Below are 115343 nucleotides of genomic sequence, written 5' to 3' on the forward strand. Positions count from 1 at the left end.
CGCGCGTGGGGGGGCGCCCCGGGGGTGGCCCCCCGCCGGTGGGGGGGGGGGGGGGGGGTTGGGGGGGCCGGGGGGGGGGGGCCGGGGGGGGGCGGGGCCCCCCCCGGGGGGGGGGGGGGGCCCCGGCCGTGGTCGGGCGGTCGGCGGTCGGCGGTGTGACGGTCCGGCGGTTCCGGCGGGTGGGGCCTTCGGGCCGGTGCCCGCGGTCAGCTCAGGTGGCCGACGTGCGCCAGCGCCCGCTTCAGCAGCGCACCCTGCCCGCCGGGCATGTCCTGCAGCACCAGCGGCGAGGACGCCTCCTCCGGGCTGAACCAGACCAGGTCCAGCGCGTCCTGCCGCGGCCGGCAGTCCCCGGACACCGGCACCACGTACGCCAGCGACACCGCGTGCTGCCGTGGGTCGTGGAACTCGGTGACGCCCAGCGTGGGGAAGTACTCGGCGACGGTGAACGGCTGCAGGGACGCCGGGATCCGGGGCAGCGCCACCGGGCCGAGGTCCTTCTCCAGGTGCCGCAGCAGCGCGTCCCGGATCCGCTCGTGGTGCAGCACCCGGCCGGAGACCAGGGTGCGGCTGACCGTCCCGTCCGGGCCGATCCGCAGCAGGAGACCGATCTCGGTGACCTCGCCCGCGTCGTCGACGCGCACCGGCACGGCCTCGACGTACAGGATCGGCATCTTGGCCCGGGTGGTCTCGAGTTCCTCGGGGGCAAGCCAGCCCGGCGTGGTTTCCGTCATGTCAGCCATTCGCCGATCGTACGATCCCCGGCCCCCGGTGCGCCGGGCGCCCCGCCCACCCGACCCGGCGGCGGTTCGGCGGGCACCCACTGCCAGGATGATCCCCGGCAGCAGGGAAAGGACACGTCATGCTGGGACTGCTCGGCTTCCACGACGAGCTGGAGGGGCGCGCCGGCGCTCCGAACGGGTCGGTGCACGACGCCGTCCGGGCGGCCGGCGAGCCGGACGAAGCGGCACTGGTCGGCTACCTGGACGCCGGCCACCCGCTGATCGACGTGACGGAGGGTCGGTCCGACGTCATCACCGGGGCCGCGCACCGCCACTCCGGCGGATCCTCCTCCCTGCTCACCGACGGCGAGTGGCTCTGGCGGCTGGACCTCGCGCACTACGTCGAGACCCACCACCTGGAGCTGCCCGGGGCCTTCCTGGGGCACGTTCGCGCCCTGGCGCACCGGATGCCCGCCCTGGACTGGGCGGACCTCGCCCCGCGCCTCGACGCCGCCCTGCCGCTGGTCGGCTGGACGTCCGCCGTGCCCTGGCCGCTGACCCGTGGCGTGCGCGAGCCGGAGCCGTCGGAGGTCATGACCAGGGCCGAGTTCGAAGCCCGGGAGGCGGCCCGCGCCCGGGAGCGACCGGGCCCCCGGCGCGGCCGGGCCCGTAAGCCCCGGTGGGCGTAGGGTCCGGCGGTGCCGGGGGCCCGTGGTCAGGAGCGCCAGACCGGGTCGGTGGCGATGGCCTTCAGGGCGTCCACGTCGAGCGCCGGATCACCGGGGCGGAAGGTGTAGCCGTTCTCGCCGTTCCACTCCGAGATCCGCACCTGACGGCCGTCCGGGTAGTACACCGTGGCCGTCCAGTGCAGGACCGGGTCCGTCGCGCCCTTGCCGTTGCCGAAGCGGTTGGTGACGACCAGGGTGCCGTCCCGCCGCTTGTCGCGGACCTCCAGCGGTGTGGCCGGGCTGCGCTCCGCGCCCCGGAGGTCCTCCCGGCCGCGCTGGGACGGCGGGTCGACGGCGACCATCAGCATGCTGGTGCGGCCGGCCACGGTCGCGGTCAGGACACCCCGCCCGGCGTCCCGGCCCGAGACCGCCGCGCCGGACGGCAGCAGCGGGACGAGCCGGCCGAGCAACTCCTCGCCGGACGGGCCCTGCGCCTCGGTGGGCGCCGGGGAGGCGGCGGACGGCGGCCCGCCGGGCGCGGGCGCGAGCGAGGCGAAGACGCGCTCCCAGCCCTCACCGGTGACCAGGGCCGTCAGCTGCTCCGCCGACAGCGGCGGGTTCGGCCGGCTCGCCGCGGCGGGCTGCCCGTTGAACTCGGTGACCTCCACCCGGCGGCCGTCCGGCGCGGCCCAGGTGGCCCGCCACTCGCGCTTGTCCGCCTCCGTGCGGTCCCGCAGCTTGTCGATGGTCAGGACCGAGCCGTCGGGCCGCACCACGCGGTCGCAGGAGTCCTGCGGCACGACGAAGCCGTCCGTGCAGTTCGCGGTCTCCGCGGGCGGGCGGTCCGTCCGCTCCGCCGTGATGGTGAGGATGCTCTCCCCCGCCCCGTCGTCGAACAGGATCGTGGCGCCCGTCCGGTGCTGGCCCGGGTCTCCGGCGCCGCCGGAGGTGATCACCCGCACCCCGCCGTGCGGGAGCATGCCGGTGATCGTGCCGAGCACCTCCTCGGTCGTCATCCTCGGCAGGACCGGCTCCGGCGGACCGGCCGGGCCCGCGGCGAAGGGCCCGTGGCCGACGACGGCGAAGCCGCCGACCCCGGCCAGCACCACGGCCGCCAGCGCGCCGGCGAGGGCGGTGCGCCGGCGGCGGCGCCACCGGCGTCCGCGCTGCTCGGCGAGGGGGGCCAGGGCGGCGTGCCGGACCGGCTCGGGCGCGAGCTCGGCCGCGCCGCGCAGGGCACGGGCGAAGACGTCCGCGAACTCGTCGTCAGTGGGCATGGCGCAGCACCGCTTTCTCGGAGGAGGGGTTCGGTCCGCCCGCACCGGGCGCTCCCGGCGGGTCGATGGGGCGGCGCACCGCCGCCTCGATGTCGTCGCCCAGCACGTCGCGCATCCGGGCCAGCGCCCGCCGGGTGCGCGAGCGGACGACGCTCGACGTCAGGCGCAGGGCGGTCGAGGTCTCCTCCACGCTGCGGTCCTCCCAGAACCTCAGCACCAGCACGGCGCGGTCCTTGGCCGGGAGTTCGGCCAGCGCGCGCAGCAGGGTGAGCCGCAGCGCCGGGTCCGGGTCGTCCACACCGACCTCGGGGAACTCGTCGGTGACCCGCTCGGAGGCGCTGCGCTTGCGGCGGTAGGACAGGAAGGTGTTGACCAGGACGGTCTGCGCGTAGCCGCTGGGGTTCTCCAGCCGGGATATCTTCCGCCACTTCACGAAGATCCGGCCGAGCGCCTCCTGCACGAGGTCCTCGGCGAGGTGGGCGTCACCGCCGGTGAGCAGGAAGGCGGTCCGCAGCAGGTGGCGACCGCGGGAGGCGACGAAGTCCGGGAACTCCGGCCAGTGGTCTCCGGCCGACGCGTCCGGACTCGATGATTGATCCATGTCTTGGTAACGCGGTGGGTGGGTGTTCGTGTGACAACCGCGTTCGGGTTCGTGGCGACCGGTGTGCGAACGGCCCGGTGGCGGCCGGTCCTTCGGGGCGGGGGTGCGCAGGGGGTGACGGGAACCGTGGGAGGCGGCGGTACGGTCTGGCGTGGACGGGCGGGCGGGCGCGACGAGGGGAGACGGAGTGGAGGAGCTGGACGACGGGGATCCGCGGCAGCTGGGCGAGTACCGCCTGCTGCGCCGGCTCGGTGCGGGCGGGATGGGCCAGGTCTACCTGGGCCGGACGGCGGGCGGGCGGACGGTGGCCGTCAAGACGGTGCACGCCCGGTACGCCGCCGACCAGGAGTTCCGGCGGCGGTTCCGCAACGAGGTGGCGGCCGCCCGGCAGGTCGGCGGCCGGTGGACGGCCCCGGTGCTGGACGCGGACACCGAGGGGCCGCAGCCCTGGGTGGCCACCGGGTACGTGGCCGGCCCCTCGCTGGCCGCGGCGGTCCGGGACTTCGGCCCCCTGCCCGGGGCGGCGGTGCGCTCGCTCGGGGTGGGGCTGGCGGAGGCGCTGACGGCCGTGCACGGGCGCGGGCTGGTGCACCGCGACGTCAAGCCGTCGAACGTGCTGCTGGCCCTGGACGGGCCCCGGCTGATCGACTTCGGGATCGCCCGGGCCCTGGACGCGGCGACCGTGCTGACCCAGTCCGGCTTCCTGGTCGGCTCGCCCGGCTACCTCTCCCCCGAGCAGGCCGGCGGGCTGCGGGCCGGGCCCGCCTCGGACGTCTTCTCGCTGGGCGCCGTCCTCGCCTTCGCGGCCACCGGCGCGGCGCCGTTCGGCTCGGCGGTCAGCGCGCCGGTGCTGATCTACCGGGTGCTCCACGAGGATCCGGACATCCCGCTGGAGGACGCCGGGTTGCGTGCGATCCTGGCCGACTGCCTCGCCCGGGACCCGGACCGGCGGCCGACCCCGGCGCAGCTGCGCGAACGGCTGACGGCCGGCGACGCGGCCGCGCCGGAGCGCCTGGACCGGCGGGACTGGCTGCCGCCGGCGGTGGCCGGCTCGCTGGCCGGTCTGGCGGTCGAACTGCTCGACCTGGACGGGGAGTCGGCGGCCCGGCCGGCGGCTCCGACCGGGCGGTTCGGCCCGGCGCAGCCGTGGGAGGGGCCGGGCCCGCGGCCCGCCCCGACGTCCATGCCGACGCCCTTCCCGACGTCCACGCCACGCCCCTTCCCGACGTCCGGGCCTCCGGTCCCGTCGCCGTCCGTCCCGCAGCCCCCGCCGGCCGGGATCCCGGCACCGGCGCCGGGCACCGCCGTACCCGGCCCGCCGCCGGGCGCCCACCCGGCGACACCCGCCCTGCCGTACCCGCCGCCCGCCCCGACGCCCTCCCGGCCCGCCCGCCGCGGGCCGGGGCGCGGCACGCTCGTGGTCTCGGTGGTGCTGGCGGCCGCGACGGCGGGCACCGCCGTCCTCCTGGTCGCCCGCCCGGACCGCACGGCCGGCACCGGACCGGCGCCCACCACCGCGGCCACGCAGCCCTCGACCGCCGCCCCCGCACCCACCACGGCCTCCGACCCGACGTCCGTCGCCACGCCCGCCGGCTCCGTCCCGGAGGGCTTCCTCGGCACCTGGCAGGGACAGCTCGGCAGCCCGGCGGTGGCGCTGAAGCCCGACTTCACGATCACCATCACCCAGGGCCGCCCCGCCGACCCGATCGCCCGGATCCACAACAACACCGGTGCCGGCACCCCCTACTGCGACGCCGTGGCCGACCTGATCTCGGCCACGCCCGAGCGCGTGGTGCTCCGTACGGCCCCGATGAACGCCCTCAGCGGCTGCGCCGCCGACCCGCACGACCAGGTGTACACCCGCAACGCGGACGGCAGCCTGCACCTGATCGTCGGCGGCTTCTCGGGCGAGCTGCTGAAGAAGTGACACCCCCTCGCGGCGGGGCGGCCGGTGCACGGCGCCGCCCCGCCGCGGCGGCCTGCCCGGAAGCTCCCACCAGAGCGCCCGGAACCGTGCTCGACGGGCGCTCGAGGAATCCGGCCCCCACCCCCCGGCGCAACTAAGGTGCGACGCGTCCACCCCACCATCCCGCGCACCCGAACAAGCAGCCGACGGCCGACACCGGGACCGTGCCGGGACGCACCGGGGCCCGCACACCCCAACGCCGCGGCGAACGCCGCCCACCCGAGCAGCCGCCCGCGTACGAGAGGAGAACCGTCATGCACCTCAAGGTCCTCGGCCCCCTCACCGCCGACCTCAACGGCATCTCCGTCGTCCCCACCGCCGCCAAACAACGCCAGATCCTCGCCCTCCTCGCCCTCTACCCGAACCGCATCCTGCCCACCACCACGCTGATCGAGGAGATCTGGGGCGACAACCCGCCCAGACAGGCGCTCACCACCATGCAGACGTACATCCTGCAACTGCGCCGCCGGATCACCCAGGGCCTCGGCGCCACCCCGCACATCACCGCCAAGGACGTCCTCACCACCCGGCACGGCGGCTACCAGCTCACCACCCACCCGGACAACCTGGACGTCCACACCTACAACCTGCTCACCACGCAGGGACAGCACGCCTTCAACAACGGGCACGACCACCAGGCCGCCACGCACTTCCGGCAGGCCCTCGCGCTCTGGCACGGCCCGGCCCTGGTCGACGTGCGGCCCGGACCGATCCTCGCCATCGAGATCATGCGCCTGGAGGAGAGCCGCCTGATCACCCTGGAACGGCGCATCGACACCGACCTGCGGCTCGGCCGGCACAACGAGCTCATCCCCGAACTCACCCACCTCACCCACCAGCACCCGCACCACGAGGGCCTGCACGCCCAGGCCATGGTCGCGCTCTACCGCGCCGGCCGGCAGACCAGCGCCCTCACCACCTACCACCACCTGCGCCACCGCCTCACCACCGAGCTCGGCATCCAGCCCTCCCCGCACCTGCAGCACCTGCAGCACGCGATCCTCACCCTCGACCCCACCCTGAACACGCCGACCACGGCCCACCCGACCACCTACAACCTGTACTCGGCCTGAGCTCCGTCCCGCCCTCACCCCCAGGACCCGCCATGACCACCGCACCCGAGAAACCCCTCGCCCTGATCACCGGCGGCACCCGCGGAATCGGCCTCGCCATCGCCCGCGAACTCGGCAACCGCGGCCACCGCCTGTTCATCTGCGCCCGCACCGGTCACCACATCACCCAGGCCCTGGCCACCCTGCGCAGCGAGGGCCACCAGGCCGACGGCACCACCTGCGACGTCCGGGACCCGGCCCAGGTCACCGCGCTGATCCAGCACACGGTGGCCGAGCACGGCCCGATCACCGTGCTGGTCAACAACGCCGGACGCACCGGCGGCGGGCCGACCGCCACCACCACGGACGACCTCTGGTACGACGTCATCGACACCAACCTCAACGCCGTCTTCCTGGTCACCCGGGAGACCCTCAGGCACGGCCACCTCACCGGCACCGCACACCCCCGGATCATCAACATCGCGTCCACCGCCGGGAAGCAGGCCGTCACCTTCGGCGCCCCGTACACCGCCAGCAAGCACGCCGTGATCGGCTTCACCCGGGCCCTGGCCAAGGAGCTGGCGCCGACCGGCACCACCGTCAACGCCATCTGCCCCGGCTACGTGCACACCCCGCACACCACGCGGATCCACCACGAGTACGCCACCGCCTACAACACCACGCCCGAGACCATCCACCAGCACTTCCAGACGCACATCCCGCTCGGCCGCTACACCACCCCCGAGGAGGTCGCCTCGCTGGCCGGCTACCTCACCACCCCGACCGCCGCCAGCATCACCGCGCAGGCGCTGAACGTCTGCGGCGGCCTCGCCACCCAGTAGCCCCGGCGCCAACCCCGCCGGCCCACGGGAAGGAACCGGGCTCCGGTGCCCGCTGATCAGCGATGACGAACCGCCACTTCTCCAGCGCGCCCGTCACCCTGCTGGTGGCCGGCGCCGCCTCGCCCGCGCCCTGCCTGCCCGCCGGCCGGCCGCCCGGACGGCTCGACGCGGGGGCCGTGACCGCCGCGCTCGCCCGCACCGCGACCCGCGCGTGGCAGCCGCCCGGGCCGCGCGGGGCAGGCCGACTCCCGGAGTACCTGCTGGTCGAGCTGAACCGGGTCTACGAGGGCGACGCGCTGCGCGCGGCGCTGCGGGCCGTCGCCCCCGAGGCCGGCGAGGACCTGCTCTGGGAACGGACGGTCGACGGTCCGGACGGGCCCGACGGGCTCGACCGGCTGCTCACCGACCTCGGGCACGACCTGGACACCGGGCCGCGGCTGCGCGCCGTCCTGGTCGGGGACCGCCGCGGCGGCCCCCGACGCCTGTTCCTCGGCATCGCCGCCGGACCGCCCGGCCGCGCCGCCGACCTGCTGGACGAGCTGCGGGAGGCCCTGGCGCACCCGCCGGAGCCCGTGACCGTACCGACCAGCGCGCTGCAGCGGGAGATGCTGCGGCAGGTCGCCGGGCGGTCCGACCACGACGGCCGGCACGTCGAGCAGCTCTCCTGGAACTGGCACGGGCCGCTGGACACCGCGCGCTTCACCGCCGCCTGGCAGTCCGTGTTCGACCACGAGACCGTGCTGCGGGCCGCGTTCGACTGGGACGATCCCGGCGACCCCTGGATGGTGCTGCACGAACGGGCCGTCCCCGACGTCGTCCGGCATCCGCACGACGCGGTCGACTGGGACGACCTGCTCGAAGCGGACCGGCGCCGCGGCTTCGACCTGCGCCGGCCCGCCCTCCTGCGCGCCACGCTGCTCGACGCCGGCCCCGCCGGCGACGACGAGGGGCCCGTCACCCGGGTCCTGCTCACCTACCACCACGCCATGCTGGACGGCTGGAGCGTGCGGCTGCTGCTGCAGTCCTTCTACCGCGCCTACCTCACCGGCGGCGTGCTGCCCGGCGGTGAACGCCGGCCCGACGTCCGCGACCACGCCCGCTGGCTCGGCGCCCAGGGCACCGAGCCGGCCCGGCAGTTCTGGGCCGGCCGGCCCGCCGCCACCGCCGTCCTGCCGCTCGCCCCCGACCCCGACCGGCGCGGCAGCGGACGCGCCCGGCGCCGGCTCACCCCGTACGAGGCGATCCGGCTGCGCGGCTGGGCGGCCACCTGGGGAGCCGGCGAGAGCAGCGCCCTGCAGGCCGCCTGGGCCCTGCTGCTCTACCGGGCCGCGCAGTCCCGCACCCCGCGCCGGTCGGCCCGGGCGGTGCGGGTCGGCTTCGCGGTGACCGTCTCCGGCCGGGGCATCCCGCTGGACGGCGTCGACCGGCTGCCCGGCGCCCTGCGCAACCCGCTGCCCATCTCCGTCCGGGTGCACCCGAGCACCACCGTCCCGCAGCTGCTCGCCGCCCTGCGCGACGGGGTGTTCGACCTCGCCGGCTACGAGTGGGTCTCCCCCGGGCAGGCCCACCACTGGAGCGCCACCCCGCGCGGACAGCGCCCGCACAGCCTGGTCGTGCTGGAGCACCAGCCGACCGCACCGCACCACCTGCGGCTGGAGACCGACCTCGCCGCGCACGGCATCCACGTGGAGAGCCCGGTGCCGTCCGGCACCTTCACCTCCTACCCGATCACGCTCGCCGCCCACTACGACCCGGCCGGCGGGCTCGTCCTCACCACCACCCACGACCGCGCCCTGCTCGCCGACCAGGACGCCGCCGAACTCCTCAGTCAGAGCGCCCTGTTGCTGCGCACCTTCCCCGACCTGCCGAGCGGCATCGGCACCACCGAGGTGCTGCGCTCCACGCTCGCCGGGCACCCCACGCCACGCCCGGGCGCGGGGGTGCGGCCCGAGGCGGGCCCGGGGGTGCGGGCGCCCGACGCCGACCCCGGGGAGGACGGCCCCGCCGTCCGGCTGGAGGTGCTGCGCCGGGCCGGGCACCCGGACGCCGGCTGGGTCCTGCTGCTGCCCCCGCCCGACGCCCCGCACACCCGCTACCCCGCCGCCGCGCGCGGCTGGCCCGGCCCGCAGGCCCTCGGTGTGCTCCGCCCGGCCGCCGCGGCGCCGCCGCCGCCACGGGCCTACCGGCCGGTGCTCGCCCCGCTGCTGGAGTCCGCCGCCCCGGTCGCCCTGGTCGCCGCCCCGGGCAGCGGCCTCATCGCCTGCGAACTCGCCCGGCTCGGCCCGCCCGGCTCGGCGCCGCTGGTGGTGCTGCTCCCCGACCCGGCCGGCCCCGCCGACCTGGCGGCGCTGGCGCCACTGCTGGACGGCGGGTTCGCGCGACCGCCCGGCGCTGCACCCTAGGGCCCGTCGGGGCGCGCCCGGCCATGAGGGGCGGATCCGCGGACGGCCGCGGGGCGGACGACACCGCAGCGAGGAGACGGGGGGTCCCCCCGTCCGCAGACCGGGCCGGGTGTTCCGACGCCGCACGCCGCCGCGGGGACGGTCGGACGCGCCGTAGGGTGAGGCATGGCCCATTTCGTGCTGACCCGCCGCTCGCCACTGCCGCCGGACGCCTGCTGGGGGCGCGTCACCGCCTGGCGCGCACACGGCGATCGGGTGCCGTTCACCCGGGTCACCGTCGTCCGTGGCACCGGCCGCCGGCCGGGCGACGTCATCCAGGCCCGGACCAGGATCGCGGGCTTCCTCGTCGACGACCCGATGGAGATCGCCGCCTTCACCGCCCCCGCCCCCGGGCGGAACGGGCTCTGCCGGCTCGAGAAGCTCGGCCGTCCGGTGCGCGGCTGGGCCGAACTGCGCGTCCGGGCCCTGGACGGGCCGGGCGGCGGCTCGGAGGTGGTCTGGGAGGAGGAGATCGAGGTCACGATCCTGCCGAGGTTCCTCGATCCGCTGGTCGCCCTCGGCGGGCGGCTGGTCTTCGGGCGGGTGCTGAGCATGCTGCTCGGGCCGACCTCGCGGCGGGTGTAGGGCCGCTCCTGCGGATCGGACCGCTCCGGGGCGACAGGCCTCAGGCGGGGAGCGCGGGCAGACCGTGCGCGGCGAGGACGGCGTTGGCCAGGTCGGGCCGGTCGACCGGGAGGCCGCGACCGCCGAACAGGGCGAACAGCTCGGCGAGTTCACGGCGCTCGATGCCGCGCGTCCGGTCGTCCTCGGTGAGCGCCAGCACGGCGAGGAGCGGGCCGCGGTGCCGCCCGCCCCGGCCCGCCGGCCGGTCGGCCAGCCGCAGCCGGACCACGGCCCGGTGGGCGCCGGTCTCCGGCTCCTCGCCGACCTCCACGGCCAGCCCCCGGACGTCCTGCCAGGCGTAGCGCCGGGGAACGGCCAGCAGGACCAGGGCGAGGCCCTGTTCGTCCGCGCGGAGCAGCGAGGTCCGTGGCACGCCGACGGCCACGGCCGCCACGATCCCGGCCGCGATCAGCAGGCACGGGCCGGTGCTCACGGCACCGGTGGTGCTGAGGACGATCGCCGTGAGCATCGCCAGCAGGCAGCCGCAGCCGATCACGTCCGCCCGTGGGCGGATACCGCCCAGCCGCACCGTCGTCACCATCGCGCGCCCCCGAAGCTCGTTCGCGAGTCCCCGGAGCGAATCCCCGGAGCTCTTCCCGCCACCGGCTCCGGCGGCGTCCCCCGCGCCACGATCCCGAACGGCCCCGGCGGCGGGCAAGCGCGGGGGCCCGGCTGTGACGGGCCCGTGACGAAGGGGGCGCGCCCCCGGGAGCGCGCCCTCGCGTCCGGTGACGCCCCCTCACGCCTCCCCGCCGGCCCTGCTGTTCGCTCGGCCGGTCAGCCGGTGTGCAGGATCCGGAAGCGTTCCGGGGCCGCCGGGTCCCGGTCGACGACCTGCACCGGCGGCCAGGCCCACTGCCAGACGCTGACGCCTGGCTCCCGGGAGAAGCGGATCTTCCCCCGGGTGCCCTCGACCGCGACGTGCGGCCAGGCCTCCGCGACGAGCGCCCGGGCCGTGCCGTGCGAGCGCAGCACCTCGGCCAGCACGGCAATCGTGTCGTACCCCTCGAAGGCGACGAAGGACGGCGCCGCCCCCAGCCGCTCGCGCAGCGCCGCGGCCACGCGGGTGCCGAGCGGGCCGAGCCGCTCCGGCAGGTAGCGCAGGAACGGGACCGCCGCGCCGTCGCCGCCCAGCAGCTCGGCCCAGTCGGTGAACTCCGGCTGCCCCGCCGGGGCGCCGATCACGACCTCGGTGAGCCGCGGGTCGCGGCGCACGGCCTCGACCAGCGGCACCGACGGCTCCGGGTGGCCGGCCAGCAGCAGGAGGGCCGTCACGCGGTGGCGGACCAGTTCGTCGCACACCTCCGCGGGCGTGAGCCCGCTCGGGTCCAGGTCGACGACGGTGCCGCCGCGCGGGGCGAGGTGGTCCCGCAGGATGCGGGCCCCGGACGCCCAGTAGACGGTGGGCTGGGCGGCCAGGGCGATCCGGCGGTGGCCCGCACCCAGCAGGAAGTCCGCGTAGGTCCGCCAGCCGTGGGACTGCGCCGGGCAGAGGCGGGCCACCCACGGCGTCGGCGTGTCGGTGAGCGCGTCCAGCACCGCCGAGGAGCAGAGGTACGGCAGGCCGAGGGCGTCGGCCCGGGCGGCGACGGCGCGGGCGACGACGCTGTGGTACTCCCCCGCCACGGCGGCCACGCCCAGGCCGGCCAGCTCGTCGACGGCGGCCGCGGCCCGCTCGGGATCGGCCGCGGTGTCCCGGACCAGCAGTTCCAGGGGTCTTCCGGCGATCCCGCCTGCGCTGTTCACCTCCTGGACGGCCAGTTCGATCCCGGCGAGCAGGTGGCGACCCGCCTCGGCCCAGCCGGGCCGGGTCAGCGGGGCGAGCGCGCCGATCCGTACGGACGGCCCGCCGGCCGGCTTGGACACGAGTGGCGCCGGCGGCGCGCTCGGTGACGACGTGTGCGATGACGGCGTCCTCGATGACGGCGTGTTCGATGACGGCGTGCTCGGTGGCGTGGTCATCCGTCGAGTCTCCCAGTGTCGCCCCGGTCGCGGTTCGCCAGGGTCGCGCAGGGCCCTCCGCCGCGGTGCGCGGTCACGGTCGCGGCCGCCCCGGACTCGACGTGCGGCGGAGGGCATGCACCGGCGCCGGAGCGCCGCCCGCACCGGGACGGGGACGAGCCGACCCCGCCGGGCGGCCCCGCCCCCCGCCGTCAGTGGCCGCGCAGCTGGCGGACGAGGGTGCGGGCGGCCCCGGCCCAGTACGGGTGGTCGAAGGCGAAGCCGGCGTCGAGCAGCCGGGTGGGGGTGACGCGGCGGCTCTTGAGCAGCAGTTCGCTCTCGGAGCGGAGGGTGAAGGCCCCCAGTTCGGCCATCCAGCGGGTGGCGGGCAGGGCGACGGGCATGCCCCAGGCGGTGCGCAGGGCGTGCATGAACGCGCGCTGCGGCAGCGGGTCGGGTGCGGCGAGGTTGACCGGGCCGGTGAGGTCCTCGCGGGCGATCAGGAACTCCACGGCGCGGGCGAAGTCATGGGCGTGGATCCAGGACACGTACTGGGTGCCGCCCGCGATCGGGCCGCCGACGCCGAGGCGGGCCAGCCAGGAGAGCGCGTCGAAGGCGCCGCCGCGTTCGGGGCCGAGGACGACCGCGGTGCGCAGCGCGACCTTGCGGGTGTCCGGGGTGTCGGCCCGGGCCTGGGTGTCCTCCCAGGCCCGGGCGAGGTCGACGCTGTACCGCCAGGAGGCCGGGGCGTCGGGCTCCTGGCCGCCGAGCAGGCCGTCCTGTTCGTCGTTGGGGGCGTCGTGGCGGTGGGCGTAGACGGTGGCGGTGCTCATCTGCAGCCAGACGGCGGGCGGGCGCCGGGCGCCGGCGACGGCCGCCCCGAGGATCTGGGTGGAGTCGATGCGGGAGTCCCACATGGCCCGCCGGTTCTCCTCGGTGTAGCGGCAGTTGACGCTGCGCCCGGCGAGGTTGACGACGGCGTCGCTGCCGTCCACCTCGGCCGTCCAGCGGCCGAGTGTCCGGCCGTCCCAGCCGACCTCGTTGGCGCGGCGGGGCCGGCGGGTGAGCACGACGACCTGGTGGCCGGCGGCGGTCAGGGTGCGGTCGAGCAGGGTGCCGAGGGCACCGCTCCCGCCGGGTATGACGATCTTCATGAGTTCCCCCTCGTGTCCTCATGTCCGGACTCGAGGGTAGCGCAGGAACTTGAACGCGTTCAAAGTGGTGCGGCGCAAGCCTCTGAGCAGCTGGGACCTACCGCTCGACGGAGAGGATCCGCCGCAGGGCGTCGCGCAGGGCACCGTCGGCGGTGGGCGGATGCGGGCTCCGCCAGGCGATGTGACCGTCCGGACGGACCAGGACGGCGCCGTCGGCGGGGAGGCCCAGGGTTTCGGCGGGGAGGCCGAGGGTTCCGGCGGGCAGCCGGTGGAGCGTGACGGGCAGACCGGCCGCGGCGGCCGTGTCGGCCTGCCGCCGCCAGTCGGGAGCGGGCGCGGAGGTGAGCAGGGTGAACCCGGACCCGACCAGGTCGAGGGTGGAGGCGGCGGCACCGGGCAGCCCGGCGAGACGTCGGTGCGGCAGTCGGCCGCCGGCGCCGCCCTCCGGGTGCTCTCCGGCCGGGTCGAGCGCCGGCCGGTCGGGGGCGGCGGAGTCGGGCGCGGCGTCGGCGTCCGAGTCGTCGGCGAGCACGGCGGTGGAGCGGTAGTACGCGGTGAGCAGCAGCTCGTCGTCGATCCGGTAGCTGGTGCGGGCCCGGGAGTTGGCGAGCGAGAGGTCGATGACCTGCCGGGCGACGGGGCGGCGTTCGGCCTGGTAGGTGTCGAGCAGCGCGTGGCCGGCGGGCCCGTGGACGACGGCGGCGAGCTTCCAGGCGAGGTTGTCGGCGTCGCCGATGCCGGTGTTCATGCCGTGCCCGCCGGTCGGGGGCGTGACGTGGGCGGCGTCGCCCGCGATCAGCACCCGGGAGCGGCGGTAGGCGTCGGCGAGCCGGGCGTCCAGGCGCCAGGTCTGGGTGTCGCGGACGGCGACGTCGAGGTCCGGCAGCCCGGCGGCCTCCCGGACCAGGGCGGCGAGGCGCGGGTGGTCCGCCCGCAGCTCGGCCACGTCCACGTGCGCGGGGTCGTAGGGGTGCTGGTAGATCCAGTGCCGGTCGTTGTCGACGGCGAGGAAGCCTCCGCGGCCGGGTTCGGTGAGGAAGTACGAGGCGCTGGCCCGGTCGGCGACGACCGCGCCGAGCGGCGCCTCGAAGCGGATGCTGAGGAAGTGTCCGAGGCCGGTCGGCCCCTCCAGGGCGATCCCGGCACCGGCGCGCACGGTGCTCGCCGCGCCGTCGCAGCCGACCAGCCAGTCCGCGCGGACGGTGTGGCGCTCGCCGGTGGTGCGGTCCTCCAGCAGCGCGTGGACGCCCTGGGTGCCCCCGTCGCCCCTGTCGCCCCCGGCGCCCCCGGCGGACTCGGCGGACTCGGTCGACTCGGCGAAGGAGACCAGTCGGGTACCGAACCGGATGCCGTCCGGGGCGAGTTCGCGGGCGCGGCGCAGCAGGAGCGCTTCCAGGGCGTCCTGCGGGCAGATCAGGCCCGGCGCGGGGGTGCGTTCCGCGCCGCCGTCGGGTGCGCCGACCAGGCCGGTGCGGACGAAGTCCGGGTCGACGAGGGTGCGGCCGCGGTAGAAGAAGACGTGCGAGGCGGGGAGTCCGGCCTCGCGGACGGCCTGCTCCAGGCCGAGGCGGCGCAGGATCTCCATCGAACGCGCCGACACGCCACGGGCCTTGGGGTGGTGGGAGGTGCCGGGGTGGGCCTCGACGAGCAGGTGCGGCACGCCGTGGCCGGAGAGCAGGAGGGAGAGGGTCAGCCCGACCGGGCCCCCACCGACGACCAGGACGGACGTCTCTGCCGGGAATCGCATGCACCGCTCCTTCGTAACGCCTAATAATTGATTTCGACGTTACCATGGGCGTGTACGGCAGACGATCGGACCAGAACGGACGGACGATGACCCAGGACCTCGACGACGGCAACCCGCGCGGCCTCCACTTCCTCGCCGACCTCGCCAACGCCGTCCACACCGACCCGGCGCCCGGCGCGGCCGAGCTCCAGGCGCTCCTGGAACACCACGGCGGCCCGCCGTTCCGGCTCACCGAGGCCGACGCCCGCGAGCTGAGCACGGCCGCCGCCCGCCTCGTCCACGTCCTCACCCTCGACGACGTGGACGAGGCGGCCGAGGCCGTCAACGCCCTGCTGGACGCCTACCCGCCCCGGCCCCGGCTCGTCCGCCTCCCCGGCCGCCCCTGGTCGCTGCACACCCAGGCCCCGCCCTCCGCCGGCCTGACCCACTGGCTGCTCTCCACCTGCGCCCTGGCCCTCGGCCTCTGGCTCGGCGACCGCGGCCGCTGCGCCTGGGGCCGCTGCGCGGCACCGGACTGCGAGCGCTTCTTCATCGACACCGGCCGCCGCACGCCGCAGCGGTTCTGCACCCCGCGCTGCGCCACCCGCGTCCGCGTCGCCGCCCACCGGGCACAGCGCACCGCCGACTGACGGGCCGCCCGCCCCCGGACAGCGGCGCCGTCCCGGGGGCCGGGCGGGCAGGTCCTCACATCCGCATCCGGAGCCGGCAGACCACCGCGTCGGTGTGCCGGCGCAGGGCCCGGTCGATGACCGCGCCCCGTCGGTTCTGCAGGGCGCGCTGCCAGGGGCGGACCGGTTCGACCTCGGGGATCAGTACGGTGAGGCGGTCGTAGGCGTGCTCGGCGGCGAGGCCGTTGACGAAGTCGGCGATCGGCCGGCCCAGGCGGCGGTGCTCGTCCGGGATCTCCACCAGCGGGACGCCCGGCTGCCACAGCTCCCAGTCCCGGCGCAGGGTCTCGGTCTCCACCGGATCGTGGACGACGGTGACGGCCATCACCTCGTCGCCCAGGGACAGGGCGGCGGACAGGCCGTCACGGGTGAGCCGGGTGATCGCGGTGACCGGGACGACGACCAGGCTGCGCTGCGGGGTGAGCGGCCCCGGGACGCGGCCGAGTTCCAGACGCGCGCCGATCCGCGCGTAGCTGCGGTGCACCGCCTCGAAGAGCAGGACCAGCAGGGGCAGCGCCAGGCAGATGCCCCAGGCGCCCTCGGTGAACTTCGTCCCGGTGACGACCAGGGTCGCGGTGCCCGTGAGCAGCGCGCCGAAGCCGTTCAGCGCCGCCTTCGCCCGCCAGCGGGCGGGCCGGTGCAGGGCCCAGTGGCGGACCATGCCGACCTGGCAGATCGTGAAGCCGACGAACACCCCGATCGCGAACAGCGGGACGAGGCTGTTGACGTCACCGCCGGAGCCGACCAGCAGGAGGGCGGAGACCGCCGCGAGGAAGAGGACGCCGTGGCGGTGCACCTGACGGTCGGCGCGCAGCGCGAAGACGTGCGGCAGGTGGTTGTCCCGGGCCAGCAGGTGCATCAGGACCGGCAGCCCGCCGAAGGAGGTGTTCGCCGCCAGGCCCAGCAGGACCACGGTCGCGAACTGCACCAGGTAGAAACCGGCGCCGTGGCCGAGGGAGGCGTCCGCCAGCTGCGCGAGGACGGTGACGCCCTCGACCGGCTGCAGGTGGAAGCGGCCGATCAGGACGGCCAGCCCGATCAGCATCACCCCCAGCAGCGCGCCGAGCGCGACCTCCGTGCGCTGCGCGCGCTTCACGCCCGGCGTGCGGAAGGACGGCACGGCGTTCGCCACCGCCTCCACGCCGGTCAGCGCGGAACAGCCGGCCGCGAAGGCCTTCAGCAGCAACAGCGCACCCACCGTCGTGGCGTTCTCCGTCAGCACCGAGGCGTGCCCGGCCGCCGCGGCCGTGCTCGCCGGCGCGTCCCGGAACAGGCCCACCACGATGATCGTCAGGATCGACAGCACGAACACCGCCGTCGGCGCCATGAACCAGCGGGCCGACTCCGCGATCCCGCGCAGGTTCACCGCCGTCACCAGCGCCAGCACGCCCAGGCACAGCCACACCCGGTCCCCGTACAGCCCCGGCACCGCCGAGGTCAGCGCCGCCACCCCGGCCGTCACCGACACCGCGACGTTCAGCACGTAGTCGATCACCAGCGAGGCCGCGGCGGTCAGCGCCGTCCGGCGCCCCAGGTGCTCCTTGGCCACCGCGTAGGAGCCGCCGCCGTCCGGGAACGCCGCGATCACCTGTCGGTACGACGCCACCAGCACCGCCAGCAGCACCGCGATCGCCACCGTCACCGGCAGCGTGAACCCCAGACCGTAGGCACCGGCCGCGGCCAGCACCAGCACGATCGACTCCGGGCCGTAGGCCACCGAGGCCATCGCGTCCAGCGAGAGCGCCGCCAGGCCGCCGAGCACGCTCAGCCGGTGCCGGTCGTCACCGCCCGGGTCGGCCGCCCCTGTCGCCCCGGCCGCGGCGGCCGTCCCGGCGGCGGCGTCCGGCGGCTGCGCTCCGGCGGCGGGGGCCGGGGTGGTTCTCTGGGACATCCGTCTCTCCATCGGTCGGGGGTCCCATGATCGTGAGGCCGTCCGGAGCCGCGGCGACGGATCACTGCGCTCCCTTGATGGCGACACCTGCGGTTTTGACGACACCTTGACGACACCGGGCGTGCCGCGGCCCGCGGGAGCCGCTCGTCCGCCGCAGTCCGTGGAGAGGTCGGCCGGCCCTCTCAGCGGGCCGGCGGGACGAGGACGGTGCGGTCGAACGGGCCGCCGTGTGCGGCGGCGTACGCGACGGCCTCGTTGACGGCGTCGAGGCCGAACGACCGGACCCGTTCGGGGGCGAGGTCCTGGGCGCCCGAGGCGAGGAGCCGGACGATGCCGACGTTCGCCGTCCGCGGATACATCCACTGACCGCGCACGGTGATCGAGTTGCGCATGATCCACGGGTAGGGAAGCGCGAGGTCCGCGCCGCCGAGCATGCCGACGCCGCCCATGAGGACGACGCGGCCGTACTCCCGCACCGTCATGGCCGCCGTGCGCGCCACCGAGCTGGGTGCGCCCGGCGGGAGCAGGTCGATCACCATGTCGATCGGGCCGTCGCCCGCCGCGGACATCGCCGCCCGGTCGCCGGGCTCGTCCCCCGTGAGCGGGACCGGGCACACGCGCGGGCCGAACCGGTAGGCGAGGAGGTCGAGCGCGGCCCGGTTGCGGCCCGGGGCGACCACACGGCCCGCCCCCATGGCGAGCGCGAGCGCGACCGCACTGCTGCCAAGGTTGCCGGTGGCCCCGCTCACCAGCAGCGTCTCGCCGGCTGCGAGTCCCCCGGCCAGCAGCCCGCCGTAGGGGGTGACGTGCACGCCGAGCGCGGCCCAGCGGGCCGGGTCCTCCCCCGCCGCCGCGGGCAACCGGAACACGTTCTCCGTAGGGACCCGCATGAGCTCGGCGAACGATCCGTCGTGCAGGTACCGGGCCAGCCGCGCGCCGCCCTCGCCGCGGGCGCTCCAGCCCTGGAGCGTGATGTCGGGCGTCAGGGCGTCGTCCCGCGAACGCACCGTGCAGTCGCACCACACCAGATCGCCGGGACCCAGCCGGGTGGCGTCCGGGCCCACGTGGACCACCCTCCCCACGCCGCCGATGCCGGGCACGACGGGAGGCACGAGCGGGTAGTTCCGCTCGCCGCTGAAGACCTCGGCCGCGTACGGGGCCACGCAGGTGGCGAGCATCTCGACGACGGCGTGCGGCTCACCCCCGCGGGTCTGGCCCTGCTGCGCCACGCCCGCACGATCCTGGACTGCCTGACCGCGGCCGAGCACGACCTCACCGGCACAGCCCCGCGGACCGAACCGGTGCGCCTCGGACTGTTCCTGAGCGCGGGCGCGGCCCTCCTGCCTCCCTCGCTCGCCCGCCTCGCGGCGACCGATCCGCAGATCACGGTCACCACGACCGAGGGCACCACGCCCGCCCTGGTCCGGGCCCTGCGTGCGGGTTCGATCGACCTCGCCGTGCTGACGTCCCGACCGCCCCACCGGCCCCCGGACGGCGAGTCGCCGCGCCTGCACGTCGAGACCGTCGCGGACACCGAACTGGTCGTGGCGGCGCCGTCCACCGGAGAGTTCGCCGGCCGCACCGCGGTGCACGTCGACGACCTGGTCGACGCCCCCTGGATCGCCGCCCCGCCGTCGACCGCCGAACCGCTGCTCGGCGTCTGGCCCGGGCTTCCCGGCCGGCCGCACATCGTCCACTCCGCGCGCGACTGGCTGACGAAGCTCCACCTGGTCGCCGGCGGCTTCGGGGTGACGACGGTGCCCTCCCGGCTCGCGCCGATGCTCCCGCCCGGGGTGATCCTGCTGCACGTCGAAGGCGCACCACCCGAGATCCGCCGGGTCCTCGTGGCCCGTCTCCCCGGCCGCCCGGCCCCGGCGGTCACGGCCGTCACCCGCGCGATCGTCTCGACCGTCTGACACGTGGCGCCGTCGGATCCGGAGGGAGACCTCGGCGCCGCCCTCGGCGAGGAGGCCGGCAGGGCGCCGGCTCCTCGCGTCAGGGTCGCGTCAGAGTCGTCTCAAGGACGCCGGGCGGCCCGCCGAGCGGGCGTCAAGGAGCGCTCTGCGCAGAGAGATCCGGTGCTTCGCTGGACGGCGTTCCCCGTCCCCGTCGACGGCCGCCCCGCTCCCCCGGGAAGCGGCTCCGGAAGGTCCCCGAACACCGATGCGCCGCTCGGCCCTCACGCCACCCGACACCACCACCGACGCGGCCGCGCCCCGGCCCGATCGGTTCCGCCGCCCGAAGGGGCCGGGTACGGAGCCGACGCCCCCGCATCCGGGCCACCGCCCCGGCCCGTCCCGGACCGGCCGGCGCCGGCTGATCACCGGACGCCAGCTCCGGGAGGCCCTGCCGGCCGCGGTACGCACGTTCCACCCGCGCACCATGGCGAGGAACCCCGTCATGCTGGTGGTCGAGACCGGCTCCGCCCTCACCACCCTCACCGCCCTCCTCCACCCCGGCGTCTTCGCCTGGATGATCAGCTTCTGGCTCTGGCTCACCGTGCTGTTCGCCAACCTCGCCGAGGCCGTGGCCGAGAGCCGGGGCAGGGCCCAGGCCGACTCCCTGCGCCGGGCGCAGGCCGGCACCACCGCACGCCGCCTCCTGCACTGGCGGGGTGCAGGACGGGCTGCCGCTGTCGTCCTCTTCCACCCCGCCCGCCTCCCCGTCCATGCCCACCACCGGGCGCGTCAGGGACCGGCGGAGCCAAGGGGGCGCCGGAACATCAGGGCGTGCACCGTGAAGCGGGATCCGTCGAAGTCCGCCCGGCCGGCCGCCCGCCGTTCCTTCAACAGGCCCAGCATGGTGTCCTTGTGCTCCGCGTAGGTCAGGAGCGGGATGTCCATCTCGAAGATCTCGAGCGTGTGCGTCTCATAGCCGCGCCCGGTGAGCTGCGCGACGGTCCGGGGGATGTCGGCGAGCGAGGAGTGCGCCATGAGCAGGATGCCGCCCGGTGCGAGGAGCGTGTCCATCCGCTCGACCACGGCGTCGTACATCGCGCGGCCTCCCTCCTTCGCGACGAGAGCGGTTTCCAGGCCGTCTCCCCTCGCATAGCCGGGGTCGTGCGGCAGGTGCGGCGGATTCGTGATCACCAGGTCGAACGTGCCGTGCGGTGCGTAGTCCTCCACCGGCGAGGTGACACAGGTCAACCGGGTGGCGTCGAGACCGTTGGTCAGCACGTTCGCCACGGTCTGGGCCGCGGAGGCCGGGTTGATGTCGAGGGCGGTCACCCGCTTGGCGCCGGCTGCGAGCAGGGCGACGCTGTAGAGGCCTGAACCGGCCCCGATGTCCAGGGCGTTGACGCCGTTCAGGTCGGGAGCGTGGTCACCGTTGAGGGCGGCGATGAGGCTCAGCCCGCAATCGGTGGGGAAGAGGACCTCGGCGGGGTCCTCCACCGCCAGTTGCAGACGCATGCCACGGAACTCGAAGATCCCGCACGAGGGACGGGACTGCCACAGCGAACCGCTCTGGCCGGCGGGCAGGGTGCGGCGCCGCGGCAGCGTCCGGGTCGGAGCGTGGGTCATCGCGGTGTGGACCTTTCGGGTTGGGGAAGCGGCTGGCGGGGTCCGAGGAGCGCAGGCGTCCGGGACTCCGGCGGATCAGGGACCGGTCGGCGCTTCTCGGGATGTCGTGACGCCCGGCCCGTCGGGCCGGTCAGTCGGCGAGGGCGGACAGCACGGTGCGGACGGCGTCGTCGGCGATCCGCCGGCCGCGAAGCTCCGGGACCAGGCCTTCGACGTAGCCGAAGTTCCAGGCGAGCCGGCCGTGACTGGTGGTGGCGGTCGCCACGACGGCGCCCACCACCGAGATGCCCGTGACGAACTGTGCGTCGGAGACGCGCCACGAGCCGACCTGTTCGGGGAACTCGTGGCGTCCGACATTGGACAGACAGAGGTTGATCGGCCCCTTCTCCTCCATGAACCGCATGAACGCCTCGCTGTCCGCCGTCGACTTCGGCCCCGCCCAGCGCGGCAGGCTGAGCATGGACAGGTGCTCCCGGCGCCTTCGCCGTCGCACCAGGTCCTGGCTGATCGCCCGGGCCGCGGGCCACAGGGACCCGTCCGGCTCGTAGCGGACGCGGGTGGGCACCGTGGCCACGAAGGTGCCGACCTCGTCGGGGGCGACGGCCGGATCGAGGTCCCCGCGGAAGTCGACCGGCGAGCCGATGGAGAACCACGTGCTCGGCGGGGCTCCGGCGTCCCGCGCGACGGCCGTGACCATCGCGGCGGCCAGGGCCCCGTGGACCGTGGTGCCGTGCCGCCTGGCCGCCAGCACCAGTTGTTCCAGCTGCTCGGCGGTCAGGAGCCGGTGCACCATCCGCGTGCGCCGTTGCCCGAAGGGGACCGGGCGGCTGGGGACGACGCGCTGGGCGGGGTCCCGCCGGGCCGCCTGTCGGTCCCGCAGCATCATCAACCCCAGCCCCGCGGCCCCCGCCGGGCCGCGGTGGCGGCGCGGGAGGAGGTCCTCCGTCGCGGGCAGTGCCCGCCACGAGGCGGCGTGCGGCGGCGTACCGGCATCGGGTTGCGCGGCGAGCTCGATCCACTGCCTCAGCAGGGACAGGCACGTCCTTCCGTCGGCGATGCAGTGCGAGGCCGTCAGCACCAGGTCGTGGACGTCCCTCTCACCGTCCGCGCCGTTCCGTCCCGAGGTGATCACCACTGCGCGCAGCAGTGGCCCGGTACGCCAGTCGACGCTCCGCGCGAGCTCGTGGTCGTTGACCTCGCGCTCCCACCGCGCGTCGGCGGCGGGATCGTCCGCCGCTACGTCGACGTGCCGGAGCGGGATCCGCCGCCCGTCCACCGGCACGAACACGGGGTCCGCTCCGGTGCCGCGGTCGGCGATCGCGACGCGCAGCAGGGGGTGCCGGACCTGGAGGACGTCCAGCGCGCGGCGCAGCAGCGACGGCGGCAGGTGTCCGTGCACACGGACCCGGGCGATGACGTTGAGGGGCGAGGTCCGGTCGGCGATCCAGTACCAGCGCTCCAGGGGGCTGAGCTCGCGCCGGACCTCGATCGGTTCGGCGGCCGGGATTCCGGGGAACGTGAGGGCCTGCACGGTCTGCCGGACGAGGACGCCGCGGGGCACCGACCGGAAGTAGGCGTCCCGGGCCAGCCGCCGGCCGCGGCGGTCCTCCTGGGCGACGTCGCTCGCGGCGTGGGACGCGGCCACCATCGCCCTGGTGCGGTCGCGCCGCCGCCCTTCGTAGACGCGCAGGGCCGACACCGGGTCGTCGGCCGTCGCGGGCTCGGTGAGGGTGCGGGCCAGGACGACGGCGTCCTCGATGGCCATGGCCGCCCCCTGTCCGAGGGTCGCCAGCATGGGGTGCGCCGCGTCCCCGAGGAGCGTGACGGGGCCGTCTCCCCACCTTTCGAGGAAGGTCCGGTCGTGGGAGGGCACGGTGAGGACGTCCTCCGGCGGCGTGGCCTCGATCACCGCGCGCACCTCGTCGGCCCAGCCGGCGAAGGACCTCCCGAGGGCGTCCTTGACGCGGTTGGCGCCGTCCCCGCCGGCCGGATCCCCGACCGTGGGCAGCGCCGCCCACCAGTAGCAGCGGCCGTGGCCGATGTCGATGAGGCCGAACCGCCGGCCCCTGCCCCAGTAGTGGCGCACGCTTCCGGTGGTGACGCGCGGGTGCCGGAAGGAGGCGATGCCCAGCCGGTAGAAGTAGCCGCTGTCCCGCGGCGCTTCGGGGCCGGCGAGCTGGCGCCGCACGACCGAGTCGAAGCCGTCGGCTCCGACCAGGATGCGGCCGCTCGCCGAACGCCCGTCCGCGAAGCGGACGGTGACACCGGCGTCGTCGGCCTCGAAACCGGTGGCGGCCGCCCCCAGCTGGACCGGGCAGTCCGCGGCCTCCGCCAGCAGGGCCTCCTGGAGGTCCGTACGGCTGAGGCAGACACTGGGCGCGCCCACTCGCCCGCAGGCCTCCTTGAACGGCAGGTCCCTGATGCGCCGGCCGCGCGGGTCCGTGATCGTGAACGACTCCACGGTCTGGCCGCGTTTGTCCAGGCCGAGGTCGATGCCGAGGGTGGCCAGGGCGGTGACGGCGTTGCTCATGACCGACATGCCGGAGCCGGCGGCGCGCAGCTCGGTGGCGCGCTCGTACACCTCGACGTCGATGCCGACGCGCCTCAGGGCGACCGCGCAGGTCAGACCGCCGATGCCGGCGCCGATGATCAGGGCTTTCACGGGGGGCTTGGGTGACACTCTTCCTGCCTTACCGTGCGGTGGGGACGGCGTCGGTTCGCAGGAGGTCCGCGACGCTTCGGGCGACGTGTGCCACGTACGGTTCCTCCATGATCGTCAAGTGGTCGCCGGGGACGCCGACGACGTGGATCCGCCCGCCGGTCATGTCGCTCCAGCCGTTGCAGGGGTCCTGGTGGCGGCTGCGGGCGGCACGGTGCATGGCGTCGAGGACGGCGGGCAGCGGCTCCGTGGCGCGGATCAGCGTGAGGTCGTGGTCCTCCAGCGGGGGCCGGTAGGCCAGCGCCGCCTGCCAGTTGGCCCGGTAGACGCGGAACAGCCGGCGGATCAGGGCCGGGGAGCTGCCGGCCGGCAGGACGCCGCGCTCGCTCGCGACGCGGGCCATGAAGGCGAACTTCTCCTCCGGCGAACGGAGTCCGTCGGGAATGGCCCGCGCGGGCGAGTCGCTGCCGTCCCGCAGCCAGAGCAGCTCGTGGAAGAACCACTCCAGCACGGCCTCCTCGCGGTGCGGAGCGCGCGGCCCCCGGGCCAGTGCGGTGGTGTCCAGCACCAGCAGGCGGGTCACCTCGTCGCCCGCCGCCCGCAGCCGGCGGGCGATCTCGAAGGCGACGAACCCGCCGAAGGACCACCCCCCGATCGTGTAGGGGCCCTGCGGCTGAACCCTCCGCAGGGCGGTGAGGTAGCTGTCCGCCAGCTCCTCGACGCTACTCAGCGGTGTGGTGCCCGGGTCGGCGCCGGCAGCCTGGAGCGCGTAGAGCGGCTGGTCGTCCGGGAGGTGCCGGGCGAGGCGGACGTAGCAGAGGACGTTGCCGCCCATCGGGTGGACCATGAACACCGGCGGACGGGTGCCCTGCGGACGGACCGGCACCAGCGGGTCGTACGAGGCTCTCGCCCCGCCGTCGCGCAGCCGCTCCGCGAGCCCCGCACAGGTGGGTGTCGCGATCAGCTGCGCCAGGGGGATGTGCACCCGGTAGCGCTGTTCGATCCGGCTGACCAGCCGCATCGCGGTCAGGGAGGTGCCGCCGAGCTCGAAGAGGTTGTCGTGCACCCCCACCGCGTCCAGGGACAGCGCGTCCGCCAGCATCTCGGTCAGGGCCTGCTCGTACGCGTCGCGCGGCCCTGCGTCGAGGGTGCGGACCGGGACGGTCAGCGGCGCGCGGCGCAGTGCCGCGTCGTCCCGCTTGCCGCTGGGGGTCAGCGGGTACCGGGTGACCCACTGCAGGTGGGAGGGGACCATGTGGTCGGGCAGGGTCGCACGGAGGTGCTCACGGATGGCGGCCAGGTCCTCGTCCGTGCCCTCGCCGAGGAGGAAGGCGGCGAGGAAGACCTCGCCGTCCTCGCGCCGGCGGGCCACGACTGCGGCGTCGCGCAGCCCGGGGTGCCCCGGTGCCAGGGCGGTGGCGGCCAGTTCCACCTCCGCCGGCTCCACGCGGAAGCCGCGCACCTTGACCTGGGTGTCGGCACGGCCGAGGAAGACGACGTCGCCGCCGGGGAGCAGCATCCCGAGGTCGCCCGTGTAGTACAGCAGGCGGTCGGCGTCGGCGAAGGGCTGCGGGAGGAAGCGCTCCTTGGTCAGGTCCGGGCGGCCCTCGTAGCCGTCGGCCAGGCAGGCGCCGCCCAGGTGGATCTCGCCGCGGGCCCCGGCCGGGACCGGACGCATCCGCTCGTCCAGGACGTGCACCTCGGCTCCGTCGATGGCCTTGCCGATCGGTGGCAGCACGGGGAAGGCCGCCGGGTCCCCGGTCATGGTGAACGCGGTGACGACGTGCGTCTCGGTCGGGCCGTACTGGTTCTCCAGCACCACCCCCGGCAGTCGGGCGCACAGCGCGCGGACCTCCGGGGTGACGCGCAGCTGCTCGCCGCAGAGGATCAGCACCCGCAGGGCCCGCGGGGTGAATCCGGACGTGGCCACGGCTTCGGCCAGTTGTTGGAGGGCCACCGGCGGGAGGAAGGCCTGCTCGACGCGCTCGCGGTCGAGCAGGCGCAGCAGGGCGGGCATGTCGCGCCGCTCGCCGTCGCCGGCCAGGCACAGCGTGCCGCCGGAGCACAGGGTGGAGAAGATCTCCTGGAAGGAGATGTCGAAGCTCAGCGGTGCGAACTGCAGGGTGACGCCGCCCGGGACGGCGCTGGGCGCCGGCCCGTTCTGCCAGGCGACCAGGCCGGCCAGGGTGCGGTGCGGCATGGCGACGCCCTTGGGGGTGCCGGTGGAGCCCGAGGTGAACAGGACGTACGCGGTGCTCCCGGGGGCGACCCCGGCCTGCCGCTCGGCCACCGTGACGGTGGGGCCACCGGCTCGGGCCTCGCCCGCCGGCACCGGTGTGGTCGCCGTCTCGGCGGGCAGCAGCAGCGCCGGGTCGCCGGCGAGGTGGGCGTGCGCGGACCCGGCCACGACGCGGAAGGGCCGGGCCTGCTCCACCATCGTGGCCAGCCGGGCGGCGGGGTAGCCGACGTCCATCGGGACGACGGCGCATCCGGCCCGCAGGACGCCCAGGAGCACGGCGACGGTGCGCGGGGAGCGCTCCATGGCGATCCCGATCCGGGCGTTCGCCGGGGCTCCCAGCGCGCAGAGCCGCGCGGCGACATGCCCGGAGGCCTCGGCGAGGCGCGCGTAGGTCCACCGTTCCTCGCCCATGACCAGGGCGGTCGCGTCCGGAGTCCGGGCGGCCCGGTCGGCGATGCGCGCGACGACCGTGGGGTGCTCACCGGCCCGGGCGAGCCTCGGCCGGGGGGCGAGGAAGGCGAAGTCCGTTTCACCGTGCGGCTGTTCCAGCATCCGACGCAGGATGCCCAGGTAGGCGGACGCGAAGAGGTCCCCCTGTTCGGCGGAGAACGTCGCGCCGTCGCAGTCGATCCGCAGCCACATCCCGCTGCCGTCCGGTTCGGTGACCGCGTTCACCAGGAGCCGGAGGTCGTTCTGCTCCCAGGTGTCGAACGCCGTCAGCCGCAGGTCGGGCAGGCGGATGACGTCGGCGAGCTGATGGAAGTGGACGTGGTTGAAGGCGGTGTCCACGACGGGCCCGCCGTGGTCCTCCTGGATGGCGCTCAGCGGGTAGTGGCGGTGGGGGTGACCGTCCTGTTCCTGGTGGAGGCCTTCGCGGGCCACCTCCAGCCAGCTCCGCCCTCCGGTGCCCAGCCGCACCGGCACGGTGTTCAGGAACAGCCCGGCGATGCGCTCCGCCCCGGCCAGCTCGGGCCGGCCGTGGGTGATCAGGCCGGTGGTCACCTCCCGGGTGCCGGCCAGCGCGGCGAGCGTCAGGCCGTGCGCCGCGAACAGCACGGACTTCACGGGCAGGGCGTGTTCGGCCGCGAAGTGCCGCACCTGCTCGACGAGGGCGCCGGGAAGGTCGACCCGCCGCGAGGCGGGCCTGGCGGCGCCACCGGGCCTGTGCGGTGCGAACGCCTCGATCGGCAGGGGCTCGCAGCCGGTCAGCTTGTCCCGCCAGTAGCGTCGGGTCTCCTCCGAGCGCAGGGCGGTCTGCTCCTGGCGCACGTGGGTCGCCACCGAGGGAGGCGGGGTGTCGTCGACCGGGCCGATGTCCAGGCCGAGGCCGTGGGCGTAGTCCTGGAGCAGTTCCCGGAGCAGGGTGGCGACGCTGCCGCCGTCCAGGAGCGCGTGGTGGAAGCTGAGGACCAGGTCGACGGTGGAGGGCCGGATGTGGGCGCGGAACAGGTAGAGCGGCGCCCGGTCGAACGCGTACGGGTGGTGGCGGCGTTCCTCGACGTGCGCGCGCACCTCGGCGTCGGCCGCGGCGTCGTCGAGCGGACGCAGGTCGACGGTCTCCAGGGCGCCGTGCACGCGGGGGTGGACGACTTGGAGCGGTTCGGGGCCGGACAGGTCGAAGGCGGTTCGAAGGGCCGGGTGCCGCGCCGTCAGCCGGTCGAGGGCGCGGCGGAACTCCTCGTCGTTCCAGGGCATGTCGAGGGTGTACCGGAACACGTCCCGGTACCTGGCCGAGGATTCGTGCCTGCGGCTGTGGAAGAGCAGGCCGAGCTGGAGCCTGGTCAGCGGGTAGGCGTCCTCGGCGTCCCGGAGGCGTGCGCGGTCCACGTCGGCCACGAGGGCGAACGGAGCCGGCAGAGCTTCTGTCCCGCTCGGGTCGTACTCGACGGTGCGAACGGCGAGGCCGGCCACCGTCGGGTTCCGCAGGAGGTCGGTGAGCGAGAAGCGCAGGCCCCGGGCCTCCGCCTCGGCACGCACCCTGAGCGCCAGGATGGAGTCGCCACCGAGGGTGGAGTAGTCGTCGTGGATCCCCACGGCCTCATGGCCGAGCACGCGGGCCCAGACCTCGGCCAGGACGGCCTCGGTGGGATTGCGCGGCCGGCCGCCTACGGCGTCCCCGAGGGTGTCGTCCGGTGACGGCAGCGCGGCGTGGTCGGTCTTGCCGTTGGGAGTCAGCGGGATCCCGTCGATCCGGGTGAACGACGCCGGGACCATGTGCACCGGCAGCGTCCGCCCGAGCCGTTCGCGCAACAGCGCCGTCCCGATCCGGGTCTCGGCGACGTAGTAGCCCGCCAGCACGGTTCCCCGGTCGTCGGGGGCGGTGCGGCCCACCACGACGGCGTCCCGTACGCCGGGGACGGTGCGCAGGACGGCGGCCACCTCGGCGGGCTCGACGCGGTGACCCCGGATCTTGACCTGGTCGTCGAGACGTCCGAGGTACTCCAGGGTGCCGTCCGCGAGCCAGCGGGCCAGGTCCCCGCTGCGGTAGAGGCGGCCGCCCGGTACGAAGGGGTCGGCGCCGAACCTCTCGGTGGTCAGCTCCGGGCGGCCGAGGTACCCCCGGGCGACACCGACGCCGCCGATGCACAACTCGCCGGCGACCCCGACGGGCTGCGGGAGGTCGTCGGCACCCAGCACGTACAGCCTGGTGTTGTCGATCGGCCGGCCGATGGGCACCCGCGCGACGCCGCGGGCGGAGCCGCCCGGGCAGTCGTAGGACGAGACGTCGACCGTGGCCTCGGTCGGGCCGTACAGGTTCACCAGCCGCACCGGGTGCTCGGCGCCGGGCTCGCGGCCGCACTGCGCGGCCACCCGGTCGAACTGCTCGAGCCCGGCCGCGGGCAGGGCTTCGCCGCTGCAGAAGACGTGCCGCAGGGTCCGAACGCCCTCGCGGGCCTGCGCGGACTCCTCCAGCAGGTCCAGGAACGGACCGAGCATCGACGGGACGAAGTGCACGGCCGTGACCCGGTGTTCGCGGATCGCCCGCAGGACCTCGCGCGGGTCCCGCTGGCCGCCGGGTGGCAGCATCGCCACGGTCGCGCCCTCGACGGCCCACCAGAACAGCTCCCACACCGAGACGTCGAAGGAGACCGGCGTCTTCTGCAGGAGGACGTCCCGGTTCCCGAGCGGGTAGCGGCGCTGCATCCAGGCGAGGCGGTTGACCACGCTCCGGTGCTCGACCATCACGCCCTTGGGCTGTCCGGTCGAGCCGGAGGTGTAGATGACGTAGGCGAGGTCGCGGGAGGTGGCGAGCGGCTCGACCGGTGCTGCGCTGCCCACCAGCAGGCCGCCGATGCGTCGCACGCCCGCCTCGCCCGCGGGCAGGCCGGTGGGCGCGTCGTCGTCGACGATGACCACCTTGGCGCGGCTGTCGCGCAGCAGGAAGCCCACCCGCTCGGCCGGATGCCCGGGGTCCACCGGTACGTAGGCGCCGCCCGACTTCAGGACGCCGAGCAGCGCGACCAGCAGCTGCGGCCCCCGTTCCATCATCACCGCGACCCGGTCGTCCGGGCCGACGCCCTCCGCGCGCAGGGCCCGCGCGAGGCGGTTGGCCCGCGCGTCGAGTTCGGCGTAGGTCAGCGTCTGCCCGTCCACGGCGGTGACCGCGGTCCGGTCCGGGTGGCGGGCGGCCCGTGCCTCGAACAGACCGTGCAGGGTCGCCTCGTCCGCGAAGGGCACCTGCGGGCCGCGGGCGCGCCCGACGGTGAGGTCCCCGTGTTCGGCGGTGGTCAGCATGGGGATCTCGCGGAGCGGGTGGTCCAGCAGGTCCAGACCGCGCGCCAGGAGCGTGGTGAGGTGACCGGCCACGGACGCGACGGGCAGGTGCTCGTCGAAGACGTCACGGGCGTAGTCCAGGTCGACACGGATCTCGGCCGTGTCGTCGAAGGCGGACACCACGACGCCCAGCGCGTCCTGGTCGTGCGAGGGCGCCATGAGCGCCGTCCGCCGCTCGAATCCGGGGATCCGGTCCGGCCTGGGCCAGTGCATGTAGGAGAGCGTCACGTCGAAGAGCTGCCCCGCGGTCCGGGCCGGCCCGGACCGTGCCCGCAGGACCTCGCCCAGCGAGAGCCGCTCGTGACGCCGGAGCGCACCGGTCGCGTCCCGGAGCTCGGCGAGCAGGTCCCGCAGGGTCCGCCCGCCGTGTGCCGCGACCCGCAGCGGCAAGGTGTTGGCGAACTGCCCGAGGACGACCTTGTGCCGCTCGGTCGGACGGTTGAGGAAGGGAACCCCGAGGACCACCTCCCCGCTTCGGTGCAGGCGCGTCAGGTACGTACCGAGCACGGCCGCGACGTAGCCGAACGGCGAGAAGCCGGCGGCCCGGACCCGGCCGACGAGGGCACCGTCGATCACGAACGAGTGGCGACCGCGTCCACGCGGCCCCCTGTCCGTCGCACGCTCGAACAGTGCGGGTGCGACGCCGTCGAGGTAGTCCCGGTAGAAGGCACGGTCACGGTCGCCGTCCGCGCCGGCGTGGTGGGCGGCGTCCTCCTCGACGAACGCCAGGTAGGAGGGCGCCCCGCCGGCGCTCCGCTCCGGGTCGCAGCGCTGCGCCCGGGCGTAGTCGAGGAGGATCTCCTGGCCCAGCCGGTGGAGCGTCCAGCCGTCGGCCACGATGTGGTGCGCCTTGACGTGCAGATGCGTGACGTCCGGGCTCTCCAGCAGCAGTGTGGCTTCGACCAGCGGGCCCTGCGTGAGCGGCAGGGCGCCCGCCATCGAGCGGCGCATCCACTCGGCGCAGGCCGCCGCCGGCTCGGGTTCCCGCGACAGGTCGACCACGGCGACGGGGGCGGCCTCGTGCGCCACCCGCTGGGACGGGATCCCGCCGCTCTCCTCGAAGCGCAACCGGAACGTCTCGTGGCGGCGCAACGCGCGCGCGGTGGCGGCCGTGAGCCGGTCACGGTCGACCTCGCCGTGCAGGCGCTCGTGGAGCACGCAGTTGAACTGCGGTGACTCCGGCGCCTGCGCGCCGGCGGACCAGAGGTCGCGCTGGTACGCCGACAGCCGGTGCGGGGCCTGGTCGTTCATGCCCACGTGTCGGGGTTCCCTTCGAGCCGGACGGGGATCTCGCGGTGCCCGTTGAAGATGATGGAGGGCAGCGGGGTGAGGTGGTCGGGTGCGACGGCGAGGTCGAGCCCGGGGAAGCGGGAGAAGAGCGCCGGGAGGGCGATGCGCCCTTCGAGACGGGCGAGTTCGGCGCCCAGGCAGTAGTGGGGTCCGTGGCCGAAGGCCAGGTGGTCACGGGTGGTCGCGCGGGTCACGTCGAACCGGCCGGCGTCAGCGCCGTGCACCGCGGGGTCGCGGCCTGCTGCGGCGTAGTTGATGACGAGGGCGTCGCCACGTGCGAAGGTCATCCCGGTCGTCTCGTCGTGCAGGTCCTCGGTGGGGAAGCGCAGGATGAAGTTGGCGACCGGGGCCTGGTGGCGCAGGGTCTCCTCCACCACCTGCTCCCAGCCGACCCGACCCGACACGGCCAGCTCCAACTGGTCCGGGTGGGTGAGGAGGTTGACCACGGCGTGGTCGAGCATGCAGGCCGTCGTCCCATAACCCGCGCCGAGCAGCATCAGGATGCTGTCCGGCACTTCCTGATCGCTCAGCAGGCCCTCACGGTGGGTGTCGAGCAGGGTGGTGGCGAGGTCGTCGCCGGGGTGCTCGGTCTTGACGGCGATGAGGTCGTCGGAGAGCCGGGCCACCTCGGCGGTGATGGCGGCGGCCTGCGCCGCGGACAGGTTCGTCTCGAAGACGCTGTCGTTGACGGCCTGGAACCCGTCGTACATGGTCTCCGGCAGGCCCACCAGCGCGGCGACCGTCAGCCACGGCAAGCGGGCGGCGAAGTGTGCCCGGAGGTCCACGATCCCGTCCGGGGCGGCTCCGGCGGCCTCGGCGAGGCGGTCCAGCAGCTCGGAGACGGTCTCCTCGATCCGCGGGGCGAGGTCGCGTACCCGGCGGGCGGTGAAGGCGGGCACCAGTGGACGGCGCAGCCGACGGCGATCGGGGCCGTAGGCCGTCTGGACGGTGCGGATCTCGATCCAGATCTGCAGCGGCCATCCGGAGGGGAGGTCGCCGCCGAGATAGGCGGGCCAGTGCAGTCGGGCGTCCTTGGAGACCCGGGGGTGGACCAGCAGACGCCGGACGAGGCCCGGGTCGGTCACCGACCACGCCGGCACACCGCCCGGCAGTACGACCCTGGCGGCGGGCCCCAGCGCACGCAGCGCCGCGGTCTCGCCGTGGATGTCCGCGGCACCGCTGTCCAGGGGGAAGGGACAGCGGCTCGGGAGGGGCATGGAGGACAAGGGTGGTGACCTCGTTCGTCGGGACGATGTGGATGAGCGGCCGTCCGGGGTGTGTTGCGTGCTCGTGGACCTCGCCGGGCGCTCGTGATCGCGGGTGCCAGGCGAGGCGGCTCCACCACGAGGGCGCGAACCGGGGCCGCCGCTGTTGGTGTGCGACGGCCCGAAGCGACCCCGCCCTCCGCCGAGTGCCCGGCTCGCCCATCGGGCGTCGAGTCGAGCTGTCACCAGGCGAGTTGGGATGCGCGGGCGGGGTCACTTCGGGCCCTCATCGGTGAGGCCTGACCGCACGGTCACGGACGCGCGCGGTCAGGCCGGAGCCCGTTCCGCTCAGACGTGCCCGAAGAACAGGCTGCCCGGTGCGTCCGGGTTGTCCGAGAGGAAGTGCTCGCGCACCGCACGGATGAACTCGTGGCGCGAGATCGCGCCGTCCCCGTCGGTGTCCAGCTTGATGAACGTGTCCATCGCGTCAGGCGCCTCGACGCGCCACACGTCCTTCAGGAACCGGGCGAACTCCTCCTTGCTGATCTCGTTGTCACCGTTGACGTCGATGACGTCGAAGACCACGTGCCCGGCACCGTCGGCCAGGTTGATCCGGCTGGTGTCCATGCTGGCGAGGCGGTTGGCCAGGACGAACTGGTCCTTCGCCAGCCGGTCCTGCTGAACGCCGGCGTGGCGCAGGATCTCCAGCCAGTACGTCTGGAAGAAGGAGTGGAGCGCCCTGGCGCGGCGGTCGTCCTTGCCGAGCTTGTAGGCCTGGATGTAGCGGTCGGCGAGCTTCTGGTAGTCCGACCAGTCCACGTAGCCGTCGTTGTCGGCATCCATGCTGTCGAATGTACGTTCGAGCTTGATGGTGATGACGTCCTGCGTGGCAGTAGCCATGTCACGTCCTCGCTTGTAGGGGGTGTGCACGATCGTGCACGATCATCATTGGTTCGCCCACGGGCGGAATTCAACGCGACGGGGCGGCCCGTCCCGCGTTTCACTCCTTCGAGCGGCGTTACCTCGCCAGCATTGACACAGCCCTCGCGCCGCGGCCCGCGCCGCACCAAAACCCTGTGTTCATCCCGGATTTGATCGCCGGCTCCCCCTACTGTGGGGGCCGCCCCCCTCCACGTCCTGCCGCCAGGAGGAAGTTCGTGTCGAATTCGTCGGCCCCGACGCCACCCGCAGGCCGGGCCGTGGTCATCACCGGCGCCTCCTCGGGCCTGGGGAAGGCCTGCGCGCTCCAGCTGTCCCGGGTGGGCTTCCACGTCTACGCCGGAGTCCGGCGCCCCGAGGACGGCGAACGGCTGCGCGCCGCCGCCACCGGACGACTCACCCCCGTGGTCCTCGACGTGACGGACGAGGAGTCGGTCCGGAACGCCGTGCGCGCGATCGCCGAGCCGGCCGGCACGGCGGGGTTGTACGGGCTGGTCAACAACGCGGGCATCGCCGTCACGGCCCCGCTGGAATGCGTACCGCACGAGCTGATGAAGCGTCAGATCGAAACCAATGTGATCGGTCAACTGCTGGCCATCCAGAGCTTCCTCCCCCTCCTGCGAGCCGGAGTCGGACGGATCGTCAACGTCACTTCGGGCCTCGGGAACGTCGCCATCCCCTACCTCGGCGCCTACGCAGCCGCCCAGTTCGCCAAGGAGGCCCTCAGCGACGCGCTGCGCCGGGAGCTCGCCCCGCAGCGGATCCCCGTCGTGGTGGTCCAGCCCGGCGCCGTCCTCACGCCGCTCTGGGGCAAGATGTCCGACGAGGGGAACCGAGCGCTGGAGAGCGCCCCGGCGCCGGTCCAGGACCTCTACAGCGGCACGTTCCCACGGTTCATGGAGGCCAACGAGACCTCGGCCAGGACCAGCCGCACGACCCCCGACGACGTCGCCCGGGTGGTCTTCCGCGCCCTGGTCACCAAGCGGCCCAGGACCCGCTACGGCGTCGGCCGCGACGCGGTCGGCAGCCGCGTGCTGGCCCGGCTGATGCCCGACCGGGCGATCGACCGGATCCTCAACGGCATCGTCACATCCGCCCGTTGAACACGAGCTGCGCGAATCCCCCCACACAACACCACGAGAGGAAAGTCGGAATGACCACGTCGCAGGAACTGAAGGACCTGTTCACCCACAGCCTGGACCTGCTGTCAGAGGCGAGGATCGAGGAGTGGATCGACCTCTTCGCCGAGGACGGAATCCTCGAATTCCCCTACCCGGCCTGGGGTCTGCCCTCCCGCATGCAGGGCCGGAAGGAACTGCTCGCCCAGATGACGATGTTCCGTGAGCAGCTGAAGGTCGACTTCTCCGAACCCGAGTTCTACACCGCCGACGCGGACGACCTGGTCATCGCGGGCTTCACCGGCGAGTGCACGCTGCTCGCCACCGGCGGCCAGTACCTCCAGACCTACCTGTCGGTGGTCCGCTTCGAGCAGGGCCTGATCGCTCTCTACCGTGACTTCTGGGACCCCTGGTCCGTGATGGCGGCGGCCGGCGGCGAGCTCGCCTGGAAGCAGCTGTTGCCGACGATGGCCCGGGGTTGACCACCCCGCTCGCCCCCTCCCTCCCCGCGCATGTCCGCGCCCATTGCATGTGAGCCACTACCCCGCCGCGAAGGGGATCACCATGACCGAACCGTCAACGACCGCACCGTCAACGACCGAACAGTCGGCGACCGCCATGGACGAGCTGTGGAAGCTGGTGTACACCAGCTTCCGGTTCCCGTTCCTGCACGCCGCACTACGCCTGGAATTGTTCGCCCTGCTCAGAGAGCGGCCGGGCAGCACTCTCGACGAGATCGTCGCCGCGCTGGGGCTGGAGGAGCGTGCCGGTCACGTGTTGCTGCTGGGATGCTGCGCGTTCGATCTCGTGCGCAAGGACGGCCAGGCGTACTACAACACCGCCGCGACCGATCTGGTGGCAGGCGATCCCGGCGAGTTCATGCCGGTCATCGTCCGCTACACGCACGAGATGTTGTACCGGCCGATCGGCTGGCTCTACGAATCGCTGGTGCACAACGACAACCTGGGGTTGCACCGCGAACTCCTCGCCGGCTCGTCGGCGACCACGCTCTACGAACGCCTGGCCGAGGACGAGAACCTCGAGAAGCTGTTCACCGCCATGATGGAGCACCAGAGCCGCTCGGCGGTCGAGGACCTGGTCAATGCCCTGGACCTCTCGCCGTATCGCCGTGTCCTGGACGTCGGCGGGGGCACCGGTACCAATGCCATCGGCTTCGTCCGACGCTGGCCCGACCTCCGGGCAACCATTCTCGAACTGCCGAACGTGGCGAAGACGGCGAACGACCGGATCGCCGAGGTCGGCCTGTCCGAGCGGATCCGCGCGGTCGGAACCGACGTTCTGCAGGACGAACTCCCCACGTCCCACGACTGCGTCCTGTTCTCCCGCTTCCTGGAGATCTGGTCTCCGGAGCAGGTCCGCGACCTCTTCGAGCGGGCCTACCGGGCGTTGGAACCGGGCGGTCACCTGGTGATCGTCACCTGCGCCCAGGAGGACGACGAGACCGGTCCCGTGCACGCCGCGTTCCTGTCGGCGTACCTCCACACCGTCGCATCGCCCGAGGGCCGCACCTACACCCCGCGGGAATTCGAGCAGTGGTACACCGAAGCGGGTTTCGAGCCGCTGGACCGCCAGACCTCCGGGCGGTTCGACGTCGTTCTCCGCGCCCGCAAGCCGGTGTCCGGCTGAGCCCGACCTCACCGGGATGACCCCGGGTGTGCGGTTCCGCTCGTTCCGCCGGACTTCTGCGCGACGGTGGCGGCCGCCAGGGGCCCGGTGGGGTCCTCCTGCCGGGCCGACGGGCCCCTTGCCCCCGGCAGACCGACCAGTACGCGCCTAGGCTGGTCAGTGGCGTCGGGCGAGGCACGGAGGATTCCTTGGGCAGCGATGCGGAGCAGTCCGCCCCAGTGCCGAAGCTGCGGCTGGACGAGCTCCTGGACGAGCTCCAGGGCCGGTTGGACGCAGCCCGGGGTACCCGCGACCGGGTGCACAGCCTGTTGGAGGCCGTGCTCGCGGTGGGCCGTGATCTGGAGCTGGCCCAGGTGCTGCGGCACATCGTGGAGGCGGCGGTCACCCTGGTGGACGCCGAGTACGGCGCGCTCGGCGTGATCGGCGAGGACCAGCGGCTCTCGCAGTTCATCCCGGTCGGCGTCACCGACGGCCAGGTCAGGCTGATCGGCTCGCTGCCGTCCGGCCACGGGGTGCTGGGTGAGCTGATCCGCCACCCCGAGCCGCTGCGGCTCGCGCGGATCTCCGAGCACCCCGCGTCCTACGGCTTCCCGGCCAACCACCCGCCGATGGGCACCTTCCTGGGCGTGCCGATCCGGATCCGGGACAGGGTCTTCGGCAACCTCTACCTCACCGAGAAGCGCGGCGGCGCCGAGTTCGACGCCGAGGACGAGTCGGTGCTCGCGACCCTGGCCGTCGCCGCCGGCGTTGCGATCGACAACGCCCGGCTCTACGCCCGGGCCCGGCAGCGGCAACGCTGGCTGGAGGCGAACGCCGAGATCACCCGCAGCCTGCTCTCCGGAAGCGGGGAGCAGGAGGTGCTGGACCTGCTGCTCGCCCGGGCCACCGAGATCGCCGGCGCGGATCTCGCCGTCGTCGCTCTGCCGCTCGCGGACACCGGTGAGCTGGGGGTGCGGATCGCGGTCGGTCTCGGCGCGCAGCAGCACCGCGGGCTGGTGCTCCCGGTGGAGGGCTCGTTCGTCGGCGCGGCCGCGCGCACCGGCGGGCTCGTGGTGAGTCCCGACGTCCGGAAGGACCCCAGGATCACCGTCGGCCCACCGCGCTGGCAGGGCCTGGGTCCCGCGGTCGCGGTACCCATCGGCACCTCCGAACGCGGGATCCGCGGTGTGCTGATGCTGGCCCGGGCGGCGGGCGCACCGCTGTTCGAAGAGGGGGAGTCCGGGCCGCTGCTGGGCTTCGCCGGCCAGGCGGCGGTGGCGATGGAGCTCGCCGAGCACCGCCGGGACTCCGAGCAGATCACCCTGCTGCGGGAACGCGACCGGATCGCCCGTGACCTGCACGACCTGGCCGTCCAGCGCCTCTTCGCCACCGGGATGACCCTCCAGGGCGCCACGCGCTTCATCGAGCACCCCGAGGCCACCGATCGGGTCCTGCGGGCGATCGACGACCTGGACGAGACCGCCAAGACCATCCGCGCCACCATCTTCGGCCTGCGCCTGCGCGAGTCGGGCCCGGCGGCGGCCGGCCTTCGGGCCCGGCTCGTCGAGGTGGCCGAACGCGCCGCCCGCGCCCTCGGCTTCGCCCCGGCCCTGCGGATGACCGGCCTGATCGACGTCACCGTCCCCGCCGACATCGCGGACGCCGCCGTCGCCGTCCTGGAGGAGGCCCTGTCCAACGCCGCCCGCCACGCGCAGGCCGGTGCGGTCGGCGTGTCGGTCACCGCCGGACCCGAGCTGGTCGTCGCCGTCACGGACGACGGCGTCGGCCTTCCCGAAGGAGGCCGCCGCAGCGGCCTGGCCAACCTGGCCGACCGCGCCGCCGCTCTGGGCGGCACCTTCACCGCCCGCCGCCGCCCGGAGGGCGGCACCGCACTGGAGTGGCGGGTGCCGCTGCCGAAACCCTAGGCCTCCCCCTCCAGGACGTCCCCGGCGGGCAGACGGGGCGTGGGGGCGCCCTCGGGACCGTAACCCAGGCGGATCAGCATCTGGACGTAGCCGGGGGGTCGGCGCGGATCGCGGGTCTCCCAGCGCAGGTGGGGCCACTCCATCGCCTGGTGGAGCAGGGAGGCGCGGACGCCGTGGACAGTGGCGGCGAGCAGGACGTGTTCCAGGCCGATCCCGGCGCGCAGCCAGTCCGTCGGGGTGTCGCGTTCCGTCGTGAGCACGGCGATGCGCGGCTCGTGTTCGAAGGTGGCGGGCGTCCGGTGTTCGGCGGGGCGGATGGCGGCGAAGTCCCGCATGGGCAGCTGACCCATGCGGTCCTGGGGGCCGAGCGCACCGGCCGGGATGCCGTAGGGCGGCACGTTCCCGCTGCGGATCCAGGCCCGACTCTCCGTCCGCTGGGCCTCGTCGGTGGTGTTGCGGCGTTCGGCCTCCGCGGTGAGGTGGAGCAGCCGGGCCGTCTCCTCGTGGTCGGGCAGCCGGAGGGTGGTGTCCTCCGTTCGGGCGACCGCCACGAGGTGGTCGAGTACCGCCGGCGCGAGGGGTTCGTCGGTGAAGGGCGTGCGGACGGAGTGGCGGTGCCAGATCGCCTCGTAGAGCTCCTCCGTGCCGGGCAGCGCCGCCGAAGCCGGGGTGTCGAGGCCGACGGCGGCGAACAGGTCCGGCTCGGCCGGGTCGGGGAGCAGCCGCACGTCGGGGGCCCAGCCGAGGTGGCGGGCGGCGATCCGCAGGTTGAGGACGGCCGCTCCGACGGAGATGTGCATCGCCCGGCCCCGGGGGTCGGCGGCCGGGACGGCCCGTTCGCGGGCGGCACGGACCTCCAGCGTCGAGGTGTCGGGCTGGAGTCTGAACCGCCAGGGCTGGCTGTTGTGGATCGAGGGCGCGGCGACCGCCGCGGAGACGAGCTTCTCCAGTGCGGCGGCGTCGAGGGTGAGGGTGGTCATGGCGCTCTCCGGGGACGGGGCGTGGTCAGCCGGAGCCCGGCCCGCCGCGCAGGACGCCCAGGCGCTGCCGGTACTCGTCGGGGTCGATCTCGCCGCGGGCCAGCCGCTCGGCGAGGACCTGTTCGGGGGTGGGACGGTCCGGGGTGGGCCGGTCCGGGGTGGGCCGGTCGGTGGCGCCGGTGGGCGGCGGGGCCGTGGGGTGGTGCTGGGTCGTGCGACCGACGTACCTGACCAGGGCGACCACACCGACGGCCAGGAGCGCCCAGAAGAGCAGCATGCTCACGGTCATCAGGCCGATGCCCCAGCCGTTCATTCCATGGTCGTTCCAGTACATCATCACGGGCTCCTCGGCCGGTGGGTGAGGCTGCTGCTGCCTCACCTCCACCGTGCGGCCCGGTCCCGGATCCGCGCTTGGGCCTATCGGTCCGATCGCCGGGGTCCGACGGCCGTGATCGCGGCGCTCACTGCGGGCGCTGGTGGTGGTGCTCGGGCTGCTCCGCGTGGGCGGCGAGGACGGCGGCCTGGAGGCGTCGTTCGACGCCGAGCTTGGCGAGCAGGCGCGAGACGTGGTTCTTCACGGTCTTCTCGGCGAGGTACAGCTCCTGGCCGATCTGGCGGTTGGTCTTCCCCTCGCCGACGAGGGCGAGGATCTCCCGTTCACGCGGTGTGAGACCGGCGAGGGCCGCGTCCGCCTCGCTCTCCTCGTGGTGGCGCAGGCTCTCCATCAGCTTGCGGGTGGTAGCGGGATCGAGCATCGACTGGCCGGAGGCCACCGTCCGTACCGCGCTCACCAGGTCCGCGCCCTTGACCTGCTTCAGCACGTAGCCGGCCGCGCCGGCCATGATCGCGTCGAGCAGGGCGTCGTCGTCGTCGAAGGAGGTCAGCATGAGACAGACCAGGTCGGGCATCCGGTCGCGGAGCTCCCGGCAGACGGTGACGCCGTCGCCGTCCGGCAGGCGGACGTCGAGGACGGCGACGTCCGGGCGCAGCGCCGGTACCCGGGCGATGGCCTGCGCGCAGGTGCCCGCCTCGCCGACGACCTCGATGTCGGGCTCGGCCTCCAGCAGGTCACGGACACCGCGCCGGACCACCTCGTGGTCGTCCAGCAGGAACACCCGTACGGGCTGGGGCGTGTCCATCTCCTGGCTCCCTGGGTGTGCGCGGGCGGCGACATCACCGATTCTGCGCGCCCGGACCTGCCCGCGCACCGCGGTCGGCCGCGCGGTTCGGCGGCGACCGGTCTGCTCAGGCCGCCGCGGCGAGCCGTAGTTCGACGCCCACGACTCCCGGGACGGAACGCACCAGCCGTGCCAGGACCGGCGCGGAGAGGGCGTCGGGCAGGTCGCCGGACAGGGTGATCCGGCCGTTCTCGGAGCGGACGTCGGTGTTCACGGCGGCGGCCGGACCGAGGGTGGCGACCAGCTCGAAGCGGACCCGGTCGGCGAGCTCGCGGTCGTCGTCGAGGTAGACCTTCAGCAGGTCGCCCCGACTGACGATGCCCACCAGGTAGTCCTCGTCGTCCACGACCGGCAGCCGCTTGAGGTGGCCGCGGGCCATCGCCCGCGCCGCTTCGTTGAGCGGGCTTCCGGGGTGCACGGTGACCGCCGGGACGGACATCATCCGCCCGGCCGTCAGGGCGTCGGCCCGCTCGCCGTCGCGGTCCCGGGCGGTGAGCAGGTCGGCCTCGGAGACCACTCCGACCACCCGGCCGTCGCCGGTCAGCACGGGGACCGCACTGACCCGCCAGCGCTGCAGGGTGTCGGCGACCTCGCGGAAGTCCGCACCGCGGCCCACGGCCACGACCGCGTGGGTCATCACGTCGGCGACGGTGCTCGGTGCGCTGATCACGATGACCTCCTAGGACGCCGCGCGGTAGGCGCGGGGGTGTTCCACGGCCGGGGCGGTGTCGTCCTCGGTCCAGTCGAGGGTGTGATGGACCGCGACCACTCCGTCCACGGCGCGGCAGAGCTGCTCGGCGATCGGGATCAGGCTCCGGCGCGGCAGCCGCCCCGTCAGGGTGACCACGCCGTCGTCCACCGCCACCTGGACGTCATCGGGGGCGAGCCAGAGGGTCTGGCCGAGCACGTCGTGGGCGATCTCGTCCCGGATGGCCGCGTCGTGGCGCAGGAAGACCTCCAGCAGGTCGCGGCGGCTGACGATGCCGACCAGACGGCCCACCTCGTCCACCACGGGCAGACGCTTGACCTTGTGCTTGTCCATGGCCCGGGCGGCCTCGGGCACCGACCAGCCGGGCCGGGCGGTGACGGCGGGGCTGGTCATCAGCCCGCCGGCGGTCTCGGCCTCCGCGCGGGCGCGGTCCTTCGCGTCCAGCCAGCGGCCCGGAAAACGACCCTCCGGATCCGGCAGCACGGCCTCCTTGCGGAGCAGGTCGGCCTCGGACACCATGCCCAGCGGCCGGCCCTGATCGTCGATCACCGGGATCGCGGTGATGTCGTTGCGGTGGAACAGTGCCGCGACCTCCTTGAACGCCGTGTCGGGCCTGGCGGTGACGACCTCGTGGGTCATCACGTCGTTGACGCTGCGGTGCTGCATCGTCCTCACTCCTCCTGAGGTGGTCCCGCCTCCAATGTCCGCTCGTCGGAGGGCGCCGGACAGGGCCGGACGGTCCATGCCGCCGGGTACGGTCGGCCCAGGACAACACTGCCGAACGGCGGGACGATGGGACCCCGAGTCCCGCTGGAGGCAGCCATGGCGACGGACGTCACGACGGCCACCGGCGAACGCCGACCGAAGCCCCGGCCGGGCCTGCTGACGTTCCTCGGCGGCGTGGGCACCGTCACCGGCAGCAAGTTCCTGGTCGAGACCGACCGCGCCCGCCTGATGATCGACTGCGGCCTGTTCCAGGGCCTGGCCGAGCTGCGCCGCCGCAACCGGCGCCCGCTCCCCCTGGACCCCGCCGACGTCCAGGCCGTCGTACTCACCCACGCCCACCTGGACCACTGCGGGTACCTTCCCCGACTCGAAACCGGCACCACGAGGAGACCGCCGCGCGCGAGTGGTTCGCCCAAGCGCTGGAACGCACCCTGGCTCGCGGCGGCACCGTCGTGATCCCGTCCTTCGCCGTCGACCGCACCGAGGTCGTGCTGCACCAGCTCACCGAGCTTCGACGCACCGGCCGACTACCGGCCGACGTCCCCGTCTACGTGGACAGCCCGATGGCGCTGGCCACCCTGCAGATCTACCGGGAGGCCTTCGCCGACGGCTCCGCCCGTACGGAGGCCGGGCGGTCGGGCAGGATCGGAGGGCGGGAAGGTGTCGCGAGGCGTGCCGGACGCCCCGCTTCGCGGTGGTCACTCCCCCTCGGCGACCGCCGGGCGCCGTAGCCGCCGCAGGTAGGGGTCGAAGGACGGCCGGCGTTCCAGGCGGACCCGGGCGTCCACGCAGACGGCGCCGTCCGGGCGGACGATGACCGGGTTGAGGTCGGCCTCGACGACCTCCGGGAAGTCCTCGGCGAGCCGGGACAGCCGGGCGAGGACGGACCGGACCGCGGCGAGGTCCGCGGGCGGTGCCCCGCCGGTTCCCGACAGCAGCGCCGCGCAACGGAGCTCGGTGACCATGGTGGTCAGGTCGCGCTCGCTCAGCGGGGCGAGCCGGGCCGCCCGGTCGGCCAGGACATCCGCGGCGGTGCCGCCCATGCCGAGCACGACGAGCGGGCCGAAGACCTGGTCCTGGACGACGCCCGCGAGGAGCTCGATGCCGGGCGCGGCCATCGGCTGGACCACGGCTCCGGCCAACTCCGCGCCGAACCGCCGAGCGAACTCCCGGTACACGGAGCGCACTTCGGCATCGGTGGCGAGACCGGTGCGGACGGCGCCCAGCGCGCTCTTGTGCACCTGACCGGGCCAGTACGCCTTCAGCGCCGCCCTCCCCTCGTGCCCGAGCCGGCGCAGTCCCCTCGCGGCTGCGACCGCCGCGTGCTCGTCGCGTGCCCACACCGAGGTGATCAACGGCAGCCCGTAGGCCTCCAGCAGGTCTGCGGTCGACAGCGGATCGAGCCAGCCGCCCTCGGGGTGGACGGCGAGGTAGCGGTCGACGAGGCTGCCCGCAGTGCGCCGGTCGCAGTCGGGCGGGTCCGCCTCGGCGGAGGCCGGTTCGGCGAGCCACCGGGCGCGGTCCCGGGCGTGACCGAGGGCACGTGCCGCAGCGACGCTGTCCGAGTAGACCGGCAGCACGCCCCCGTCGGCGCACGTCCGATAGCACACGGGCACCTGCTGGTCGAGCAGGACGGCGGCGATCGGGATGCGGCGCCGGGCCGGCCCCTCGAGCAGGGCGTACACCGGATCGCGGTCGGGGGTGACGCCGAGCGCCGTCGGCACCAGGCACACCAGGATCGCGTCGATGCCCGGCTCACGCTCCAATGCCCTGAGGAGGTGGGTGAGTTCGACCGGGGTCACCGCCGCCGTGGTGTCCACCGGGTTGCGCACGGAGGCACCGGGTGGCAGCAGGTCAGCGAGGCCTACCGGGAGTTCCGGCAGGAGTAGCCCGGCATCGGCGCAGGCGTCCGCGGCCAGGATGCCGATGCCGCCGGCGTTCGACACCACGGCGACCGCACCCCGCGGAGCGGGCAGCGGCTGGGCGTGCAACAGGGCGGCGGCCTCGACGAGTTCATCGATGCTTCGCGTGGCCGTGATGCCGGCCTGCCGGAACAGCGTCTCCCGGGTGACGGTCGGCGTGGCGGCGGCCGCGGTGTGCGAGGCCGCGCCACGGCGGCCGGCGGTGGAACGTCCGGCGTCCACGGTCAGCACCGGGATCGTCCGGGTCACCCGGCGGGCGGTGCGGCCGAAGGCGCGCGGGCTGCCGAAGGACTCCAGGTGCAGCAGCGCGAGGTCGGTGCGGTCGTCGGCCTCCCACCACTGGAGCAGGTCGTTTCCGCTGACGTCGTACTTGTCGCCGAGCGAGACGAAGCTCGACACCCCGATGCCCAGCCAGGCCAGCCGCTGGAGCAGGGCGATCCCCACGCCACCGCTCTGCACGGCGATCCCGGCGCTGCCGGGCCTGGGGAACGCGCCGCCGAACTCGGCGTCCAGCCGGACGGCCGGATCGGTCTGGGCCATGCCCAGGCTGTTCGGCCCGACCACGCGCATGCTGTGCCGGCGGCAGGCCCTCATCAGCCCGCGGGCCTGGTGCGCATCGAGCCCGGAGGTGAGCACCACCAGCGCGCGCACCCCGACGGCGCCGCACTCCTCGGCCACCTCCGGGACGGCGCCGGCGGGTACGGCCAGCACGACGAGGTCCGGCACGGCGGGCAGCGCGCGGACGGATGGGAATGCGGGCCGGCCGTCGATCTCCCCGGCGCGCGGGTTGACCGCCCACACCTCGCCCGCGAAGCCGGCCCGCCGGATCCTCGCGAGGACGGTGCGCCCCACCGAGCCCGACCGCCGGGACACCCCCACCACCGCGACGGAGGCCGGCCGCAGCAGCCCCGCCAGACTCGCGACATCGGCACGGCGGCCGCGTTCATCCACGGCCGAGCGGTACCGCTCGTCACGCTCGTCCAGCGGCACCCGGATCCTCACCTCGCCCTGCGCGTAGCGGCGCTCGACCGGCAGCCCCAGGTCGGCGAAGACCCGGTGGACGGCCCGGTTGCCGAACAGCGTGTCGGCCTCGAAGAAGCGGATCCCGCGCTGCCGGGCAGCGTGCACCAGGTGCTCCAGCAGCAGAGTGGCCGCGCCCCGGCCGTGCCAGCGATCGGCCACCACGAGTGCCAGCTCCGCCGTCTCCGGGGGCTCGTCCAGCACCTCGCAGTCCGCCTCGCCGACCAGTTCCTCCCCCGCCCAGGCCCCGAACCCCAGCAGGCCGGACCGCGGAGGCCCGCACAACCGGTCGGCGGCCTGCTCGGGTGCGTTGCGGCTGACCCCGAAGAACCGCATCCGACGGCTCTCCTCGGACATCCCGGCCGTGTGCAGGTCGAGGACCGCTCGGTGATCGTCGGGGCCGAGCGGACGGATCTCGACGGTGGTGCCGTCGGCCAGCAGGGCCTCGGCGGTGCTGTGCGGCTGCTGCACGGTGGACATGGCGGATCTCCTCGGCCGTCGCCGTTCTCCCCCTTCAGCTTCCGCTCCCACCCTTCGTTCCGGGAGGGCCGACCGGCCCAGCCAGGGGGCTCCGGTCCTGCGGCAGCCGCGCTCGACGGCCCCGGAAACACACCGACCGGACAGCGGGCTGGACGTGGCGACGCGCGGCCCGGCGGCGCGGTGCGCAGACTGGGAGGCAGGCCGGTCGGCACGGAGGTGGTGAGGTGGCAGCGCACACCACAGAGGGCTATCCGGTCATGCCGGACCCGTGGACCCTCCGCTACCGGGGCTTCGACCCCGCCGAGGAGGGGCTGCGGGAGGCCCTGTGCGCGGTCGGCAACGGCTACGTGGTCACCCGGGGCGCCGCACCCGAGTCGGTCGCCGACGGCGTCCACTACCCGGGGACGTACCTGGCCGGCTGCTACGACCGCGCGGAGTCGACGGTCTCGGGGCGGGTGGTGAGCAACGAGGACCTGGTCAACTGCCCGAACTGGCTGCCGCTGACCTTCCGCCCGTCCGGCGGCGTCCGGTTCGCCGGCCCGCCCGCCGAACAGACCCTGGAGCTGGACCTGCGCCGGGGCGTGCTGACCCGAACGGCGCTCGTGGTCGACGGCCAGGGGCGGCGGACCCGGTTGGTGCAGCGCCGCCTCGCCAGCCAGTCCCGCCCGCACCTCCTCGCCCTGGAAAGCACGTTCACCCCGGAGAACTGGTCCGGTCGGCTGGAGGTCCGCTCGGGTCTGGACGGCCGGGTCGCCAACACCGGCGTGCACCGTTACCGAGGGCTCACCGAGCGCCACCTCACCCCGGTCGGGCAGGGGGTGGACGAGGACGGGCTGCTCTGGATGGAGGTCGGCGCGGCGAACTCTCCGCTACGGATCGCCCTTTCCGCCCGGACGCGTTCGGACCGAGCGCAGGCGGCCACCGAGTGCCGCGAGGGCTGGACGGCCCACCTCCTCACCGTGGACGCCGAGTGCGGCCGGCCGGTCACGGTCGAGAAGACCGTGGCGCTGTACACCTCACGCGACCGGGCGATCGAGACCCCGCTGCGCGCCGCCCGGCTGCTCGCCGCCGAGGCCGGGCCCTTCGAGGAGCTGCTGTCCGAACACGCCCTGCGCTGGTCGGAGTTGTGGCGCCGCTGCCGGATCGAGGCCGACTTCGACGGCATCGCCCCGCTGCACCTGAACCTGTTCCACCTGCTCCAGACGTACTCCGAGCACTCCGTCGACCTCGACGTCGGCATCCCGGCCCGCGGGCTGCACGGGGAGGCCTACCGCGGCCACGTCTTCTGGGACGAGTTGTTCGTCCTGCGGCTGCTCAACCTCCGCTTCCCCGAACTCGCCCGCGCCGTGCTCCGCTACCGCCACCGCCGGCTGGACGCCGCCCGCCGGGAGGCCCACGAGGTCGGGCTGCACGGGGCGATGTACCCGTGGCAGAGCGCCGGCGACGGCCGGGAGGAGTCCCAGCAGCTGCACCTCAACCCCTTGTCCGGCCGTTGGCTGCCCGACCACAGCCACCTCCAGCGCCACGTCGGCTCGGCGGTCGCCTACAACGTCTGGCAGTACTACCAGGCCACCGGGGACCGGGACTTCCTCGCCTCGGCCGGCGCCGAGACGCTGCTGGAGATCGCCCGGTTCTGGTCCTCCGCCGCCACCTACGACCGGAGCCTCGGACGCTGGTCGATCCGCGGTGTGCTCGGACCCGACGAGTACCACGACGCCTACCCCTGGGAGGACCGGCCGGGCCTGGACGACAACGCGTACACCAACGTGCTCGCCTCCTGGGTGCTGGCGCGGGCCCAGGACGCCCTGGACGTCCTGCCCGCCTACCGCCGCGACGAGCTGCGCGAGCGCCTCGGCCTCGACGCCCTGGAACTGGACCGCTGGCGGGAGGTCGGGCGGCACCTGTACGTCCCCGTCCACGAGGGCGTCCTCAGCCAGTTCGCCGGCTACGAGCGGCTCGACGAGCTCGACTGGACGGCCTACCGGCGCCGCTACCCCGACCTGCGCCGCCTGGACCGGATCCTGGAGGCCGAGGGCGACACGGTCAACCGGTACAAGGCGTCCAAACAGGCCGACGTGCTGATGCTCTGGTTCCTGTTCTCCGCCCGTGAGGTCCGCGACCTGCTCCGCCGCCTCGGCCGTCCCGCCGGGCACGAGCTGCTCCGCCGCACCACCGACTACTACCTGCGGCGCACCGTCCACGGCTCGACGCTCAGCTCGGTGGTGCACGCCTGGGTGCTCACCCGCTCCGACCGCCGGGCCTCCTGGCGGTTCTTCCGCGACTCCCTGGTGGCCGACCTGCGCGACAGCCAACGCGGCACCACGGCGGAGGGCGTTCACCTGGGTGCCATGGCGGGCGCGGTGGACCTGCTGCAGCGCTGCTACACCGGTCTGGAGGTCCGCGAGGACGCCCTCTGGCTCGACCCGCACCTGCCGTCCGCGCTCGGCCGGCTGGAGCTGGACCTGCGCTACCGGGGCCACTGGGGTCTCGGGGTCGCGGTCGACCGCCGGTCGGTCACGGTGAGCCTGCGCGAGGACCGCGAGGAGCCGGTGGCGATCCGTCTGCGCGGCACGCAGGCCGTGATCCGGCCGGGCGAGACCCGCCGTTTCCACCTGTGAACGCGCCCCCTCACCGACGCCCGGACCAGCGCGGTTCGACCTGCTCCCAGGCCGACTCCCAGTCCGCCTCCGCCAGCCGCTCCAGCCGGTGGCGCCGCAGTACGAAGGCACCCTCCACCGTCAACCCGAGCACGGCGACCGTGCCGAGTCCGATCACGACGCTGTCCGACAGGATCCGCTCGGTCCCCTTGGGCTCACCGGCCGGCATTCCGGCGTCGTCGAGCCGGATCGGGACCGCCGCCCCGGCGGGGGTACCGACCGGGACCGGAATGCTTCCGGTTCCGGGGCCGGCCGGGTACGTCCAACCGGCCGGGGCGTGCGCCTGCGAGCTGCCCGCCCGCAGGCCGTCCGACAGCGCCGGCCCCGTGGTGACGGCGGTGACGGTGTGCCGGTGCCGGGCGGTCTGCTCCGCGGTGTGCGCCTCCGCGCGGAACACCGCCAGTGCCGCGACCGCCGCCACGACGAACGTGGCGAGGACCGTCACGGCCAGCCCGGTCACCAGGCGGCTGTACGCCCGGTCGAACGGGCGGCAGAGCGGATTGCGGTCCAGGCCAGCGGCCCGGCGGACATGCTGCCGCAGGGTCGTGCGGGAGGCCGGTTGCCTGTGCGGGGTGGCTGCGACGGACATGACCGCCTCCTCCGGGCCGGGGTGGCATGGCTCTCGTGGATCAGTCTTCCGGGCCCGCGTTCGTCGGCCGAGGGCCTGACGGCCCTGGTGCCGGGCCCGAAGGGTCCCTCACCGCGGGCTCACTCGTCCCCAGCCGGGCGGCCGGGGAACCGCCGCCGACCACGGGGCAGCACGGGAACCGGACGGACGACCGGGCGAGCGGCGCGCGCCCGTCCCGGCTGTGGCCGCTCCGGCGAGTTGCCCCGCGACGACGTCGGAGTCCTCCGCAGACCGACCGCCGGGGCCGAACGGTCCCGGGTCAGGGGCCATCCGGCCCCTGACCCACTCCGCAGGCGGTGGTCCCCTGGAGGTACGGACGGCCGGGCCGCCCCCGGCCCCCGCACCGAACCAGGGAGGCCGGCATGAGAGCCGCCGTGGGAGACCGCATCATCGTCCAGGGCACCAGGCCGGGCGCGGCCCGCAGGGACGGCGAGATCGTCGGGCTGCACCACCCGGACGGCAGCCCGCCGTACGACGTGCGCTGGTCCGACGACGGACGGGTGACCGAGTACTTCCCCGGTCCGGACGCTCGGATCCACCACTTCGAGCACGAGGACACCTCCGCGCCCGCGCCGCCAGCCCTGCACCTCTTCGCCGACTGACGGGCGCCTCCGCCGTGCCCCTCTCCACCCGTGGCTCCGACACCGTCTCCGGCCTGACTACTACCGAGGCCGCACGGCGACTCGCCGAACACGGCCCGAACGAGATCACGGCCGACCGTCGCGTGCCGCTGTGGGCCCGGGTCTCCGCCCAGCTGCGCGACCCCCTGATCACGGTGCTGCTCGCGGCCGTGGCGCTGACGCTCGCCATCGGCGACCGACCCGACGCGGTGGTCATCGCGCTGGTGGTCACGGTCAACACGGCCGTCGGCGTCGCCCAGGAGGTACGTGCCGAGAGCGCCGTCGCGGCGTTGTCCCGGCTCTCCTCCCCCGTCACTCGGGTCCTGCGCGACGGCGGGCAACGGACGGTGCCCTCGACCGAGGTGGTGCCGGGCGACGTGGTGGCGCTCGCCGAGGGCGACATCGTGCCGGCGGACGCCCTGCTGACCGAGGCCGCGGCCCTGTTGCTCGACGAATCGATGCTGACCGGCGAGTCCCTCCCCGTGGCGAAGGCGGTCGGGGCCGGGCGCCCGAGCGACGGCACGGTGCGGGCCGGGACGGTCGTGCTGCGCGGCCGCGCCCTCGCCGTGGTCACCGCCACCGGTTCGGAGAGCGCACTGGGCCGGATCGCCGCACTCTTGCGGCCCCGGCCCGAACCCACGCCGCTCCAGCGGCGGCTGGCCGGCCTCGGACGGATCCTGGCCGCTGTGGCCGTCGGCCTGTGCGCGGTGGTCTTCCTGCTCGGCCTGCTCCGGCACCAGCCCCCCGGCGAGATGGCGGTGGCGGCGATCAGCCTGGCCGTCGCCGCCGTTCCGGAGTCCCTGCCCGCGGTCGTCACGCTCGCGCTCGCCCTGGGCGCGCGCCGGATGGCCGCCCGCCACGCCGTCGTCCGGCGGCTGCCCGCCGTGGAGACGCTCGGCTCGGTCACCGTGCTGGCGACGGACAAGACCGGCACCCTCACCCAGGGCCGGATGGTGGTCGAACGTCTCTGGACGCCGCATTCGGCCGCCACCGTGACCGGCCTCGGGTACGGGCCGACCGGTGAGGTCCACCTCGACGGGGCTCCGGACGGCGAGGTGCGGGCCCTGCTCACCGCCACCGCCCTCTGCAACGACGCCGCCCTGCACCCGCCGGCCGACGGGGACGGCGAGTGGCGGGCGCTCGGCGATCCCACCGAGGCCGCCCTGCTGACGGCCGCCGGCAAGGCGGGCCTGGACCACGAGCGGCTGCGGGCGGACCTGCCCCGGGTCGCCGAGACGCCGTTCGACAGCAGCCGCAAGCGGATGAGCACCGTCCACCGCAGGCCCGACGGCGCTCCGCTGCTCTGCCTCAAGGGCGCCCCGGAGGCCGTCCTGGACCCCGCCGTCCTGGCCGAGCCCCCGGAGCTGCTGGAGCGGGCCCGGCACGCGGCCGCCGGTCTCGCCGCCGAGGGCTTCCGGGTGCTCGCCGTGGCCGACCGGCGGCTCGACCACCTGCCCGACCCTCCCGGGGAAGCCGAGCACGGGCTGCGGCTCCTCGGTCTGACCGCCCTGGCCGACCCGCCCAAGCCGTCGGCTGCCGGCACCCTCGCCGCCTGCCGCCGCGCCGGTATCCTCCCGATCCTGGTCACCGGCGACCACCCGGCCACCGCCCGCGCCTTGGCCGTCCGGATCGGCCTCCTGGAACCATCTGCCGGGCCTGAGGCCGTGGTCACCGGGCAGCCCCTCGCCACCGGCGCGGTCACCGACCCGACCCGCACCCGGGTGTTCGCCCGTACCGACCCACGCCAGAAGCTCGACATCGTCCAGGCCTGGCGTGCCCGGGGCGCCGTCACCGCGATGACCGGGGACGGCGTCAACGACGGCCCGGCCCTGCGCCAGGCGGACATCGGCGTCGCCATGGGCCGCCGCGGTTCCGAGGTCGCCCGCCAGGCCGCCGACCTGGTCCTCGCCGACGACGAACTCGCCACCGTGGTGAGCGCGGTGGAGGAGGGGCGGCGGGTCTACGACAACATCCGCCGCTTCCTCGTGTACGGACTGGCCGGCGGCGCGGCGGAGATCCTGGTGATGCTGGCCGGTCCGCTGTTCGGCCTGGCACTGCCGCTGCGGGCGGGCCAGATCCTCTGGATCAACCTGCTCACCCACGGACTCACCGGCGTCGCCATGGGGGCCGAGCCGGTCTCCCCGGGCGCCATGTCCCGGCCGCCTCGCCCCCCGCACCAGCACATCCTGGGCGCCGGCGTGTGGCAGCGGGTGCTGCTGCTCGGCCTCGTCGTCGCGGCAGCCGCCCTCGGCGCCGCGGTCTGGGCGCGTGACGGCGGACGCCCGTGGCAGAGCGTCCTGTTCCTCGCACTCCTGGCCGCCCAGCTCGGCACCGTGCTGGGCCTGCGCGAGCGGCTGCTGACCCGCGCGAACCCCTTCCTCCCCGCTTCCGTGCTCGCTTCCGCCGCACTCGGCGCCGCCGCCCTGTACGTGCCCTTCCTGCGCGACGTGCTCGGCACCCAACCCCTGTCCTGGAGCGACCTCGCGGCGCCCGCCGTCGCCGGGCTCGCCGGGCTCGCGGCGGCCCGGCTCCGGAAGCAGACTCTCTGACACCATGTCGAACCTCCTGGTCACCGGCCTGTACCAGCCGATGACGGCCCACTCGCACCCGCGGGAGGGCTGGAGTCCACGCCGCCCCGCCGCCCCGCGCGCCCGCCTCGGCCTGGTGGCGCGCCCGCGATCCAGCGCGGCCGCTGCCCGGCCGCCGTGGTCCGGCGCCGCTGGAGCGGACCGTCCGGCGGCCCGCTGGGGCCGAACGGCCCGAGTCCGGACGGTCCGCCCGGTGCGAGCCTGGAGGTGAGGAAAGGTGGAAGCGATGCACACCGTGATCGTGTACGAGAGCATGTACGGCAACACCCGCGAGATCGCCGAGGCCATCGCCGAGGGCGTGCACGAGGCCGACCCCTCCGCGGCCGTCGACTGTCTCCCGGTGGCCGAGGCCGACGCCGAGACGACCCGCACCGCGGACCTGCTGGTGGTCGGCGGCCCGACCCACATGCGCGGCATGTCCTCCGGGCTGAGCCGCCGGATGGCGGTCGCCGCCGAGTCGAAGAAGGAGGGCCGCGAGGAGGCCGCCGCCGAAGCCCGGGAGACCGCAGAGGGCCCGGGCCTGCGCCACTGGTTCCACGACCTCCCCAAGACCGAACCCGGTACCCACGCCGCCGCGTTCGACACCCGCGGCGCCACACCCGGTAGCGGCGGCGCCGCCGAGGGCATCGCCCACCGGCTCTCCCACCACCACTACGACGTGGTCGCCGAACCCGAGGGCTTCATCGTCGAGGGCGCCGACGGCCCGGTCCGCACCGGCGAACTCGACCGCGCCCGCGCCTGGGGCGCCCGCCTGGTCTGAGCGCCAGACCGGAAGACCTCGGCTCACGTCCCCGGCACCGACCGCCGCGCGCCACCGCCACCCGCAGGCCCCGGCGTGGCGCTCGGCCCCGCACTACGGCCAGGAAGGAGTGGCCGTCATGTCCACATCCGCCGCCTACCGCCCGGTCCGGCTCACCGCGGTTCCGGACCTGCCGCTGTCCCGTTGGCTGTGGCTGGTGAAGTGGCTCCTGGTGATCCCGCACTTCGTCGTGCTGTTCTTCCTGTGGATCGCCTTCGTCCTGGTGAGCGTGGTCGCCTTCTTCGCGATCCTCTTCACCGAGCGCTACCCACGCGCCCTGTTCGACTTCAACCTCGGGGTGCTGCGCTGGAGCTGGCGCGTCTCCTACTACGCGTACGGCGCGCTGGGCACCGACCGCTACCCACCGTTCAGCCTGCGCGAGGAACCCGACTACCCGACCCGCCTCGACGTGGCCTACCCCGAACGGCTGTCCCGCGGCCTGGTCCTGGTGAAGTGGTGGCTGCTCGCGATTCCCCACTACCTGGTGATCGGCGTCTTCCTCGGCAGCGGGCACGCCGGCTGGACCGAGACCGGGCTCGTCGGACTGCTGGTGCTGATCTCCGCCGTCGCCCTCGCCTTCACCGGAAGCTATCCCCGCGACCTGTTCGACCTGGTCATCGGCCTCAACCGCTGGGTGCTCCGGGTCGCCGCCTACGTGGCACTGATGACCGACGAGTACCCGCCCTTCCGCCTCGACCTCGGCGGCGAGGAACCGGGCGGGGGCCCAGCGTGACCCAGCCCCGCGGTTGCGCCCTCCGGACGCGCGCCGACGATCGACCCGGCGGCGGAACGCCACGACGGGTGTGCCACAGGCCGTCGCGACCTCGGTGGTGACCAGCACGGCCACCGCCCGTCCGGGCAGCCGGGTGATGAGTCCCCGGGCGGGCCAGGAGTTGCCCGTGGCGGCGAAGGTCTTGGCGCTCACCACCGCTCCGGCACGACCACCTCCAGCAGGGTGTGCACCCGGTCCTGGGTGCCCCGCGCGGCGTCGATCCGCGCCTGGAGTTCCTCCAGCAGCTCGTCCAGACGCAGTTGCGGCATCCGGGACCGCCCCACCTCGCCACCCACCGACACCCTCTTCGCCTCGGCCGACGCGCCGGATTGCCTCAGACGACGGCGAACTCCGGACGGGCCTCCGCCGCATCCCGCCCCGGCAACGCCGGGACCTTCGGCACCGGAGCGGGGCTACTCGGCCCCTGTGGCGGGCCCGGGCTCAGCGGGACGCTGGTCGCCGGCCGGACCGCGCACACCGGTGCCGCGGACGGCCCACGACCGGGGAGGTCACCGAGATGGCGCACAACGTGGTGGTCGGGATCGACGGCTCGGAAGCGAGCGCGGCGGCGGCCGGGTGGGCCGCTGCCGAAGCCCGCCGCAGCGGCCACGGACTGCGGTTGGTCCACGTCGTGGGCACCGAGGCCGACGCCCTCGGCCGCGAGCTCGACGGCATCGGCGGCGTACCGGAGCCTGTGGCCGCGATCCGCGACCGGCTCACCGCCGCACTGCCCGATCTGGCGGTCACCTGCGAGGTCCTGCCCGGGCACCCCGCGCCCGCGCTCACTGCCGCAGGCCGGCGGGCTCCCCTGCTGGTCCTCGGGTCCCGGGGGCTCGGCGGCTTCACCGGCCTGCTGGTCGGATCGGTCGGGCTGCGCACCGCCGCACACGCCGACTGCCCCGTGGTGCTGGTCCGCGCGGGCGCGGACGGACGGGGCGGATCACCCGGCGATGTCGTGGTCGGTGTGGAAGGCGACCGGCCGTGCGACGCCGTGCTCGACTTCGCCTTCCGGTACGCGGCCGACAGCGGTGCCGCGCTGCGGGCGGTGGAGAGCCGCCGCCCGTCCCGGGTCCCGTACGTGACGGAGGCCCCGTTGGACGACCGGCAGATCACGGAGTCGCTCCGGGCGGCCGCGGAGGTACGGCTCCGGGACGCGCTGGCGCGCTGGCGGGAGAAGTACCCCGAGGTCCGCACGCAGGTGGAGGTCTGTGCCTGGAACGCGAGCCGGACACTGGTGGAGGCCTCCCGCAGCGCGTCGCTGGTGGTGCTCGGCCGACGCGCGCCCCGGCACCCGATCGCCGTGCCCCGGCTCGGGCCGGTGGCCCACGCGGTCCTCCACCACGCGCACAGCCCGGTCGCGGTCGTGCCGCACGTTTGAACCACGGTCGCCGTCCCCGCCCTGGGGCCGGGACCAACCGCGCCCCGCCCCGGGGCCTTCGAACCCCCGGACGTGTCCCGATGGGCCGCTCCCAGGGGCTCGCGCAGCAGGAAGCCTTGAGGCGTCGCTCGGCCGCACCTCCACCTTCCTCGCCGCTCCACCATCGGCCGCGAGCGCGCCACCGACTACGCCTTTGCGCCGATGGACCAGGACACCTTCGTCCGCATCGTCACCGCCGGCCAGACCGCCGCCCCCGCCTACTTCGGCCACGACGCCGCCCTCAACCGGCAGGACCACCCGCTCCTCGACCGCACCGCCGCCGCCCGGTCCGAGCGGTGCCGGCCGTGGCGGTCAGCTCTCCCGGCCGGCGGCTGCCTCGGCGTCGATCTCGGCGATCAGGCCTTCGATGAGGCCCCTGATCTCGTCGCGGATGGGGCGCACGGCCTCGACGCCCTGGCCGGCCGGGTCGTCCAGCCTCCAGTCGAGGTACTTCTTGCCGGGGAAGTAGGGGCAGGCGTCGCCGCAGCCCATGGTGATGACGTAGTCGGACGCCTGGACGGCCTCGGTGGTGAGGATCTTCGGCTTCTGGTCGGAGATGTCGATGCCGAGCTCGGCCATCGCGGCGACGGCGGAGGGGTTGACCTGGTCGCCGGGCGCGGAGCCGGCGGAGCGGACCTCGACGCGGCCGCCGGCGAGGTGGGTGAGGAAGCCCGCGGCCATCTGGGAGCGGCCGGCGTTGTGGATGCAGACGAACAGCACGGAGGCCGTCGGCGGGGTGGTCATGGTGGGGGGTGTCCTTCGGTTGCGCGGTGCCCGCAGTGGGACGGGCCGGTGGCTGTTTCGGCTCGCCGGGGGCGAGTTCGGCGAGGAGGGCATCGGCGGGGTCCGGCCGCGGATCGCGCGCTCCTTCTCCCGGCCGGAGGCGGGCGGAGACGCGTGGTGCAGGGACACACGGGCGTCCGCCCCCGGTCGCAGGGACGGGGCTCGCTCGGCGGGCCCGACACGGGTAACGTATCAGCCCATGGTGACATCAGTCGACAGTGACGTAATGAAGGCGCTCGCCGACCCGCTGAGGATGCGGATCGTCTCGCTCCTCGCGGGCGAGGCCCTGTGCACGACGCACCTGGTCGAGGAGACCGGCGCCAGGCAGACGAACCTGTCGAACCACCTGAGGATCCTGCGCGACGCAGGGCTCGTCGACACCGAGCCCTGCGGACGCTTCACCTACTACAAGCTCCGCGCCGACGCCCTGGAAGCCGTCGCCGCGGAGTTCGCAGGGCTGGCCGCCACCGCCCGCGAAGCCGCCGCGAACAACCGCAAGCGATCCTGTTGAGCCACCCCGGCCGATCCTGCTGAACCACCCCGGCCCCAACCCCGGCGGTCCCACCCCGCCCCTGCACGAGGAGCACCTGTTGAGCGCCATGGGCGACGCCAGACCCGACGCCACCGATGCCGAGCCCCTGGCGGCCGAGCCGCCCGCTGTTCCGCTGCCGAACCGGGTGGCGGCCGAGCTGGTCGGCACCGCCGCCCTGGTCGCCGTCGTGGTCGGCTCCGGCATCCAGGCCACCGAGCTCACCCAGGACGTCGGCCTGCAGCTACTCGCCAATTCCCTGGCCACCGTCTTCGGCCTCGGCGTCCTGATCCTGCTGCTCGGCCCGGTCTCCGGGGCGCACTTCAACCCCGTCGTCACGCTCGCCGAGTGGTGGAGCGGTCGCAAGGACCCCCAGGGTCTTGGGCTGCGCGAGGTCGCCGCGTACGTTCCCGCACAGATCGTGGGTGCGATCGCCGGGGCGATCCTCGCGGACGCCATGTTCGGCGAGCAGTTGGTGAACTGGTCCACGCACGACCGCTCGGCCGGGCACCTGCTGCTCGGCGAGGTCGTCGCCACCGCCGGACTGGTCCTGCTGATCTTCGGCCTGGCCAGGACCGAGCACCTGCGCTTCGCCCCGGTCGCCGTCGCCTCCTACATCGGCGCCGCCTACTGGTTCACCTCCTCCACCTCCTTCGCCAACCCCGCCGTGACGATCGGCCGCGCGTTCACCGACACCTTCGCCGGGATCGCCCCGAGCTCGGTGCCGGGCTTCATCGGCATGCAGCTGATCGGCGGCGCCGTCGGCCTGGCCCTGGCGGCGCTGGTCTTCACCCACCGCCGCACCTCCGGGTCGAAGTGACCGGGGTCCGGCGTGTCCAGGTCCTCGTCGTCGGCGCGGGCCGGGCAGTCCTCGCCGCCGGTCACCACCTGCGGCACGCCGGACCGGCCCTGGCCTCCGTTCCCGCAGGGCGGATCGCCGACCGCCTCGGTGCGCGTAGCCCGGTCCTGGTGCTGGCCGCGGGCGTCGCCGCACTCGCCCCGAAGGACCTGCGCGGCTCCGCCCTCGGCCTGCTCGCCACCGCCCAGTCCCTCGGCGACCTCGCGGCCTCCACCGTCGCCGGCATCCTGTGGACCGCCGTGTCCCCGAGCGCGGCCTTCGCCTACCTCGCCGCCTGGATGGTCCTCGCCCTGGCCGGCCTCGGCACGGCAGCGCGCCGCTGACCTCTCGCCGCACCACTGTGCAGCGGCGTCAGCCGACCGCCGGGCTGCGGCGCTCGATCAGCAGGACGTCCCGCCAGATGCCACGGTGGCGCCCGATGCGTTCGCGGGTGCCGATCACCCGGAACCCGGCCTTCGCGTGGAGGGCGAGGCTGGCGGTGTTCTCGGGGAACACGCCGGACTGGATCGTCCAGATCCCGGCCGCCTCCGTCGAGAGGATCAGCGCCCCGAGGAGCCGCCCCGCCACGCCCCGGCCCCGCGCCTCGGGGTGGACGTAGACGGAGTGCTCGACCACCCCGGCGTACGCGCACCGCTCCGAGACCCGTGAGGCGGCCACCCAGCCCAGTACCCGGCCGTCCCCGTCCAGCGCGACGTGGCGGTGCTCGGGCAGCCTGGCCGTGTCGAACGCCTCCCAGGTCGGGGCCTCGGTCTCGAAGGTGGCGTTCCCCTCGTCGATCCCGGCCTGGAGGATGGCCAGGACCTGGCCGGCGTGGGCGGTGGTCATCGGCACGACGGTGATGGCGGCCTGGGGCACGGAGTCCTCCGCAGGGGTCGGCAAGGAGTGTCGATGCACGCTGCTCGGCGGCGGTTCGCAGGGGTGAGCCGGGTGAGCCGGGCGGATCAGCGGCCGGCGGCGGTGAGCAGGCCGGCCATGCCGGCGAGCACGGAGGGGGCGACGCGGTAGTAGACCCAGGTGCCCCGCCGCTCGGACGTGAGCAGGCCTGCCTCGCGCAGCTTCTTGAGGTGGTGGGAGACGGTGGGCTGGGAGACGCCGACGTCCTGGATGTCGCACACGCACGCCTCGCCGCCTTCGTGCGAGGCGACCCGGGAGAAGAGTCGCAGCCGCACCGGGTCGGCGAGCGCCTTGAACATCGCCGCCATCCGCACCGAGTCCTCCACCGACAGCGGCGCGGAGGTCAGCGGCGGGCAGCACGGGGGAGCCTCATCGGTCTCCAGCAACGGCAGCGATGCGGTATTCGACATGCGTCAATATTTACACCCGCCGAATCACTGCGGAAGGGCGGCGGGCCCGTGGTCCGCACGCACGCCTCCCTCGAGGGGGTCGGCGACCGCTCTGGGGATCGGGCGGCCGGTCGCCCGCGACATCGACACTCTTCTATGTTGACGTTTATCAAAACAGGTGCCAGGCTGTCCGCACAGCAGGACATCGACAAACGTCGAATCAGAGGGAGTGGCCACCGTGAACGTCTCCGCCGTCGAACAGCTGCCCGTCGTCGTCATCGGGGCCGGGCCCATCGGCCTGGCCGCCGCCGCCCACCTCGCCGAGCGCGGCATCGAACCCCTGGTGCTGGAGGCCGGCCCGAGCGCGGGTACGGCAGTGCGCGCCTGGTCGCACGTGCGCCTGTTCTCGCCGTGGTCCGAGGTGATCGACCCCGCCGCCGAGAAGCTGCTCGCACCCACCGGCTGGACCCACCCCGAGGCGGCCGCCTACCCGTCGGGCGGCGAGTGGGCCGAACAGTACCTGCAACCGCTCGCCGACGTCCTGGGCGAGCGCGTGCACTACGGAGCCCGCGTGACCGGCGTCGCCCGCGCCGGGCGCGACCGCATCGTCGACTCGGGCCGCACCGAGCAGCCCTTCACCGTCCACGTCGAGCGCACCGGCGGATCCGAGGAGCGCATCCTCGCCCGCGCCGTGGTCGACGCCTCCGGCACCTGGTCCACCCCCAACCCGCTCGGCGCCGACGGCCTGCCCGCCCTCGGGGAACGCTCCGCGAACGGCCGCATCACCTACCGCATCCCCGACCTGGCCGACCCCACCGTGCGCGGGCGCTTCGCGGGCAGGCGCACCGCGGTCGTCGGCACCGGCGCCTCCGCGTTCACCGCTCTCGCCCACCTCGCCGACCTCGCCGAGGACGAGCCCGGCACCCACGCGGTGTGGGTGCTGCGCCGGGGCATCACCGGCAACACCTACGGCGGCGGCGACGCCGACCAGCTCCCCGCCCGCGGGGCGCTGGGCCTGCGTGCCAGGAAGGCCGTCGACGACGGCCACGCCAGCGCCCTGACCGGCTTCCGCACCGCCGCCGTCGAGGCCGAGGACGGCCGGCTGGTCCTGGTTTCCGAGGACGGGCACCGCAGCGAGCCGGTGGACCAGGTCGTCGTCCTCACCGGCCTGCGTCCGGACCTGTCGTTCCTCTCCGAGGTCCGCCTCGGCCTCGACGAACGCCTCCAGGCCCCTGTCGCCCTCGCCCCGCTGATCGACCCCAACCAGCATTCCTGCGGCACGGTCTACCCGCACGGCGCGAGCGAGCTGGCCCACCCCGAGGGGGGCGTGTACCTGGTCGGCATGAAGTCCCACGGCCGCGCGCCCACGTTCCTCGCCATGACCGGCTACGAACAGGTCCGCTCGGTCGCCGCGGCCCTCGCCGGCGACGCGGAAGCAGCCGCCCGTGTCGAGCTCACCCTCCCCGAGACCGGGGTCTGCGGCGGAGCCGGCCTCTTCGACGAGCCCGCCGCGGCCCAGGACGGCGCAGGCTGCTGCTCGGCGCCCGCCGCACCGCAGCTGATCACCCTCGGCGCCACCGACTCCGGATCCTCCTGTTCCCCGACCGGCGGCGGGTGCTGACCACGCCTGCGGGGACGGGCGACGTCGCGGCCGGATCGGGGGGCCGGCCGCGGAACACTGTTGCCGGCGGGTGCTGCCCGGGCCGCGCCCGGATCGTGCCCATGAATCCACCGTAAGACCGTGCGCGTCCACCGTCATACCCAGTCGCGACCGCGGTGCGCCGCGACGGACCTGTCCGGCCGATGGTCCTCCCGCCCGTCAGTCGCACAGCAGTACCCGCCTCGACCACCGGCCGACCGCCGGGTCAGCTCGCCGGGCGAGTGGGTGTGGCGGCGGAGCCGTGGAGCAGGTCGGTCGGGTTCTCGATGTCGAGGGACGGAACGGGTGCGGGCGGCGTGGAGGCGTCCGCGGAGGGTGGAGCGGCGGTTCGGGGCGGTGCGGGCGGCACTGTGCCCGAGGCCGGTGAGGTCGATGTCGTGGTGGCCGGTGGCGTACCCGGCGCCGGCGGTGACGCTGCCGAAGGCGCTGCCGGGACGGAGGTGGTGGGGGCCGCGGGCGTGCCGGCAGGCCGGTTGGAGCCGCGCTCGTCCGCGTCGCAGGCCGAGGCGGTTGCGAGCGCGGCGAGGACGAGGACGGCGGTTCCCACGGCTCTGCGGCGGTCCATGCGGTAGGAGCTCCCGGTTCGTGCGGAGGTGCGGTCATGAGATGGCAGCCGCGCCCGTTCGGTTCCGTCGGCGCGCCCCCACTCTGCCTCGCCGTCGAGGCCCTGACCACCTCCTGCCGAACCGAACTCTCCTTCTACTGAACTGATTTAACAGAATTGGCTTTAATCATTCGTTACGCGGATTCCCCTTCCCAGCGTGCCACCGCACCGGACAGGCTTCGGTCTGCTCCAGCCGGGGCGCGCGACCGCGCACCCCGGACGCCCAGGGGAGGAAGCACCCGTGCCGAACAGGCAACGACGACGGCTGCTCATGAGCGCCGTCACGCTCGCCGCGCTCGGCCTGACCACCACTCAGGCCCTCGCCGCACCCGCCGCACAGCCCGGGACCCAGCCCGTCCCGGTCCAGCACCTGACCGAGATCGGCCAGAAGCACGCCCAGAAGGTCAAGGGCACGACCACGGCCCAGGCCTCCTCCGCCAAGGCGTTCTCCGCCAAGGCCGAGTCCGGCGGGGACGAGGGCGACGAGGCGGAGAACTCCGCCGAGGGCACCGCGCAGTACACCGAGGCCCGCACCGCCCCCGGCGTGGTCGCCCCCGGCGCGTACGGCGCGGCCTGGGCGCAGCTGCAGTCGCTGCCGCACACCGGTGGTTCCTGGGACCACGTGACGAACAAGCCGTACAACGGGGACGACCCGCGCTACCGCGACGTCAACTCCAACTCCAGCGGCGGTGCCGGCTTCGTCACCGGGCGGATCACCGGCCTCGCCGCGGACGACGACGGGTACGTCTACGCGGGCGGCGCCAACGGCGGGGTGTTCCGTTCCCGCACCGGCGGCGGGCACTGGGAGGCGATCGCCGACAGGCTGCCCACGCTGTCCACCGGCACCCTGGATCTCGACGGCGGCGGCCGGCTCTGGTACGCCACCGGTGAGTCCAACACCGGGGCCACCTCCTATGTCGGCACCGGCGTGTACGTGCTCTCCGACCCCGAGCACGGCGAGTTCCAGCCCGGCAACCGGATCGGCGGCGCCGAGCTGGAGTCCACCACGATCCACCAGCTGCGCTTCGCCGGGGACAAGGTGTGGGCGGCCACCAACCGGGGCGTGTGGAGCCACTCCACCACCACGCTGTCGGGCCCGTGGACGCTGGAGTTCGCGCCCAACCCCGACTACCTGCCGGGCGGTGCGAAGGCGGGCGACCCGAGCGCGCCGTACAAGAACATCGCCAACGACGTCGCGATCGACCCCAAGGACCCGTCCAAGGTGATCCTGGCGGTGGGCTGGCGCGGCGGTGACACCTACAACGGCTTCTACGGCAAGGCCGCGGACGGCAGTTGGCAGCGCGTCGCCTCGCTGGGCGACCTGCCGACCGATGCCGCGAACGTCGGCAACGTGACCTTCGCCCGCTCGGCGGACGGCTCGCGCTACTACGCCATCGACCAGTCCCCGGACGTCATGGCGCACAACCCCGACACCGGCCTCAAGGGCGTCTACGTCTCCAAGTCCGGTTCCCCGTCCGGCCCGTGGACGCTGGTCGCGGACAAGGACAAGCTGAAGGGCTCCGGTTCGGCGCTCCAGGACGAGGGGTACCAGCCGGGCATCCAGTCCTGGTACAACCAGTTCCTCCAGGTCGACCCGGCCAACCCGGACCACGTCTGGGCGGGTCTGGAGGAGGTCTTCGAGACCACCGACGGCGGCGCCAAGTGGGCCACCATCGCGCCGTACTGGAACAACCCGTTCCCGTGCTGGAGCATCGACCCGGCCAAGCAGACCGGCGACTGTTCGCCGACCACGCACTCCGACCAGCACGCCGTCGCCATCGGTGGCAACCACGGCCGGGCCTCGGTGTACGTGGGCAACGACGGCGGCATCTACACCCGTCCGGTCAACGGTCAGCTGGACGCGGGCGGCCACGCCAAGGACTGGAAGTCCCTCAACGACGGCACGATCGACACTCTGCAGTACTACTCGGTCGGCATCGGCAAGGACCCGGCGGACCGCTCCGGCAAGGGCGTGATCGTCAGCGGCGGCCTCCAGGACAACGGCGAATCCATCCTGCGCGCCCACGACAAGGTGATGGGCTCCAACTTCGGCGGCGACGGCGCCGACACCCTCGTCGACCCGGCCGACGGCTGCAACATCGCCGAGGAGTACGTCTACCTCGACATGTGGGTCACCCAGAACTGCGCGGTCAACGACGGCGGCTGGACGAAGGACCCGAGCAAGGCCACCTCCTACGAGGTCGCCCCGCCCGACAAGGACCTCGGCGGCGCCGGCGCCCGCTTCATCGCCCCGATCACCAGCGACCCGAAGGACGGCAACACCTGGATCGCCGGCGGCCGGCACGTCTGGGTGCAGCACAAGGGCTACGCGATCCGCAGCGGCAGCGAGTGGACCTCCGCCTACGACCTCGGCGAGGGCCACGTCGCCACCGCCGTCGCCACCGTCAACGGCACCGTGTACGCGGGCTGGTGCGGCCCCTGCAACAACCAGGGCTTCAGCCGCGGCATCGCCGTCGGCAAGACCGACGGCACCGGCTGGCACCAGCTCGACCTGCCCGTCGACGGCACCCTGCCCAACCGCTACGTCTCCTCCTTCGCGGTCGACGAGAAGGACGCCCAGCACGTCCTCGTCTCCTTCAGCGGCTTCTCCCGCAGCTGGACCGAAGGCCCCGGCGCCGGCATCGGACACCTCTTCGAGACCCACGACGGCGGCACCACCTGGACCGACGTCTCGGCCAACCTGCCCGACGTCCCCGCCACCTCGATCAAGCTGCTGCCCAACGGCGGCCTGGCCCTCGGCACCGACCTCGCCGCCTTCTACCGCGCACCCGGCACCACCGACTTCAGGGTGCTCGGCAAGGGCCTGCCCACCACCTCGGTGCAGCAGCTGAAGATCGGCCCCGACGGCAAGCTCTACGCCGCCACCTTCGGCCGCGGCATCTGGTCCTTCGACCTGCGCCGCCTCGGCCACGGCCGCTACGACGAGGTCGACGACTGATCCCCTCGGTGAGCGACACCGCCGGTGTGCGGACCGGCCGGATGACCGGTCCGCACACCGGCCTCGGGGGCTTCGGCGGGAGCAGCGGGACCAAGGGCCCGGGCAGGGTGCACCGTCCGGCCCGAGCGAGACCCCGCCGGAGGGTGTGGGATGGATGTGACGCGCCACCCGCGGATGGCGCCGCCCCCCACCGCGCGAAGGGCAGGAACACCATGAAGGCCGCCGTCGTCCACGACTTCACCGCTCCGCTGGTCATCGAGGACCGCCCGGTGCCCCGGCCGGCCCCGCACCAGGTGCGGGTCAGGATCGAGGCCTCCGGCCTCTGCCACACCGACATCCACGCCGCCCACGGCGACTGGCCGGTCACACCGAACCCGCCGTTCGTGCCCGGGCACGAAGGGGTGGGCGTCGTCGAGGAGGCCGGGGCCCAGGTGCGGCACGTGCGGGTCGGCGAGCGGGTCGCCATCCCCTGGCTGGCCGATGCCTGCGGGCGCTGCGACCAGTGCGTCAGCGGTTGGGAGACGCTCTGCCTCCGCCAGCACAACAGCGGCTACTCGGTGGACGGTGCCTACGCCGAGTACGCGCTCGCGCACGGTGACTACGTCGTGCCCGTCCCCGACGGCATCGACCCGCTGGACGCCGCACCGCTGTCCTGCGCCGGCGTGACCACGTACAAGGCGCTCAAGGTCTCCGGGGCCGGACCGGGCACCCGCGTCCTGGTGTCCGGCATCGGTGGACTCGGCCACCTGGCCCTGCAGTACGCCCGGATCTCCGGCGCCGAGACCATCGCCGTCGACGTCACCGACGACAAGCTCGCACTCGCCCGGGACCTCGGCGCCGACCACGTCCTGGACGCCCGCACCCAGGACGTCGCCGCCGAGGTCCAGGCCCTCGGTGGCGCCCACGCCGCCATCGCCCTCGCCGTCAGCAACGCCTCCTTCCAGGCCGCCTACGGGGCGCTGCGGCGCGGCGGCACGCTGGTGCTGGTCGCGCTTCCGGCCGGAGGCAAGCTCGAACTCCCGGTTTTCGAGACCGTCTTGAACGGCACCAGGGTGATCGGTTCGATCGTCGGTACCCGCGAGGACCTCGCCGAGGTGTTCCGCCTGCACGCCCTCGGCCGCACCCGGGTCATCCGCGAGACGCGCCGTCTGGACGACGTGAACGCCTGTTTCGACGAGGTCCTGGCAGGAAAGGTCGCGGCCCGCCTGGTCTTCGACCTGCGCGGCTGAACCGCGCGGCCATCATCGGGGAAACGCGACCACCATCGAGGGAAGGGATCGGCGTACGGGATGAACGGCACGACGGCACGACGGCGGATCGTGGTGGGTGTGGACGGCTCGGAGTCCTCCCGAGCCGCTCTCCGGTGGGCTCTGCGGCAGGCCGCCCTGGTCGGAGCCGCGGTGGAGGCGGTCACCGCCTGGGAGTACCCGGCCTCCCACGGTCTGGTCCCGGCGACGGTGGACGGGGACGCGGAGGCGTTGGCCGGCAAGGTCCTCGCCGAGACGGTCGCGCGGGAGTGGGGCCTGGACCGCCTGGTGGAGGTGCGTGAGCGCGTGGCCCCCGGCAACGCGTCCCGGGTCCTGCTGACCGTCGCCGAGGGCGCCGAGCTCCTCGTCGTCGGCAACCGGGGGCACGGGGGCTTCACCGGGGCCGTGCTCGGCTCGGTCACGCAGCACTGTGTCCAGCACGCCTCCTGCCCGGTCGTCGTCGTCCGGGAGGCCGGGCGGGCGAAGGCGGAGCCCGGCGACGGACGGTGACCTCCGGACCGTGTGCGCCGCGCCGACGTGATCGGCGCGGCGCACGCGTTTCCTGGGCCCTGCCTGGCGGTGTCCTCGGTCGGGCGTCCGCAGTCCGACCCTGGCGGATCAGACGGCGTACAGGCCATGGGCGGTGAAGACGCCGCGGGCCTCGGCGGTCCGGTCCGGGGTGGGGGCGGGCGTGTCGGCGAGGGGGAAGTCCAGCTCCAGGGCGCGCCACTTGGCGGCGCCGAGCTTGTGGAAGGGCAGGATGTCGACGCGGGTGACGTTGCCCAGCGAGGCGGCGAAGGTGGCGACGCCCTCGATGTTCTCAGTGGGGTCGGTCAGGTGTGGGACGAGGACGAAGCGGACCCAGACCTCGGTGCCGAGGTCGGCCAGGCGGCGGGCGAAGGCCAGGGTGGGGGCGAGCTCGCGGCCGGTCAGATGCCGGTAGAGGGTGCGGTCCCAGGACTTGATGTCGAGGAGCACGAGGTCGGTGTCGGCGAGCAGCGCGTCGGAGGCGCGGGCGCCGAGGAAGCCGGAGGTGTCCAGGGCGGTGTGCAGGCCGAGCTCGTGCTTGAACCGGTGCAGCAGTTCGCCGGTGAGGGCGGGTTGGAGGAGCGGCTCGCCGCCGCTGACGGTGGCGCCGCCGCCGGAGGCGCGGATGAAGTCGGTGTACTTCGCGGCCTCGCGCACGATCTCCTCGGCCGAGCGGGGCCGACCGTGGCGCATGGACCAGGTGTCGGGGTTGTGGCAGTAGAGGCACCGCAGCGGGCAGCCGGCCAGGAAGGTGACGAAGCGGGTGCCGGGGCCGTCGACTCCGGTGGACAGGTCCCAGGAGTGCAGCGTGCCGGTGGCGGTCATCGGGCGTCCTCGGAGTGTGGCGCGGTGCCGGCGTCCTCGGTCGGGGAGACGCCGGCACCGCGAGCGGGTGGCGGGAGCTACAGCGCGTCGTGGAAGGTGCGGCCGATCACGTCGAGCTGCTGTTCGCGGGTGAGCCGGACGAAGTTGACCGCGTAGCCGCTGACCCGGATGGTCAGCTGCGGGTACCTCTCCGGGTGGTCCATCGCGTCCAGGAGGGTGTCCCGGTCGAGGACGTTGACGTTCATGTGGAAGCCGCGGCAGGTGGTGTAGCCGTCCAGCACACCGACGAGGTTGCGCACCCGCTCCTCGGGGGTGCGGCCGAGCGCGTCCGGGGTGACGGTGTCGGTGAGTGAGATGCCGTCCTCGGCGTGCTCGTACGGGAGCTTCGCGACCGACAGGGCCCCGGCCACGTAGCCGTGGACGTCTCGCCCGTTCATCGGGTTGGCGCCGGGCGAGAACGGCTCGCCCGCTCGCCGTCCGTCCGGGGTGTTGCCGGTCTTCTTCCCGTAGACGACGTTGGAGGTGATGGTGAGCACGGACTGGGTGTGCTCGGCACCCCGATAGGCGGGATGCTCGCGCACCTTCGCCATGAACTCCTCGACGAGCCGGACCGCGATGGCGTCCGCCCGGTCGTCGTTGTTGCCGTACGCCGGGTAGTCGCCCTCGACGAGGTAGTCGGTGACCAGGCCGGTCTCGTCCCGAACCGGGGTGACCTCGGCGTACTTGATGGCCGACAGCGAGTCGGCGGCGACCGCGAGGCCGGCGATGCCGCAGGCCATGGTGCGCCGGACGTCACGGTCGTGCAGGGCCATCTCGATGCGCTCGTAGGCGTACTTGTCGTGCATGTAGTGGATGACGTCGAGTGCGTGGACGTACGTCCCGGCGAGCCAGTCCAACTGCTCGTCGAAGCGGGCGAGCACCTCCTCGTAGTCGAGCACGTCCCCACCGACAGGGGCTGTGGCCGGGCCGACCTGGACGCCGGACTTCTCGTCCCGGCCGCCGTTGATCGCGTAGAGCAGGGTCTTGGCGAGGTTGACCCGGGCGCCGAAGAACTGCATCTGCTTGCCGACCTCCATCGCGGAGACGCAGCAGGCGATCGCGGTGTCGTCGCCGAAGCGCGGGCGCATCAGCTCGTCCGACTCGTACTGGATCGAGGAGGTGTCGATGGACACGCGGGCGCAGAACTCCTTGAAGCCCTGCGGTAGTCGCGGGGACCAGAAGACCGTCATGTTCGGTTCGGGGGCCGGGCCCAGGTTGTAGAGGGTCTGCAGGTAGCGGAAGGAGGTCCGGGTGACGAGGGGGCGGCCGTCGGTGCCGATGCCGCCGATCGACTCGGTGACCCAGGTCGGGTCTCCGGAGAACAGCTCGTCGTACTCGGGGGTGCGCAGGAAGCGGACGATCCGCAGCTTGATGACGAAGTCGTCCACCAGTTCCTGGGCCTGCTGCTCGGTCAGGAGCTCTGCCGCGAGGTCACGTTGGAGGTAGACGTCGAGGAAGGTCGAGGTGCGGCCGAGCGACATCGCGGCGCCGTTCTGCTCCTTGACCGCGGCCAGGTAGGCGAAGTAGAGCCACTGGACGGCCTCGCGGGCGGTGCCGGCCGGGCCCGAGATGTCCTGCCCGTAGGCCGCGGCCATCTCCTTGAGCTCCTCCAGCGCCCTGATCTGCTCGGCGAGTTCCTCGCGCTGCCGGATGGTCTCCTCCAGCCGCGCCGGATCGGTGGGCCCGGCGTCCAGCTCGGCCTTCTCGGCCCGTTTGGCCGCGATCAGCCGGTCCACGCCGTAGAGCGGGACGCGGCGGTAGTCGCCGATGATCCGGCCGCGGCCGTAGGCGTCCGGGAGCCCGGTGATGACGCCGGCCTTGCGGGCCGCGAGGATCTCGGGCGTGTAGGCGTCGAACACTCCGTCGTTGTGGGTCTTGCGGTACCGGGTGAAGACCTTCTCCAGCTCCGGGTCGACCGGGTAGCCGTAGGTCCGCAGCGCGGTCGCCACCATCCGCCAGCCGCCGTTGGGCATGATCGCGCGCTTCAGCGGGGCGTCGGTCTGCAGGCCGACGATCAACTCCCGCTCCCGGTCGATGTATCCGGGCGCGTGGGCGGTGATGCCCGACGGGATGTCGAACGCGATGTCGTACACGCCCTTGGCCCGCTCCTCGGGGAAGCGGTCGGTGATCTGCCGCCACACGGCGAGGGTGCGGTCGGTGGGGCCGGTGAGGAAGGCGGCGTCGCCCTCGTACGGGGTGTAGTTGCGCTGGATGAAGTCGCGGACGTCGATGGTGTCCCGCCACGGTCCGTTCCGGAAGCCGTTCCAGGCGGTGGTGGTCGACTCGTGCTGCGAGGTGGTCATCTCGGTGTCCTCTCTCAGGCCTGGTCGCCGTAGTAGGCCCGGCGCATCAGCCGCCGCATGTCGGCGAGCATCGGCATCCGGGGGTTGGCGGGGGCGCACTGGTCCTCGTAGGCGTTCATCGCCTGCTGCGGCAGGGCCGCCAGGAACGCCGCCTCGTCCACGCCGGCCGCCTTGAAGGACCGCGGGATGCCGACCCTGTCCCGCAGGTCCTCGACCGCCGAGGCGAGGGACTCGACGCCCTGTTCGGGGGTGGCGGCCGGCAGAGCGAGCATCCGGGCGATCGCCTGGTAGCGCTCGGGGGCGGTGTAGCGCTGGTACTTGGGCCAGCCGGTGACCTTCGCGGGGGCGGAGCCGTTCCAGCGGATGACGTGCGGCAGCAGCAGGGCGTTGGTGCGGCCGTGGGCGATGTGGAAGGTCGCGCCGAGGGTGTGGGCCATGGCGTGCACGGCGCCGAGGAAGGCCGAGCCGAAGGCCATGCCGGCGATCGTGCCCGCGTTGTGCATCTTCTCCCGGGCGAAGGGGTCGTCCGGTCCGTTCAGTACCGCGCGCTCCAGGTTGTCGAAGATCAGCCGGATGCCCTGGAGGGCGAGCCCGTCCGTGAAGTCGTTGGCGTAGACGGAGACGTAGGTCTCGATGCAGTGGGTGAGGGCGTCGAAGCCGGTGTCCGCGGTCACGTGCTTCGGCAGGCCGGTGGTCAGCGCCGGGTCCACGATGGCCACGCTCGGGGTGAGCGCGTAGTCCGCGAGCGGGTACTTCTGGCCGGTGGCGGTGTCGGTGATCACCGCGAAGGGGGTGACCTCGCTCCCGGTGCCCGAGGTGGTCGGGATGCAGACCAGCTTCGCCTTCTCCCCGAGGTCGGGGAAGGTGAACGCGCGCTTGCGGATGTCGAAGAACTTCTCCTTCAGGTCCGCGAACTCGACCTCCGGGTGCTCGTACATCAGCCACATCACCTTGGCGGCGTCCATCGGCGAGCCGCCGCCCAGCGCGACGATGGTGTCCGGCTCGAACTCCCGCATCAGGGCTGCGCCCTTGTGGACGGTGTCGATGCTCGGGTTGGGCTCGACCGAGTCGATGACCCGCACCTCGACCGGGTCGCGGCGGCGGTCGAGCACGCCCCGGATCCGCTCCAGGTGGCCGATCTCCACCATGGTGCGGTCCGTGACGACGACGATCCGGTGTGCGTTCGGCATGCTCGCCAGGTACCTGACCGAGTTGCGTTCGAAGTAGATCTTCGGCGGGACCTTGAACCACTGCATGTTGGTGTTGCGCCGCCCGATCCGCTTGATGTTGACGAGGTTCAGCGCCGAGACGTTCCCGGAGACCGAGTTGTGTCCGTAGCTGCCGCAACCGAGGGTCAGCGAGGGCGTGAACGCGTTGTAGACGTCGCCGATGCCGCCCTGCGAGCTGGGCGCGTTCCAGATGATCCGGCAGGCCTTGACCGCGTGCCCGAACTCCTCGACGAACGCCGCGTCCTCGGTGTGCACCGCCGCCGAGTGCCCGAGACCGTCGAACTCCACCATCGCGGCGGCCAGTTCGATGCCCTCGGCGCGGGAGTGGGCGGTGAGGACGGCGAGTACCGGGCAGAGCTTCTCCCGGGTCAGCGGCTCCGAGGGTCCGACCCGTTCGCAGTCGGCGAGGATGACCGAGGTGTCGGTCGGCACCTCGAAGCCCGCCGCCTGCGCGACCTGCGCCGCCGACCGGCCCACCACCTCGGCGTTCAACCGGCCGCCGGCGCACGTCGCACCCGCCCCCGCCCCGAACAGGTACCGCTCCAGCAGCGCCTTCTCCTCCGCGCTCGCGTGGTGCGCCTTCAGCGTCCGGAACTCGGCGAGCGCCGCCTCCCGGATCTCCCCGTCCAGGACGACGGCCTGCTCGGAGGCGCAGATCATGCCGTTGTCGAAGGACTTCGACAGCACGACGTCGTTCACCGCCCGCCGCACGTCCGCGCTCCTCTCCACGTACGCCGGGACGTTGCCCGCGCCGACGCCCAGCGCCGGCTTGCCGCAGGAGTACGCGGCCCGCACCATCGCGTTGCCGCCGGTGGCCAGGATGGTGGCGACGTCCGGATGGTTCATCAGGGCGCGGGTGGCCTCCATCGACGGTTCCGCGATCCACTGGATGCAGTGCGCCGGGGCACCGGCCGCCACCGCCGCGTCCCTGACGATCCGGGCCGCCTCGGCCGAGCAGCGCTGGGCCGACGGGTGGAAGGCGAACACGACCGGGTTGCGGGTCTTGAGCGCCAGCAGGCACTTGAAGATCGTGGTGGAGGTCGGATTGGTCACCGGGGTGATGCCGGCGACCACCCCCACCGGCTCGGCGATCTCCACGATGCCGTCGATCTCGTCACGGTGCACCACGCCGACCGTCCTGGTCCGGGCCATCACGTGGGTGACGTTCTCGCAGGCGAAGACGTTCTTCACCGCCTTGTCCTCGAAGACCCCGCGGCCGGTCTCCTCCACGGCCAGCGCGGCGAGCCCGGTGTGCTCGGCCAGCGCCGCCAGCGAGGCCTTCTTGACGATGCGGTCGACCTGTTCCTGGGTGAAGTCGGCGTACTCCTCGAGGGACGTCAGCGCGTCGGCGACCAGACGGCCGACGGCGACGGGCACGGGAGGAACCGTCGGTTCCTCGGGCTGCGGGTGGCGGGGCATGGCTGGACCACCTTCCGGTTCATCGTCCGGGAGTCGGGCGCGTGCGGCTTGCTCGCGCTTCCATCGAAAGCTTCTCCCGGCAAGCGGTGCCGAGGGAGGCGGCCAAAGGGGCACCGTGTCGGGCCGAAGGTCCCTCCTTCGCAGTCGCCTGACGAGCCGAAGGGCACGGGCACGGGCACGGGCACGGGCACGCCGGAGGCCGTGGGCAGCGTGTCCGCCCACGGCCTCCGGCGTGCGGTCCCCGCCGCCCGTGTCTCCTTCCTTGTGGCCGGCGCCCTCGCGCGCGACCCTTGACGTCCGGCAGGTTCTCGGTCGGCCGGCTCCGACCGCAGCGGGCCGGTCGGCCCGGCCCGGTCCCGAGGGTCCAGGCCAGGTGCCGGGCGTTCAACCCTCGGGCACGACCGCCACGGGGCAGCCGGAGTGGTGGAGGAGGGCGTGGGCGACCGGGCCGGCGTCCTGATCGGACCTGTGGTCCGGCCGCACCTTCTACGCTGAGCCCGGATCAGCCTGCCGGGCGTTGCGCGGCGGTGTCGCCTGCCCGGTGGTCGAGGCGGCTGGTCACCGAGACCACACCGTCCACGCTCCGGCACAGCCGCTCCACGACGGCCGGCAGGCTCCGGTGCCCGACGGTGCCGCTCAGGGTCACCTGTCCGTCGTGGACCTGGACGTCGAGACTGTCCGGCGCGATGCCCAGGGTGCGGGAGAGGATGTCGCCGCGGATCTCCTCGCGGATCGCCCGGTCGTGGCGGAGGAAGACGCGCAGCAGGTCGGCGCGACTGACGATGCCGACCAGGCGGCCGGCCTCGTCGGTCACCACGAGGCGCTTGAGACCCTTGAGCTGCATCACCCGGGCAGCCTCCACCACGGTCCACTCGGGGCGGGCGCACACGGCGGGGCTGGTCATGAGGCCCTCGGCGGTCGTGGCGCGGCTCGTGGCCCGGTCGGGGGCCGACAGCCGCGGGGTGAGCAGCAGGCCGGCGGGGTCCTCCTGGGACGCCTCGTTGAGCAGCAGGTCGGCCTCGGAGACCAGGCCCAGCGGTCGGTCCTGTTCGTCGAGGACCGGCACGGAGGTGATGCCGTGGTCGGCGAGCAGTCGGACGATCTCCTTGAAGCCGGTATCGGGCCCCACGTTCACGACGGCGGAGGTCATCAGCTCTCCCACGATCCGGTGTCGCATGGTCGGACTTCCTTTCGGGCACGTGTGTCGGGCCGGTGGGGCCCGGTCAGGTGAGTGCGGCGCGGCGGCTCGGCGCCCGGGGCCGTGAGCGGAGACGACCGGGGCGTGCCGCGCACCGTTCCGGTCGGCCGACAGGCCTGACCGGTCGCGCCCGATCCGCCGAGTCGACTCTCCGTGGGTGCCGGGAGGTTCGTACCTCTCGCCGATTCCGAGTGCTTCAACCATCCGCCTCCGGGGCGTCCCGGCGAAGGGCCCAAGGGGTCTCCGTGCCGGGACCTTCAGCCCGATCTCCCCCCGCGCGGGGCGCTCGCGGGACCGACCGGCCCAGTGCACCCGGTCGGCACCCGGGAACGGCCGCGGCCCGGACCTCGACGGGTCCGGGCCGCAGCCACCACCGGGCGGTTCAGTCGTGTGGGACGACCGCGACGGGGCTGTGCGCATGGTGCAGGACGGCATGAGCCACACTCCCCAACCGGGACACCCCCACCTGACGGCCGGGAGTCCGCCGCCCCAGCACGACGAGTGAGGCTCCTCGGGAGGCGTCGACGAGCGCGCCGCCCGCGTGGCGGGAGGTGACCTCGGCCTCCACCCGAACCTGGGGGAACTTGTCCCGCCAACGAGCCAGCGCGTCCTGGAGGCGCACCAGTTCCGCCTCCGCCAGGGCGCCCCTGATCTCCGGTTGGTCGACCGGGGCCTTCGTCACGTACGGGCCGGCCGGCAGCGAACGGGACTCCAGCACGCGCAGGCTGACGCCACGGCGGGCCGCCTGTTCGAAGGCGAAGGCGAGCACCTCGGCGCAGGGCCGGTCGCCCTGGACGCCCACGACGACGTCACCCGCCCCGGCGGCCTCGCCGTCCGCGTCCGCCCGGACGAGCACGACCGGGCAGAGCGCGTCCGCTGCCACCCGGAGCCCCACCGAACCGACCAGCAAACCGGTGAATCCTCCGAGCCCCCGCGAACCGAGAACGATCAGTCCTTCCCGCGCGCCGGCCGCCGCGAGCGCGTGGGCCGGGCTGCCCGGAATCCGCTCGCACGACAGCCCCAGGCCGGGCAGGACGGCCGCGATTCGGTCCCGGACCGAGAGCACCGCCGACGGCAGACCGTCATCCACCCCCTCCGGCCGCAGCGGCCTTCCGTCCTCCGGTCCCCCGACATGGATCATGCGGAGCGACCGCCCGCTCCGGTCGGCCTCCGCGGCCGCCCATGCGGCCGCCGCCGTGCTCTGCTCCGAGCCGTCGATCCCCACCACCACGGAGTGCGACATGTCGCGTCCTCTCTCGGTCCCACGGGACGCCGCCGTCCGCGTCCCCGCTGTCCGGGACAGCATCGCGCCGTAGCCGAGGGCGGCGGCAGGGGCCGAGCAGCCCTGCGTCCGGGCCCAAAGTCCCGGCGCCACGCGGGGGATCGCGCGTCCGGCACCGCCGCCGCCGTGCGGCCTCGTACTGCAGCACAGCGGACCCGACGCGCAGCCCCGTGAGGCGGTCCTCACCGCGGGCGCCGGCCGGCGGCGGTCGGCGTCCTCCGCGGCACAGGACGCCGACGTGGCGGGATCCTTCGCCCGCCGCTGCCCGGCCCCGGCCATCGGCGACGAGGTCCGCGCGACCACCACCGTGACCACGGTGCTGATGCCCCACATCACCAGCCAGTTCGCACGTCGCGCCCCGGGTGGCCCGTACGACTGGCGCCGGGTCCTTGCACCGGGCGCCGGGCACCGGAACGACGCGAACCGGGGACGGCTGAGGCCGTCCCCGGTTCGCGTTCCCGCGCCGGCTACCCCACCGGCGTGATGAGGCCGTAGTGGCCGTCGTAGCGGTGGTAGAGCACGTTGCCCCGCCCGGTGGCGGTGTCGGTGAAGAAGACGAACGGCAAGCCGGTGAGGTCGAGCCTCGACACCGCTTCGGCCACCGTCAGGTCCGGCACCCCGGCGGTGCTCACGGTGAGCCCCTGCTCCGGCTCGCCGACAGGTCCGGTGCCGGCGAGGCGGTGCCCGTCGGTGCGCTCGTCGCGGTAGACGACGCTGTCGCAGCCGGTGGCGGCGTCGGTGAACAGGTGGAAGTCGTAGTCCATGGCCTCCATCTCGAACACGGCGGCCCGGGCGCTCTGGCTGGGCAGGCTGTACGTCTTGTGCCGCACGACCCGCCGTTCCTCCGGCGCCAGGGCGCGCCGGAGCGGGCGGTGCCCGCGGGCCGCCTCGTCGTCCCAGGCCCCTCGGTCGGCCGGGACGGCGGTACGGTGCGAGTCGCGGTGCCGGTGCACCCGGGCGAGCCGGGCGCTCAGCCGGTCCCGGAGCAGGTCGACGGCCTCCTGCATGGTCGCGGCCGCCACGTGGGCGCGGACCGGGCGGCCGTTGAGGTCCACCACGGCCTGGGCGATGGCGGGCTTGACGACGGCGTGGTTGCTCTCCTGGGTGAGCTTCACCCGGGCCGCGAGGACCGGCTCGTGCAGCCGCTCGACCACAGCCAGCAGCCTTGCCCTGGCGTAGTCCGGCGCGGCGAGGGACACCTCGCCCCGGGTCTCGACCTCGATGTCGTGGGCGATCGGCGGGTGCGAACGGTCCATCAGGAGTCCTGCCTTTCGGATGTGGTGTCGGACGGCCGGGCGCCGGGCGGCACCGTCGCCGGCCGGACGTCCCGCCGGCAGGGCCCTTGGCCCTTCTCCCCGCCGTCCGGGGCGGCGCGGACGGCGGTCCCGGTAGTCCCCAGGACGGTGCCGAGGGCGTTGTCGAGCGGGCCGATGGCGGCCAGGCCGCCGGTCCGTTCGGCGAACGCGGCGGCGGCCTCGGTCTTGGGTCGCATCGAGCCCTCGGGCAGGTCCAGCGCGCGCAGGCGCTCGGGCGTGGCGGTCACCAGCGGGCCGGGGTGGGCGGTGCCGTAGCGGGTGAACACGTGCGTGACGTCGGTGAGGATCAGCAGGGCGTCGGCGTCCAGCTGCTCGGCGAGCAGGGCGGCGGTGCGGTCCTTGTCGACGACGGCCTCGGTTCCCCGGAGCAGGCCGGTGTCGCGGTCACGGATGACCGGGACGCCCCCACCACCACCGCAGATCACCACCGCTCCGCCGGCCAGCAGGCGGCGGACGAGGGGCACTTCCAGCACCGCCCGCGGTTCGGGCGAGGGAACGACACGGCGTCGGTCCGCGCCGTCCGGCGCGGTGGTCCAGCCGCGCTCGCGCTCCAGGGTGCGGGCCTGCCGCTCGCCGAGTCGCTGCCCGATGAACTTGGTGGGGTGGGTGAACGCCGGGTCGCCCGGGTCGACCTCGGTGTGGGTGACGAGGGCGGCGACCTCCCGCCCGGGGAGGCGGTTCATCAGCTCCCGGGCGAGCAGGGTGCCGATCATGCCCTGGGTCTGGGCGCCGAGGACGTCCAGCGGATAGGGCGCGGTGAGGGCCGGGTCGGTCTCGCTCTCGACGGCGAGCAGGCCGATCTGTGGGCCGTTGCCGTGGGTGATCACCACCTCGTGCCCGGCCTCGACGAGCTCGGCGAGCGAGCGGGCCGCCTGGTGGACGTGGTGCAACTGGACCTCGGCGTCCGGGTGTTCACCCCGCTGGAGCAGGGCGTTCCCGCCGAGGGCGGCGACGATGCGCACGGTCAGTCCCTCCCCAGGGTGGCGACCAGGATCGCCTTGATGGTGTGCATCCGGTTCTCGGCCTGGTCGAACACCAGCGAGGCCGGCGACTCGAAGACCTCGTCGGTGACTTCGACGCCGTCGAGCCCGTGGCGGGCGGCGAGTTCGGCACCGAGGTCGGTACTGGTGTCGTGCAGGGCCGGCAGGCAGTGCAGGAAGGCCGTGTCCGGGTTGCCGGTGGCGGCGAGGGTCTTGGCGTCGACCTGGTACGGCAGCAGCTGGGCGATGCGGTCGGGCCAGTGGTCGTGGTCCTCGCCCATCGACACCCACACGTCGGTGTAGAGGTAGTCCGCGCCGCGCACGGCCTGGGCCACGTCCTCGGTGAGGGTCAGGCGGGCGCCGCTCTCCAGCGCGAGCGCCCGGCACCCGGCGACGCGCTCCGGCTCGGGCCACAAAGCGCTCGGCGCGGCGATCCGGACGTCCATGCCGAGCAGACTCCCCATCGTCATCAGCGAGTTGGCGGTGTTGTTGCGGGCGTCGCCGAGATAGCAGAAGGAGATCTCCGCCACCGGCCGGCCGCTGTGCTCACGCATCGTGAACACGTCGCACAGGCTCTGGGTGGGGTGGCAGGCGTCGGTGAGACCGTTGTAGACCGGTACTCCGGCGCGGCGGGCGAGTTCGGTGACGGTCCCCTGGTCGAAGCCGCGGTACTGGATGCCGTCGTACATCCGGCCGAGGACGCGGGCGGTGTCGGCGACGCTCTCCTTGTGTCCGATGTGGGAACTGTCCGGCCCGAGATAGGTGGTGGTGGCGCCCTGGTCGGCGGCGGCGACCTCGAAGGCGCAGCGGGTGCGGGTGGAGTTCTTCTCGAAGATCAGCGCGAGGCGGCGGCCGGTGAGCCGGGGCGTCTCGGTGCCGGCCCGCTTCGCGGCCTTCAGCTCGGCGGCGAGGTCGAGCAGGTGGTGGATCTCGGCGGCGGTGAAGTCGAGTTCGTCCAGGTAGTGACGGCCGTGCAGGTCGATGGTCATGGCGGTATCTCCTTGTGGGGGTGGTCAGTTGGCGGGGTCGCGCTGGATGGGGCAGCTCATGCAGCGCGGGCCGCCGCGGCCGCGGCCGAGCTCGGATCCGGCGATGGTGACGATCTCGACGCCCTGCTTGCGCAGATGGGTGTTGGTGGTCGTGTTGCGCTCGTAGCCGACGACGACGCCGGGTTCGAGGGCGAGGAAGTTGCTGCCGTCGTCCCACTGTTCGCGCTCGGCGGCGCGCACATCCTGCTCGGCGGAGAGGAAGCGCACCGTGTCCAGGCCGAGGGCCTCGGCGAGCGAGGCGGCGAGGTCGGTGTCGGGGCGGACGTCGAAGCCGGCCGGTCGTTCCGGGGCGGGCGTCAGGGTCCAGGACCGCAGTCCGTCGGCCAGCCCCGGGTAGACGACGAAGGTGTCCCGGTCGATCATCGTCAGGACGGTGTCCAGGTGCATGAAGGCCCGGCTCTCCGGCAGGCGGACGGCGATCAGCCGCCGCGCGGTGCCGTACTGGAACAGCTGCTGGGCCAGTTGTTCGACGGCCTGCGCGGTGGTGCGCTCGCCCATGCCGACCATGACCACGCCCTCGCCGACGACGTGGACGTCGCCGCCCTCCAGGCTGGTGCCCGGGGCCTGGACGGTGCCGTCCAGCAGCGGGGGCGCGGTCTCGGCGAACAGCGGGTGGAAGCGGTAGACCGCGGCGGTGTGCAGGGTCTCCCGCCGACGGGCGGGCTTGGCCATCGGATTGAGGCTGTAGCGCCCGCCGATCCAGCAGGAGTTGTCGCGCGGGAAGAGGTGGTTCGGGAGCGGCGGCAGGGCGAAGTCCTGCTCCCCCAGCGCGTTCCAGACCAGGCTGTGCGGGCTCTTCAGCGGCAGGTCGTCCTTGAGGACGCCGCCGATCAGGTACTCGGCGAGGGTCGGGCCGTCCACGTCCTCGCACAGTGCCCGGACCGGGTCGACCAGAGCGGGCCCGACGGTGGCCTCGGTGACGATCTGTCCGAGCAGCCAGGCCCGGGCCGGCGGCAGGGCGAGGGTCTCGCCGAGCAGGTCGGCGTAGTGGTGGACGCGGACGCCGTAGTCGCGCAGCACCTGGGCGAAGGCGTCGTGCTCCTCGCGGGCGCGCTTGGCCCACAGGATGTCGTCGAACAGCAGGTCGTCGACGTTGCGGGGAGTGAGCCGGGCGAGTTCGAGGCCGGGGCGGTGCAGGATGACCTGGCGCAGGCGGCCGGCTTCGGAATCGACACGCAGGGTGTTCATCGGTGGGTCTCCTCGTTCTCGGCGCGTGGACGCGGTTCTCAGTGCTGGTGCCGCGGGCGCAGCGCGCGCAGGACGATCGTCGGCAGGCCGACGGGGTGGGCCGTGCGGGCCGGGTGGGCCATCGGCGCGGGGGCGGCGGTCGTGCCGGCACCGGAGGGCTCCGCCGGGACCGTGGCGCTCCCGCCCCGCTCCCGCTTGAGCCAGATGTAGACCGGGATGCCGGCCAGGATGGTGAACAAGCCGTAGTAGACGGTCTGGTAACCGCTGCCCTGGATCGACCAGTAGGAGAACACCAGGGCGAGGACGGTCACGGTGACGTCCCGGGCCAGGCGCCGCCGGTCGAGCTCGGCGCGGCTGTGCTGCACCAGCCAGAGCAGCTGGGCGGCCGCGGACACCAGGTACGGGATGACGGCGGTCAGGACGCTCAGCAGCACGATCTCGGTGAAGACCTTGGTGAACTGGGTGTAGCTGACCACGGTGAGCACCGACGCGAGCAGGGTCGCCGACACGATGCCGAAGACGGGCACCTGGCCCTGCCCCCGGAGCTTGGCGAACGCGGACGGGAACAGTCCGTCCCGGGCCGCGGCGAGCGGCATCTCGGCGCAGATGAGCGTCCAGCCGTTGAGTGCCCCGAGGCCCGAGACGATCGCCGCGGCGGCGACCAGGTTCCCGGCCCAGGTGCCGCCCGCGATGGTGTTGAACGCGTCGGTGAACGGTGCGGTGGAGCCAGCGAGTTGATCGTGCGGGACGGTGCCGAACACGGCCAGGGTTCCGAGGAGGTAGATCGCCGCGCAGGCCAGCGTGCCGTACACGGTCGCCCGGGGCACGTTGCGCTTCGGGTCCCGGACCCGGCCGGCGGCGACGGAGGCGGTCTCCAGCCCGATGTAGCTGAACAGGGCGATGGCGCCCGCCGCCGAGACGGCGCCGAGCGCCGACCCTCCACTCGCGTTGAAGGCCCCGAAGTTGCCGGACTTGACGAACAGCAGTCCGGCGGTCGCCATGAAGCCCAGTGGCAGGAACTTCAGCACGGTGGTGACCAGTTGGAAGGCCCCGGTGTTCCGCGCGCCCGTCAGGTTGACGGCCGCCGGCAGCCAGAGCCCGGCCAACGCGATCGTGATCGACGCCCAGGTGTGGTGACCCTTGTCGACGAACACCTCGACGTAACCGACCCAGGCCACCGCGATGGCCGCGTTGCCCGCCCAGGCGGTGATCCAGTAGGACCAGGCCGTCAGGAACCCGGCGAACTCGCCGAACGCCTCCCGGGCGTAGACGTAGGGGCCGCCGCTGCCCGGCACCCGCTCGGACAGCCGCCCGAACACCACCGCCAGTGCCAGGGCGCCGACGGTCACGGCGACGAACGCCACCAGTGCGATCGGGCCGTAGGGAGCGAGCGCGGACGGCAGGGCGAACACGCCCGTGCCGATGATGCTGCCGACGACCAGCGCGGTCGCGGCGGGCAGTCCGAAGCGCGTGTCGGTTCTCCGTTGCCCCGGGGCCGCGGCGGCGGCCCGTCGATCCGGTCGGTCGGGTGCGGACATGAGGGTGCTCCTAGGTCAGAGTGGAGGTCCGGGGCGGGGGCCTGCCCACCGCTCGCCGATGAAGATCCTCGTCTGCCGGGCGGCCCCGCCCCAGGGGCCGACGGTCCCTGCTCCCCCTGCCCGCGGTCCCGGTCCCCCCGCCCGGTGGTCCCGGGCGGGACCGGGACCACCGGGGCCCGGCCCGGGCCCCTCGCGGTCGACATGCAGAGGTACCGGGAGGGGCGCACGGCCCGCCGGTCCCGCGACCGGGACCACCGGCCCCCCGGCCGGTCCCTTCGGTCCCTTCTCCCGTCGGCGCCCGGACGGGAGATTCGACGGCATGCCGGGCGTCGGCCGTCCGGGCCCGGTGCCGTGATCCGACGAAGAGGAAACCACCATGACGCGCTGTGTCCTGACCGGAATCGACGGATCGCCGCAGAGCGAGGCCGCGGCCCTGTGGGCGGCCGAAGAGGCCCGCCGCCGGGGCTGCGCCCTCCGGCTGCTGCACGCCTGGCCGTGGCTCGACGCCGGGGACGACAACACCTCGCGGCCCGGCGACCCGCGGCCGAGGGCGTTGGACGCCCTTCACGGCATCGGCGACCGGATCCGGCACGACCACCCGGACCTCCCGGTGGAGGCCGCGGTGCTCTCGGACGATCCGGTCGACGGGCTGATCGCCGCGGCGAAGGGGCAGGAACTGCTGGTGCTCGGGTCCCGCGGGCTCGGCGGGTTCGCCGGCCTCCTGGTCGGTTCGGTGGGGCTCGCGGTGGCAGCCGGCGCGACCGTCCCGACGGTGCTGGTCCGCTTCGGACAGGCACCCGCCGAGCGGACCGCGGCCGCCGGGGCGACCCGGGAGGTGCTGGTCGGTCTCGACGGCCGTGAACCCTGCGACGCCGTCGTCGAGTTCGCCGCCGCCGAGGCGGAGCTGCGCGGCTGCCGGCTGCGCGTCGTGCACGGGTGGGACCTGGTGGCCTCCTGGGCCTACGGGGGCCTGATGTCGCCCATGGTGGACCCGGTGGAGCAGGAGGCCGGCGAAACGGCCCTGATCTCACCGGTCCTCGCCGGCCTGAGGGCAAGGCGCCCCGGCGTCGACATCGTCGAGGAGGTCCGCCTCGGCGGCGGAGCCCAGGCCCTGCTGGAGGCCTCCACCCGTGCCGACCTCGTCGTCGTCGGCCGGCGGGAGCGCCGTCACCGCCTGGGACCGCGCCTCGGTCCGGTGGCCCACGCCGTTCTGCACCACTGCGCCGCCCCGGTCGTCGTGGTCCCCCACCCGTGAGCCGAGCGCACCCCGCACCACCGCCCACCCGAGCAGCGACAAGGAGCACCACCGTGTCCAGCACCCACCGCCGCGCCCGGCCCGACAACCCGTCCGCACCGTCGTGCGGCCACCTGCGCCGGGCCTTCGGTCCGGAGCGCAACCCACTCGGCCGCGCTCTCGACCGGGCCCGGAGCCGGGCGGTGGTGCTCACCGCCCTCGGGATCGGCCTCGCGGCACTCCTCGGCGCCGGGGCCGCCGTCACCCATCTCTCCGTCGGCCAGCGGCAGGCCGCGGCCACGGCCGCCCGCCTGCACCGCGTCGAAGCCTCGGTGCAGGGCTCGGTCCGGAGGGCGGAGGCCACCGTCGCCGGCGGAAAGGCCGTCTACCGCGCCGACGCCGCCTGGACCTACCCCGGCAACCAGCGCAACACCGGCACCATCGACGTACCCCGGGCCACCGGGCCCGGTGCCACCGTCGGAATCTGGGTCGACCGGGACGGCCGCCCGGCGGCCGCACCCCCGAGCACCGCCGACCTCGTGTTCGACGCGGTGTTCCTCGGCCTGTTCCTCTTCGCTCTGCTCAGCGTGCTCGCCTCCGCCGGGCTCTGCGTCAGGCTGAGCGCCCTGGACCGTCGGGCCGACCGGGCCTGGACACGGTCCTGGGCCCGGCTGGAACCCGTGTGGAGCGGCCGCGCCCCACGCGGACACCACCCCGGCTGACCGGACACGACGGCACGGTTCCCCCCGACCGGCTCGGCTCTGCAAGGAGGACCGTGCCAGACCGACCCGGCACCGCGCGGGCCGTCGTCGCCGCCGCGTGCGCCGCACCGCCCGTCCACAACACCAGCCGAGCTCGACGGCCGGGCCCTCCAGCTGGACCAGGATCGGGATCAGCTTCTGCCCCGTGTCGATACCGTCGCACCCACTGGCCGCCACGCTCCACAACAGCCGTGTCCCGGACCGAGTAGGGCCGGACGGCCCTACCGAAACCACCCCCGGTCACGCCAGACTTCGCGTAGGTTTCACGCAGCCTGCCACCGGGGCGGGCACACGGGGGTTGGAGCGGTGATGACGGAGAGTCCGGCAGCTGGGACGAGCGGCCCGGTGAAGGTGTTCCTGCTGGACGACCACGAGGTGGTCCGTCGGGGCGTGCACGACCTGCTGGACGCCGAGCCGGGCCTCCAGGTGATCGGCGAGGCCGCCACGGTCGAGCAGGCCCTCGCCCGGGTCCCCGCCCTCCGCCCCGACGTCGCCATCCTCGACATGCGGCTGCCGGACGGCGACGGCGTGACGGTCTGCCGCGAACTGCGCTCAAGCATGCCGGGACTTGCCTGCCTGATCCTCACCTCGTTCGACGACGAGGAGGCCCTCCTGGACGCCATCATGGCCGGAGCCGCCGGCTACGTCCTCAAGCAGATCAGCGGAACCGACCTGGTCTCCGCCGTGCGCACGGTCGCCTCCGGCCAGTCGATGCTCGACCCCGGCGCTGCCACCCGTCTGATGGCCCGCCTGCGCGGCGACGCCACCACCCAGCAGAGCTCCGACCTGCCCCGGCTCACCGAACGGGAGCGGGAGGTCCTCGCCCTGGTCGGCGAGGGGCTGACCAATCGCCAGATCGGTCAACGGCTCTACCTCGCCGAGAAGACCGTCAAGAACCACATCTCCCGCCTGCTGGCCAAGCTCGGCGTGGAACGGCGCGTCCAGGCCGCCCTGATCGCCACCCAGACCCTGGCAACCAACCGGCAGCCCACCGATCGGCCCGGCCGCTGAACCGACCGCCTCGGGACACCAGCCCCCACCGACGAGGCCCGGCCGGCGCCCTCGCCGGCCTCTCGGTCGGCGGCCGGCACGACGGACGCGGCGCCGTGAGGCCGGGTCAGTGTTCCAGCGGCACCGACCAGGACAACCTGGTGCCGCCGGCCTCCGGAGAGACCAGTTCGAAGACACCCCCCAGGGTCTCGGCCCGCTCCGCGAGGTTGCGCAGCCCGCTACGCCGCCCCTGCTCCGGGATGCCCACCCCGTCGTCCTGCACCGTGAGCACCACCCGGGACCCGGTCGCCTGCAGTACCACCTCGATCCGCCCTGCCCGCGCGTGCCGGGCCGCGTTGCTCAACGCCTCCCCCAGAACCGCCACCACGTGGTCGGCCACCTCCGCGGGCACGTCCGTGTCGAGCAGGCCCTCCATGCTCAGCCTGGGCGGGAAGCCCAGCCCGGCCTGCGCCTCCTCGGCCACCCGCACCACGCGTGCCCGCAGGCCCTGGACGCCCTTCTCCTCCCGCGCCCGCAGGCCGAAGATCGTCGACCTGATGATCTTGATGGTCTCGTCCAGGTCCCCCACCGCTCGCAGCACCCGGTCCGAGGCGCCGGGATGCTCGATGAAGCGGGCCGCGCTCTGCAGGGTCATCCCGGTCGCGAACAACCGCTGGATGGCCAGGTCGTGCAGGTCCCGGGCGATCCGGTCCCGGTCCTCCAGCATCGCCAGTTGCTCGGCGTCCCGGCGGCGTTCGGCGAGTTCCAGGGCGAGCGCCGCCTGATCGGCGAAGCCCAGCAGCGGGCCGATCTCCCGGTCCGTGAACGCCGCCTCCCCCGTCCGCCGCGCCAGCAGCAGCACGCCGTCCACCGGACCACCCGCGCGGCCCAGCGGAACGGCCACCGCCGGGCCCAGACCGTCGTAGAGTCGCGGCCCTTCCGTGAACCGCGGATCACCCGCCAGGTCCGCCGTCGCCGCCGGAGAGCCCTGCGCGCACGCCTCGCCCGCCAGCGTGCCCTCCAACGGCACGTCCAGGCCCTGCCTCCCGGCCGTGTCCCCGCCCAGTGCCAGCTCGACCCGTACCGTCCCGGTACCCGGAACGGGCACCGAGACGTCCGCCAGTTCGGCGCAGGTGATCTCCCGCGCCCGGCGCGCGATCAGCTCGACCACCTCGGAGCGGTCACCTCCCGACAGCAGCCCACGGGTGATCTCCGCACTCGTGCCGAGCCAGCGCTGCTGGCGCTGCGCCTCCTCGTACAGCCGGGCGTTGTCGATCGCGACCCCGGCCGCCACCGCCAGGGTCGAGATCACCGACTCGTCGTCGGTGTCGAACTCCTCACCGGAGCGCTTGTCGGTCAGGTACAGGTTGCCGAACACCTCCTCGCGCACCCGTACCGGCACCCCGAGGAACGCCCGCATCACCGGGTGTTGCGCCGGGCAACCCACGGACGACGGGTGCTCGGCGAGGTCCATCATTCGCAGCGGCTCCGGGTGGCGGATGAGCTCCCCCAGGAGGCCCCGACCCGTCGGATACGGCCCGATCCGCTGGATCTGCTCGTCCGACATGCCCACAGTGAGGAACTGGGAGAGCGTCTCGCCGTCGGGGCCGATCACCCCGAGCGCCGCATACCGGGCGTCCACCAGGACGGCGGCCGCCTCCACGATGCGCCGCAGCACCTGCGTCAGCTCCAGCTCGCGGCCTACCGACAGCACCGCCTCCAGCAGACTGTGCACCCGGTCCCGAGTGCCCCGGGCCGCGTCGATCCGCGCCTGCAACTCCTCCAACAGCTCGTCCAACCGCAGCTGCGGGATCCGCGACCGCACCTCGTCCCCGCCCATACGAGCCTCCTCGTCCCTTGCCGCCGGCGCGTCGATTCTTGCAGAAGACGCCACCGACCGAGTCGGACGAGCGGCCCCCACCCGAGCCGACGCGCGCGGTGCGCCACCGGGCTGGGTTCATGCCCCGGCGGGCTGGGTGAGCGTGTGCCAGGCGTGGTAGCCGCCGAGGAGGTCGGCGGTGTCGGGGTGGCCGTGGTGGCGGAGCAGGCTGGCGGCGATGGAGGAGCGGTGGCCGCCGGCGCAGTGGACGACCAGGGGGCGGTCGGTGGGGAGTTCGGTGAGGCGGCCCGGGAGTTCGGTCAGGGGGATGTGGAGGGAGCCGCCGATGGAGCCGGCTTCGCGTTCGCCGCAGGTGCGGACGTCCAGGACGGTGGGCGGCTGTGCGCTGGTGAGGGCGGTGCGGAGCTGCTCGGCGGTGAGGCGGCGGGCGGGGGTGAGGTCGTCGGCGAGGGCGGGCAGGGCGTTGGCGGGGTTACGCAGGTAGCCGGCGATGTGGTCGAAGCCGATGCGGGCGAGGCGGGTGATGACCTCGTCCTCGCGGTCCTGCGGGGCGATGATCGCGAGGGTGCTGTCGGGGGTGAGGACGGTGCCGGCCTGTTCGGCGAAGCGGCCGTCGAGGGGGACGTTGACGGCGCCGTGCAGGTGTCCGGCGCCGAAGTCCTGGGGGTTGCGGGCGTCGAGGACGACGGCGCCCGCGGCGCGGGCCTCCCGGAGGCCTTCGGGGCACAGGGGGCGGGCGGCAGCGGTGCGGTCGAGGAGCGGGTGCTCCTGCCGGTTGAGGGCGGCGTCGTGGCCGAAGTAGGCGGGGGCGGTGGACTGGCCGGCGGTGACGATGCGGACGAAGGTGTCCTGGTCCATCGGCGCGCAGGCGTAGTTGGTGGCGCGCTCGCGGCCGATGGTGGAGCGGCGGTCGGTGGAGAGGTTCTTGCCGCAGGCGGAGCCGGCGCCGTGGGCGGGGAAGACGAGGGTCTCGTCGGGCAGGGTCATCAGCTTGCGGTGGACGCTGTCGTAGAGCATGGCGCCGAGTTCCTCGGCGGTGACGCCGGTGGAGGCGAGCAGGTCGGGGCGGCCGACGTCGCCGATGAACAGCGCGTCGCCGGTGAGCACGCCGTAGGGGACGGTGTCGTCGGGCTGCTCGAAGACCAGGATGCTGATCGACTCGGGGGTGTGGCCGGGGGTTTCGAGGATCTGGAGGGTGACGTCGCCCAGCTCGATCCGCTCGCCGTCGGCGAGCTTGCGGATGGGGTAGTCGGTCTCCGCCCGCCGCCCGTAGCCGATCCAGGCGCCGGTGCGGGCAGCGAGTTCGAGGTGGCCGGCCAGGAAGTCGGCGTGGAAGTGGGTGTTGACCACCGCCTCGACGGTGAGGCCGCGGGCCTCGGCCTCGGCGACGTACTCGTCGACGTCGCGCCGCGGGTCGACGACGACGGCGCGACCGGTGCGCTCGTCCGCGATCAGGTACGAGGCCTGGGAGAGGCAGTCGAGGTAGAACTGGGCGAAGTACACGGGGAATCCTCCTGGGCGGCGCCGGGCGTCGCAACGCACTGATCGATACCCCCCTCGGTATATGTGCCAGCATACGACAGGACTGCCGATACGGGAGGGGGTATCTCGGAACGCTTTCGATAATACCCCCGGGGGTACTATGGTGAGGAACGACGGGACCCGGCCGCCGCTGTCCCACCGACGCGCCGCGGCCGTGGACCGGCCCCTCGGAGGCCCCCGCACGTCGCCGGGCCACCGAGCCGGGCGCGCCCGTCGCACCGCCCCGCGCCCCCGAGCCGCGGGCGGACACCCCCACGCCGACGGCGTGCGCCGCCGACGCTCCGGACCCACCCCCCGGTCCCGGGCGCCCCGCACCACGCCAGACCACCCACCGGAGAAGCGCATGCCCCCGCTGCCGTCCACCCCCTCCCGGAACCCCCATCCGGCCCACACCGGCGCCGCCCTATGACCGCACTGCTGCTGGCCCTGGCGGCCGGAGCCGTGGTCGGCCTCGCCCTCGGCGGGCTGGGCGGGGGCGGCAGCATGCTGGCCGTCCCGGCGCTCGTCTACCTGCTGGGATTCAGCCCGGCCCTCGCCACCACGGCGGGCCTGGCGATCGTCGCCGCCACCTCGCTGACCGGCCTGTTCGCCCACGCCCGGGCGGGCCGGGTGCGCTGGCGCACCGGCGCCCTGTTCGCCGCCGCCGGCCTGCCCGCCGCCGCGGCGGCCGGGGCGGTCTCCGCGCACCTGCCCGGGGCGCTGCTGACCGGCGCCTTCGCACTCCTGGCCGGGCTCGCCGCCTGGCGGATGCTGGCATCGACCAGGGCGACGGCACCCGCGGAGGCGCGGGTGGGGACCGTACCCGCGCCGGCGGCACCAGCAGAAACCCGGGCGCGGACGGCGGCCGTGCGGACGGCGGCGACAAGATCGCCCGCCGTCGCGCCCCGGACCCGGCCCACCGCCGGAGCGGGCCGCGCGGCCGCGGCGGGCGCCGGGCTCGGCGCCGTCACCGGGCTGCTCGGCGTCGGCGGCGGATTCCTCGCCGTCCCGGCCCTGGTCTCGGCACTCGCCTTCACGATGGCCGAGGCGGTCGGCACCAGCCTGCTGGTCATCTCCGCCAACTCCCTCGCCGCGCTGCTCCCCCGGCTCGGCGCCGCCGGGTCCGTCGACTGGTCGGTGGCAGCGCCCTTCACCGGGGCCGCGATCCTCGGCGCCTGGGACGGCAAGCGGCTCGCCGACCGGTTCGCCGGCCGCACCCTGCAGCGGCTCTTCGCCATCGCCCTCCTCGGCGTCTCCGCGCTGATGCTGGTCGGCACGCTGACCTGAGGCCGACGCCCACGCGCTGCCGGAACCCCGCCCCCACCAACCGAATCCCCGCCTCCTCTCTCCGGCCCGGCCCAGCGGCCGCCGCCGGCTTCCCCACCCCCACCGAAAGGACCCCCCATGACCACGCCGCTGACCGTCGAGCAGCTCCACCCCCGCCTCGGGCAGCTCACCCTCATCGACGTCCGCTCCCCCGGCGAGTACGCCTCCGGGCACGTCCCCGGCGCCCTGAACGTGCCGCTCGACCGGCTCGACCAGGCCCTCGCCGCGCTGCGCGCCGCCGCCGAACGGGGCGAGCTGGCGATCGCCTGTGCCTCCGGCCGGCGGGCCGCCACCGCCTGCCGGCAGCTCGCCGGCGCCGGCGTCCCGGCCCGCGTCCTGACCGGCGGCACCGATGCCTGGGCTGCGGCCGGCCACCCGCTGGAGCGACCGGCCGGTGCACGGGCCGTCTGGGCGATGGACCGTCAGGTCCGCTTCGCCGCGGGAACGCTGGTCCTGCTCGGCCTGGTCGCCGACCGCGCCCTGCCGGGCACCCGCCGACTCGCGGCCGCGGTCGGCGGCGGGCTGGTGTTCTCCTCGCTGACCGACACCTGCGCCATGGGCCGGGCGCTCGGCAGGCTCCCGTTCAACCGCCCCCGCTCCGGCGCCCCGGGCCTGGACGAGACGCTGGCGGCGCTCGGGCGCTGAGCCGCGGGCGCTCGCGGCACTCGGGCTGAGCCGCAACGCTCGCGGCATTCGGGCGCTGAACCGCAGAAGCGCTGAACCCCAACTGCGCGCGACTCTCGCACACTGAGCCGACCGCCGGAGGCGAAGGTCCCCGCCCACCCCCGTGGGGCGGGGACCTTCGCCGGTCGGCAGCGGCCAGGACGGCACCCGGAGCCGCCGGGGCCCGACGGCGAAACGGGACGATCAGGGCCGCTTGTGCGCCGCCCGTTGACGGGACTCGGACGACGCTGTGAAATAACACATGTCACCCGTCACATGAGTCAAGGCCGTTTCGGGGATTTGAACGTTCAAACCCACTCCCCCCGGCCGACCCGCCCTGACCCACGACGCTCCGCCGGACCGCCCGTCCACGCACCCGCCCCCTGATGCACCCGCCCCCTGACGCACCCCCACCCGCCCGACAGGAGAGCCGCCATGCCCCTCACCCGTGCCCCGCGCCGCGGACCGGCCCGAGCCCTGCCCCCGGGCCTCACGGCCCTCACCGTCCTCGCCGTCCAGGCCGCCGGGGCAGGGCCCGCCCTGGCCGCCGACGCGGCGGCTCCGCTGGCGGACGGCGGCACCTATGTCATCTCCTCCGCGCTGGACGGCAGTTGCCTCGGACCGCAGTACGCGCAGACCGCCCCCGGCACGCCGGTGGTCGGCGCCGCCTGCCAGGGCCTGCTCAGCCAGCGCTGGCAGCTGCACCGGACCACCACCGGGGGTTACCAGCTCGTCAACGCCGCGAGCGGCCGCTGCCTCGCCCTCGGCGGGGCCGGGCAGCGCCCCACCGCGGCGGACTGCGGCACCGCCCCCGGCACCGCCGCCTTCACCATCTCCCGTGCTCCGGGCGGCCGTTACACGCTGGCCGCGGGCGGCGGCTGTCTCACCGCCGCGGACGCGGACGACCGGGAGGCCGCGGCCCGGCGCCGGGACTGCGACACCCGGCCCGCCCACCGGTGGACGCTCACCCGCACCGAGCCGCTGGTCCTGCCCAACCCGGGCTTCGAACAGGGCGCGGACGGCTGGACCCTCACCGAGCACACCGGCACCGCCACCAACAACCCGCACACCGGCAGCCGCCTCGCCTACCTGGACGCCGGCACCGGCTACCGGGTGAGCCGCCAGGTCACGGCCGTCACCGCGGGCGCCTACGACCTGTCGGCCTGGATCGCGACCGGCGGCGCCGGGGGCACCTTCGAGGTCCGCGTCAACGGTGCCGTGGCGGGCTCGCTGAGCCTGCCCGAACAGCCCACCTACGCCAAGTACTCGCTGCCCCGGATCCGCGTCGCGGCCGGCGACACCGTCACCGTCGGCATCGGCTCCTCCCCCACCGGCTGGGTCAACGTCGACGACGTCGCCGTCGCCCCGGCCGCGCCCCGGGACCCGCGGATCAGCTCCTCCGACCCGGAGGTCGTCGCCCTGTTCGACTGGGCCAAGACCAAGGCCAACAGCTGGGTGCAGCAGGCCGGCACGAGCGGTGTGCTCAACATGGACGAGAACCACACCGGCGGCACCGGCAGCACCACCTACGACACCACCTACTGGGCCGGCTACCCGTTCCGCTCCGACTTCTACAGCCGCGACTTCGCCCACCAGCTGGTCGGCGCCCACCTGCTCGGCCTGGACGCCGAGAACAAGACCATGCTGCGCGGCTTCGCCGCCTCGGCCACCGAGGTCAACCGGCTCTACCCGGTCTGGGCGCTCAACTTCGACGCCAGGACGTACGGCAGCATCGACTACCGCGGACCCGACCGCTTCGTCCGCGAGCTGCCCGCGCCGTTCGAGCTGGTGCAGAAGGCCGGCGAGGCCTACCAGTGGACCGGGGACCGCGACTACGTCGACGACCCCACCCTCACCGGGTACGTCCGCAACACCCTCGGCCCCTTCATCGCCGGCCACCCCGGCCCCGTCGACAACGGCGGCCTGCCCATCCCCCAGGCCACCAGCAGCAGCATCTTCGCCGGCACCGCCAGCTACGCCGAGAACGCCACCAGCACCTACGCCGAGGCCGGCGACGCGCTGGGCTCCCAGTACCAGGCGTACCTCGCGGCCGCCGCGCTGGCCTCCGCCCAGGGCGACACCGCGACCGCGGCGGGCTACCAGCGGGCCGCCACCGCGCTGCGCACCTACGTCAACTCCACCTGGAGCGTGGACCCGGCGCAGCCCGGCGAGGTCGTGCACGGCTACGACACCACCGGCCGGCCGGTGACCGGCTGGGGGTACGAGGCCGGCGTACTGATGCCGGTCAAGGGGCTGCTCGATCCGGGCCCGCGCCGCGACGCCTTCCTCGCCGCCGTCGACGCGGCCGACTCCGGCCCGGACCGCTCGTCCAACCTGGAGGCCCTCACCTACCTGCCGGACGCCTTCTTCGCCAACCACGACGGCGACACGGCGTGGAAGTGGATGCGGCAGATCCACCAGGGCGTCGACCAGCTCCACGCGAGCGGACGCATGCTCAACGGCGACTACCCCGAGGTCCCGTTCACCCTGCTCAGCCAGACCGTCCAGGGCCTGCTCGGCGTGCAGCCCGACGCGGCCGCCGGCACCCTCACCACGGCCTCCCAACTGCCTTCCACGATGGGCTGGTTGCAGGTCGCCGACATCCCGGTCGGCGCCGGGTCCGTCACCGTCCGGCAGGACGGCCACCGCAGCACCACCCTGACCAACGCCGGCCGCTCCCCGCTCGTCTGGGAGGCCCGCTTCACCGGGGCGCGCACCGGCCTGACCGTCGACGGGCGGAGCCTGCCCGTCCGCACCAGGACGGTCGACGGCGTGACCTACACCTACGCCACCGTCACCGTCACCCCCGGCCGGACCGCGACCGCCGCCGTCACCGGCTGACCCCGCCGCGGGCCCATCGCCCGCCCCCGCCTGCACACCCCACACCCGCACGCCCCCCACCCCCCGGTACCGCGGCCGGCCGGGCCCCCGCCCCGGTCGGCCGCGCACCCCCGGACGCCCCGTCCGCCCCCACCGGCGCACCGCCGGATCCCCCACCACCCCCCCCACAGGAGCGCCCCATGCGCCTCGTCCCCCACCGCCTCGCGGCCCCCGTGCTCGCGCTGGCCCTCGCCGCCACCGGCCTCGGCACCCTCGCCCTGGGCACGGCCGCGCCGGCCGCCGCCCTGGGCAACGGCGCCGCCCTCACCCCGCCGATGGGCTGGAACTCCTGGAACTCCCTCGGCACCGAGGTCACCCAGGACCAGGTCGTCCAGACCATCGACTTCATGGCCGCCAACGGCCTGGTGGCCGCCGGCTACGACACCGTCACCATCGACGACGGCTGGTCGCTCTGGCACCGCGACGGCCAGACCACCGACCCGGCGCGCACCGCCGACGGCTCGCTGCAGCTCTACGACGCCGCCGGGAACCCCGTCAGCGGCACCGACGGCACCGGCCACGACCCCACCAGCGGCCACCTGCTCCCGCGCCCCGACCACTTCCCCGCGCAGACCGTCGACGGACGCACCGTCAACGGCATCGAGTACCTCGCCCGCTACGCGCACGGCAAGGGCATGAAGTTCGGCCTCTACGCCACCGACACCTACCTCACCTGCCAGATGCACCCCGGCAGCCTCGGCCACGAGGCCACCGACGCGGACGACTTCGTCTCCTGGGGCGTCGACTTCGTCAAGTACGACGACTGCCCGTACGGCCCGCGGATCACCGGCCCGGACGGCCACGACTACGGCACCCAGGGCGAGGGCCGGGAACTCACCCGCTCCGTCTACGCCCGCGTCCAGGACTTCCAGCGGGCGCTCGACGCCGCCTCCGCCGCCCACGGCCGGCCGAAGGTCACCCTCAGCGTCTCCGCGCAGCCCGTCCACACCGGCGTCCCGTACCTGCAGGCCGCCGACGACCCGGCGCGCACCGACCCGGTCGTCCGGGCAGCCGACCCGGTGCCCTTCCAGGCGCCCGGCTACGCGCCGACCGGCGTCTGGTGCGGCCAGGTCGCCAACCTCTGCCGGATCGGCGGCGACCGCGACAGCGAACTCGACGGCGTGCTCTGGAACGGGCAGTTGCAGACCGCCCTCCAGTACCCCGGCAACGTCCGACCGGGCAGCTGGAACGACCTCGACATGATGTTCACCGGCTGGCAGGACGTCTACGGCCTCTGGGGCACCACCGACACCTGCACCTGCCACAAGCCCTTCACCGGCGACGAGTCCCGCACCGAGACCTCGATCCTCGCGATGCTCGCCGCCCCGCTGATCTCCGGCGCCGACCTGCGCACCGCCGCGCAGTCCCGGCACACCCAGGACGGGCACAGCTGGTCCACCGGGATCGACGCGGCGAGCCTGGCCACGCTGAAGAACCGGGACGTCATCGCGATCGACCAGGACGCCCTGGCCCAGCCCGCGACACTGGTCGGCGCCCGGCCCGCGAGCCCCACCGCCCCGGTCGTCCTCAAGCGGCGGCTGGCGAACGGCGACACCGCCGTGCTGCTCGTCAACCAGGACCCGGCCGCGAGCCGGACCGTCGGCACCAGCCTGCGCGAGCTCGGCCTGAGCGGCCCCGGTTACACCGCCAAGGAGCTCTGGAGCGGCGCCGGATCGACCGTCACCGACACCCTGACCGCCACCGTGGCACCGCACGGCGCGGCGCTCTACCGGCTCTCCGCGCGGGCGGCCACCACCCCGGCCGCCGTGGTCGACGACGGCCGGTACCACGCCGTCGCCACGGGCGGCGGCATGGCCCTGGAGGTCTCGGGCACCTGCAGCTCCCCGCTCGGCTCCGTCGCGGACGTCAACACCTGGTGGCCCACCCACACCTCCGAGCAGTGGACCTTCACCGGCAACCCGGACGGCACCGTGCGGATCAGCGACAACTGCGGCACCGCCACCCACGCGCACACCGTGCTCTCGGCCGGGACGGCGGCCGGGAACAGCGCCTACCTGCTGAACCCTTCCCCCGGCAACCCCTGGCAGGAGTGGCGGGTCGTCCAGGACTCCGCCACCGGCGCCCTCACCATCACCAACGTCGCCACCGGCCTGGTGCTCACCGGCCACGGGGCGCCGGGCGCCACCGTGACCACGGACGCGGCGGACGGCGCCGCCGCCGGCCAGGGGTGGAACCTGCTGTCCTGACCCCGACGTCGCCGCGTCCGCCGGGCCTCGGCGAGCGGACGCGGCCGGGGCGAGCGCCACGCACGCGCAGAGGCCCGGGCCCGGCACCAGCAGCACGCCCGCGACGGCGACCGCCGCGACCGGGTACGACCGGCGGGCCGCCACCACCCGGCCCCGGTGCTCCGCCGGCGCGCCGCCCAGCACCGGGCCCACCGCGCCGCGGTGCGGGCGGCGGCCCGGCCGCTCCGCGACGGGACGGGACGGGACGGGACGGGACGGGACCGCGGTGCCGGACCGGGAATGCCCGGCACGACGGGCCACCGAGTGGCAGGGTGGGGGCCATGTGCGGCCGATTCGTCTCCACCACCACGCCCCAGGACCTCGTCAGCCTGCTCGGAGAGCTGCGCTGGGATCCGGCCGAGGCCCTCGCCCCCAGCTGGAACGTCGCCCCCACCGACCCGGTGCCGGCCGTGCTGGAACGCGTCGACCGGGAGACCGGTGAACTACTCCGCCAGCTGCGCCCGTTGCGCTGGGGCCTGGTGCCGTCCTGGTCCAAGGACCCGTCCGGCGGCGCCCGCATGATCAACGCCCGCTCGGAGACCGTCCACGTCAAGCCCGCCTTCCGCAAGGCCTTCGCCACCCGCCGCTGCGTCGTCCCCGCCGACGGCTACTTCGAGTGGCGCGAGGTCCCCGCCGAGGCCGGGCGGAAGAAGTACAAGCAGCCCTACTTCCTCAGCACCGGCTCGGTGATGCTGATGGCCGGCCTGTACGAGTTCTGGCGCGACCCGACCCGGCCCGAGGACGACCCGGCGGCCTGGCTGGCCACCGCCGCCGTCATCACCACCGACGCGAGCGACAGCGCCGGGCGCGTCCACGACCGGATGCCGCTCACCGTCGCCCCCGACGACCTCGCCTCCTGGCTCGCCCCCGACCACACCGACTCCGACGAGCTCCACCGGCTGCTCCGCCGCCCCGCCGACGGCGCCCTGACCGTCCGCGCCGTCCCCACCACCGTCAACAGCGTCCGCAACAACGGGCCCCAGCTCCTCGACCCCGCCCCCGACCCGCTCGGCCTGGCCGACTGACCGGACGTCGGCCGGCCCCGCCGCCCCCGCCGCCCCGCCGGCCCGACGGCCCGGAGAAGTCGCCCGGGGTCAGGCGCGCCCCAGCGGGAGGAGGTACTGGACGGGTTCGTCGAGGTCGTCCAGGCCGAGGAGTTCGTGGGCGAGGTCGTCGTGGAGGCCGCCGAGCGGGATCGTGCCGAGGCCGCAGGCGGCGGCGGTGAGCAGCAGGTTCTGGGTGAGGTGGCCGGCCTCCAGCAGGCCGAGGCGCAGCGCTCGCAGCCCGTAGCGGCGGCGCAGCAGGGCGAGGTCGAGGTGGACGGCCAGGACGGCGGGGGCGTGGTCGATGCCGACGGCGTCCGGGTCCTCGGCCGGGCGGGAGAGGTAGGAGGAGAGGGCCTTGAGGTCGTCGAGAGCGGGTGCCGGACCGATCGGGCGCAGGGCGCGGCGTTCCGGGAGGCACTGGTAGGTGCCGGCGGGCAGGCCGTCGACGGCGAGGGCGAGCAGCCGGACCCGGACGGAGTGGAGGGCGCCCGCGCTGGGGTGCGGCCGGTGCCGGAGGGTGCGGGCGGTGCCGTCCGCGAGGGGCTGGCGGGTGGTGTGGCTCGGTGCGAGCGCGGACCAGAGGACCGCGCCGAGGGTGGCGGCGGTGAGCGGGCCGGTGAGCGGGCCGCGGGTGGAGCGGCGGCTGCGCAGGGCTTCGGCGAGCGGGACGGCGGGGAGCGGCTCGGCGGGCAGCGGGACGTCCCCGGTCGCCTCCTGCGGTGCCTGGCGGGGCGCCAGGTCGCGCAGGGCGGTGTCCTCGGCGCGGCCGATCTGGAACTTGCTGCGCTCCAGGTACTGGTAGTCGGGGGCGTGGTGGTCGGCGGGGAAGAAGGGGAACGGGGCGGTCGCGCCGTCGGTCTCCAGCAGGGTGCGGGCGGCGAGCCGACAGACCGCGCGCTCCTCGTCGGGGCCGACTCCGAGCCGGTTGAACAGCATGTGAAGCTGGGAGGCCCAGACCCAGGCGAGGCGTTCGGCGGCCTCGGGCGGGGCGGCGGCGCGCATGCGTGCGGCGGCGGCCGTGACCTCCCCGGCCCAGTCGGTGAGCCAGGGCGCGGCGGTGCCGGCGTCGAGGGCCTCGCGCAGGGCCCGGGCGCGGCGGGCGAGTGCCTGGCGTTGCCGGGCGAAGACCGTGTTGACCCTGGTGTGGACGGCGGCGCCGGGCAGCGGCCGGAACTCGGTGACCCACCGCCAGGAGGCGGCGTGGCGGCGCAGCCAGCGGGCGGCGGCGAGCTCGTCGAGCCCGAGCGCGTGGGCGGTGGTGTGCGCGAGGTCGAGGGCCAGCGGCAGCCGGGTGGCGGCCGCCGGGGCGGCGGTCAGGGCGCGGACGACCGTGCGGGAGGAGTGGACGAAGACCTCCTCGGCGATCGGCAGCAGGGCGGGGCCGCCGTAGCGTTCGGTCTCCGGTGCGTAGGGGACGGCGGTGACCTCGCCGTGGCGGGCGGCGCGGGTGCCGTCGGGCGGGGTGCGGCGGGTGGCGAGGCGGGTGAGGGCGGCGGCGAGCCCGTCGGCCCGTCCGGGGGCGCCGGGGCCGCGGAGGCGGATCCGCAGGTGGGGGCCGCCCTCGTTGTAGCGGATGAAGAACCAGTCGGTGCCGGGGTGCGCCGTGGTGAGGCCGTCCAGGAGCGGGGCGAGGTCCTCGGTGACGAAGGCGTCGGTGTCCGGGGCGGGGAGGGGCAGGGCCAGGTGGAGGCTCTGCCAGTCGGTGGCCGTCGGCGGGTGGGTGGTCGGCGGGTGGGTGGTCATGGGTCCTCGGGTCCTTCCCGGGCTGCTCGGTGCCCCGGCTCTGCGGCTGTCGGCGGCGGGGTGGCTAGGGGAACGGGTGCGGGTGGAGGGGCAGGTCCTCGTACCGCAGCGGGCGGGGGGTTCGGCCGAGGCGGTGCGGGACGTCCAGCAGCCGGGGCAGGCCGCGGGTGCGGCGGTTGACGTGGCCGAAGGTCATCGGGAGGGTGCCGGGGACGACGACCTTGACGCAGTGCAGGCCCAGCCGGTCGCGCACCCCCGGTTCGTCCTGGGTGACCACGACCACCTCCAGTCCCTCGGCGGCGAGGCGCTCCACCGTCCGGTCCAGCAGCCGGGTCAGGTCGGTGACCGGTTCGGGGGCGCCGGGCCAGCGCCGGCGCCAGGGCACCGGGGGCGGCCCGGCGAACAGGAAGTCGAGGCGGGGCTGGGCCTCCGGCAGGGTGTTGAGGCCGACGTGGTCGTCGAGGCCGACCACCAGCTCGGGCCGTTCCAGCATCGGCCGGAGCCGGTCCGGGTCGCGCGGTCCGCCGGGGGCGGCGGAGCGGTGCGCGGCCTCCTGCACGTTGGTGACCACCTCGGCGACGGCCGAGCGGATCGCGACCGCCGGGTCGTGGTGGGCGCCGGCGGCCAGGAAGGTGCGCGGGGCGTCCGGGTGGCCGCCGCGGTGGCGGCAGAGGGCGATCACGGCGGGGACGCCGAGGTCGTTGGTGGCGTCGAGCAGGGTGAGCCGGTAGCCGAGCAGGTGTGCGCGGTCGGCGAGGTCGGCGACGGCCCGGTCCTCGACGGGGACGGCGACGCCGGGCAGCGGGGTCCGCGCGTACCAGGCCATCAGGAAGGCGTCGCGTTCGGCGACCTCGAACAGGCCGTAGAGCGCGGCCTCCTGGGGGCTGTTGCCGAGCCCGCAGCCGTTGGAGGACTCGTAGACCACCCGGGGGCGGCCCCGGTCGGGGAGGTCCCAGTAGGCGACGTGTTCGGGGACGGCGATCGGGCGGCGGTGGGTGAGGGACCAGCCGTGCACCCAGTCCAGCACCAGGTCGGGGGTGTGCGGGACGGTGGCGGCGGCCGGGTGCCCGTGGTGCGCCAGGTCGGGCAGGCCGAGGCGGACGGGGTCGAGGACGGCGCCGGGGCCGAGCTCGCGCGCCAGGGCGGCGTGGGAGGCCCGCAGGACGGTCCGGCGGCCGAGCGGGCGCATGCCGGCGTGGCGCTCGACGGCCTCGAAGAGGGCCACCCGCTCGCTGGAGCGGTAGTCCGCGGCCCGGCCGTACCCGCCGTCGTCGAGCAGCCGGCCGTCGGTGACCCAGGCGGTGGTGAGGGCGAACGCCGAGTCCTCGGTGCGGAAGAGGCGCCGGACGGGGCCGAAGCGCTCGTCGTGCAGTTCGGCGCGCAGCCGGTCGGCGCCGGTGCGGTCGTTGGCGCCGCGCAGTACGGTCGGGTCGGGCAGCGGGCGGGGGGTCGAGGGCAGCCGGGCGGCGGCCGGTCCGTCGGCGGGCAGCGGGTGGCAGACCGGGCAGCCGCCGACGGGGCGGACGCGGTGGGTGGACCAGGTGGCGCGGTCGCCGTGGAGGACGTACACGGTGGCGTGCGGCGCGGTGCCGTCGGCGGGTTCGGCGAGCAGGTCGGCGGCGAGGGCGGCCGCCGCCTCGGTGAACGCCGGGGTGCCGGTGCCGGCGAGGGCGAGGGTGGGGCTCTGCCAGGGGACGCGGCCGCCCGCGGTGGCCAGTCGCTGGTACTCGGTGCAGTGCAGGCAGGCCGCCGCCCCCGGCCGAAGGACCGGTCCGATCACCGTGTGGGCGCCGTCCTCCCGGATCGGCACCAGCCGGACGGGGTGGGCGAGGGCGTGGCGGCTGAGGCGTTCGGCCAGGCCGAGGGTCCAGGTGGTGAGGTGGACCAGGGCGGTGCCGCTGGTGGTCGCGAGGGCCTGGTCGGGGTCGAGGAGGGCGGGCTCGGCGCTTGCGGCGGTGGGAGCGGCCGTCGGGGCCGGCGGGCTCGTCGCGGTCATGTGCGGCCTCCGGTGGTCACGAGGGCGGTGAGGCCGCAGCCGTGCAGGGCGTCGGCCCAGGGCTGCGCGGCGGGGGTGGCGGGGCGCCACTCGACGGCGCGCAGGCCGGTCAGCTGCCGCAGGTCCGTCTGCAACCGTTCCTCGCGGGTGGCGAGTCCGGTGAGCCAGCGGTCCGTCCAGCCCTCGTCCGTCCAGGGGGCCGGTGCCGGACCGGCGGTGGCCAGGGCGGCCGCGGAGCCGGTGAGGGTGGTGTGCCGCGCGGCGGGGAGCCGCAGGCCGGCGGCGGAGCGGCGGGTGAGGGCGGCGAGCGCGGCGACCGTGACGGCGTCGGCCGGGGTGGCCTCGACGGCCCGGTCCGGGACGGCTGCCGCCGCGTCGTCGATCTCGGCCAGGAACGCTCCAGAGTCTTCGAGTTGACGCACTGTCAGCTCCGGCGGGCGGCCGAGGGCCCTGGTCAGCGCCGCGCACCAGTGGGCCGCCTGGGGGTGGTGCCGCCAGGCGGCGTCCGGGACGGCGGGCCCGCCGGCGGGGTCGGCCAGGCAGGCCCGGCGCAGGGCCCGGCCGAGCGCGTCGCCCCGGTCGGCGCCCACGACGGGGGCGGCCGGGTCGACGGCGGCCAGGTGGAGTTCGACGGCCCGGCAGGCGGCGGCCAGCCGGGCCAGGTCCGTGCGGACGGCGCCCGCCACGAGCAGGCCGGCCGGGGTGCGGCAGGAGACCAGGGCGACGGGCAGTTGCGGCAGGTCGCCGGGGGTCGGCCGGTCCAGCAGACCGAGTCGAGGGTCGCCGAGGGCGGCGATCCGGCGCAGGGCCTCCGCCAGGTCCGCCGGGGGCGCGGCCCGGGGGCCCGGGGCGGCCGCCCACGGGTGGTGCTCGGCCCGCGGCGGGCGGGCGTCGGCGACCAGCACGGCGGGTCGGGTGGCGAGCAGCCGCGGGTCCTCGGCCGGGTCCCCCGGGTCGGTCAGGCCAGCGACGGCGCAGAGCAGGCGGTGGGCCGCGGCCGCGGCGAGGAGCGCGGGCAGCGTCGGCGGTGGTGACGCGCCGGAGGCCGCCGGGTCGGCACCCTCGCGCAGGCGGGCGGCGAGGGCCTCGGCGTCGGCGCGGGTGCGGGCCGGACCGGCCGGCGCGGTGACGAACCCGCCGTCGGCGTCGCACTGCACGGCGAGGGCCACCGCCGGGTCACCCGCGACCAGCAGCACCCGGCCGGCGGGCAGCGCGGTGTCGGGGACGGCGGTCGGCGCGGCCCCGCCCCGGGCGAGCGCGCGGACCACCGCGCGGGCCAGCGGCCCGTCCGGGTCCGCCGCCGTGACCAGTGGGCGGGCGGCCGCGAGGGCCGCTGCCGCCTCCTGGGGCCGGGCGGCCGCCGAGCCGGGCCAGGGCAGGACTCCGGCACCGGCCGGGGCGTCGACCAGCAGGTCGTGCTCGCGCAGGCGGGCGGTCAGGGTGGCCAGTGCCGCCGCGACGGCCGGCGGGGTCTGCGGGTCGGCGGGGCCCGGTGCCGGCTCCTGGCCCTCGCCCGGTCCGGTGGCCGGCCCGGCCGCCAGCAGCCGCCACAGGGCCGGGAGGGCCCGGCTTCCCTCGAGGGTCAGGCTGGTGCCCCGCCCGCGCAGGTGCAGGCCCGCCCGCAGCGGGGTGACCGCCACGCCCGGGCGCAGCCGGGGGCGGGGCTCCGGCGCGGTCATGCGGGGCTCCGGCGCGGTCATGCCGCCCCCTCGACCGCGGTGATCACCTCGTCGATCCGGGCCCGCCAGCGGTGCCCGGTCAGCTCCGGGACGCTGCGCACCACCAGGTGGGCGGCGAGGTAGCGCTCCACCGGCCGGACGTCGCAGATCGCGAGCAGCCGGTAGAGGCCGTTGGTGCAGGCGCGGTAGATCAGGTAGTCCGGGCGGCTCCACATCGTGCCGGTCGGGTCGGAGCGGTGCAGCAGCTGATGGAACTCGCTGTAGCGGGTGCGCAGTTCGTGGTTCCAGCGTTCGGCGGTGGCGCGGTCGCCGACGGCTGCCGCGCGGTCCCGGTACTCCGTCCGGTCGCCGGCCAGGTCGGCTCCGGCCGCGAGGCGCTCCTCGGCCCGGCGCCAGGCCGTCGCCGACCAGTGCGCCCAGTCGCGTTCCCAGCCGCGCGCGCCGCCGTCGACGATCCGGCCGACCAGCGCCGTCACGGCACGGCCGTCCTGCTCCCAGCGGCGTTCGAACGCGGCGCGCAGCCGGCCGTCCGGGTCCTCGTGGAGGAGGAAGTCCTCCAGGTGGGAGAGGAAGGAGTAGTGGCCGCCGACCAGGCCGTCCGGGTGGGCGGTGGCGTGCGCGGCGAGCGCCGCCGCCACGAGCTGGACCCGGGCCTCGGCCCGGTCGCCGTGTGCCGCGAGGAAGTCGCAGGCCGAGCCGAGGGCGGGCAGCCCGAGCCGGAGCAGCTCGTCCCGCAGGGCGGCCGCGTCGGCGCCGAGCAGGGCGTTCAGCGCGGTCGTGGCGGCGTCCTCGACGGGCTCGATCCGGACGGTGTTGTCCGGGACCAGCGGGCCGTACGGCGGGGCGATCAGCTCGACGCGTCCGGCCACCGCGGCCTCGGCCAGCAGCTGCGCGTCGGTCCGGTCCGCCGTGGAGGGGTGCGCCGCCGCCCAGGCCCGCAGCCGCCCGGCCGCGTGTTCGGCTGCGTCGGTCACCTGCCCGGGGGGCCCGGCCAGCCGCAGCCGCAGGTGCGGGCCGAACCTCCAGTGGCGCTCGACGTGCGCGCGCAGTCCATCGGCCTCGGCCTGCCGGGCCAGCGGCAGCACGGCCTCGCGCAGCGCCCGGGTCTTGCCGGGCTGGTAGTGGTAGAGGACCACGTCCCGGGCTGTCGCGGCCTCAGGGTCGGTCATCGCACGCCTCCTCGACGCTGTTCGGATGGGCCTTCGTGACGATCGGGGCGGCCGCCCGCCGGCGGTCTGCGGGCGCCGCCGGGCGGGGCGCCGGTCACGGCCGCTCACTCGCAGGGCGCCGGGCCCGTCCCGGCCGCCCCGGGCGGTACGTCTCCGCGACCAGTTCGACGGCCCTGGTCGGCTCCGCCGCACCTCCGACGGCCGGGAGGGCCTCCTCCAGGACGACGCCCCGGGGGTGGCGGGTGAGCCACTTGCCGAGGTGGTGCAGGTGGAGCGGGTCGCCGAGGTCGACGGGCTGGGGCTTCGGCGCCCGCAGGTGGGCGACGAAGGCGTCCGCGGCGGGCCCCTCGGCCTGGTCCGGGACGGGGTGGAGGAAGAGCTGTTCGGGGAGGTCGAGCCGGGCGCGCCAGCGGGCGGCGGTCGTGGCGGGCACGCCGTCCGGGCCGGGGTCGGCGGCGAGGTCGGCGCGCAGGGCGTCCAGGACGTCCGCCGGGAGGTGCCAGCGGCGGCGGGCCAGCACGAGGTGGCGGTACCGCAGCCGCGGGGTGCGGGTGACGGTGCCGCCGGGGGCGGGCAGTGCGGTGCGCGGCAGCAGGGGGCGGAAGTCGACGACGCCGTTGGGGTGGTCGGCGAGCAGCGGGGCGAGCCGCTGGGGCAGCATGATCGGTGCGAGGAAGCCCAGGTAGAGCACGTCGAGGTGCTCACCGGTGGTACGCAGCCGGAAGCGCAGCTGGTCGCTCGCGGGGTCGTGGACGAGGTCGAGGTCCGCCTCGGCGAGACCGGTCCAGCGCCGGTCGGGGCCGATCTCGTCGGCCAGCAGCCGGGGGTGGAGGTTGGCGTTGAAGCCGCCGACGGGCCGGATCTGGGCGGCGCGGGCGCCGGGTCCCAGGCCGCGGCGGATCTGCGCGGCGACGGCCGCGGCCGCCCGTGGCCCCGCCTCGTCGAGGAAGCGGCTGGTGAACCGCCCCCACCCGCCGTAGACGTGGTTGACGCAGAGCAGTCCGTCGGCGGGGTCGCGCTGGACGAACCAGGAGTAGCTGAGCGGCCGGGCGGCGGTCCAGTCGGGCAGGCGCTCGGCCAGGGCGCGCAGCTGCTCGACGGGCAGCAGCTGTTCCCCGCCCCGCTCGGGCGTGGCGGCGAACTCCGCCCGGAGGTGGGCGAGTTCGGCCGGGACGGCGGAGCTTCCGGCGTCGGCCCAGGCTTCGGCGGCGTCGGCGCCGAACTCCCAGGGGGCGGTACAGACCCCGCCGACGCCGTAGCGGGCGACGAAGCGGTCCCGGGCCGCCCGGCGCATCAGGTGGCCGTGGTCGAACAGCTCGGCGAGCGCGGCCGCTTCGCCGAGCGCCCTGCGGTCCGCGTCGTCCAGCCGGGGGCGGGCGGGAGCGGGCGCGTGGACGTCCTCGGTGAGGACCGTCAGTGGGGCGGCCTCGGCCGGAACGGGCCGGCCGGCCTCGGCGAGCGCGCGGCGCCAGTCGGCGGCGAGTCCGGCCAGCAGCGCGGGGCGCCGGTCGGCCGGAGCCGAACCGAAGTCCTCCGTCCGGTCGGCGAGTTCGGCGATCATCCGGACCAGCCCGGCGTCCTCCGGCCACTGCCGGAGCCAGTCCGCGAGGCGGCGCAACGGCGCCTCGGCCTGGGGGTCGACCGGGTCGGTCGGGGCGAGCAGCCGGGCGCCCAGGAGCTGGCCGACGAAGCGGTGGACGGCGGGGTCGCCGTCGGGCCGGCCGAGGGCGGCGGCGAGGCGGGCGGCGAGGCGGCCCGGGGTGTCCGGGGTGTCGGCGAGCCGGGCGAGGACGGCCAGTTCGGGGCGGTCGGCCAGCTGGACCTGCTCCTCCCGGGTGACGAGGTACCGCCCTCCGGCGAACACCACCTGGCTGCGGGCGTAGCGCGCGAGGCCGTCGCCGGTCCGGGTGGAGCCGGCCATCCGGTGGGGCAGGGTGCGGCTGCGGCGGGGGTCGTCGAGCAGGGCTTCGACGAGGGCGCCGACCAGGGTGCGGTTCTCCTTGACGACGGCCCGCGGGGGCGCGCCGTCGGCCGCGTCCGCGCTCGGTGCTCCCGCGCCCGCACCCGCGTCCGCACCCACACCCGCGTCCGCGTCCGCGTCCGCCCAGCCGACGGCGGTGAACCAGGAGAGCGGACTGGTCTTGGTGGTGGCCCGCAGCGCGTGGCGCAGGACGGCCGCCTCCTCCTTGCGGGCCCGCCCGCCGTGCTCCCCCGGCTGGAGGCCGCGGCGCGCGGCGGTGGAGACCGCGCGCAGCAGGTCTGCGCTGGTGAGGGCGACGGCGCGGGCGAGGGCGGGTTCGGCGCACAACCCGGCCAGGGCCGCGCGTTCGGCGGCGAGCGCGGGCGGGAGGGCGGCGGCGAGCTCGTCCAGCAACCGGGCGCGGCGGGCGCGCAGCTCCAGCCAGGCGGCGAGCCGCGGCAGGCGGTCGGGGAGGTCGCCGAGCCGGTCGAGGAGGGCCGGGCGGGGCGGGCGGCCGTTGTGCAGGTCACGGCGGAGCGGGAGGGCGACCCGGCGGTGGAACTCCTCGCCGTGGCGGGCGCGTTCGGCGTGCAGGTCGTCGCAGAGCGCGGGCCGGAGGACGGCCTCGGCGGCCTCGAGGGCGGTGAGCCGGCCGAGCAGGTCCCGGACGGCGGCGGCCGGGGCGGACTGGGCCGGCCGGGCGAGCACGGTGGCCCGTACCAGGGTGTACGGAGCCGTGCGGGCGGGCGGTGCCCCGGCTGCCCCGGCCCGCTGGGCTGGCTGGGCCGGCTGGGCCCGCTGGGCCCGCTGGGCCGTCGGCGCGTGCTGCGGCGGGATGGCGTGGGTCCGGGCGCGGCCCGGGGCGACGCCGTTCGACGGTGCGTGGTTCGGCATGGCGGGGCTCCCTCCGACGGGCCGGTGGTGCGGACGATGTCCGGGTGCCGTGCGTGCGGCTGTGCGGGCGGCAGGGCCGGGGCCGGGACGGACGGTCGGCCCTGCCCGGCCGCATCCGGCCGTCGTGGGGGGGGCGGCCCGGGGGGGGGGCCCCCCGCCCCCCCCCCGGCCCCCCCGCCCGCCCCGGGGGGGGGGGACCCCCGCCGCGGAACAAACCCCGCAGGTTGAGCTAGCCCCCCCCCCCCCCCCCCCGACGGGGGGGGGGGGGGGGGGGGGGGGGGGGGGGGGGGGGGGGGGGGGCCCCCGCGGCCCCCCCCCGCGGCCGGCCCGGGCGCGGGGGGCGGGCCGGGCCGGCCGGCCCCCCCCCCGCGACCCTGCCGGGCTCAGTACGGATGGACCGGCGGGTGCGGAACGGCGCAGGAGGACGATCCGCAGGAGGTGGAGCTGGGCCCGCCCGAGGCCCCCGTCTCCGGCAGGGCGACGGTGTCGCGCAGGGCGGTGACGGTCAGCTCACCGAGGTCGAGGTCGTCGAGGGCGAGGACGTCCTCGGGATGGTCGGTCATGGGGGCTCCGTAAGGTGTTGATCGCGGTTCGGTCTGGTGCGGGACGGGCCACTTCGGGGCGGGCCACTGCGGGTCGGTCCGCGTCACGGACCGACCCGGCGGTGCGTCAGGCGGATTCCATGCCGGGCAGGTTGGGCTGCGCGCAGGAGGACGAGCCCTGGCAGGAGCAGGACCCCCACGACCCGCCGTTCTCCGGCAGGGCGACGGTGTCACGCAGGGCGGTGACGGTCAGCTCGTCGAGGTCCAGGTCCTGCAGCTCGAGGCCCTGGGCGGCAGAAGCGGATGTGGGCATGACAGATTCGGACATGGCGGACTCCCTGGGATGGGGGTGGGCGAGGCGCGGGCGCGCCTGCCGGACGGGGACGGCGGAGGTGCCTGTCCCCCGTGGACGCGGCGCACCCGGATCGTCCCGACACCGGTGCAGCGCCGCTCTCAGGCGAGTCTAGGTTCGCTGGAGCCGCTCTCGGGACGGGCGCCGGGCGCATTGGCCGGTTGTCCCGCTCCCGGGGCGCAAGACCGTAGCCCGCCCCAGCCGCACTTGAGCGAGCCGCGACGGGTCCCTCTGGTCCACGCTCCCGGGGGCGCTCCGGCGAGGCACCGCGCCCCGCACCCCGGCACCGGCCGCGGCACCCCGGTAGCGGCACGGGCACCGGCATCGACCGCAACGGCCCGGCACCGACCGCCGGCCGTCCGTCCGACCGGTTGGCCGGCTACGCGGGCAGCAGCGTGTCCAGCCCGACCAGGGCCAGGCCCCGCGCCAGCAGCCCCTCAATGATGGCGGGCAGCGCCGCCACCGTCTGGGAGCGGTCCCCCGCCCCGTCGTGGAGCAGGACCACCGAGCCCGGACGGGCGGCGGCCAGCACGGTCTCGGCTATCCGGTCCGGACCGGGCTGGGACCAGTCCCGGGAGTCGACGTCCCAGAGCACGGTGGTGCGGCCGCTGGCCCCTATCCGATGCAGCACCGCCGGGGTGCGGGAGCCGTAGGGCGGCCGGAACCAGCGGGCCGCGGGGCTGCCGGCGCGGCCCAGCGCCTCGTCGGTGCGGTCGAGCTGCTCGGTCAGCTGCGGCCCGGTGAGGTCGGGCAGGAAGGGGTGCGACCAGGTGTGGCCGCCGACGCCGTGGCCCTCGCCCACCAGCCGTCGGACCAGGTCGGGGTGGGCGCGGGCGTGCATGCCGACGGTGAAGAAGGTGGCGTGCGCGCCGTAGCGGGCCAGCAGGGCGAGGATCCGCGGGGTGTGCCGCGGGTCCGGGCCGTCGTCGAAGGTGAGCGCGACGGCGTCGACGCCCCGGGGGCCGTGCGGGACGAGCCGCCCGCTGGCGCGCAGCTCGCGCTCGGCCGGTTCACTGCGGGCCAGCCCGCGCTGGTACTCCTCGCCGCGCCCGGCCAGCGAGCCGCTGGCGACGGTGAGCCGGTCGAGGCCGCCGGGGGCGCTTACGGCGGCGAGGGCGAGGCTGTGGGCGGGGGCGGAGCCGAGCAGTGGCCGGGCCGGCAGGTGCCAGGGGTCGGCGCGCAGGACGGTGAGGCCGACCGCGGTGAGGGTGGCGTCCAGCAGGCCGTTGGTGCTGTCGATGACGACGCTGAGCGGCGGGCCGCCGTGGTGGTCGGCGAGCAGGTCGCGGACCAGGTCGGCGGTGCGGGCCGCGCTGTAGTGGGCGGGGGCGGCGCACTCCCGTCCGTGCCGGTCCAGCTGGGCCGTCCGGTAGCCGTCCGCGCTCCAGGCGACCCCGACGTACCGGGCCGCTCTGCCGTCCTCCGTGTTCATCGTCGTTCCGTTCCCTCGGTGCCGGGCAGGGGGATCGGGCGCCCGCTGCTGCTGCGGACGCCCGATCGCGGTGGTGGATCGCGGTGGTGGATCGCGGTGGTCGGATCGCGAGGGGCGGCTCAGGCTCCCGGCGTGACCGAGGCCAGGTAGGCCGCCGCCTTCGCCGGGTCGAAGAACCACTGCTCCAGGTCGGCCGGGTCGTCGAAGGCGTTGGCGAACCGGTCGGCCACCGCTGGGAGTTGCCCCGCGGCGCCGAACAGCTGGAGGACGTGCTCGGGCGGCGGCGCGAGCATCGCGTTGGTCCAGGCCGTGGTGGGGCGCGCGGTGCGCCAGTAGCGGTCGAAGGTGTCCTGCATGAAGTCGCGGTCGAAGGGCTTGTCGCCGTGGGCGAGGATCCGCTCCAGGTATCCGGCGGCGCACTTCGCGGCGTTGTTGGAGCCCTGCCCGGTGATCGGGTCGTTGGCCACGACCACGTCCGCGACGCCCAGCACCGCTCCGCCGCCGGGCAGTTCGCCGACCGGGTGGCGGACGCCCGGGGTGAAGCGCCCGGCCAGGGTGGCCCCGGCGTCGGTGAGTTCGAGGCCGCCCCTGGTCCGGTCGTACTCCCAGGGAGTGAAGGTCTTCATCAGCTCCAGGGTCACCCGGAGGTGTTCGGCCTGGTCCCGGAGACCGTCGAACGCGTCGGCGGGGCCGCCCGGTACGGCCTCCCAGAACAGGATGTCGCACGGGCCGCCGCCGGTCAGCGCCGGGATGACGAACAGCTCCCCCACCCCGGGCACGACGTTGCACCGCACCGCGGGGAAGGCGTGCTCGGGGCGCGGGCCGAGCCCGTGCACGTAGCTGACGGCCAGTGCCCGCTGCGGCCGGTCGAACGGGGAGTGCTCGTGGTCGCGCTCGAACATCCCGGCCAGCTCGCCCTTCCCGGCGGCGACCAGCACCAGGTCGTAGGAGCGCGAGAGGTGTTCCAGGTCGGCGACGGTGGCCTGCTTCAGCACGACCCGGCCACCGCGCCCGGCGAAGGCCTCCAGCCAGTCGGACATCTTCAGCCGCTGGTCCACGGACTGCGCGGGGGCGTCCAGCCGCCCGACCCAGTCGAGCACCCGCGCGGACTCCGGCCCGGCGACCGACATCCCGATCCCCTCGATCTGCGGGGTGTCGCCGGACCACCGGTCCAGGCCGAGCTCGCGTTCGGTCCGCAGCGCGGAGTCGAACATGCACTGGGTGGACAGCACCCGGCCACCGCGGACGGCGTCCGCGTCGCGGTCGGTCATCACCGTCACGTCGTAGCCGTGGGACTGCAGCCCCAGCGCCAGTTGGAGGCCGGCCTGCCCGGCGCCGACGATCAGAATTCTGCGCATCGTCTCCGCTTTCCTGGTTGTACGTCCCGGCCGGCCCCAACACCCCTGCCAACCAGGGCCCGTGGGCCCGCTGGTGCGGACGGGGCGCCCGACCGGCCGCCACTGGTCTGAATACCAGTCATCGGGCCCCCGCGTCCACGGCCCGGGCCGCCGGGCCCGCCGCGGCGCCGTCCGCGGTCGCGGCCGTCCGGGCGTGGGAGGTGCGGATCCCCTCCCCTGCCGGGGCGCTGACGTTCCGTCGGACCGGACCGTCAGCCCAGGGGCAGCCTGGCCGGCACCGGGCCGCCGCGCCGGGAGAGGCGGCGGAGGAAGGTCAGGATGCCGGGGGTGCCGTAGCCCCAGGCGGAGGACTCCGCGGTCAGGCTGCGGCCCGGGAACAGCGGCCGGCCGGGCGGTCCGCCGGCCCGGGTGAGCAGCAGCGTCGCGAGCTCCTCGGCCCGGTAGCGGTCCCGCGGGTCGCCGGTGACGGCCGCGAGGTCGACCAGGAGCTCGCCGGCTCCGGCCAGCCCGCAGCAGCGGGACACCAGGGCGGTGCGCGGGGCGAGGGTCCGGCAGGCCCCGGCCGCGTCGGCGGCGAGGACGATCAGGGCGTCGTCGCCGTACCGGCGGCCGGCCTGGAGCAGGACGGTGCCGAGGCCCGCCAGCCCGCGGCACCAGGAGAGGTGGCGGTGCGGGTCGGCGCCCGGGCGCAGCGCGTCCGCCACCGTCCGGGGGAGCCGGGCGGCGAGGTCCTCGACGATGCGGCGGGCGGCGCGCTGGGAGGCCTCGTCGGGCATGGCGAGGAGGAAGTGGGCGACGCCCGCGCGGCCGTGCGCGAAACCCTCGGCGCGGGCGGCCGCGCCGGGGCGGGGCGGCTCGCCGACCGAGCCGGGGCGGGGCGCCTGGCCCGGGACGTCCTGCGGGCTCTCGGGCGGGCGGGTGGTGAGCCGCTCGGCACAGGCGGACGCCGCCGCGAGGTGCCGGTCGGTGTCGGTGCCGAGCGCGGCGAGCAGCAGGTGGCCGGTGCCGATCCCGGCGGCGCCGGTCAGCTGCTCCGTCCCGGCGGACTCCTGGTGGCGGTACGGGGGCGGATCCGTTCCCAGCGTGTCCGGGCCCAGGACGGCGGCGGCCTGCGCGAGGAAGAGGTCGACGCCCGTCCGGCCACGGTAGAGCGAGCCGTCGAGGCGGTCGAGGCCCGGGTGGCCGGCCGTCCAGCGGGCCAGGGCGGTGGCGGCGGCCCGGGCGTCCGGGCGGTCGGCGTGCTGCAGCAGTTCGAGCCCGAGGCCGGCGCCGCCGTCGAAGAACGAGAGCAGGTCACGGGGTACGGCGGTGCGGTCGTCGGCGGCGATCAGGTCGTGCGCCATCCGCGCGCAGGTGGCGACGGTGTGGTCGAGGATCCTGGCCAGCCGCGCCCGGTGCGGTGGCGTACAGGCGCGCCACGGCGCCGGGGAGCGGTCGGGGGCGGCGCCGCGCAGCTGGGCGGCGGCCGCCGAGCGCCGCTCCGGGGCGAAGCTGAGCAGGTCCGTGAGCAGGGCCAGCGCCGGGTCCTCGGGGCCGGCGGCGGGGAGGGCGGCGTGCAGGCAGGCCAGGGTGCGGTCGCGGTTGGTCACCGGGTCCGGGTCGACGACCACCGGGTCGAGGGCGGTGAGCGCGAAGTGGAGGGTGGTGCCGAGCGCGTAGTAGTCCTCGGTGGGGTCCGCGCCGGTGGCGCCGGGCAGCGCGTAGCCCGGCGGGCGGTCCTCGCCGCGGGCGCCCGAGCTGCCGCGCACGCGGCCACCGTCCGCGGCGGTGGCACCCTCCGCGGCGGTGGCACCTTCGACCGGGCCGATGCCGGCCAGGGCTCCGTCCGCGGCGAGGCGCACCTGTCCGGGTTCGAGCCCGAGCAGCACCTCACCGCGCGCGTGCGCCGCGTCCAGGGCGCTCAGCAGCCGGCACGCCAGCGGCCACCAGGCCCGCCCGTCCGGCTGGGGGCCGAGCCGGTAGGGTCCGGCGGCGAGGACGTCCCGCCGCAGGTCGCGGGGCGCGCGGGCGCCGGTGTCGGGCCGCCCGTCGGCGGCGGTGCGGTTGATCGTGCCGCCTGCTGGTGTGCTCACGGTCCGTCCCTCCCCCGGGTCCGCCGGTCGGCGGCCGGATCAGCAGTGCGCGGTGGGCTCCGGGCGGGTCCGGTCGCCGGTGGCCCACGGGTCGCCGGGGCGCGCGGCGGGCTCGCCGGTCCCGCCGGCGGGCTCGGAGACCTCGGAGACGTCGGGGTCGGCGTCGAGGTCGAGCCGGCGGGCGGCGCGGATCCCGGGCACCGCTGCGGTCATGGCTGCTCCCTCCCTGCGGGCTCGGTGGACGCTCCTGGGGCCGGCGGCGGTCCGACGATCCGGCCCCGACCGCGTCACGGCGCACGTCCGCGACCACGGCCGCACGTGCCGCCGGACGCCCGCCCGCGGCGATGCTAGCGGTGTGCGGGCGGCCGCGTCGCGACCGTTCAACCGCTGACCAGACGGCGGCCGGTGATCTTGTCCAGCCGGATGCGGATCCAGTGCGGCCGGTCGCCGCCCGCCCAGGGGCTGGCGCCCGGGAGGTCGGCGAGGCGGCGGACCTCGTCCGGGTCCTCGACGTGGTGGGCGGTGCCGAGGGCGAGGACGCTCCAGCCCCGGCCCAGGTACTCGTCGATGTGGTCGATCTGGAAGGACAGCGCGGTGCCCTCGGGCAGCCCGGCGGCGGAGTGTCCGCCGGTCCGGTAGGCGAAGGTGCCGTCGTCGACCACGTAGTTGACGGGGTAGACGACCGGGCCGGGCTGGACGGGCAGCGCGACCCGGCCGACGCCGTGGGCGCCGACCAGGTCCCAGCACTCCCGCTCGGTGAGGTCCAGCAGCCGGGGGCGAGGGCCGGGACCGCCCTGCCCGGGTGGGGCGTCGGCGCGGCCTTCGAGCAGGGTGCTCCGGCTGAGGCCGAGGGCGGCGGCGATGCGCAGGAAGCCGCCGGGGTCGAAGGCCGGCCCGGCTTCGAGCAGGTGGTGCAGGTAGCGCGGGGCCATGGCCGCCTGCCGGGCGAGGTCGTCCTCGCTGAGCCCGAGCCGTTCGCGCCGTTCGGCGACCCGGCGGGCCACGGCGGCGGGGTCGGCCCGCTGCAACGCCTCGGGGTGGACGGCGTCGGAGTGGGCGGCGTCGGGGGTGTCGTTCACGGTGGTGGCTCCTCGGCGTGCCGGCGGGTCGTCCTGGCTCGGCGGCCGGGGCCGTCCCTCGGGAGGATCGCGTCCGGGGCCTCGTCCGGTCGGCGACCAGGCCGGACCCATCCAAGCGCCCGGCCTCCGACAAGTCGAGGAACGGCGGGGCCGTGCGTGTCGACGGGCGGGGGCGCGCGGCCGGGAGCGCGCGCCCCCGCCCCGCCCGGCACGCGGGAACGAGGACGGACACCGGCGGGGTGCGCGGCCCCGGGGTGGCGTCAGGCCTGCACGGTGGGCCGGACGACGATCTCGCTGACGTCGACGCCGTCGGGCTGCTCGATCGCGTAGCCGATGGCGGAGGCGACGGCGGAGGGCGGCATGGCGATCTCGTCGCGCTGCCGGGTCATCGCGGCCGCGGCCTCCGGGCTGGCGCCCTTGCCCACGCCCTCGGTGTGGGTGAAGCCGGGCGAGACGAGGGTGACCCGCAGGTCGGGGCCGGACTCCTGGCGCAGCCCCTCGGTGAGCACCTTGACCGCCGTCTTGGTGGCCGCGTAGACGGCCTGGGGGGACTTGACGACGTAGGCCGCGGTGGAGCCGACGTTGACGAACTGTCCGGAGCGCTGGCGGCGGAAGACGGGCAGGGCCGCCCCGATGCCGTTGAGCAGCCCGGTGACGTGGGTGGCGACCATCGCGTCCCAGTCGTCCTGGCGCAGGTCGTCGAAGGGGGAGACGGCCATCGTGCCCGCGTTGGAGACGAGGACGTCGAGGCGGCCGAACCGGTCGACGGCGGTGTCGGTCAGCCGCTGGAGGTCCTGGCGACGCGTGACGTCGACGACGACGCCGACGGCGGTGCCGCCGCCGGCCGTGATGGCGTCGACGACGGCGTTCAGCCGGTCCTCCCGGCGCGCGCCGAGCACGAGCCTGGCGCCGCGCTCGGCGAGGTACGCCGCGGTCGCTTCGCCGATGCCGCTGCTGGCGCCCGTGATCGCGATGACCTTGCCCTCGATGCCCGCCATGATCAGCTCCCTTTCGTGGGTACGCACCGGTCAGCGCGTTGACGTGGAGGCCTGTCCTCGAACCTGCGGCTGCGGGTCCGAAGGCAGGCCCTAGAGTGAAAACGGGGAATCCCCCACTTGCCGCAGACTAAGTGGGGAGCCCCCCACTTAGCAAGCCGCAGGGCACCTCAGAGGAAGTGACGGGCATTCATGGACGACGCGACGCACCGACCGCTGCGGGCTGACGCGCGGCGCAACCGGGAGAAGGTCCTGGCCGCCGCCGTGCACCTGTTCACGACGCAGGGACTGGACACCCCGATGGAGCGGATCGCCCAGGAGGCGGGCGTCGGCAGCGCGACGCTGTACCGCAACTTCCCCACCCGGGAGGCCCTGGTCGAGGCGGTCTACCGCAACGAGCTGGCCCAGCTCTGCGAGGCCGTCCCCGGCCTGCTCGCCGAGCACCCGCCGACCGAGGCCCTGCGCGCCTGGACCCTCCTGTTCCTCGACTACGTGACCGCCAAGTACGGCATGATCGACGCCCTGCGCGCGATCGCCGCGACAGGGGGCAACCCCTACGGGCAGAGCCGGGAGCTGATCCTGGCCGCGGTCACCGAGCTGATGGCCGCCTGCACGGCGGCCGGGGCGATCCGCACCGACATCACGCCGGGCGACCTCGCCGCCGCCCTCGAGGGCATCGCCCTCACCTCCGCGGGTGCCGGGCACCGCCCGCAGGCCGAGCGGCTGCTCGGCCTCACCCTGGACGGCCTCGCCGTCCGCCCCTGAGCCACCCGCCCGGCCCCACGGCCCGGCACGCGGCCCGGGGCGCACGGGGACACCCCGCGCAGGTCAGTGCGGCGGCTCGTCCGCGGGCCCGGTCAGGGTGGCGGCGAGCTCAATCAGGGTGTCGCGCAGCAGCCGCAGCAGCGGGTCCTGGTCGCGGCGCGGGTGCCAGAGCAGGGTGACCCGCAGCGGGCGCAGCCGCAGCGGGGCGGGCACGGGCACCACCCCGGCCGTGTCCGCGAGCTCCCGCACCAGCGCGTCCGGCGCGACGGTGACCAGGTCCGTGCGGCCGACCAGGTGCAGTGCGGCGAGGAAGCCGGGGACCACGCAGCGCACGGTGCGGGGGTGGCCGGCCTCGCGCAGTTCCCGGTCGGCCGCGTCGTCGGGCCGGCCGCTACGGGAGACCAGCACGTGCCCGGCGGCGGCGAAGCGCTCCGGGGTGAGCTCGCCCCGGGTGAGGGGGTGGCCGGCCCGGACGGCGGCGGTGAGTCCGGCCCGCACGAGCCCGAGCGAGCGCAGATCGGGGTACTTGGCCGCGTTGACGACGACCGCGAGGTCGGCCGTCCCGTCCCGCACGGCCTCCGCGCCATCGCGGCCGCCGTCGGTGGCCAGCAGTCGCAGTTCGGCGGCGGGGGCGGTGGCGGCGAGGCGGGTCAGCAGGTCCGCGCTCCTGGTGACGATCAGGTCCTGCGGCGCGAGGACGGTCAGCCCGCGCTCCAGCGGCCGGGCCTGACGGTCGAGCAGTTCCTCGGCCTGTTCGAGCCAGAGGCGCAGCCGGGGCCGGAGGTCGACGGCGGCGGCGGTGGGCCGCAGCCCGCGCCCGGAGCGGACCAGCAGCGGGTCCTGGAGCGCCCGGCGCAGCCGGCCGAGGGCGCGGCTGGTCGCGGGGACGGAGAGGTTGAGCCGCTGCGCGGCCCGGGTCACCGAGCCCTCCTCCAGGAGCGCGTCCAGGACCACCAGCAGGTTGAGGTCGAGCGACGACAGTTGCACCAGGTGAAACTATCAGTTGCCGTTTTGCCGATTGCCGCAAACGACGACGACGCCTAGGTTCGAAGGCAGAGCGACCGCGCGAGGGCGTGTCCGGCAGGATCCGCCGGCCGGGGCCCAGGCCCCGGCCGGACCACACCGCCGAGGACGCGCCCGTCCGTCGCCTCTCCCACCACGACCCGGAAGGGGTCCCCATGCCGCCTGCCCTGGACTCGACGAACGATCCCGGGCCCGGGGTCCGCACCCTCGGCCCCGCGCTGCTGACCGCCGTCTGCGGCGCGTCGATGTTCATCACCAGCCTGGACGCGACGGCGGTGAACGTCGCCCTGCCCGCACTGCGGCGTGAACTGCACGCCTCCCCCGACCAGTTGGCGTGGGTGGTGGACGCCTACACGCTCACCCTCGCGGTGCTGCTCCTGCTGTCCGGAGCCCTCGGGGACCGGCTCGGCCGGCGGGCCATGTTCCGGGCCGGACTGCTGGTGTTCGGCCTCGGCTCGCTCGGCTGCGCCCTCGCCACCGGGCCCGGTTGGCTCGTCGCGGTGCGCGTCCTGCAGGGGTGCGGCGCGGCGCTGCTGGGGCCGAACGCCCTGTCCACGCTGACGTCCGCGATCACCGACCCGGTGCGCCGGGCGCGGGTGATCGGCGTCTGGGCCGGGATCTTCGGGCTCGCCGCCGCGGTGGGCCCGCTGGTCGGCGGGTCGCTGGTCGACGCCGTGGGCTGGCGGTGGATCTTCCTGGTGAACCTGCCGGTGGTCGCCGTCGCGCTGGTCGCCTCGGTGCGGGTGCCGGAGACCAGGGGCGGGACGGGCCGCCCGCTAGACCCGGCCGGGCTGGCGCTGGGCGCGGTGGCCGTGCTCGGCCTCACCGAACTGCTCGTCCACGGTGCCCACCACGGGTACGGCGGCGTCGTCCCGCCGGTCTGCGCGGCGATGGCGCTCGGCGGCGGCGCGGCGTTCGTCGCCGTCGAACGGCGGCGCCGCCACCCGGTGTTCCCGCTCGCGCTGGTCCGGCACGGCACCTTCACGGCGGCCACCGTCACGGCGGTGCTCGTGTTCGCGATCCTGGCCGGCTTCCTCTTCGTCTCCAGCGTGTACTGGCAGCAGGAGCGGCACCTCTCGGCGCTCGGGACGGGGCTCGCGCTGCTCCCGGCGACGCTGGCGATCGCCGTGGTGTCGCCGCTGAGCGGGCGGCTGATCCCGGTCGTCGGGGCGCGCCGGCTGCTGGTCGGCTCGGGTCTGCTGCTGGCACTGGGCGCGGGGCTGCTCGCGCTGGCCTCCGGCGGCGACGGCTACCTGCCGTACGCGGCGGGGTACCTGGCGCTCGGGCTGGGCTTCGGCCTGGTCAACCCGCCGATCACCAACACCGCCGTGACCGGCCTCCCGCCGCAGCAGTCCGGCGTGGCCGCAGCCCTGGCCACCACCTCCCGGCAGCTGGGGAACACGCTGGGCGTCGCGGTGCTCGCCGCCACGGCCGCGGGGCCGGTGCTGGACCAGCGGCGGGCCTGGCTGATCGCGCTCGGTCTCGGCCTGGCCGTCGCGGTGCTCAACGCCTTGGTAGGCGGAGGCCCCGGTCGCGGCGGCCAGGCCCCGCGGGCAGGGGCGGGGGCGGACACGAACGAACCGGTCCGGGTCGGCGGTCGCTGACGGCCCGCCGGGCCGGCGGAGACGGCCCGTCAGGAGGGTGACGCACGCGCCTGTCGGAGCCGCGCGGGGCGGGCGCATACTGTGCCACGCGGCTCGCACCGCGCGACGGGGCCCACTCCGGGCCCGGCCCGGCTGCGCCGCGACGGGGAAGGTCGGACGAACGTGGCAATACTCGTGGTCGTCGCCGTGTTGGCGCTGCTGTGGCTGCTCACCGGTGTGCGGGTGGTCCAGCAGTACGAGCGGGGCGTGGTGTTCCGGCTCGGCCGGGTGCTCGGGAAGGTCCGCGAACCGGGCGTCACCCTGCTGGTGCCGGTCATCGACCGGATGCGCAAGGTCAACGTCCAGGTCGTCACCATGCCGGTGCCCGCCCAGGAGGGCATCACCAAGGACAACGTCTCGGTCAGCGTCGACGCGGTGCTGTACTTCCGCGTCGTCGAGCCCATCAAGGCCACCGTCGACGTGCAGAACTACGCCTTCGCGATGCTCCAGGTCGCCCAGACCTCGCTGCGCTCGATCATCGGCAAGAGCGAGCTGGACGACCTGCTCTCCGGCCGGGAGAACCTCCACCAGGGGCTGGAGGTCATGCTGGAGAGCCCGGCCACCGGCTGGGGCGTGCACATCGACCGGGTGGAGATCAAGGACGTCAGCCTGCCGGACTCGATGAAGCGCTCGATGGCCCGCCAGGCGGAGGCGGACCGCGAGCGCCGGGCCCGCATCATCACCGCCGACGGCGAGTTCCAGGCCGCGGCCAAGCTCGCCGAGGCCGCCGCCAAGATGGCCGAGACCCCGGCGGCGATGCAGCTGCGGCTCCTGCAGACCGTGGTCGAGGTCGCGGCGGAGAAGAACTCGACGCTGGTCCTGCCGTTCCCGGTGGAACTGCTGCGCTTCTTCGAGGCCTCGGCCGGCCGGGTCGCGGAGGGCGCCGCCGTCCCGGCCCAGGCCCGCTCCGAGGACGGCTGACCGACGCTC

At 75.0% G+C, this 115343-nt stretch carries 86 protein-coding genes and 2 pseudogenes; 38 read left to right on the forward strand and 50 right to left on the reverse strand.

Annotated elements, in window-relative coordinates; genetic code table 11:
- Window positions 1–206: 206 nt before the first annotated feature.
- Window positions 207–734 (reverse strand): NUDIX hydrolase family protein, encoded by a 528-nt coding sequence (locus tag ACFYUY_RS27560; protein WP_360219997.1) that lies wholly within the window; start codon window positions 732–734, stop codon window positions 207–209.
- Between the two features lie 128 nt (window positions 735–862).
- Between ACFYUY_RS27560 and ACFYUY_RS27565 the strand changes: the two genes are divergently transcribed.
- Entirely contained in the window at window positions 863–1411 is a 549-nt protein-coding gene (locus ACFYUY_RS27565) for a hypothetical protein (protein WP_387904541.1), read from the forward strand.
- A gap of 26 nt (window positions 1412–1437) precedes the next feature.
- On the opposite strand, the gene ACFYUY_RS27570 is transcribed toward ACFYUY_RS27565, so the two are convergent.
- Window positions 1438–2667 (reverse strand): hypothetical protein, encoded by a 1230-nt coding sequence (locus ACFYUY_RS27570; protein ID WP_387904543.1) that lies wholly within the window; start codon window positions 2665–2667, stop codon window positions 1438–1440.
- Window positions 2657–3268 carry a SigE family RNA polymerase sigma factor gene (locus ACFYUY_RS27575; RefSeq protein ID WP_387904546.1) on the reverse strand — a complete coding sequence of 204 codons (612 nt, stop codon included), beginning with the start codon at window positions 3266–3268 and terminating at the stop codon, window positions 2657–2659. The genes ACFYUY_RS27570 and ACFYUY_RS27575 overlap by 11 nt, the downstream gene beginning before the upstream one ends.
- 187 nt (window positions 3269–3455) lie before the next feature.
- On the opposite strand from ACFYUY_RS27575, the gene ACFYUY_RS27580 reads away from it, so the two are divergent.
- The 5 genes from ACFYUY_RS27580 (at window position 3456) to ACFYUY_RS27600 (ending at window position 10154) form a co-directional block, all read left to right on the forward strand.
- Window positions 3456–5195 (forward strand): protein kinase, encoded by a 1740-nt coding sequence (locus ACFYUY_RS27580; RefSeq protein WP_387904549.1) that lies wholly within the window; start codon window positions 3456–3458, stop codon window positions 5193–5195.
- A gap of 293 nt (window positions 5196–5488) precedes the next feature.
- Complete coding sequence (locus ACFYUY_RS27585) at window positions 5489–6307, forward strand: AfsR/SARP family transcriptional regulator (protein ID WP_360213257.1); 819 nt, start codon at window positions 5489–5491, stop codon at window positions 6305–6307.
- A gap of 32 nt (window positions 6308–6339) precedes the next feature.
- The gene (locus ACFYUY_RS27590) at window positions 6340–7128 is read left to right on the forward strand and encodes an SDR family NAD(P)-dependent oxidoreductase (protein ID WP_360213259.1); all 789 of its coding nucleotides are present in this window, start codon (window positions 6340–6342) and stop codon (window positions 7126–7128) included.
- Between the two features lie 62 nt (window positions 7129–7190).
- Window positions 7191–9530: a condensation domain-containing protein gene (locus tag ACFYUY_RS27595; protein ID WP_387904551.1), complete on the forward strand. Its 2340-nt coding sequence runs from the start codon at window positions 7191–7193 to the stop codon at window positions 9528–9530.
- Window positions 9531–9695: 165 nt separating this feature from the next.
- The gene (locus ACFYUY_RS27600; protein WP_387904553.1) at window positions 9696–10154 is read left to right on the forward strand and encodes an SRPBCC family protein; all 459 of its coding nucleotides are present in this window, start codon (window positions 9696–9698) and stop codon (window positions 10152–10154) included.
- Between the two features lie 40 nt (window positions 10155–10194).
- On the opposite strand, the gene ACFYUY_RS27605 is transcribed toward ACFYUY_RS27600, so the two are convergent.
- The 4 genes from ACFYUY_RS27605 to ACFYUY_RS27620 all read right to left on the reverse strand — a co-directional run bounded on the left by ACFYUY_RS27605 (window position 10195) and on the right by ACFYUY_RS27620 (window position 15035).
- Window positions 10195–10734: a hypothetical protein gene (locus tag ACFYUY_RS27605; protein ID WP_387904555.1), complete on the reverse strand. Its 540-nt coding sequence runs from the start codon at window positions 10732–10734 to the stop codon at window positions 10195–10197.
- A 236-nt stretch (window positions 10735–10970) separates the two neighbouring features.
- On the reverse strand, window positions 10971–12059 hold the full coding sequence (locus ACFYUY_RS27610; protein WP_387904557.1) for an ABC transporter substrate-binding protein: 1089 nt from the start codon (window positions 12057–12059) through the stop codon (window positions 10971–10973).
- A gap of 287 nt (window positions 12060–12346) precedes the next feature.
- Complete coding sequence (locus ACFYUY_RS27615) at window positions 12347–13288, reverse strand: TIGR01777 family oxidoreductase (protein WP_387904558.1); 942 nt, start codon at window positions 13286–13288, stop codon at window positions 12347–12349.
- A gap of 97 nt (window positions 13289–13385) precedes the next feature.
- On the reverse strand, window positions 13386–15035 hold the full coding sequence (locus ACFYUY_RS27620) for an FAD-dependent monooxygenase (protein ID WP_387904561.1): 1650 nt from the start codon (window positions 15033–15035) through the stop codon (window positions 13386–13388).
- A gap of 86 nt (window positions 15036–15121) precedes the next feature.
- Between ACFYUY_RS27620 and ACFYUY_RS27625 the strand changes: the two genes are divergently transcribed.
- Window positions 15122–15664, forward strand: a complete 543-nt coding sequence (locus ACFYUY_RS27625; RefSeq protein ID WP_360213273.1) for a CGNR zinc finger domain-containing protein — start codon at window positions 15122–15124, stop codon at window positions 15662–15664.
- Window positions 15665–15719: 55 nt separating this feature from the next.
- Here the strand turns inward: ACFYUY_RS27625 and ACFYUY_RS27630 are convergent, their stop codons facing one another.
- A complete protein-coding gene (locus tag ACFYUY_RS27630; protein WP_387904564.1) occupies window positions 15720–17594 on the reverse strand; it encodes an APC family permease in 1875 nt (624 codons plus the stop codon).
- A gap of 182 nt (window positions 17595–17776) precedes the next feature.
- On the reverse strand, window positions 17777–18772 hold the full coding sequence (locus tag ACFYUY_RS27635; protein WP_387904567.1) for an alcohol dehydrogenase catalytic domain-containing protein: 996 nt from the start codon (window positions 18770–18772) through the stop codon (window positions 17777–17779).
- Here ACFYUY_RS27635 and ACFYUY_RS27640 point away from each other — a divergent pair.
- A pseudogene (locus ACFYUY_RS27640) lies at window positions 18773–19510 on the forward strand (LysR substrate-binding domain-containing protein); the annotation flags it as partial.
- A 771-nt stretch (window positions 19511–20281) separates the two neighbouring features.
- Here ACFYUY_RS27640 and ACFYUY_RS27645 read toward each other — a convergent pair.
- The 5 genes from ACFYUY_RS27645 to ACFYUY_RS27665 form a co-directional block, all read right to left on the reverse strand.
- Window positions 20282–21115, reverse strand: a complete 834-nt coding sequence (locus ACFYUY_RS27645) for a methyltransferase (RefSeq protein ID WP_387904570.1) — start codon at window positions 21113–21115, stop codon at window positions 20282–20284.
- A gap of 130 nt (window positions 21116–21245) precedes the next feature.
- Complete coding sequence (locus ACFYUY_RS27650) at window positions 21246–23777, reverse strand: FAD-dependent monooxygenase (RefSeq protein ID WP_387904573.1); 2532 nt, start codon at window positions 23775–23777, stop codon at window positions 21246–21248.
- A gap of 28 nt (window positions 23778–23805) precedes the next feature.
- Entirely contained in the window at window positions 23806–31038 is a 7233-nt protein-coding gene (locus tag ACFYUY_RS27655) for an amino acid adenylation domain-containing protein (protein WP_387904777.1), read from the reverse strand.
- Window positions 31035–32294 carry a cytochrome P450 gene (locus ACFYUY_RS27660; RefSeq protein ID WP_360213283.1) on the reverse strand — a complete coding sequence of 420 codons (1260 nt, stop codon included), beginning with the start codon at window positions 32292–32294 and terminating at the stop codon, window positions 31035–31037. The genes ACFYUY_RS27655 and ACFYUY_RS27660 overlap by 4 nt, the downstream gene beginning before the upstream one ends.
- Before the next feature lie 336 nt (window positions 32295–32630).
- Window positions 32631–33182, reverse strand: coding sequence for an EF-hand domain-containing protein (locus ACFYUY_RS27665; RefSeq protein WP_360213285.1), 552 nt, complete (start codon window positions 33180–33182; stop codon window positions 32631–32633).
- Window positions 33183–33439: 257 nt separating this feature from the next.
- Here ACFYUY_RS27665 and ACFYUY_RS27670 point away from each other — a divergent pair, with 257 nt between their 5' ends.
- The 4 genes from ACFYUY_RS27670 (at window position 33440) to ACFYUY_RS27685 (ending at window position 37890) form a co-directional block, all read left to right on the forward strand.
- Window positions 33440–34324, forward strand: coding sequence for an SDR family NAD(P)-dependent oxidoreductase (locus ACFYUY_RS27670; protein WP_387904576.1), 885 nt, complete (start codon window positions 33440–33442; stop codon window positions 34322–34324).
- Between the two features lie 50 nt (window positions 34325–34374).
- Window positions 34375–34821 carry a nuclear transport factor 2 family protein gene (locus ACFYUY_RS27675; protein ID WP_360213289.1) on the forward strand — a complete coding sequence of 149 codons (447 nt, stop codon included), beginning with the start codon at window positions 34375–34377 and terminating at the stop codon, window positions 34819–34821.
- 82 nt (window positions 34822–34903) lie between these two features.
- Window positions 34904–35986, forward strand: a complete 1083-nt coding sequence (locus tag ACFYUY_RS27680) for a methyltransferase (RefSeq protein WP_387904578.1) — start codon at window positions 34904–34906, stop codon at window positions 35984–35986.
- A gap of 188 nt (window positions 35987–36174) precedes the next feature.
- The gene (locus tag ACFYUY_RS27685; RefSeq protein WP_387904580.1) at window positions 36175–37890 is read left to right on the forward strand and encodes a GAF domain-containing protein; all 1716 of its coding nucleotides are present in this window, start codon (window positions 36175–36177) and stop codon (window positions 37888–37890) included.
- On the opposite strand, the gene ACFYUY_RS27690 is transcribed toward ACFYUY_RS27685, so the two are convergent.
- The 5 genes from ACFYUY_RS27690 to ACFYUY_RS27710 form a co-directional block, all read right to left on the reverse strand.
- On the reverse strand, window positions 37887–38870 hold the full coding sequence (locus tag ACFYUY_RS27690) for an Acg family FMN-binding oxidoreductase (protein WP_360213295.1): 984 nt from the start codon (window positions 38868–38870) through the stop codon (window positions 37887–37889). The two genes, ACFYUY_RS27685 and ACFYUY_RS27690, sit on opposite strands and share 4 nt — an antisense overlap.
- Before the next feature lie 25 nt (window positions 38871–38895).
- Window positions 38896–39207: an SHOCT domain-containing protein gene (locus ACFYUY_RS27695; RefSeq protein ID WP_360213297.1), complete on the reverse strand. Its 312-nt coding sequence runs from the start codon at window positions 39205–39207 to the stop codon at window positions 38896–38898.
- Between the two features lie 124 nt (window positions 39208–39331).
- Window positions 39332–40009: a response regulator transcription factor gene (locus ACFYUY_RS27700; RefSeq protein ID WP_360213299.1), complete on the reverse strand. Its 678-nt coding sequence runs from the start codon at window positions 40007–40009 to the stop codon at window positions 39332–39334.
- Between the two features lie 106 nt (window positions 40010–40115).
- Window positions 40116–40718, reverse strand: a complete 603-nt coding sequence (locus ACFYUY_RS27705; protein WP_387904585.1) for a CBS domain-containing protein — start codon at window positions 40716–40718, stop codon at window positions 40116–40118.
- Window positions 40719–40727: 9 nt separating this feature from the next.
- Window positions 40728–41423: a CBS domain-containing protein gene (locus tag ACFYUY_RS27710; RefSeq protein ID WP_387904588.1), complete on the reverse strand. Its 696-nt coding sequence runs from the start codon at window positions 41421–41423 to the stop codon at window positions 40728–40730.
- 156 nt (window positions 41424–41579) lie between these two features.
- On the opposite strand from ACFYUY_RS27710, the pseudogene ACFYUY_RS27715 reads away from it, so the two are divergent.
- Window positions 41580–41852: pseudogene (locus tag ACFYUY_RS27715) on the forward strand (MBL fold metallo-hydrolase); the annotation flags it as partial.
- Between the two features lie 83 nt (window positions 41853–41935).
- Window positions 41936–42214 carry a hypothetical protein gene (locus ACFYUY_RS27720; protein WP_387904591.1) on the forward strand — a complete coding sequence of 93 codons (279 nt, stop codon included), beginning with the start codon at window positions 41936–41938 and terminating at the stop codon, window positions 42212–42214.
- Here ACFYUY_RS27720 and ACFYUY_RS27725 read toward each other — a convergent pair.
- Complete coding sequence (locus tag ACFYUY_RS27725; RefSeq protein WP_387904593.1) at window positions 42182–44905, reverse strand: GNAT family N-acetyltransferase; 2724 nt, start codon at window positions 44903–44905, stop codon at window positions 42182–42184. The genes ACFYUY_RS27720 and ACFYUY_RS27725 overlap by 33 nt on opposite strands.
- Window positions 44906–45129: 224 nt before the next feature.
- Here ACFYUY_RS27725 and ACFYUY_RS27730 point away from each other — a divergent pair, with 224 nt between their 5' ends.
- A complete protein-coding gene (locus ACFYUY_RS27730; protein ID WP_387904595.1) occupies window positions 45130–47523 on the forward strand; it encodes a glycoside hydrolase family 65 protein in 2394 nt (797 codons plus the stop codon).
- A gap of 10 nt (window positions 47524–47533) precedes the next feature.
- On the opposite strand, the gene ACFYUY_RS27735 is transcribed toward ACFYUY_RS27730, so the two are convergent.
- Complete coding sequence (locus ACFYUY_RS27735) at window positions 47534–48151, reverse strand: hypothetical protein (RefSeq protein WP_360213311.1); 618 nt, start codon at window positions 48149–48151, stop codon at window positions 47534–47536.
- 401 nt (window positions 48152–48552) lie between these two features.
- Here ACFYUY_RS27735 and ACFYUY_RS27740 point away from each other — a divergent pair, with 401 nt between their 5' ends.
- The 5 genes from ACFYUY_RS27740 to ACFYUY_RS27760 all read left to right on the forward strand — a co-directional run bounded on the left by ACFYUY_RS27740 (window position 48553) and on the right by ACFYUY_RS27760 (window position 54347).
- On the forward strand, window positions 48553–48792 hold the full coding sequence (locus ACFYUY_RS27740; RefSeq protein WP_360213313.1) for a DUF1918 domain-containing protein: 240 nt from the start codon (window positions 48553–48555) through the stop codon (window positions 48790–48792).
- 14 nt (window positions 48793–48806) lie between these two features.
- Entirely contained in the window at window positions 48807–51359 is a 2553-nt protein-coding gene (locus tag ACFYUY_RS27745; protein ID WP_387904597.1) for a cation-translocating P-type ATPase, read from the forward strand.
- 265 nt (window positions 51360–51624) lie between these two features.
- On the forward strand, window positions 51625–52158 hold the full coding sequence (locus ACFYUY_RS27750; protein ID WP_360213317.1) for a flavodoxin domain-containing protein: 534 nt from the start codon (window positions 51625–51627) through the stop codon (window positions 52156–52158).
- Window positions 52159–52276: 118 nt separating this feature from the next.
- On the forward strand, window positions 52277–52930 hold the full coding sequence (locus tag ACFYUY_RS27755; protein WP_360213319.1) for a DUF4389 domain-containing protein: 654 nt from the start codon (window positions 52277–52279) through the stop codon (window positions 52928–52930).
- A gap of 556 nt (window positions 52931–53486) precedes the next feature.
- Window positions 53487–54347: a universal stress protein gene (locus ACFYUY_RS27760; protein ID WP_360213321.1), complete on the forward strand. Its 861-nt coding sequence runs from the start codon at window positions 53487–53489 to the stop codon at window positions 54345–54347.
- Window positions 54348–54698: 351 nt separating this feature from the next.
- On the opposite strand, the gene ACFYUY_RS27765 is transcribed toward ACFYUY_RS27760, so the two are convergent.
- A complete protein-coding gene (locus tag ACFYUY_RS27765) occupies window positions 54699–55130 on the reverse strand; it encodes an arsenate reductase ArsC (protein WP_387904601.1) in 432 nt (143 codons plus the stop codon).
- A 238-nt stretch (window positions 55131–55368) separates the two neighbouring features.
- Between ACFYUY_RS27765 and ACFYUY_RS27770 the strand changes: the two genes are divergently transcribed.
- The 3 genes from ACFYUY_RS27770 to ACFYUY_RS27780 all read left to right on the forward strand — a co-directional run bounded on the left by ACFYUY_RS27770 (window position 55369) and on the right by ACFYUY_RS27780 (window position 56880).
- Complete coding sequence (locus ACFYUY_RS27770; RefSeq protein WP_360213325.1) at window positions 55369–55680, forward strand: metalloregulator ArsR/SmtB family transcription factor; 312 nt, start codon at window positions 55369–55371, stop codon at window positions 55678–55680.
- Window positions 55681–55768: 88 nt separating this feature from the next.
- Window positions 55769–56518 carry an aquaporin gene (locus ACFYUY_RS27775; protein ID WP_387904780.1) on the forward strand — a complete coding sequence of 250 codons (750 nt, stop codon included), beginning with the start codon at window positions 55769–55771 and terminating at the stop codon, window positions 56516–56518.
- Window positions 56515–56880, forward strand: a complete 366-nt coding sequence (locus tag ACFYUY_RS27780) for a hypothetical protein (protein ID WP_387904604.1) — start codon at window positions 56515–56517, stop codon at window positions 56878–56880. Before ACFYUY_RS27775 ends, ACFYUY_RS27780 begins: the two co-directional genes overlap by 4 nt.
- A gap of 28 nt (window positions 56881–56908) precedes the next feature.
- Here ACFYUY_RS27780 and ACFYUY_RS27785 read toward each other — a convergent pair whose 3' ends face one another.
- Window positions 56909–57382: a GNAT family N-acetyltransferase gene (locus ACFYUY_RS27785; RefSeq protein WP_387904783.1), complete on the reverse strand. Its 474-nt coding sequence runs from the start codon at window positions 57380–57382 to the stop codon at window positions 56909–56911.
- Window positions 57383–57498: 116 nt separating this feature from the next.
- Window positions 57499–57861, reverse strand: a complete 363-nt coding sequence (locus tag ACFYUY_RS27790; RefSeq protein WP_387904607.1) for a metalloregulator ArsR/SmtB family transcription factor — start codon at window positions 57859–57861, stop codon at window positions 57499–57501.
- A gap of 217 nt (window positions 57862–58078) precedes the next feature.
- Here ACFYUY_RS27790 and ACFYUY_RS27795 point away from each other — a divergent pair, with 217 nt between their 5' ends.
- The 4 genes from ACFYUY_RS27795 (at window position 58079) to ACFYUY_RS27810 (ending at window position 64820) form a co-directional block, all read left to right on the forward strand.
- Complete coding sequence (locus ACFYUY_RS27795; protein ID WP_387904610.1) at window positions 58079–59461, forward strand: FAD-dependent oxidoreductase; 1383 nt, start codon at window positions 58079–58081, stop codon at window positions 59459–59461.
- A gap of 914 nt (window positions 59462–60375) precedes the next feature.
- Window positions 60376–63063, forward strand: coding sequence for a glycosyl hydrolase (locus ACFYUY_RS27800; protein WP_387904786.1), 2688 nt, complete (start codon window positions 60376–60378; stop codon window positions 63061–63063).
- Between the two features lie 212 nt (window positions 63064–63275).
- Window positions 63276–64292: an alcohol dehydrogenase AdhP gene (adhP, locus tag ACFYUY_RS27805; protein ID WP_360213333.1), complete on the forward strand. Its 1017-nt coding sequence runs from the start codon at window positions 63276–63278 to the stop codon at window positions 64290–64292.
- 60 nt (window positions 64293–64352) lie between these two features.
- Window positions 64353–64820, forward strand: a complete 468-nt coding sequence (locus ACFYUY_RS27810; protein ID WP_387904612.1) for a universal stress protein — start codon at window positions 64353–64355, stop codon at window positions 64818–64820.
- A gap of 108 nt (window positions 64821–64928) precedes the next feature.
- Here the strand turns inward: ACFYUY_RS27810 and pflA are convergent, their stop codons facing one another.
- The 10 genes from pflA to ACFYUY_RS27860 form a co-directional block, all read right to left on the reverse strand.
- Window positions 64929–65663, reverse strand: a complete 735-nt coding sequence (gene pflA, locus ACFYUY_RS27815) for a pyruvate formate-lyase-activating protein (RefSeq protein WP_387904615.1) — start codon at window positions 65661–65663, stop codon at window positions 64929–64931.
- A gap of 77 nt (window positions 65664–65740) precedes the next feature.
- Window positions 65741–68005, reverse strand: coding sequence for a formate C-acetyltransferase (gene pflB / locus ACFYUY_RS27820; RefSeq protein ID WP_387904618.1), 2265 nt, complete (start codon window positions 68003–68005; stop codon window positions 65741–65743).
- 14 nt (window positions 68006–68019) lie between these two features.
- Window positions 68020–70653 (reverse strand): bifunctional acetaldehyde-CoA/alcohol dehydrogenase, encoded by a 2634-nt coding sequence (gene adhE, locus ACFYUY_RS27825; protein ID WP_387904621.1) that lies wholly within the window; start codon window positions 70651–70653, stop codon window positions 68020–68022.
- A gap of 502 nt (window positions 70654–71155) precedes the next feature.
- A complete protein-coding gene (locus tag ACFYUY_RS27830) occupies window positions 71156–71830 on the reverse strand; it encodes a CBS domain-containing protein (RefSeq protein WP_387904624.1) in 675 nt (224 codons plus the stop codon).
- A gap of 403 nt (window positions 71831–72233) precedes the next feature.
- The gene (locus ACFYUY_RS27835; RefSeq protein ID WP_387904627.1) at window positions 72234–73094 is read right to left on the reverse strand and encodes a universal stress protein; all 861 of its coding nucleotides are present in this window, start codon (window positions 73092–73094) and stop codon (window positions 72234–72236) included.
- Window positions 73095–73600: 506 nt separating this feature from the next.
- Window positions 73601–74389 (reverse strand): HPF/RaiA family ribosome-associated protein, encoded by a 789-nt coding sequence (locus tag ACFYUY_RS27840; protein ID WP_360213347.1) that lies wholly within the window; start codon window positions 74387–74389, stop codon window positions 73601–73603.
- Window positions 74389–75411: a carbamate kinase gene (locus tag ACFYUY_RS27845; protein ID WP_387904630.1), complete on the reverse strand. Its 1023-nt coding sequence runs from the start codon at window positions 75409–75411 to the stop codon at window positions 74389–74391. Before ACFYUY_RS27845 ends, ACFYUY_RS27840 begins: the two co-directional genes overlap by 1 nt.
- Window positions 75412–75413: 2 nt before the next feature.
- Window positions 75414–76418 (reverse strand): ornithine carbamoyltransferase, encoded by a 1005-nt coding sequence (gene argF / locus ACFYUY_RS27850; protein ID WP_360213351.1) that lies wholly within the window; start codon window positions 76416–76418, stop codon window positions 75414–75416.
- A 24-nt stretch (window positions 76419–76442) separates the two neighbouring features.
- The gene (locus tag ACFYUY_RS27855) at window positions 76443–77666 is read right to left on the reverse strand and encodes an arginine deiminase (RefSeq protein WP_387904633.1); all 1224 of its coding nucleotides are present in this window, start codon (window positions 77664–77666) and stop codon (window positions 76443–76445) included.
- A 38-nt stretch (window positions 77667–77704) separates the two neighbouring features.
- Window positions 77705–79204 (reverse strand): amino acid permease, encoded by a 1500-nt coding sequence (locus ACFYUY_RS27860; RefSeq protein ID WP_387904635.1) that lies wholly within the window; start codon window positions 79202–79204, stop codon window positions 77705–77707.
- A gap of 376 nt (window positions 79205–79580) precedes the next feature.
- On the opposite strand from ACFYUY_RS27860, the gene ACFYUY_RS27865 reads away from it, so the two are divergent.
- The 3 genes from ACFYUY_RS27865 to ACFYUY_RS27875 all read left to right on the forward strand — a co-directional run bounded on the left by ACFYUY_RS27865 (window position 79581) and on the right by ACFYUY_RS27875 (window position 82210).
- The gene (locus ACFYUY_RS27865) at window positions 79581–80459 is read left to right on the forward strand and encodes a universal stress protein (RefSeq protein ID WP_387904637.1); all 879 of its coding nucleotides are present in this window, start codon (window positions 79581–79583) and stop codon (window positions 80457–80459) included.
- Window positions 80460–80512: 53 nt separating this feature from the next.
- Complete coding sequence (locus ACFYUY_RS27870; RefSeq protein ID WP_387904639.1) at window positions 80513–81160, forward strand: hypothetical protein; 648 nt, start codon at window positions 80513–80515, stop codon at window positions 81158–81160.
- Between the two features lie 348 nt (window positions 81161–81508).
- Entirely contained in the window at window positions 81509–82210 is a 702-nt protein-coding gene (locus ACFYUY_RS27875; RefSeq protein WP_360213361.1) for a response regulator transcription factor, read from the forward strand.
- A 106-nt stretch (window positions 82211–82316) separates the two neighbouring features.
- On the opposite strand, the gene ACFYUY_RS27880 is transcribed toward ACFYUY_RS27875, so the two are convergent.
- Together ACFYUY_RS27880 and ACFYUY_RS27885 are read right to left on the reverse strand one after the other, a co-directional pair.
- Complete coding sequence (locus ACFYUY_RS27880) at window positions 82317–84029, reverse strand: GAF domain-containing sensor histidine kinase (RefSeq protein ID WP_360213363.1); 1713 nt, start codon at window positions 84027–84029, stop codon at window positions 82317–82319.
- 117 nt (window positions 84030–84146) lie between these two features.
- A complete protein-coding gene (locus tag ACFYUY_RS27885) occupies window positions 84147–85532 on the reverse strand; it encodes a rhodanese-like domain-containing protein (RefSeq protein ID WP_387904643.1) in 1386 nt (461 codons plus the stop codon).
- Between the two features lie 444 nt (window positions 85533–85976).
- Between ACFYUY_RS27885 and ACFYUY_RS27890 the strand changes: the two genes are divergently transcribed.
- From ACFYUY_RS27890 to ACFYUY_RS27910, 5 genes are all read left to right on the forward strand, one after another.
- Entirely contained in the window at window positions 85977–86837 is an 861-nt protein-coding gene (locus tag ACFYUY_RS27890) for a sulfite exporter TauE/SafE family protein (protein WP_387904646.1), read from the forward strand.
- A 117-nt stretch (window positions 86838–86954) separates the two neighbouring features.
- Window positions 86955–87521: a rhodanese-like domain-containing protein gene (locus ACFYUY_RS27895; RefSeq protein WP_387904648.1), complete on the forward strand. Its 567-nt coding sequence runs from the start codon at window positions 86955–86957 to the stop codon at window positions 87519–87521.
- Between the two features lie 453 nt (window positions 87522–87974).
- Window positions 87975–90380 (forward strand): RICIN domain-containing protein, encoded by a 2406-nt coding sequence (locus ACFYUY_RS27900; RefSeq protein WP_387904651.1) that lies wholly within the window; start codon window positions 87975–87977, stop codon window positions 90378–90380.
- Window positions 90381–90559: 179 nt separating this feature from the next.
- The gene (locus ACFYUY_RS27905; RefSeq protein WP_387904653.1) at window positions 90560–92626 is read left to right on the forward strand and encodes an alpha-galactosidase; all 2067 of its coding nucleotides are present in this window, start codon (window positions 90560–90562) and stop codon (window positions 92624–92626) included.
- Window positions 92627–92946: 320 nt separating this feature from the next.
- A complete protein-coding gene (locus ACFYUY_RS27910) occupies window positions 92947–93690 on the forward strand; it encodes an SOS response-associated peptidase (RefSeq protein WP_360222868.1) in 744 nt (247 codons plus the stop codon).
- Window positions 93691–93759: 69 nt separating this feature from the next.
- Here ACFYUY_RS27910 and ACFYUY_RS27915 read toward each other — a convergent pair whose 3' ends face one another.
- The 13 genes from ACFYUY_RS27915 to ACFYUY_RS27975 all read right to left on the reverse strand — a co-directional run bounded on the left by ACFYUY_RS27915 (window position 93760) and on the right by ACFYUY_RS27975 (window position 110985).
- Window positions 93760–95454 carry a thiopeptide-type bacteriocin biosynthesis protein gene (locus ACFYUY_RS27915; RefSeq protein ID WP_387904656.1) on the reverse strand — a complete coding sequence of 565 codons (1695 nt, stop codon included), beginning with the start codon at window positions 95452–95454 and terminating at the stop codon, window positions 93760–93762.
- 64 nt (window positions 95455–95518) lie between these two features.
- A complete protein-coding gene (locus ACFYUY_RS27920; RefSeq protein WP_387904658.1) occupies window positions 95519–97450 on the reverse strand; it encodes a TOMM precursor leader peptide-binding protein in 1932 nt (643 codons plus the stop codon).
- On the reverse strand, window positions 97447–99129 hold the full coding sequence (locus ACFYUY_RS27925) for a hypothetical protein (protein WP_360222877.1): 1683 nt from the start codon (window positions 99127–99129) through the stop codon (window positions 97447–97449). The genes ACFYUY_RS27920 and ACFYUY_RS27925 overlap by 4 nt, the downstream gene beginning before the upstream one ends.
- A 17-nt stretch (window positions 99130–99146) precedes the next feature.
- The gene (locus tag ACFYUY_RS27930) at window positions 99147–100298 is read right to left on the reverse strand and encodes a hypothetical protein (RefSeq protein WP_387904660.1); all 1152 of its coding nucleotides are present in this window, start codon (window positions 100296–100298) and stop codon (window positions 99147–99149) included.
- A 94-nt stretch (window positions 100299–100392) separates the two neighbouring features.
- Window positions 100393–103152, reverse strand: a complete 2760-nt coding sequence (locus ACFYUY_RS27935) for a lantibiotic dehydratase (protein ID WP_387904661.1) — start codon at window positions 103150–103152, stop codon at window positions 100393–100395.
- Between the two features lie 383 nt (window positions 103153–103535).
- On the reverse strand, window positions 103536–103715 hold the full coding sequence (locus ACFYUY_RS27940; RefSeq protein ID WP_360222955.1) for a thiazolylpeptide-type bacteriocin: 180 nt from the start codon (window positions 103713–103715) through the stop codon (window positions 103536–103538).
- Between the two features lie 106 nt (window positions 103716–103821).
- On the reverse strand, window positions 103822–104022 hold the full coding sequence (locus ACFYUY_RS27945; protein ID WP_360222958.1) for a thiazolylpeptide-type bacteriocin: 201 nt from the start codon (window positions 104020–104022) through the stop codon (window positions 103822–103824).
- A 403-nt stretch (window positions 104023–104425) separates the two neighbouring features.
- Window positions 104426–105478: a polysaccharide deacetylase family protein gene (locus ACFYUY_RS27950; RefSeq protein WP_387904664.1), complete on the reverse strand. Its 1053-nt coding sequence runs from the start codon at window positions 105476–105478 to the stop codon at window positions 104426–104428.
- A gap of 119 nt (window positions 105479–105597) precedes the next feature.
- Window positions 105598–106836 carry a styrene monooxygenase/indole monooxygenase family protein gene (locus ACFYUY_RS27955; RefSeq protein ID WP_360222964.1) on the reverse strand — a complete coding sequence of 413 codons (1239 nt, stop codon included), beginning with the start codon at window positions 106834–106836 and terminating at the stop codon, window positions 105598–105600.
- A 251-nt stretch (window positions 106837–107087) separates the two neighbouring features.
- Window positions 107088–108908 carry a lanthionine synthetase LanC family protein gene (locus ACFYUY_RS27960; RefSeq protein WP_387904667.1) on the reverse strand — a complete coding sequence of 607 codons (1821 nt, stop codon included), beginning with the start codon at window positions 108906–108908 and terminating at the stop codon, window positions 107088–107090.
- Window positions 108909–108947: 39 nt separating this feature from the next.
- Entirely contained in the window at window positions 108948–109121 is a 174-nt protein-coding gene (locus ACFYUY_RS27965; protein WP_360222970.1) for a hypothetical protein, read from the reverse strand.
- Between the two features lie 167 nt (window positions 109122–109288).
- Window positions 109289–109987, reverse strand: coding sequence for a pyridoxamine 5'-phosphate oxidase family protein (locus ACFYUY_RS27970; RefSeq protein WP_387904669.1), 699 nt, complete (start codon window positions 109985–109987; stop codon window positions 109289–109291).
- A gap of 260 nt (window positions 109988–110247) precedes the next feature.
- Window positions 110248–110985 (reverse strand): SDR family oxidoreductase, encoded by a 738-nt coding sequence (locus ACFYUY_RS27975; protein ID WP_360222975.1) that lies wholly within the window; start codon window positions 110983–110985, stop codon window positions 110248–110250.
- 189 nt (window positions 110986–111174) lie between these two features.
- On the opposite strand from ACFYUY_RS27975, the gene ACFYUY_RS27980 reads away from it, so the two are divergent.
- Window positions 111175–111747 (forward strand): TetR/AcrR family transcriptional regulator, encoded by a 573-nt coding sequence (locus ACFYUY_RS27980; protein ID WP_360222977.1) that lies wholly within the window; start codon window positions 111175–111177, stop codon window positions 111745–111747.
- A gap of 63 nt (window positions 111748–111810) precedes the next feature.
- On the opposite strand, the gene ACFYUY_RS27985 is transcribed toward ACFYUY_RS27980, so the two are convergent.
- The gene (locus ACFYUY_RS27985) at window positions 111811–112734 is read right to left on the reverse strand and encodes a LysR family transcriptional regulator (protein ID WP_387904672.1); all 924 of its coding nucleotides are present in this window, start codon (window positions 112732–112734) and stop codon (window positions 111811–111813) included.
- 191 nt (window positions 112735–112925) lie between these two features.
- On the opposite strand from ACFYUY_RS27985, the gene ACFYUY_RS27990 reads away from it, so the two are divergent.
- Both ACFYUY_RS27990 and ACFYUY_RS27995 read left to right on the forward strand, forming a co-directional pair.
- Window positions 112926–114374, forward strand: coding sequence for an MFS transporter (locus tag ACFYUY_RS27990; protein WP_387904674.1), 1449 nt, complete (start codon window positions 112926–112928; stop codon window positions 114372–114374).
- 162 nt (window positions 114375–114536) lie between these two features.
- On the forward strand, window positions 114537–115334 hold the full coding sequence (locus ACFYUY_RS27995) for a slipin family protein (protein WP_387904677.1): 798 nt from the start codon (window positions 114537–114539) through the stop codon (window positions 115332–115334).
- The last annotated feature ends 9 nt before the right edge of the window (window positions 115335–115343 follow it).

Origin of the sequence: Kitasatospora sp. NPDC004745 (assembly GCF_042873275.1) — a bacterium.
Taxonomy (GTDB): domain Bacteria; phylum Actinomycetota; class Actinomycetes; order Streptomycetales; family Streptomycetaceae; genus Kitasatospora.

What these genes read in the sequence shown, in the direction of transcription:
- ACFYUY_RS27560 (WP_360219997.1), bottom strand. Translation starts at nt 734, where the DNA reads ATGACGGAAACCACGCCGGGCTGGCTTGCCCCCGAGGAACTCGAGACC.
- ACFYUY_RS27565 (WP_387904541.1), top strand. Translation starts at nt 863, where the DNA reads ATGCTGGGACTGCTCGGCTTCCACGACGAGCTGGAGGGGCGCGCCGGC.
- ACFYUY_RS27570 (WP_387904543.1), bottom strand. Translation starts at nt 2,667, where the DNA reads ATGCCCACTGACGACGAGTTCGCGGACGTCTTCGCCCGTGCCCTGCGC.
- ACFYUY_RS27575 (WP_387904546.1), bottom strand. Translation starts at nt 3,268, where the DNA reads ATGGATCAATCATCGAGTCCGGACGCGTCGGCCGGAGACCACTGGCCG.
- ACFYUY_RS27585 (WP_360213257.1), top strand. Translation starts at nt 5,489, where the DNA reads ATGCACCTCAAGGTCCTCGGCCCCCTCACCGCCGACCTCAACGGCATC.
- ACFYUY_RS27590 (WP_360213259.1), top strand. Translation starts at nt 6,340, where the DNA reads ATGACCACCGCACCCGAGAAACCCCTCGCCCTGATCACCGGCGGCACC.
- ACFYUY_RS27595 (WP_387904551.1), top strand. Translation starts at nt 7,191, where the DNA reads ATGACGAACCGCCACTTCTCCAGCGCGCCCGTCACCCTGCTGGTGGCC.
- ACFYUY_RS27600 (WP_387904553.1), top strand. Translation starts at nt 9,696, where the DNA reads ATGGCCCATTTCGTGCTGACCCGCCGCTCGCCACTGCCGCCGGACGCC.
- ACFYUY_RS27605 (WP_387904555.1), bottom strand. Translation starts at nt 10,734, where the DNA reads ATGGTGACGACGGTGCGGCTGGGCGGTATCCGCCCACGGGCGGACGTG.
- ACFYUY_RS27615 (WP_387904558.1), bottom strand. Translation starts at nt 13,288, where the DNA reads ATGAAGATCGTCATACCCGGCGGGAGCGGTGCCCTCGGCACCCTGCTC.
- ACFYUY_RS27620 (WP_387904561.1), bottom strand. Translation starts at nt 15,035, where the DNA reads ATGCGATTCCCGGCAGAGACGTCCGTCCTGGTCGTCGGTGGGGGCCCG.
- ACFYUY_RS27625 (WP_360213273.1), top strand. Translation starts at nt 15,122, where the DNA reads ATGACCCAGGACCTCGACGACGGCAACCCGCGCGGCCTCCACTTCCTC.
- ACFYUY_RS27630 (WP_387904564.1), bottom strand. Translation starts at nt 17,594, where the DNA reads ATGTCCCAGAGAACCACCCCGGCCCCCGCCGCCGGAGCGCAGCCGCCG.
- ACFYUY_RS27635 (WP_387904567.1), bottom strand. Translation starts at nt 18,772, where the DNA reads ATGCTCGCCACCTGCGTGGCCCCGTACGCGGCCGAGGTCTTCAGCGGC.
- ACFYUY_RS27645 (WP_387904570.1), bottom strand. Translation starts at nt 21,115, where the DNA reads ATGACCCACGCTCCGACCCGGACGCTGCCGCGGCGCCGCACCCTGCCC.
- ACFYUY_RS27655 (WP_387904777.1), bottom strand. Translation starts at nt 31,038, where the DNA reads ATGAACGACCAGGCCCCGCACCGGCTGTCGGCGTACCAGCGCGACCTC.
- ACFYUY_RS27660 (WP_360213283.1), bottom strand. Translation starts at nt 32,294, where the DNA reads ATGCCCCTCCCGAGCCGCTGTCCCTTCCCCCTGGACAGCGGTGCCGCG.
- ACFYUY_RS27665 (WP_360213285.1), bottom strand. Translation starts at nt 33,182, where the DNA reads ATGGCTACTGCCACGCAGGACGTCATCACCATCAAGCTCGAACGTACA.
- ACFYUY_RS27675 (WP_360213289.1), top strand. Translation starts at nt 34,375, where the DNA reads ATGACCACGTCGCAGGAACTGAAGGACCTGTTCACCCACAGCCTGGAC.
- ACFYUY_RS27680 (WP_387904578.1), top strand. Translation starts at nt 34,904, where the DNA reads ATGACCGAACCGTCAACGACCGCACCGTCAACGACCGAACAGTCGGCG.
- ACFYUY_RS27690 (WP_360213295.1), bottom strand. Translation starts at nt 38,870, where the DNA reads ATGACCACCCTCACCCTCGACGCCGCCGCACTGGAGAAGCTCGTCTCC.
- ACFYUY_RS27695 (WP_360213297.1), bottom strand. Translation starts at nt 39,207, where the DNA reads ATGATGTACTGGAACGACCATGGAATGAACGGCTGGGGCATCGGCCTG.
- ACFYUY_RS27700 (WP_360213299.1), bottom strand. Translation starts at nt 40,009, where the DNA reads ATGGACACGCCCCAGCCCGTACGGGTGTTCCTGCTGGACGACCACGAG.
- ACFYUY_RS27710 (WP_387904588.1), bottom strand. Translation starts at nt 41,423, where the DNA reads ATGCAGCACCGCAGCGTCAACGACGTGATGACCCACGAGGTCGTCACC.
- ACFYUY_RS27725 (WP_387904593.1), bottom strand. Translation starts at nt 44,905, where the DNA reads ATGTCCACCGTGCAGCAGCCGCACAGCACCGCCGAGGCCCTGCTGGCC.
- ACFYUY_RS27735 (WP_360213311.1), bottom strand. Translation starts at nt 48,151, where the DNA reads ATGTCCGTCGCAGCCACCCCGCACAGGCAACCGGCCTCCCGCACGACC.
- ACFYUY_RS27740 (WP_360213313.1), top strand. Translation starts at nt 48,553, where the DNA reads ATGAGAGCCGCCGTGGGAGACCGCATCATCGTCCAGGGCACCAGGCCG.
- ACFYUY_RS27750 (WP_360213317.1), top strand. Translation starts at nt 51,625, where the DNA reads ATGCACACCGTGATCGTGTACGAGAGCATGTACGGCAACACCCGCGAG.
- ACFYUY_RS27755 (WP_360213319.1), top strand. Translation starts at nt 52,277, where the DNA reads ATGTCCACATCCGCCGCCTACCGCCCGGTCCGGCTCACCGCGGTTCCG.
- ACFYUY_RS27760 (WP_360213321.1), top strand. Translation starts at nt 53,487, where the DNA reads ATGGCGCACAACGTGGTGGTCGGGATCGACGGCTCGGAAGCGAGCGCG.
- ACFYUY_RS27765 (WP_387904601.1), bottom strand. Translation starts at nt 55,130, where the DNA reads ATGACCACCCCGCCGACGGCCTCCGTGCTGTTCGTCTGCATCCACAAC.
- ACFYUY_RS27770 (WP_360213325.1), top strand. Translation starts at nt 55,369, where the DNA reads ATGGTGACATCAGTCGACAGTGACGTAATGAAGGCGCTCGCCGACCCG.
- ACFYUY_RS27775 (WP_387904780.1), top strand. Translation starts at nt 55,769, where the DNA reads ATGGGCGACGCCAGACCCGACGCCACCGATGCCGAGCCCCTGGCGGCC.
- ACFYUY_RS27785 (WP_387904783.1), bottom strand. Translation starts at nt 57,382, where the DNA reads ATGACCACCGCCCACGCCGGCCAGGTCCTGGCCATCCTCCAGGCCGGG.
- ACFYUY_RS27790 (WP_387904607.1), bottom strand. Translation starts at nt 57,861, where the DNA reads ATGTCGAATACCGCATCGCTGCCGTTGCTGGAGACCGATGAGGCTCCC.
- ACFYUY_RS27800 (WP_387904786.1), top strand. Translation starts at nt 60,376, where the DNA reads ATGAGCGCCGTCACGCTCGCCGCGCTCGGCCTGACCACCACTCAGGCC.
- adhP (WP_360213333.1), top strand. Translation starts at nt 63,276, where the DNA reads ATGAAGGCCGCCGTCGTCCACGACTTCACCGCTCCGCTGGTCATCGAG.
- ACFYUY_RS27810 (WP_387904612.1), top strand. Translation starts at nt 64,353, where the DNA reads ATGAACGGCACGACGGCACGACGGCGGATCGTGGTGGGTGTGGACGGC.
- pflA (WP_387904615.1), bottom strand. Translation starts at nt 65,663, where the DNA reads ATGACCGCCACCGGCACGCTGCACTCCTGGGACCTGTCCACCGGAGTC.
- pflB (WP_387904618.1), bottom strand. Translation starts at nt 68,005, where the DNA reads ATGACCACCTCGCAGCACGAGTCGACCACCACCGCCTGGAACGGCTTC.
- adhE (WP_387904621.1), bottom strand. Translation starts at nt 70,653, where the DNA reads ATGCCCCGCCACCCGCAGCCCGAGGAACCGACGGTTCCTCCCGTGCCC.
- ACFYUY_RS27830 (WP_387904624.1), bottom strand. Translation starts at nt 71,830, where the DNA reads ATGCGACACCGGATCGTGGGAGAGCTGATGACCTCCGCCGTCGTGAAC.
- ACFYUY_RS27835 (WP_387904627.1), bottom strand. Translation starts at nt 73,094, where the DNA reads ATGTCGCACTCCGTGGTGGTGGGGATCGACGGCTCGGAGCAGAGCACG.
- ACFYUY_RS27840 (WP_360213347.1), bottom strand. Translation starts at nt 74,389, where the DNA reads ATGGACCGTTCGCACCCGCCGATCGCCCACGACATCGAGGTCGAGACC.
- argF (WP_360213351.1), bottom strand. Translation starts at nt 76,418, where the DNA reads ATGACCATCGACCTGCACGGCCGTCACTACCTGGACGAACTCGACTTC.
- ACFYUY_RS27855 (WP_387904633.1), bottom strand. Translation starts at nt 77,666, where the DNA reads ATGAACACCCTGCGTGTCGATTCCGAAGCCGGCCGCCTGCGCCAGGTC.
- ACFYUY_RS27860 (WP_387904635.1), bottom strand. Translation starts at nt 79,204, where the DNA reads ATGTCCGCACCCGACCGACCGGATCGACGGGCCGCCGCCGCGGCCCCG.
- ACFYUY_RS27865 (WP_387904637.1), top strand. Translation starts at nt 79,581, where the DNA reads ATGACGCGCTGTGTCCTGACCGGAATCGACGGATCGCCGCAGAGCGAG.
- ACFYUY_RS27875 (WP_360213361.1), top strand. Translation starts at nt 81,509, where the DNA reads ATGACGGAGAGTCCGGCAGCTGGGACGAGCGGCCCGGTGAAGGTGTTC.
- ACFYUY_RS27880 (WP_360213363.1), bottom strand. Translation starts at nt 84,029, where the DNA reads ATGGGCGGGGACGAGGTGCGGTCGCGGATCCCGCAGCTGCGGTTGGAC.
- ACFYUY_RS27890 (WP_387904646.1), top strand. Translation starts at nt 85,977, where the DNA reads ATGACCGCACTGCTGCTGGCCCTGGCGGCCGGAGCCGTGGTCGGCCTC.
- ACFYUY_RS27895 (WP_387904648.1), top strand. Translation starts at nt 86,955, where the DNA reads ATGACCACGCCGCTGACCGTCGAGCAGCTCCACCCCCGCCTCGGGCAG.
- ACFYUY_RS27900 (WP_387904651.1), top strand. Translation starts at nt 87,975, where the DNA reads ATGCCCCTCACCCGTGCCCCGCGCCGCGGACCGGCCCGAGCCCTGCCC.
- ACFYUY_RS27905 (WP_387904653.1), top strand. Translation starts at nt 90,560, where the DNA reads ATGCGCCTCGTCCCCCACCGCCTCGCGGCCCCCGTGCTCGCGCTGGCC.
- ACFYUY_RS27910 (WP_360222868.1), top strand. Translation starts at nt 92,947, where the DNA reads ATGTGCGGCCGATTCGTCTCCACCACCACGCCCCAGGACCTCGTCAGC.
- ACFYUY_RS27915 (WP_387904656.1), bottom strand. Translation starts at nt 95,454, where the DNA reads ATGACCACCCACCCGCCGACCACCCACCCGCCGACGGCCACCGACTGG.
- ACFYUY_RS27920 (WP_387904658.1), bottom strand. Translation starts at nt 97,450, where the DNA reads ATGACCGCGACGAGCCCGCCGGCCCCGACGGCCGCTCCCACCGCCGCA.
- ACFYUY_RS27925 (WP_360222877.1), bottom strand. Translation starts at nt 99,129, where the DNA reads ATGACCGCGCCGGAGCCCCGCCCCCGGCTGCGCCCGGGCGTGGCGGTC.
- ACFYUY_RS27930 (WP_387904660.1), bottom strand. Translation starts at nt 100,298, where the DNA reads ATGACCGACCCTGAGGCCGCGACAGCCCGGGACGTGGTCCTCTACCAC.
- ACFYUY_RS27935 (WP_387904661.1), bottom strand. Translation starts at nt 103,152, where the DNA reads ATGCCGAACCACGCACCGTCGAACGGCGTCGCCCCGGGCCGCGCCCGG.
- ACFYUY_RS27940 (WP_360222955.1), bottom strand. Translation starts at nt 103,715, where the DNA reads ATGACCGACCATCCCGAGGACGTCCTCGCCCTCGACGACCTCGACCTC.
- ACFYUY_RS27945 (WP_360222958.1), bottom strand. Translation starts at nt 104,022, where the DNA reads ATGTCCGAATCTGTCATGCCCACATCCGCTTCTGCCGCCCAGGGCCTC.
- ACFYUY_RS27950 (WP_387904664.1), bottom strand. Translation starts at nt 105,478, where the DNA reads ATGAACACGGAGGACGGCAGAGCGGCCCGGTACGTCGGGGTCGCCTGG.
- ACFYUY_RS27955 (WP_360222964.1), bottom strand. Translation starts at nt 106,836, where the DNA reads ATGCGCAGAATTCTGATCGTCGGCGCCGGGCAGGCCGGCCTCCAACTG.
- ACFYUY_RS27965 (WP_360222970.1), bottom strand. Translation starts at nt 109,121, where the DNA reads ATGACCGCAGCGGTGCCCGGGATCCGCGCCGCCCGCCGGCTCGACCTC.
- ACFYUY_RS27975 (WP_360222975.1), bottom strand. Translation starts at nt 110,985, where the DNA reads ATGGCGGGCATCGAGGGCAAGGTCATCGCGATCACGGGCGCCAGCAGC.
- ACFYUY_RS27980 (WP_360222977.1), top strand. Translation starts at nt 111,175, where the DNA reads ATGGACGACGCGACGCACCGACCGCTGCGGGCTGACGCGCGGCGCAAC.
- ACFYUY_RS27990 (WP_387904674.1), top strand. Translation starts at nt 112,926, where the DNA reads ATGCCGCCTGCCCTGGACTCGACGAACGATCCCGGGCCCGGGGTCCGC.